General features: G+C 63.5%; 102 protein-coding genes, 1 pseudogene and 1 riboswitch. Of the genes and pseudogenes, 65 read left to right on the top strand and 38 right to left on the bottom strand.

Features of this window, described 5'->3' with window-relative positions; all coding sequences use genetic code 11:
- The 5 genes from CH289_RS17980 to CH289_RS18000 all read left to right on the top strand — a co-directional run.
- Window positions 1–2236, top strand: a 2236-nt coding sequence (locus tag CH289_RS17980; protein WP_256977315.1) for a PQQ-like beta-propeller repeat protein, incomplete at its 5' end; no start/stop codon positions are given.
- 97 nt (window positions 2237–2333) lie between these two features.
- Window positions 2334–5030 (top strand): variant leucine-rich repeat-containing protein, encoded by a 2697-nt coding sequence (locus tag CH289_RS17985; RefSeq protein ID WP_094728302.1) that lies wholly within the window; start codon window positions 2334–2336, stop codon window positions 5028–5030.
- A 122-nt stretch (window positions 5031–5152) separates the two neighbouring features.
- On the top strand, window positions 5153–5995 hold the full coding sequence (locus tag CH289_RS28785) for a DUF4190 domain-containing protein (protein WP_256977316.1): 843 nt from the start codon (window positions 5153–5155) through the stop codon (window positions 5993–5995).
- Window positions 5996–6110: 115 nt separating this feature from the next.
- Window positions 6111–6254, top strand: coding sequence for a DUF2510 domain-containing protein (locus tag CH289_RS29045; RefSeq protein WP_094728354.1), 144 nt, complete (start codon window positions 6111–6113; stop codon window positions 6252–6254).
- A gap of 97 nt (window positions 6255–6351) precedes the next feature.
- Entirely contained in the window at window positions 6352–7113 is a 762-nt protein-coding gene (locus CH289_RS18000) for an RDD family protein (protein WP_094728303.1), read from the top strand.
- Window positions 7114–7187: 74 nt separating this feature from the next.
- On the opposite strand, the gene CH289_RS28040 is transcribed toward CH289_RS18000, so the two are convergent.
- Window positions 7188–7565 (bottom strand): hypothetical protein, encoded by a 378-nt coding sequence (locus CH289_RS28040; protein ID WP_143545109.1) that lies wholly within the window; start codon window positions 7563–7565, stop codon window positions 7188–7190.
- A 196-nt stretch (window positions 7566–7761) separates the two neighbouring features.
- Here CH289_RS28040 and CH289_RS18005 point away from each other — a divergent pair, with 196 nt between their 5' ends.
- From CH289_RS18005 to CH289_RS18025, 5 genes are all read left to right on the top strand, one after another.
- Window positions 7762–8667 (top strand): SGNH/GDSL hydrolase family protein, encoded by a 906-nt coding sequence (locus CH289_RS18005; RefSeq protein WP_080738255.1) that lies wholly within the window; start codon window positions 7762–7764, stop codon window positions 8665–8667.
- A 31-nt stretch (window positions 8668–8698) separates the two neighbouring features.
- Window positions 8699–9922, top strand: coding sequence for an acyltransferase family protein (locus CH289_RS18010; RefSeq protein ID WP_052061903.1), 1224 nt, complete (start codon window positions 8699–8701; stop codon window positions 9920–9922).
- Between the two features lie 224 nt (window positions 9923–10146).
- Entirely contained in the window at window positions 10147–11181 is a 1035-nt protein-coding gene (locus CH289_RS18015; protein ID WP_052061891.1) for a YVTN family beta-propeller repeat protein, read from the top strand.
- 69 nt (window positions 11182–11250) lie between these two features.
- Window positions 11251–12435 (top strand): serine hydrolase domain-containing protein, encoded by a 1185-nt coding sequence (locus CH289_RS18020; RefSeq protein WP_143545110.1) that lies wholly within the window; start codon window positions 11251–11253, stop codon window positions 12433–12435.
- Between the two features lie 132 nt (window positions 12436–12567).
- Window positions 12568–13083: a hypothetical protein gene (locus tag CH289_RS18025; RefSeq protein WP_094728304.1), complete on the top strand. Its 516-nt coding sequence runs from the start codon at window positions 12568–12570 to the stop codon at window positions 13081–13083.
- Between the two features lie 52 nt (window positions 13084–13135).
- Here the strand turns inward: CH289_RS18025 and CH289_RS18030 are convergent, their stop codons facing one another.
- Window positions 13136–14830, bottom strand: a complete 1695-nt coding sequence (locus tag CH289_RS18030) for a hypothetical protein (RefSeq protein ID WP_143545111.1) — start codon at window positions 14828–14830, stop codon at window positions 13136–13138.
- A 181-nt stretch (window positions 14831–15011) separates the two neighbouring features.
- Between CH289_RS18030 and CH289_RS18035 the strand changes: the two genes are divergently transcribed.
- The 4 genes from CH289_RS18035 to CH289_RS18055 all read left to right on the top strand — a co-directional run bounded on the left by CH289_RS18035 (window position 15012) and on the right by CH289_RS18055 (window position 19527).
- Entirely contained in the window at window positions 15012–15599 is a 588-nt protein-coding gene (locus tag CH289_RS18035; protein ID WP_143545112.1) for a serine/threonine protein kinase, read from the top strand.
- 825 nt (window positions 15600–16424) lie between these two features.
- Window positions 16425–17324: a serine hydrolase gene (locus CH289_RS18045; RefSeq protein ID WP_052061888.1), complete on the top strand. Its 900-nt coding sequence runs from the start codon at window positions 16425–16427 to the stop codon at window positions 17322–17324.
- A complete protein-coding gene (locus CH289_RS18050) occupies window positions 17321–17761 on the top strand; it encodes a hypothetical protein (RefSeq protein WP_037159992.1) in 441 nt (146 codons plus the stop codon). Before CH289_RS18045 ends, CH289_RS18050 begins: the two co-directional genes overlap by 4 nt.
- On the top strand, window positions 17728–19527 hold the full coding sequence (locus CH289_RS18055; protein ID WP_143545113.1) for an esterase/lipase family protein: 1800 nt from the start codon (window positions 17728–17730) through the stop codon (window positions 19525–19527). The genes CH289_RS18050 and CH289_RS18055 overlap by 34 nt, the downstream gene beginning before the upstream one ends.
- Before the next feature lie 216 nt (window positions 19528–19743).
- Here the strand turns inward: CH289_RS18055 and CH289_RS18060 are convergent, their stop codons facing one another.
- The 3 genes from CH289_RS18060 to CH289_RS18075 form a co-directional block, all read right to left on the bottom strand.
- Window positions 19744–20424, bottom strand: coding sequence for an HD domain-containing protein (locus tag CH289_RS18060; protein ID WP_179276830.1), 681 nt, complete (start codon window positions 20422–20424; stop codon window positions 19744–19746).
- A 77-nt stretch (window positions 20425–20501) separates the two neighbouring features.
- Window positions 20502–21659 carry a hypothetical protein gene (locus tag CH289_RS28790; RefSeq protein WP_256977321.1) on the bottom strand — a complete coding sequence of 386 codons (1158 nt, stop codon included), beginning with the start codon at window positions 21657–21659 and terminating at the stop codon, window positions 20502–20504.
- 392 nt (window positions 21660–22051) lie between these two features.
- Window positions 22052–22306 (bottom strand): hypothetical protein, encoded by a 255-nt coding sequence (locus CH289_RS18075; protein WP_080733787.1) that lies wholly within the window; start codon window positions 22304–22306, stop codon window positions 22052–22054.
- 181 nt (window positions 22307–22487) lie between these two features.
- Between CH289_RS18075 and CH289_RS18080 the strand changes: the two genes are divergently transcribed.
- The 4 genes from CH289_RS18080 (at window position 22488) to CH289_RS18100 (ending at window position 25339) form a co-directional block, all read left to right on the top strand.
- Window positions 22488–23009, top strand: a complete 522-nt coding sequence (locus CH289_RS18080) for a DUF3558 family protein (protein ID WP_080733798.1) — start codon at window positions 22488–22490, stop codon at window positions 23007–23009.
- A gap of 9 nt (window positions 23010–23018) precedes the next feature.
- Window positions 23019–23399 (top strand): hypothetical protein, encoded by a 381-nt coding sequence (locus CH289_RS18085; RefSeq protein ID WP_094728356.1) that lies wholly within the window; start codon window positions 23019–23021, stop codon window positions 23397–23399.
- Window positions 23396–23761 carry a DUF6188 family protein gene (locus tag CH289_RS29050; protein ID WP_094728311.1) on the top strand — a complete coding sequence of 122 codons (366 nt, stop codon included), beginning with the start codon at window positions 23396–23398 and terminating at the stop codon, window positions 23759–23761. Before CH289_RS18085 ends, CH289_RS29050 begins: the two co-directional genes overlap by 4 nt.
- A 369-nt stretch (window positions 23762–24130) precedes the next feature.
- Entirely contained in the window at window positions 24131–25339 is a 1209-nt protein-coding gene (locus tag CH289_RS18100; protein WP_094728313.1) for a Fic family protein, read from the top strand.
- A 40-nt stretch (window positions 25340–25379) separates the two neighbouring features.
- Here the strand turns inward: CH289_RS18100 and CH289_RS18105 are convergent, their stop codons facing one another.
- The 6 genes from CH289_RS18105 to CH289_RS18130 all read right to left on the bottom strand — a co-directional run bounded on the left by CH289_RS18105 (window position 25380) and on the right by CH289_RS18130 (window position 33096).
- Window positions 25380–26192: an HTD2 family dehydratase gene (locus CH289_RS18105; RefSeq protein WP_094728314.1), complete on the bottom strand. Its 813-nt coding sequence runs from the start codon at window positions 26190–26192 to the stop codon at window positions 25380–25382.
- Window positions 26192–27418 carry a CaiB/BaiF CoA transferase family protein gene (locus CH289_RS18110; RefSeq protein WP_094728315.1) on the bottom strand — a complete coding sequence of 409 codons (1227 nt, stop codon included), beginning with the start codon at window positions 27416–27418 and terminating at the stop codon, window positions 26192–26194. Before CH289_RS18110 ends, CH289_RS18105 begins: the two co-directional genes overlap by 1 nt.
- 31 nt (window positions 27419–27449) lie before the next feature.
- Window positions 27450–28808: an MFS transporter gene (locus CH289_RS18115; RefSeq protein ID WP_033187865.1), complete on the bottom strand. Its 1359-nt coding sequence runs from the start codon at window positions 28806–28808 to the stop codon at window positions 27450–27452.
- Window positions 28809–28831: 23 nt separating this feature from the next.
- Window positions 28832–29797, bottom strand: a complete 966-nt coding sequence (locus tag CH289_RS18120; RefSeq protein WP_094728316.1) for a hydroxymethylglutaryl-CoA lyase — start codon at window positions 29795–29797, stop codon at window positions 28832–28834.
- The gene (locus CH289_RS18125) at window positions 29794–31074 is read right to left on the bottom strand and encodes a hydroxymethylglutaryl-CoA reductase, degradative (RefSeq protein WP_094728357.1); all 1281 of its coding nucleotides are present in this window, start codon (window positions 31072–31074) and stop codon (window positions 29794–29796) included. The genes CH289_RS18120 and CH289_RS18125 overlap by 4 nt, the downstream gene beginning before the upstream one ends.
- 120 nt (window positions 31075–31194) lie before the next feature.
- Window positions 31195–33096 (bottom strand): helix-turn-helix domain-containing protein, encoded by a 1902-nt coding sequence (locus CH289_RS18130; protein ID WP_094728317.1) that lies wholly within the window; start codon window positions 33094–33096, stop codon window positions 31195–31197.
- 92 nt (window positions 33097–33188) lie between these two features.
- Between CH289_RS18130 and CH289_RS18135 the strand changes: the two genes are divergently transcribed.
- The 13 genes from CH289_RS18135 to CH289_RS18200 all read left to right on the top strand — a co-directional run bounded on the left by CH289_RS18135 (window position 33189) and on the right by CH289_RS18200 (window position 43066).
- Window positions 33189–33593 (top strand): DUF6153 family protein, encoded by a 405-nt coding sequence (locus CH289_RS18135; RefSeq protein ID WP_094728318.1) that lies wholly within the window; start codon window positions 33189–33191, stop codon window positions 33591–33593.
- A gap of 74 nt (window positions 33594–33667) precedes the next feature.
- Window positions 33668–34270, top strand: a complete 603-nt coding sequence (locus CH289_RS18140) for a DUF305 domain-containing protein (RefSeq protein WP_094728319.1) — start codon at window positions 33668–33670, stop codon at window positions 34268–34270.
- A gap of 186 nt (window positions 34271–34456) precedes the next feature.
- The gene (gdhA, locus tag CH289_RS18145) at window positions 34457–35800 is read left to right on the top strand and encodes an NADP-specific glutamate dehydrogenase (RefSeq protein WP_094728320.1); all 1344 of its coding nucleotides are present in this window, start codon (window positions 34457–34459) and stop codon (window positions 35798–35800) included.
- Between the two features lie 462 nt (window positions 35801–36262).
- Window positions 36263–36382: riboswitch (SAM riboswitch) on the top strand.
- 29 nt (window positions 36383–36411) lie between these two features.
- The gene (locus tag CH289_RS18155) at window positions 36412–36843 is read left to right on the top strand and encodes a mandelate racemase/muconate lactonizing protein (protein ID WP_094728322.1); all 432 of its coding nucleotides are present in this window, start codon (window positions 36412–36414) and stop codon (window positions 36841–36843) included.
- Between the two features lie 104 nt (window positions 36844–36947).
- Entirely contained in the window at window positions 36948–37445 is a 498-nt protein-coding gene (locus CH289_RS18160) for a DUF3558 family protein (protein WP_094728323.1), read from the top strand.
- 8 nt (window positions 37446–37453) lie between these two features.
- Window positions 37454–37834: a hypothetical protein gene (locus tag CH289_RS18165; protein ID WP_094728324.1), complete on the top strand. Its 381-nt coding sequence runs from the start codon at window positions 37454–37456 to the stop codon at window positions 37832–37834.
- Between the two features lie 143 nt (window positions 37835–37977).
- Window positions 37978–38811: a MerR family transcriptional regulator gene (locus CH289_RS18170; RefSeq protein ID WP_094728325.1), complete on the top strand. Its 834-nt coding sequence runs from the start codon at window positions 37978–37980 to the stop codon at window positions 38809–38811.
- Window positions 38808–39659, top strand: coding sequence for a hypothetical protein (locus CH289_RS18175; protein ID WP_231383908.1), 852 nt, complete (start codon window positions 38808–38810; stop codon window positions 39657–39659). The genes CH289_RS18170 and CH289_RS18175 overlap by 4 nt, the downstream gene beginning before the upstream one ends.
- A gap of 423 nt (window positions 39660–40082) precedes the next feature.
- Window positions 40083–40580, top strand: a complete 498-nt coding sequence (locus tag CH289_RS28795) for a DUF3558 family protein (RefSeq protein WP_143545114.1) — start codon at window positions 40083–40085, stop codon at window positions 40578–40580.
- A 9-nt stretch (window positions 40581–40589) separates the two neighbouring features.
- Window positions 40590–40970, top strand: coding sequence for a hypothetical protein (locus CH289_RS18185; protein WP_094728326.1), 381 nt, complete (start codon window positions 40590–40592; stop codon window positions 40968–40970).
- Between the two features lie 406 nt (window positions 40971–41376).
- Window positions 41377–41817 (top strand): DUF3558 domain-containing protein, encoded by a 441-nt coding sequence (locus tag CH289_RS18190; RefSeq protein ID WP_256977325.1) that lies wholly within the window; start codon window positions 41377–41379, stop codon window positions 41815–41817.
- 8 nt (window positions 41818–41825) lie between these two features.
- On the top strand, window positions 41826–42206 hold the full coding sequence (locus CH289_RS18195) for a hypothetical protein (RefSeq protein ID WP_094728327.1): 381 nt from the start codon (window positions 41826–41828) through the stop codon (window positions 42204–42206).
- 302 nt (window positions 42207–42508) lie between these two features.
- Entirely contained in the window at window positions 42509–43066 is a 558-nt protein-coding gene (locus tag CH289_RS18200) for a dihydrofolate reductase family protein (RefSeq protein ID WP_094728328.1), read from the top strand.
- On the opposite strand, the gene CH289_RS18205 is transcribed toward CH289_RS18200, so the two are convergent.
- Window positions 43048–43341, bottom strand: coding sequence for a hypothetical protein (locus CH289_RS18205; protein ID WP_037138797.1), 294 nt, complete (start codon window positions 43339–43341; stop codon window positions 43048–43050). The genes CH289_RS18200 and CH289_RS18205 overlap by 19 nt on opposite strands.
- A gap of 178 nt (window positions 43342–43519) precedes the next feature.
- On the opposite strand from CH289_RS18205, the gene CH289_RS18210 reads away from it, so the two are divergent.
- The 5 genes from CH289_RS18210 (at window position 43520) to CH289_RS18230 (ending at window position 46661) form a co-directional block, all read left to right on the top strand.
- Window positions 43520–43717 (top strand): SAV_915 family protein, encoded by a 198-nt coding sequence (locus CH289_RS18210; RefSeq protein ID WP_020112965.1) that lies wholly within the window; start codon window positions 43520–43522, stop codon window positions 43715–43717.
- Window positions 43714–43998, top strand: a complete 285-nt coding sequence (locus tag CH289_RS18215) for a hypothetical protein (protein ID WP_020112966.1) — start codon at window positions 43714–43716, stop codon at window positions 43996–43998. The genes CH289_RS18210 and CH289_RS18215 overlap by 4 nt, the downstream gene beginning before the upstream one ends.
- Window positions 43999–44001: 3 nt before the next feature.
- Window positions 44002–45069, top strand: a complete 1068-nt coding sequence (locus tag CH289_RS18220; protein WP_094728329.1) for a hypothetical protein — start codon at window positions 44002–44004, stop codon at window positions 45067–45069.
- A complete protein-coding gene (locus tag CH289_RS18225; RefSeq protein WP_256977328.1) occupies window positions 45032–45838 on the top strand; it encodes a hypothetical protein in 807 nt (268 codons plus the stop codon). Before CH289_RS18220 ends, CH289_RS18225 begins: the two co-directional genes overlap by 38 nt.
- Window positions 45839–45899: 61 nt before the next feature.
- A complete protein-coding gene (locus CH289_RS18230; protein WP_094654730.1) occupies window positions 45900–46661 on the top strand; it encodes a hypothetical protein in 762 nt (253 codons plus the stop codon).
- A gap of 9 nt (window positions 46662–46670) precedes the next feature.
- Here the strand turns inward: CH289_RS18230 and CH289_RS18235 are convergent, their stop codons facing one another.
- Together CH289_RS18235 and CH289_RS18240 are read right to left on the bottom strand one after the other, a co-directional pair.
- A complete protein-coding gene (locus CH289_RS18235) occupies window positions 46671–47720 on the bottom strand; it encodes an HNH endonuclease (protein ID WP_094728330.1) in 1050 nt (349 codons plus the stop codon).
- 48 nt (window positions 47721–47768) lie between these two features.
- On the bottom strand, window positions 47769–48170 hold the full coding sequence (locus CH289_RS18240; RefSeq protein ID WP_037105215.1) for a hypothetical protein: 402 nt from the start codon (window positions 48168–48170) through the stop codon (window positions 47769–47771).
- 251 nt (window positions 48171–48421) lie between these two features.
- Here CH289_RS18240 and CH289_RS18245 point away from each other — a divergent pair, with 251 nt between their 5' ends.
- Window positions 48422–48862, top strand: coding sequence for a DUF3558 family protein (locus CH289_RS18245; RefSeq protein ID WP_094728359.1), 441 nt, complete (start codon window positions 48422–48424; stop codon window positions 48860–48862).
- A 15-nt stretch (window positions 48863–48877) separates the two neighbouring features.
- A complete protein-coding gene (locus tag CH289_RS18250; RefSeq protein ID WP_094728331.1) occupies window positions 48878–49252 on the top strand; it encodes a hypothetical protein in 375 nt (124 codons plus the stop codon).
- 131 nt (window positions 49253–49383) lie between these two features.
- Here CH289_RS18250 and CH289_RS18255 read toward each other — a convergent pair whose 3' ends face one another.
- The gene (locus CH289_RS18255) at window positions 49384–51009 is read right to left on the bottom strand and encodes a long-chain fatty acid--CoA ligase (RefSeq protein ID WP_094728332.1); all 1626 of its coding nucleotides are present in this window, start codon (window positions 51007–51009) and stop codon (window positions 49384–49386) included.
- A 142-nt stretch (window positions 51010–51151) separates the two neighbouring features.
- On the opposite strand from CH289_RS18255, the gene CH289_RS18260 reads away from it, so the two are divergent.
- The 3 genes from CH289_RS18260 (at window position 51152) to CH289_RS18270 (ending at window position 53801) form a co-directional block, all read left to right on the top strand.
- Entirely contained in the window at window positions 51152–51541 is a 390-nt protein-coding gene (locus tag CH289_RS18260; RefSeq protein WP_094728333.1) for a PPOX class F420-dependent oxidoreductase, read from the top strand.
- 53 nt (window positions 51542–51594) lie between these two features.
- Window positions 51595–53073: an FAD-dependent oxidoreductase gene (locus tag CH289_RS18265; protein WP_256977329.1), complete on the top strand. Its 1479-nt coding sequence runs from the start codon at window positions 51595–51597 to the stop codon at window positions 53071–53073.
- A gap of 104 nt (window positions 53074–53177) precedes the next feature.
- Window positions 53178–53801, top strand: coding sequence for a SanA/YdcF family protein (locus tag CH289_RS18270; protein ID WP_037159918.1), 624 nt, complete (start codon window positions 53178–53180; stop codon window positions 53799–53801).
- Here CH289_RS18270 and aztA read toward each other — a convergent pair.
- A complete protein-coding gene (aztA, locus tag CH289_RS18275) occupies window positions 53733–54437 on the bottom strand; it encodes a zinc ABC transporter ATP-binding protein AztA (protein WP_019666732.1) in 705 nt (234 codons plus the stop codon). The genes CH289_RS18270 and aztA overlap by 69 nt on opposite strands.
- Window positions 54438–54458: 21 nt before the next feature.
- Here aztA and aztB point away from each other — a divergent pair, with 21 nt between their 5' ends.
- From aztB to CH289_RS18300, 5 genes are all read left to right on the top strand, one after another.
- A complete protein-coding gene (aztB, locus tag CH289_RS18280) occupies window positions 54459–55328 on the top strand; it encodes a zinc ABC transporter permease AztB (RefSeq protein ID WP_020112979.1) in 870 nt (289 codons plus the stop codon).
- Window positions 55329–55464: 136 nt separating this feature from the next.
- Window positions 55465–56685, top strand: coding sequence for a PQQ-binding-like beta-propeller repeat protein (locus CH289_RS18285; protein ID WP_256977331.1), 1221 nt, complete (start codon window positions 55465–55467; stop codon window positions 56683–56685).
- The gene (gene aztC / locus CH289_RS18290; RefSeq protein WP_020112981.1) at window positions 56682–57572 is read left to right on the top strand and encodes a zinc ABC transporter substrate-binding protein AztC; all 891 of its coding nucleotides are present in this window, start codon (window positions 56682–56684) and stop codon (window positions 57570–57572) included. Before CH289_RS18285 ends, aztC begins: the two co-directional genes overlap by 4 nt.
- A 120-nt stretch (window positions 57573–57692) precedes the next feature.
- Window positions 57693–58931 carry a zinc metallochaperone AztD gene (aztD, locus tag CH289_RS18295; protein WP_094728336.1) on the top strand — a complete coding sequence of 413 codons (1239 nt, stop codon included), beginning with the start codon at window positions 57693–57695 and terminating at the stop codon, window positions 58929–58931.
- 197 nt (window positions 58932–59128) lie between these two features.
- On the top strand, window positions 59129–60139 hold the full coding sequence (locus CH289_RS18300; protein ID WP_196248666.1) for an AurF N-oxygenase family protein: 1011 nt from the start codon (window positions 59129–59131) through the stop codon (window positions 60137–60139).
- A 76-nt stretch (window positions 60140–60215) separates the two neighbouring features.
- On the opposite strand, the gene CH289_RS18305 is transcribed toward CH289_RS18300, so the two are convergent.
- Complete coding sequence (locus CH289_RS18305) at window positions 60216–60959, bottom strand: FadR/GntR family transcriptional regulator (protein ID WP_094728337.1); 744 nt, start codon at window positions 60957–60959, stop codon at window positions 60216–60218.
- A gap of 299 nt (window positions 60960–61258) precedes the next feature.
- On the opposite strand from CH289_RS18305, the gene CH289_RS18310 reads away from it, so the two are divergent.
- From CH289_RS18310 to CH289_RS18325, 4 genes are read left to right on the top strand one after another with little or no spacing between them, the layout of a single operon-like run.
- On the top strand, window positions 61259–63340 hold the full coding sequence (locus CH289_RS18310) for a hydantoinase/oxoprolinase family protein (protein WP_094713473.1): 2082 nt from the start codon (window positions 61259–61261) through the stop codon (window positions 63338–63340).
- Complete coding sequence (locus CH289_RS18315) at window positions 63337–65154, top strand: hydantoinase B/oxoprolinase family protein (RefSeq protein WP_094728338.1); 1818 nt, start codon at window positions 63337–63339, stop codon at window positions 65152–65154. Before CH289_RS18310 ends, CH289_RS18315 begins: the two co-directional genes overlap by 4 nt.
- A 17-nt stretch (window positions 65155–65171) precedes the next feature.
- Window positions 65172–66338 carry an amidase gene (locus CH289_RS18320; RefSeq protein WP_256977336.1) on the top strand — a complete coding sequence of 389 codons (1167 nt, stop codon included), beginning with the start codon at window positions 65172–65174 and terminating at the stop codon, window positions 66336–66338.
- A gap of 56 nt (window positions 66339–66394) precedes the next feature.
- Window positions 66395–67444 (top strand): zinc-dependent alcohol dehydrogenase, encoded by a 1050-nt coding sequence (locus tag CH289_RS18325; RefSeq protein ID WP_020112988.1) that lies wholly within the window; start codon window positions 66395–66397, stop codon window positions 67442–67444.
- Between the two features lie 54 nt (window positions 67445–67498).
- Here the strand turns inward: CH289_RS18325 and CH289_RS18330 are convergent, their stop codons facing one another.
- From CH289_RS18330 to CH289_RS18345, 4 genes are all read right to left on the bottom strand, one after another.
- Window positions 67499–68308, bottom strand: a complete 810-nt coding sequence (locus CH289_RS18330) for an ABC transporter ATP-binding protein (RefSeq protein WP_033187835.1) — start codon at window positions 68306–68308, stop codon at window positions 67499–67501.
- A gap of 9 nt (window positions 68309–68317) precedes the next feature.
- Window positions 68318–69346, bottom strand: a complete 1029-nt coding sequence (locus CH289_RS18335) for an ABC transporter substrate-binding protein (RefSeq protein ID WP_019666719.1) — start codon at window positions 69344–69346, stop codon at window positions 68318–68320.
- A gap of 17 nt (window positions 69347–69363) precedes the next feature.
- A complete protein-coding gene (locus tag CH289_RS18340) occupies window positions 69364–70248 on the bottom strand; it encodes an ABC transporter permease (protein ID WP_094728340.1) in 885 nt (294 codons plus the stop codon).
- 114 nt (window positions 70249–70362) lie between these two features.
- Window positions 70363–71388: a LacI family DNA-binding transcriptional regulator gene (locus tag CH289_RS18345; protein WP_037182292.1), complete on the bottom strand. Its 1026-nt coding sequence runs from the start codon at window positions 71386–71388 to the stop codon at window positions 70363–70365.
- 205 nt (window positions 71389–71593) lie between these two features.
- Here CH289_RS18345 and CH289_RS18350 point away from each other — a divergent pair, with 205 nt between their 5' ends.
- The 5 genes from CH289_RS18350 (at window position 71594) to CH289_RS18370 (ending at window position 77553) form a co-directional block, all read left to right on the top strand.
- Complete coding sequence (locus CH289_RS18350; RefSeq protein WP_019666716.1) at window positions 71594–72751, top strand: Gfo/Idh/MocA family protein; 1158 nt, start codon at window positions 71594–71596, stop codon at window positions 72749–72751.
- On the top strand, window positions 72748–73929 hold the full coding sequence (locus CH289_RS18355) for a dihydrodipicolinate synthase family protein (protein WP_094728341.1): 1182 nt from the start codon (window positions 72748–72750) through the stop codon (window positions 73927–73929). Before CH289_RS18350 ends, CH289_RS18355 begins: the two co-directional genes overlap by 4 nt.
- Window positions 73926–74777, top strand: coding sequence for a sugar phosphate isomerase/epimerase family protein (locus tag CH289_RS18360; RefSeq protein ID WP_019666714.1), 852 nt, complete (start codon window positions 73926–73928; stop codon window positions 74775–74777). The genes CH289_RS18355 and CH289_RS18360 overlap by 4 nt, the downstream gene beginning before the upstream one ends.
- Window positions 74778–74870: 93 nt before the next feature.
- Window positions 74871–76454: an ABC-F family ATP-binding cassette domain-containing protein gene (locus CH289_RS18365; RefSeq protein ID WP_094728342.1), complete on the top strand. Its 1584-nt coding sequence runs from the start codon at window positions 74871–74873 to the stop codon at window positions 76452–76454.
- Window positions 76455–76500: 46 nt separating this feature from the next.
- Window positions 76501–77553, top strand: a complete 1053-nt coding sequence (locus tag CH289_RS18370) for an SMP-30/gluconolactonase/LRE family protein (protein WP_094728343.1) — start codon at window positions 76501–76503, stop codon at window positions 77551–77553.
- A gap of 4 nt (window positions 77554–77557) precedes the next feature.
- On the opposite strand, the gene CH289_RS18375 is transcribed toward CH289_RS18370, so the two are convergent.
- Window positions 77558–78358 (bottom strand): acyl-CoA thioesterase, encoded by an 801-nt coding sequence (locus tag CH289_RS18375; protein WP_033187830.1) that lies wholly within the window; start codon window positions 78356–78358, stop codon window positions 77558–77560.
- Between the two features lie 125 nt (window positions 78359–78483).
- On the opposite strand from CH289_RS18375, the gene CH289_RS18380 reads away from it, so the two are divergent.
- The 3 genes from CH289_RS18380 (at window position 78484) to CH289_RS18390 (ending at window position 80583) form a co-directional block, all read left to right on the top strand.
- Window positions 78484–79251, top strand: a complete 768-nt coding sequence (locus CH289_RS18380) for an ankyrin repeat domain-containing protein (RefSeq protein WP_094728344.1) — start codon at window positions 78484–78486, stop codon at window positions 79249–79251.
- Window positions 79252–79305: 54 nt separating this feature from the next.
- Window positions 79306–79833, top strand: a complete 528-nt coding sequence (locus tag CH289_RS18385; RefSeq protein WP_020112998.1) for a dihydrofolate reductase family protein — start codon at window positions 79306–79308, stop codon at window positions 79831–79833.
- 75 nt (window positions 79834–79908) lie between these two features.
- Window positions 79909–80583, top strand: coding sequence for a DUF998 domain-containing protein (locus CH289_RS18390; RefSeq protein ID WP_244164940.1), 675 nt, complete (start codon window positions 79909–79911; stop codon window positions 80581–80583).
- Here CH289_RS18390 and CH289_RS18395 read toward each other — a convergent pair.
- Window positions 80580–81113, bottom strand: coding sequence for a CGNR zinc finger domain-containing protein (locus tag CH289_RS18395; RefSeq protein ID WP_037182299.1), 534 nt, complete (start codon window positions 81111–81113; stop codon window positions 80580–80582). The genes CH289_RS18390 and CH289_RS18395 overlap by 4 nt on opposite strands.
- Before the next feature lie 38 nt (window positions 81114–81151).
- Between CH289_RS18395 and CH289_RS18400 the strand changes: the two genes are divergently transcribed.
- The 3 genes from CH289_RS18400 to CH289_RS18410 all read left to right on the top strand — a co-directional run bounded on the left by CH289_RS18400 (window position 81152) and on the right by CH289_RS18410 (window position 82997).
- Window positions 81152–82111 carry an EamA family transporter gene (locus CH289_RS18400; RefSeq protein ID WP_094728345.1) on the top strand — a complete coding sequence of 320 codons (960 nt, stop codon included), beginning with the start codon at window positions 81152–81154 and terminating at the stop codon, window positions 82109–82111.
- Between the two features lie 96 nt (window positions 82112–82207).
- Complete coding sequence (locus CH289_RS18405; protein WP_019666705.1) at window positions 82208–82618, top strand: VOC family protein; 411 nt, start codon at window positions 82208–82210, stop codon at window positions 82616–82618.
- A gap of 19 nt (window positions 82619–82637) precedes the next feature.
- Complete coding sequence (locus CH289_RS18410) at window positions 82638–82997, top strand: VOC family protein (protein WP_094728346.1); 360 nt, start codon at window positions 82638–82640, stop codon at window positions 82995–82997.
- A 10-nt stretch (window positions 82998–83007) separates the two neighbouring features.
- Here CH289_RS18410 and CH289_RS18415 read toward each other — a convergent pair whose 3' ends face one another.
- Genes CH289_RS18415 through CH289_RS18430 form a run of 4 tightly spaced genes read right to left on the bottom strand, consistent with a single transcriptional unit; the run spans window position 83008 to window position 84691 of the window.
- The gene (locus tag CH289_RS18415; RefSeq protein WP_037138867.1) at window positions 83008–83493 is read right to left on the bottom strand and encodes an SRPBCC family protein; all 486 of its coding nucleotides are present in this window, start codon (window positions 83491–83493) and stop codon (window positions 83008–83010) included.
- Window positions 83490–83867, bottom strand: a complete 378-nt coding sequence (locus CH289_RS18420; RefSeq protein ID WP_230595472.1) for an ArsR/SmtB family transcription factor — start codon at window positions 83865–83867, stop codon at window positions 83490–83492. Before CH289_RS18420 ends, CH289_RS18415 begins: the two co-directional genes overlap by 4 nt.
- Before the next feature lie 24 nt (window positions 83868–83891).
- A complete protein-coding gene (locus tag CH289_RS18425) occupies window positions 83892–84359 on the bottom strand; it encodes an SRPBCC family protein (protein ID WP_094728347.1) in 468 nt (155 codons plus the stop codon).
- Window positions 84356–84691 carry an ArsR/SmtB family transcription factor gene (locus CH289_RS18430; protein WP_019666700.1) on the bottom strand — a complete coding sequence of 112 codons (336 nt, stop codon included), beginning with the start codon at window positions 84689–84691 and terminating at the stop codon, window positions 84356–84358. The genes CH289_RS18425 and CH289_RS18430 overlap by 4 nt, the downstream gene beginning before the upstream one ends.
- A gap of 81 nt (window positions 84692–84772) precedes the next feature.
- Here CH289_RS18430 and CH289_RS18435 point away from each other — a divergent pair, with 81 nt between their 5' ends.
- Window positions 84773–85765, top strand: a complete 993-nt coding sequence (locus CH289_RS18435; protein ID WP_020113003.1) for an isopenicillin N synthase family dioxygenase — start codon at window positions 84773–84775, stop codon at window positions 85763–85765.
- Window positions 85766–85768: 3 nt separating this feature from the next.
- Here CH289_RS18435 and CH289_RS18440 read toward each other — a convergent pair whose 3' ends face one another.
- The 4 genes from CH289_RS18440 to CH289_RS18455 form a co-directional block, all read right to left on the bottom strand.
- Entirely contained in the window at window positions 85769–87031 is a 1263-nt protein-coding gene (locus CH289_RS18440) for a DUF2786 domain-containing protein (protein WP_033187826.1), read from the bottom strand.
- Between the two features lie 96 nt (window positions 87032–87127).
- Window positions 87128–88678 (bottom strand): FAD-dependent oxidoreductase, encoded by a 1551-nt coding sequence (locus tag CH289_RS18445; RefSeq protein ID WP_176460152.1) that lies wholly within the window; start codon window positions 88676–88678, stop codon window positions 87128–87130.
- Between the two features lie 61 nt (window positions 88679–88739).
- Window positions 88740–89756, bottom strand: coding sequence for an AurF N-oxygenase family protein (locus CH289_RS18450; RefSeq protein WP_020113006.1), 1017 nt, complete (start codon window positions 89754–89756; stop codon window positions 88740–88742).
- A gap of 80 nt (window positions 89757–89836) precedes the next feature.
- Window positions 89837–90418, bottom strand: coding sequence for a TetR/AcrR family transcriptional regulator (locus CH289_RS18455; protein WP_094728348.1), 582 nt, complete (start codon window positions 90416–90418; stop codon window positions 89837–89839).
- Between the two features lie 53 nt (window positions 90419–90471).
- Between CH289_RS18455 and CH289_RS18460 the strand changes: the two genes are divergently transcribed.
- The 3 genes from CH289_RS18460 to CH289_RS18470 all read left to right on the top strand — a co-directional run bounded on the left by CH289_RS18460 (window position 90472) and on the right by CH289_RS18470 (window position 92994).
- Window positions 90472–91482 carry an FAD-dependent monooxygenase gene (locus CH289_RS18460; protein WP_019666694.1) on the top strand — a complete coding sequence of 337 codons (1011 nt, stop codon included), beginning with the start codon at window positions 90472–90474 and terminating at the stop codon, window positions 91480–91482.
- A gap of 65 nt (window positions 91483–91547) precedes the next feature.
- Window positions 91548–92483: an ADP-ribosylglycohydrolase family protein gene (locus CH289_RS18465; RefSeq protein WP_019666693.1), complete on the top strand. Its 936-nt coding sequence runs from the start codon at window positions 91548–91550 to the stop codon at window positions 92481–92483.
- A gap of 1 nt (window position 92484) precedes the next feature.
- On the top strand, window positions 92485–92994 hold the full coding sequence (locus CH289_RS18470; protein WP_094728349.1) for an O-acetyl-ADP-ribose deacetylase: 510 nt from the start codon (window positions 92485–92487) through the stop codon (window positions 92992–92994).
- Window positions 92995–93020: 26 nt separating this feature from the next.
- On the opposite strand, the gene CH289_RS18475 is transcribed toward CH289_RS18470, so the two are convergent.
- From CH289_RS18475 to CH289_RS18505, 7 genes and pseudogenes are all read right to left on the bottom strand, one after another.
- A complete protein-coding gene (locus tag CH289_RS18475; RefSeq protein WP_094728350.1) occupies window positions 93021–93689 on the bottom strand; it encodes an NUDIX hydrolase in 669 nt (222 codons plus the stop codon).
- Window positions 93690–93716: 27 nt separating this feature from the next.
- Window positions 93717–95021: a T3SS (YopN, CesT) and YbjN peptide-binding chaperone 1 gene (locus CH289_RS18480; RefSeq protein WP_094728351.1), complete on the bottom strand. Its 1305-nt coding sequence runs from the start codon at window positions 95019–95021 to the stop codon at window positions 93717–93719.
- Between the two features lie 95 nt (window positions 95022–95116).
- Window positions 95117–95842, bottom strand: a complete 726-nt coding sequence (locus CH289_RS18485) for an excalibur calcium-binding domain-containing protein (RefSeq protein WP_094728352.1) — start codon at window positions 95840–95842, stop codon at window positions 95117–95119.
- Between the two features lie 192 nt (window positions 95843–96034).
- Complete coding sequence (locus tag CH289_RS18490) at window positions 96035–97159, bottom strand: hypothetical protein (protein ID WP_256977335.1); 1125 nt, start codon at window positions 97157–97159, stop codon at window positions 96035–96037.
- Window positions 97160–97217: 58 nt separating this feature from the next.
- A complete protein-coding gene (locus CH289_RS18495) occupies window positions 97218–98630 on the bottom strand; it encodes a dicarboxylate/amino acid:cation symporter (RefSeq protein ID WP_020113013.1) in 1413 nt (470 codons plus the stop codon).
- Window positions 98631–98827: 197 nt separating this feature from the next.
- A complete protein-coding gene (locus tag CH289_RS18500; protein ID WP_020113014.1) occupies window positions 98828–99181 on the bottom strand; it encodes a VOC family protein in 354 nt (117 codons plus the stop codon).
- A gap of 75 nt (window positions 99182–99256) precedes the next feature.
- Window positions 99257–99510 (bottom strand): annotated as a pseudogene (locus CH289_RS18505) (pentachlorophenol monooxygenase); the annotation flags it as partial.

Here is a 99510-nt window from a genome sequence, read left to right on the forward strand (position 1 = left end):
GTCGACACGCAAGCGCGGTTGGGTGGTTGCCGGGGTAGCAGTGGCAGTGGTGGGTGTGTTGGTGGCAGGCGGAATCACCGCCGTGAGCCTGCTTCGATCGTCCGATCCCGACGGCCCTGTGGCCGGCCAACTCGCCAACACGTATCCGACTCAGCCGCAACAGGGGTGGACACTCGATGTCGACGACGTCCTGCCAGGCGGCATGTTCATGTGGCCGGACTCGCTGGCCGCTACGTACGGCACGGCGAAATTCACCGAAGTGGGATCGACCTTGGTGACCACCGTCGGCACCGGGCCAGGGCAGCAGAGCGAAGTCGTCGCAGTCGATGCGGCAACAGGTGCGCTGAAGTGGCATACGCCCGTCGAGGGAACGATCACCTGCGCCACCGATGTAATCGAAGCAACCCTGCCGTGTGTGGTCCGCAAACGCGACACTAACCTCGCCGAGATCACTTTCTTCGATCTCGATACTGGCGAAATCACGTCCACCGTCGACAGGCCGTCGGCGTCGATGGTCGAGGTGTCCGACGGTTCGGTATTTACCGTGGACAGCACGGAGGGTGGGTACACGGTCGCGCGCGGAACTCCCCGAGATCTGGACGCCCAGTGGACGACGTCGGAATCCTGGGACAGTGAGTGCGCAGGGTCGGGTGATGCCCACTATTTCGACATCGCCGATGGCATCGTGCGCTACACCAGTATTCGGACAATCGTTCTCAGCGCAGAGGACGGCCGACTGCTATCCGATCCGAACCTGGGTGGATTCGCCAGCTCGCCGGGTCAGGGGTTCGCCGGCGTGTTGTGCGAGATGCCGCCACCGGAGGACCAGTACACCAGCATCGTCACCGACCGCGACGGTGCCGAAAGATTCCGGGTCGATACGGAGACCCCGGCAGACCTGTGGATCGTCCCGCCGTCGGACTCGCGTCCCTTCATCGGCTCGAACGGCGCGTACGACATCGAAGACGGAAGCCAGCTGTGGTCGGTCGAAGGGGGCGAGTACTTCTCGCTGCGAAAGGTGATCGGCGACGTTGTTCTGGGACGAGACCTGGGCACGCTGTCCGCATACCGCATCGACACTGGTGAGGAACTCTGGTCCACTCAGGTGGAGGAAAACTTCGAATTCGCAGGGTCGGACGGTGAAAGAGTCATGCTCGCGGTCGAAGGTGGCCTCACCGCCGTCGATCTCGTGGATGGATCGACGAGCTGGTCGATCGCTGGCGACGGCACCAGGTGGTCGTGGGGCAAGGCGAATGACGGACTGGCCAACATCAGCAACGACTCGCTCACCTACTACCCGCCGACCGGGGGAACCGCGGGCGCACCCGGAATCGTGCCGACCCCCGACACGAGCGACGGTGAAGACCAGCTCGTCACCAAGTGCGGGAAGACCCCGACCCTCACCCCGGTCGAATACCGAACCGAAGCAGCGGGTCTCGTCGTCCGGATGGAAATGAAGGCATCCTGCCCAGGCGGCGACATCGTCTCGACGAACGCGATGAGGGTGTCCATCACGGACAGTGGATCGAGCGTCGCATCCGCGGTGTTCGACTTCTCGACCGACCCCGTCTATCTACCGCGTACCGACCGTAGCAATCTGACGAACTCGATCGAGCGCGAGTTCTTGTACGAACTCGACAGCTTCTGGCGTCTCCCCAACAGTTTGGGATCGTCGTCGAGTCTGACGAATGCGACGGCATCGGGCACACAACTCGTCGAGTGCGAAGACGAGGGGACGAGCGACGAGAGCCTCACGTCCGGCGCTCCGTCCCAGAGCCGTACGAACTCGCCTATCAAGGCCGTGCGCAGTGCCGCGCCGACGACCGCCGACGTCGAAGCCACGAGTTTCGACGCGCTGCGAGCGCAGGCCAATGCTGATCTGCCGTTCGTTCGAGGTGATTTGGCCGACCGCTGGGTTGCCCAGATCTCCTCGAAGCGAATTGGACTGGACGCCGCGGACATCAACGGGGCACCTGTCCGCTGGACTGCCGAACAGATCCTGCGACAGCACTTGCAGCTGCGGCTGATGTATCCCGAGGTACGGCTGTTATGGAGTGACGAGTGGCGGACCTTCGACCTGAGGGGATGGTGGATCACGGTCGCAGGACTGACCTTCGCCGACGCCGACGCAGCGAACGGTTGGTGTGACTCACGGCAGATCGCGATCGACCAGTGCTACGCCAAGATCGTCAGCAACAACCGGGATTCGTCGGGCACGACGAAATACCGGCGATGACAGTCGATTCGCCGTCGGTTGTTCGAACGACTGTCCCGGTCGACATTCTCCCCGGATAATTCAGCACACTGTCCACACCCTCTGAGGAGCTCGGCGCGTGCCCGGAGAAAACCCTTATCAGTACGGCCAACCGACATCGAACGGTGCGCCACAGCCTCCAGCGTTCTACCCACCCCCTCCCGCGTACCCTGGTGCACCGACGCACACACCGCACAGTGCGCCCCGGCAGGACCGACCACGGGAGCGGTCGGCTTTCGCCGACATCCCGGTTGGTGACTACGTCCGGGACGGTGTCACCGCCGGGCTGCTCCTCGTCTCGTTCTTTCTTCCGTGGTCGACCGCGTTCTCGATAGCCAGAGGAGGATCGGGCGGCATCATTGCGCTGGTCGTTCTCTTGACGCTGCTCTCTCTGGCGTCGCTGGGGTTGCCATACTTCGCGCGCCTGGGGATGTTGGGGCAGAACTGGCAGGTCAGCCAGCTCCGGGTGCTGCGTCTGGCGGTCAATGCACCGCTTATCGCCACGGTCGTGGTGTTCGTCTTCTACGACGCCATACGAGGAATGTTTCGCTTCAGCGAAACTGCGTCGATCATCAGCGGTGACGGCATCGGGTCTGCCGCATGGTTCGGGCTTGCGGGCGCCCTTCTCGCGGCTGCACCACGCGCTGCGGAGCTCCGAATCGACCCACGCGGTGGACCGCGGTGGCTGGGGTGGATCAAACCGTTGCTGATGATCGCCGTTGGGTTCTCGGTGGCGTCAGGCGTGCTGTCCCTGATCTTCATCCTCGTCTCGGCCAATCGATACGACTACTTCGACGGGGCCTACACCCTGCGAAACCTGATAGTGATTCTCGCTACTTCAGCAATCCCTGTGGCCGTTCTCGGTCTCATCGCCGCGGGCATCAATCGGAGCTTCGACTCCTGGCGCTTGACAATCGCCGGTCTCGGCGTCGCAGTGCTCATCTCGGGATTTTTCTTGTCCTTCGACGATCTTTCGAGCGTCGAACTGTTCCACCCGTTGATGACCAATCCGTATTACAGCATCACGTTCGTTGTCGCAGCCGCAGCAATCGCCTTCCTGCCCTACGCAGTACCGTCGACATCCGATGCAACTCACGCTGGCTACATCTGGCTCGACGCCGCCCGAAACGGTGTCCGAATCATTGTTGTCTGGAGCTTCGGAACCGCGATCTCGCACCTTGTCATGGCGGCCACCGGATTCGGTCCCGTGTCGGTCGGTGAGGCGATCGCGCTGGCCGTCTTCTCGGTTCTTATCGGGATCCTTGCGGTGGTCGGGTCGAAGGCTCTCGCGCTTCGATACACGTCGGAAGACCCGCGCCCATCACGCGAAGTAATCATCGGAATCTGCCTGGGACTGCTCGTACTCATGGTCGGCCGACTCGTCACGCAATCGATCATGCACGATTACGGCTATCCGAGTGTGTGGACGTTCGACCTCGCGACGGCCGTGGTGACGATCTTCATTGCCCTTGCCGTGGCAGTCGCACCCGCCGTTCGTGATCTGTACAGCGGAGTCCCTCTCTTTGCATCCGTCACCGCGGGTCCAGCGCCTATCGGTCAGTACGGCCAGCCCGACCCGCGTCAGCCGTACAACCAACCGACTCAGCATGATCTATCGTCTGCAGCACCGACCGCCGCCGCCGATCCACGCACTCCCGCGGCGACACTGTTCGAGATCGCAACGAAGTCTCCGGAACTCCGGCCTGCAGTGGCGGCCAATCCCTCCGCGTACGACGACCTCATCGCCTGGCTGGGAAAGCTTGGTGATCCAGCGGTCGACGCGGCGTTGGCTCGGCGGGCGCTGGGGCAGTTCGGACTTCCCGCCGAGTCGGCCCACAACGCGTCGTCGCAGTCCGCGGTGAATGATTCGGGGGTACAGGCTGACAGTAGTGAGGCCAGGGCTGCCGATCCGAACACCCCGGCGGCAACCCTGTTCGAGATCGCCACCACATCCCCGGAGCTTCGGTCGGCAGTGGCAGCGAATCCCTCTACTTACGACGACCTGGTGAATTGGCTCGGAAAGCTGGGGGACCCCGCTGTCGATGCTGCTCTGGCTCGGCGAGCGCTTGGTCAGTTCGGCCTTCCTGCCGCGGTTCCGCGCCGGACTGATACCGAGTCGCCGGAACAGGGTGCCGGGGCCACTGCCTCTCAGGCGTCGGCTCGCGCACTGGCCGCTGCAGATCCCGGCACTCCCGCCGCGGCGTTGTTCGATATTGCGAGTAACTCGCCGGATCTTCGAGCCGCGGTGGCAGCGAACCCGAAGACGTACGACGACTTGCTCACGTGGCTCGGCAAGCTGGGTAATCCAGACGTGGATGCAGCACTGGCGAGCAGGGCTCTTGGGAACAAAGCCTCTGCACAACAGGAGTCGAGCATCCCGGCATCGACCCCGCAGGCATTCAGCACGCCGGAACCCGCGCCGACGCCGCCCGTCGCGCCAGCCGAACCAGTCGCGACTGCACCTGCCGACGCCACATCAGCGGTCGACTCCACGCCACTAGTCGATGCCACTCCAACGATCGAGGAAGCTGCGACGCAAGAAACCACTCCGACGCCGACCGCCACTGTCGCGACCGAAGTGCTGGAGATCGACGAGGACACACGTGCGGTGTCAGACCCGACATGCTCAGCAGCAATCCTGTTCCGCGCGGCCGAGCACCGGCCCGACTTACGTGCCACGGTGGCCGCGCATCCGAATGCATATCCGGGACTGCTCGAGTGGCTCGGTGCGCTCGGCGATTCTGCGGTGAACGACGCCCTGGCGAGGCGGCCATGATGCCACCCGGACCGCCTCCGCCACCACCGCAGGCAGCGGCCGTCGAGGCTGCACCACCACCTCCACCGCCACCGCCGCCGGTCGAAGGTGTGCCGGGGTATGTCGATGCCTACAACTATCAGGTGGTCGACAGCGGACGGAGTTCGCGGCGAAAGCCTTACCCTCCCTCGATCATCTCGGTGGTAGTGCTGGTTGTCAGTATTGTGCTCGGACTCGTAGTGGGGATAGCAATCCCGGTCGAGGAGGAGGCGAAGCTCCTTGTTGCGACGGTGATGGGGGTTATCGGTTTCGTCGGGTTCGCCTGGATGCAGGACGTAAGCGTGGGGCGTCGTATAGCCGCGACTGTTCTGGCGCTGTTGTCCGTCGCATGGTTCATCGCACCGATCACGCTAGTCTTGGGAATCGGGTTCATCACCGCTGCTTGGATTCTCGTGCGTCGTCGAACTCTCGTTCCACTGGCCGTGACCCCGTTTGCGGTGGTAGCAGCCTTCGCTGCCAGTATCTACTTTTCGTATCGAGCAAACAGCGCAGGCGTCATCTTCGCATTTATCCCAATCTTGTTGACCGCGGCCGTGTTTGCCTGGGTGGCCGTGGGCATCGACAGTCTGATCAAGACCTCCGCTGCGCAAGCCGAGTATCGATCTACACCTGCGCTGGTGCATCTGGGTTATTCTGCGACCGGTGAGCCAATGTACGGGTACGCGGCACCAGTCTCTTACGGGTACGCGACTGCCGCCCAATCCACAAGTATCGTGGCGACCCTCTCACTCATATTCGGCCTGTTTGGTTCCGGAATAATCGCAGTCATCCTGGGTCATGTTGCACACAGTCAAATTCGGCGAACAGGCGAGCGCGGATACGGAATGGCGACAGCCGGGCTGGTACTCGGATATCTCGCCGTAGTCGTCTACGTCGGACTCGGCATCGCCTACGGGGTGGCCGTCGAAAACTACTACTTCGTATGACATACGCGGCCAATACAGTCGAAAGGGGGACCTCGTGGTGAGCCCGTGGCACATCCTTATAGTCCTTGCAGTAATCACGATCCCTGCGATCGTCATCGGCGCTGTCGTGTATTCCGTGGTCGCATCCAATCGAAAGTCCCGCGTTTCTGCGGCACCGGTCCAGTTCGCCACTCCGCCAGGGTGGTACCCCGATCCTGGCCAGCAGAATCGCCTGCGGTGGTTCGATGGAAAAGCCTGGACGGACTCGACCTCCGGGTGAGTGCGCGAGCAGCAGAGATCATTCGAGTAGCAGATACCCAACGGATAGCCGGCGTGTGAAGCTTCCAGGAAGCTATCGTGCGAGCATCGGATGAGTCATGACACTTGAACAACCCCCCAATCACGGCGTGCCGCCATCCGCACCTCCGCCGCCGCCACCGCCTCCTCCGCCTCCCGCCGAGGCCGTGCACCCCGAGCCTGTCTCGCAGCCGGTACAGCAGGCGCCCTATGTTGCGGCACCGCATCCGCAAGCGCAGTACGGCGCCTCGCCTCAGAAACAGCAGTATTCAGCGGGATCACAGCCGCGATTCGCCAGTGACGGAACGCGTCTCGCGACGACCGGGGTACGGGTAGCGGCCCGGTTGCTCGACTTCTTCTTGCTGAGCATCGTCTCGTTCATCGGCGGAATGATTTCGTCGGCGGCGCTGGGGAGCGACTTCGACTACGACTCGTACAGAATGACGTCCGGACTGATCACTCTCGTGATCTCGCTGGGTTCCATTGCATACTTCCTGTATGCCGAAAGTCTGTACGGGACTACCGTCGGCAAGCTGGTTCTTGGAATCAAGGTCCGATCGACCGACGGTGGTCCGCTTCCGTTCGCGCAGTCGTTCAAGCGCAACGCCTTCGTGCTTCCTATGTATCTCGGGTCGGCGATTTCGTCGATGATCGTCCTCGGTAGCGACCAGGACCTCGCCGGGGCGATCACGTCGCTGTACTACGGCGGAACGATCGGAATTCTCGGAACCATTGCCACGATCGCACTCTCCATTGCTTTGATCATCTCGATCGGCAATTCGCCTACTCTGCAGGGCGTTCACGACAAGATGGCTGACTCAGCTGTCGTGACCACCCGGTAAGTGGACCGCTCATGCCAACGAGCCCCTCGCCGCATCGGCGAGGGGCTCGGTCGGGTGCGTCGATAACGTCGAGGTCAGTAACCGGGTCTGGGTTCGAAGCCAGGATCGGGTAGTTCCGGCGGTGCCTGCTGGGCAGGCTCCGGCTCCACCTCGACCTGCTCCTGCTCGACGGGTGCCTGCTGGACAGGCGCCTGCGGCACGTTGGCCGGGGCGGTGTATTCAGCGGCCGGGGGAGCCACTTCGGCCGGCGCGGGCGCAACTGGGTCAACGGAGGGTACTGCGGCCGGTGGCTCCGTCGTCGCGGCTGCAGTCGTCGTGCTCGCAGTGGACGTCGCCGACACCGATGTCGTCGTCGTAGTCGCAGGTGCTGCTTCCTCGTCTCCGCATCCGGTGAGCAGTAGTGACAATCCGGCTGCAGCTACAACCGATATGCCTCTCAGGGAAGGGGCCATGAACGTGTACTCCTGTCACAATCGAAACGTGTCGCGTCGAGATGGGGTGAACCTAGCATCCGTTCGAGGGTGCCGATCGACTGTCCGTCGTTCGAATGAATAAGCCGGGGAGCGGACTTCGAGATACCCGGATTGCTCGGTGAGCGTCTAAAGTGACATCGACTTCAGTTCGGTGAGCAGAAAGTTTCCCGCCTCGATGACAATTGCACGTATTCGGTCCATCCTTGCCTGCGCGCTGGCAATCGCAGGGGCTGCCTTGCTCTTGACCGCGCCGACCGTGTCGGCAGCGCCCGACGGCGGTGCGACGCTGGTAACCATGGGCGATTCGTTCACCGCGACGGCACCGATCCTCGGAGATCGCGGTGACGGGTGCGTTCGTCCTCCGACATCGTGGCCCGCCCAGCTTGCTGACCAGCTGGCTCTCGGTGGCACCGACCGGTTCGTCGACGTGTCGTGCAACGGCGGCACCATTGATACCGGTGACGGCTACACCCTGGTTCAGCAGGCACGTAAAGCGGCCGCTGAGGGGGCTTTCGGACCGGCAACCAGAGCGGTCACCATCCAGGCCGGTTGGAACGACACCTGGGGAGCGTCGCCGGGACGGGCGTTCCCCTCGGTGGATTGCTTGCTCGATCTCGTTCGCGGTTGCGGTCTCGATGCTGCCGACCAGGGACGGCTCCCGGACTACCGAGCTGTGAACGGACAGGCCTTCGCGGATCGGGTTCGCACCGTCGTCGAGTACGTGCGGTACTACGCGCCGAACGCCAAGGTCGTACTGGTGGGATACCCCGAGGTGTTCACCGGCGGGCATAGCGCGGCCTGCGTACAGGTCGGAGGTGGTACTGCAGTGCAGCCCAACGCATCCGGGTACATCACGTATCTTTCGGCGCTCGATTCCGCCCAGCGAGAAGCTGCGCGGATCCTCGGGATCGAGTTCTTCGATGCTCTCGCCGTGACAGCTGGCCACGGCAGCTGCACCGCCGACCCGTGGATCGGTGGATTCACGGGTGTGGACTCGCTGTACGTCGGAGCTCCGATTCACCCGACTCCGCACGGCAATGCGGTCCTCGCGTCCGCGCTGCGCGGCCGACTCGCGATCTGAGCGGACGGTGGTGTCGAATTCCGAACCGGAAGTGACGAAGCGACGGAATCTGCCTTCGCTGACCGGTGCTCGATGGTGGGCAGCGTTCGCAGTGTTCGTGCTTCATGCCCTGGTTTTCCTGCCGGTGTACCCGTTCCAGAAGTCGTCGACTTTCGAGACCATTCATCGATTCGTCCCCATGCAGCTCGGCGCCGCAGGAGTGACCTTCTTCTTCGTCCTGTCCGGTTTCGTCATCTACTGGTCGTTCCGCCCGGGATCGTCCACATGGCAGTTCTATTGGCGGCGCGCGCTCAAGATCTACCCGACGCACATCGTTGCCGCCCTGGTGTTCATCGTGGCAGCTTCGGTCCCGTTGTCACGTGCGGTGGTGTGGGTTCCCAACCTGCTCCTGGTGCATACCTGGGTGCCGAAGTGGACGATGGTCGGCGGGCTCAACGTTCCGTCGTGGTCCCTGTGCGCCGAAATCTTGTTCTACGCGTGCTTTCCGCTGTCGATGCCGCTGATCAGCAGGATCAAGTCCAACCAGCTGTACTGGGCGTTCGGGATCCTGGTTCTGGTCATAGCAACTATCCACGTGTCGTATTTCGTCTTCGTGGACGGCCCGCGCGGAATCGGCAACATCTTCGCCCCCAGGCTCCTCCCCGGAGACGTCTCGCCGATGTTCGAAATTCACGCCTCGCCGGCGTGGTTCGCCCAGGACGACATCCCGGTGTCCCCGTCCTACTGGTTGAGCTACACCTTCCCGCTCTCCCGGCTACCCGAGTTCTTCATCGGGGTTCTTACCGCACGCATGGTCCTGGAGGGCTACTGGCGCAATATCCGGCTGACACCGCCCTTGGGCGTGCTCGCGGTGGCCTTCGCGGCGACCTGGGTTGTTCCCATCAATTTCAAGATGTCCGCTCTGCTGGTCGTCCCGGTTGCCGCCGTGGTCGCCACCTTGGCGGCGAGAGATCTCGCCGGTATCAAGGGGTTGAACTCGTCGCGTCCAATGGTGTGGCTGGGCGACATCTCGTACGCGTTCTACATGATTCAGTTTCCGGTGATGGTTGTTCTCACGCGTCTGTTCATCGGCGGAAATGCCTACGACTTCGCCGGTTGGTTCTTCTGGGCCGCGGTGAGCCTGGTGGTCTCGATCGGCGCTGCCTACTTGATCTACATCGCGGTGGACCAACCGTTGATGAAACGCTTTGCGCGTCGTCGGGCTCCATCGTCGACGCACGATGCCGTCGAAAACACAGCAGGAGTGCACCAGTGAGCCGGAACGAAGACCGCGGCGCAGTGCCGATACCACCCCCGCCACCACCTCAGGCACGTCGTTCCCGTCAGGCGCCGCCACGCCCTGCGCCGCCGCGCCCTGCGCCGCCTCGCCCCGGACCGTCAGTGCCGCAACCGCCCGTGGCGCCGGGTCGTGCCTGGGGTGCGCCGCCACCTCCCGCGCCGGGCGGCCGGCCACCGCGCAAGCGGTCTGTCCTGCCAATAGTGTTGGCACTCGTCCTGGCGGTAATTTTGCTGGCAGCCGGCGCGACCGCGGTGTGGTACTTCCTCGGCGCCGGTACCGAGCAGGACGCCGACGCCGACAACCCGTCGCAGTCTGCCGCGGAGAACCCCGACGACGTCTTCGGCGCCTCGGATGCGGCACCGCGCAACCTCACTTCGCCCGTCGGAGCGAGCCCGTGGGCGGTCGCGCTCGACCCGTCGACCGACACCGCTTATATCACCAATTCCGACAACGGGACCATGTCCGTTGTGGACTCGGGGACCGGAGTGACCCGCACGAGCGTGCCGATCGGCAGTAAACCGGCAGGCGTCGCCTACAACGCGCAGAACAATTCGGTGTATGTCAGCGACGCCAACGGTCGATCCGTCTCCGTCGTCGACGCACGTTCCAACGCGGTCGTAGCTGTTGTCGCAGTGGGCAGCGGCCCGTACGCGATCGCGGTCGACGACGCTACGAACACTGTCTTCGTCTCCAACTTCGACGAAGGCTCGGTCTCGGTCATCGACGGCAGGTCGAACCAGGTGACAGCAACGGTACGAGTGGGTGCCAACCCCTATGGCATCGCTTCCGATCCGAACTCGGGCTCGATCTACGTCACCAACGCAGGCGATCGCTCGGTGTCGGTGATCGACGCTGCACGTCGTGCTGTGATCGCAAACATTCCGGTCGGTGCCGAACCCTGGGGTGTCGCAGTCGATTCCCGAGCCGAGAGGGCGTATGTCACCAACCACTCGGACAACTCCTTGTCGGTGATCGACACGGTCTCGAAATCGGTGGTGTCGACCATTCCTGCAGGTGTGTCTCCGGTCGGGGTAGCGGTCGACTCCTCTACGTCCGCCGTGTACATCGCCGACCACGGGTCCAACACGGTCACCGTGGTCGACGGACGTTCCAACACAGTCGTATCGAGCATTCCGGTCGGCACCAACCCGCACGGAATCGCTGTCGATCCCGATGGCGCGACCTTGTTCGTCACCAACTTCGAAGACGCGACGTTCTCTGCAGTCGGATACTGACCTGTGCGGACGTTCGAACGATCGCGCACCCGGCGCGGATTGGCCCTTCTTGCGGTATCTGTGGTCCTGGTGAGCTGCGGGCAGGTCGGTGCCGACGATGCCGTCTCCAGCGCCGAGACAGCGGCTGCGACCGCGTCGTCGACGGTTCCGCCGGTCGTCGACCTGGCCGTCGAGGTGGACCCGCTCGTACAGGCAACCATGAGTCAACTGGCAGTACCCGGCGCGGTGGTCTACATCCGTACGCCGGAGACAGTGTGGCAGAACGCCTATGGAACACGAACTGTCGGCGTGGACGACCCCGTCACGGTCGACGATCACTTCAGAGTCGGATCGATCACGAAGACCATGGTGGGTACAGTCGTGCTGCAACTGATCGAGTCGGGCGCACTGTCGCCCACCGACGTGGTCTCTCGATTCCGCTCGGACGTACCGAACGGTGACCTCATCACCATCGCGGATCTGCTCGACATGCGAAGCGGTCTCTACAGTTACACCGAGGACAGTTACTTCAACACGGTCTTGGATACGAATCCGAGTCGGGTGTGGGAGCCGGAGGAGTTGCTCGCCATCGGATTTGCGGGGACCCCGTATTCGTCGCCGGGCCAGGAATTTCGCTACACCAACACTAATACGGTTCTGCTCGCCACCATCGTCGAATCGATCCTTGGCGACGACATCGGATCGGTGCTGACGCAGCGGCTGTTCCAACCACTCGGACTCGACAACACCAGTTTCCCCGAATCGGCCGACGCGGCGATTCCCGAGCCGTCGCCGCATGGCTACCTGTTCGGTACCAATTCGTCCGCTCGAACGTCGGTCAAACTGTCCTCGTCCGATGTCGAAAGTGCGAGAAACGGAACGCTCCTACCCAATGATGTGACGGATCTCAACCCGTCGTGGATCTGGGCTGCCGGGGGAGCGATCTCGACTGCGGCGGATATGGCAACCTACGGCCGGACGCTGGTTCGCGGCGATGGACTTTTGAGTCCGGACAGTCAATCGCGCCGTCTCGCAAGCGTGTCTGTGGACCCCGCCGATCCCAGTCCCGGTGATTACGGTCTCGCGTGGCAGGCGTACGGACCGTTGATCGGCCACGACGGCGCAATACCCGGGTTTCAATCCTTCATGGGCCACGATCCGATCAGCGACACGACCATCGTCGTGCTGTGTACCCTGCGCGATGGTCCCGCCGGTGGGCGGCCCGCGAACGAGATCGCCATGGGTGTGCTGCAGCGAATGCAGAACGGACGATAGATACCGCGCGGGCTAACGCTGACTTTTCATCCGAACGAGCTACAGCGCAAAATAATACTCAGCAGGCATGATTCATGCAGGTGGAGGGTTATCGGACCTTCCTGTACCAATTCGTGTCGAGTGGAGTGACGAGTGACGAAATCCAGCGTGATCCGGAACGGATGTTTGGCGTCCGCAGCAAGTTTGGCGATAGTGTTCGGATCGGCGCCGACGGCAACGGCGGTCCCGATCGATTTCATCGAAATCGACACATGGGGATACGAGGAACTGACGCCAGATGTGTACGAAGGTAATTTCTTCGATCCCACGGAATTTACGGTCGGCGCAAAGCTCTGGAAGCAAGGACGTGAACTGTACGGTTCTTCCGGGTGCAATTCGGTCATTACTGTGCGTGGTTACTTCGGTCTGGTCGGCCAGACGGATCACAGCCAGCGGTGCAGCCTGGCGAACCCCGGACTGCGAGTAAAGGTACCGTTCGACGGTAAATACTTGATCACAGTGACGGCCAGCGGATCGGACGGCGTGCCGCTGACCGCCACCCGAGAGGTTCACGTGGGTCCGGCGGCAATCGTCCCTGCTGTCATCGACACCGGCTCGGCGACTGTTGGCCTGCCGAGTGGTTCCTCCACCACAGGTTCGACGGGATAGCTCCGGTAGTCGAAAGGGCGGGCGCATCGGCGCCCGCCCTTTCGTGATCCATCTACTGGACGTCGAACGTCGCGACGCCGACCTTGCCGGAGACCCGGTCGAATGCCGTGACCGTATAGGTACCCGGTGCAGTGACTTCGATCCCGTTGTCACTGCCGTTGAAGCTTGTCGCGAAATATCCGTGGCACTCGGCGCTCTGCACCACTGGAAATGCTGTGGGTCCGGTGATCGTGACTTCTACCTGACAGTCGTCACCCTCGTAGTCCACCTCCGGGTCGGTCATGACGGGCACCCAATTGAACGCCACATCAGCCTGGCCGCGGTCGTTCAGTCCGTACAGCGTCGGTCCGAGCTTCTTCCCCGTGATTACGGGTTCGGCAAGTTTGGTGGAGACCGTCAATCCGACGATGTCTCGTGCGGTGAGCTTTTCAGTGGGAGTCGCGGCGGGCGATGCGGTGCTGGTGGGGGTGGTGACGGAACCGGTCACGTCAAGCTCGACCGTTGCTGTGTTGGCCCCGGTGAACTCACCGATCACGCCCGTGATGGAGTTCGCCAGCAGGGCAGCGCCACCGGGAAGCACGGTGAGAACGGCCGCCAACGACCGAGTGGCCAGGGACGCCGTCTTCTCCGCCGTGACACCTCCCGCGCACGTCGTGAATCCCTTTACGAACACGCCCACGTCTGCTGCACCGCTGAGGGACCCGTTGCGCCCGACCAACGTGGACATGCACTCCGCCACTGAATCGAGCTGGAACAGGGCGGCATTGGGATAGAGAATGTTCAGACCGTAGATGAGAATGTTCACGAGATTCATCGCAGCCTCGACCCTCAGGGTCACCGTGCCCGGCAACGTCGCAGGATCGAACGTCAACGACGTCGAGCCGCCCGGGAGCAAGAATGTGCCGGCCCCGACAACGGGTGCAAGGATGGTCGAAAACGTGGCGGAGTTCGCGATCGATTCGAGATCCGCAGGCAAATTCACCACCGACGAAGCGGGGTTCGGACTGGACGACACAGTCCATCCCTGCGACGAGAGCGACGCCAGTTCGACGTCGACGTTGGAGCCGGAGGCGGTGAGGCACGGCTGAACGACGGTATTCGACGACGTCTCGGCAGTGATTGTTCGTGTGCCGATTGCAACGGACTGCGTCGTGCACGCGGGCGGTGGAACGTCCAAGCCCAGAAAGCCGTTGATCGCGGACGTGAACGCGGACGACATGGCCTTCGCGTCGAAGACGGCGGGAAAGAAGCTGGACAGATGAGTCGTAGTGGCAGTCAGCACCTTGCGGTCGGCGTCCCACGTGGAGGGCAGAACTTCGCTCACCGATGATCCGTCGGGTACGGCGACGATTACTGGAATCGCTGATTCGCTGTCGGTAAACGTCGTCGAGGACGACGACAGATCGAAAGCGAGTGTCATCGGTTTCGCCGGCTGCTCACCGTTGCCGAGCGTGATGCTGGCGCCGGATGCTAAGCCGGAGACGTACTTCGGAGCCCCGCTGGCGGGAATCGGGTCGGCATCGGCGACCTCTACCGACGTGCCTGCGACCGCAACTCCCGCGGGCGCGGTAATGGTGATGGCGCTGTCGGTGAGATTGACGCGGGTGCTCAAACCGGCGGCGTCGACAGCAGTGCTCGGCGTCACCTCGGGGCTCGAGGTGGGAGCTGCATCCGAGGAGCAGGACGCGGTTACTATCGTGACGACGAGAGCTACAGCTACTGCGATCGGACGCTGGGCACTGCGCACTGCGGACCTCCCGGGTCTCTCGAACTCGGCGACCGGGATCGGTCGTGCACCGATTATCGTTGCTCACGAACCGGTCCGATGTCCGCCATTCGAATTAACCTGTAGTGAGCACGGTGCAGATCGGCCGCAGTTCGAGCGTCCACGATGATTTCAGACGGTGTGGGGTGGCATCATCGACGACGTGAACCAGGGTGGGAAACGCAACACAGGACTCATCGTCGCGGCTGTCGCGCTGTCGATTGTGTTACTTGCCGGGATCGGCTACGGGGTACTGCGTTATACCGGTGACGGAACGAGTGGTAGTCCCTCGGCGGTCGAGGCATCGCCGAAGCCATCTACTCGCGTCAATTCCGCACCGTCGCCGAAGACGACAGACCCCGCGCCTGCGGCGCCCACGCTGGCTGCACCGGCTCCGATCGTTCCACCACAGCCGGTTCGTGGTGACCTAGGGCTTTGGGTGCCCATGACAGCGCCGGCATGTGATGGAACCGGCATCGTGGTAATTCACTCCGCTGTCGATCCGCAACGGTATGTAGAAGAGATTTCCGCAGCACTGTCCGCCAATCCTGGTTCGCAGTACCTGCGGACCGACGCCGCGTGCCCATCCCTACGTCAGCAGACCGATGGCGGGAATGCGATCTATGCGGTGTATCGCCCGGCAGGCAGAACACCGCAGGCCATTTGCGAAGGGGTTGCGGGCAGCCCAGCCGGGTCGTACGGCAAGTGGCTGGATCAAACGACGGACCCGTCGTTCATCGTCGGCTGTTAGATCGCGTCTCAGGCCGAAAGATCTACGCTCCGAGCAGTGTCGGTCGTTCGACCGATAGTGTCACAGCGCGGGCCGTGGCAACCTTCCTGCTGTGCTCTCGTCGAAAAGCGCATCCGGTGAGAGTGGGGAGTTCGATGAACGCGTTCGACCAGTACGGTCATGGCCCGGGGCCGTCCCCGTTCAACGGCCCGATTGGACCGCACAACATTACTCCGCCGCCCGGCCGGCCCATCCCCCCGCCGCCGCTGCCGAACCCACGGTTGAGTCATCACCCCTCCATGTCATCTCACCCTCCTTTTCCGTCGCCATCGCATATCCCGCGTCCTCCGGCGCCCGGTGGTGGTCGAAATACAGGGATGATCGTGGCGGTCATCGCGGTGGTGGTGCTTGTCCTGGGTGCGCTGGGCGCGGGCGGATGGTACCTCTTTCAGCAGCGCGCGGTGGACGAGACTGCTCAACAATCGACCGTGTCCACGACGGTGCGTTCGCCCTCCGCGCAAGCGAGTTCCGCGTCGACGACTACGCCTCGCGCCGCACCTCCTGTCGTCTCAATACCTCCCGGTGCTCGAACATGTCCAGCGGAGTTCGGTCCGACGGGTGAGTACGTCTCGTCTGCGGCTGGGACGACGATCACCTCGTGTCCGTTCGCCGAGGCGGTGCGCGTGGCCTATGCGGGCGCTGGGCAAGCCGGTGCCGCACGAACCGTGACCGCTACGAGTTCGGTCACCGGCCGGTCGTACCCGATGAGCTGCACGCCGGTGGGGGGTCTCGTGACGTGTACCGGTGGTGACAACGCGGTCGTTTATGTCTACTAGAAGATGGGCGATGTCCGTGAAGGCGCCCGCCTTGGTTGGCGCGGCACTACTCGTGCTCGTCAGCGGATGCACCTCACCGTCGATCTCGTTGGACGGCAGAGCCGTTGCGCAGCAGGAGTCGAACTCGATCGAGGCACCGCCGCCGACGGTCGCACCGACGGAGTTCGCCGCCCCGGTGCCGCTGCCGCCGAACGGGGCGATGGTGTTGCGCGCGGAGTTCGACCGCGTCGCGTCCACGTACTCCGGCCGACTCGGCCTGGCATACATCCCAGTCGGCGGCGGGCAGGTCCAGGTATTGGGGGACTGGTCGACCGGAGTCGCCTGGTCCACCATCAAGGTTCCACTCGCGGTTGCAGCTCTGCGTGCATCGGCGTCGAACGGGTTGTCCTCGGCAACGTCTGCGATCGTGAACTCCGATAACGCCGCTGCAGAGAACTTGTGGGCGAGTCTGGGCGACGCGACGTCTGCAGCGTCGGCCGTCGAGCAGGTCCTGACCGACGGCGGTGATGCCGCCACCGACGTTCAGGACACCCGAATCCGAGACGGGTACACACCTTTCGGTCAAACGGACTGGTCACTCGTCCAACAGGCGCAGTTTTCTTCGGAACTCCAATGCGTGGACACCGGGCCCACCGTTGTCGAGCTCATGCATCGAGTGTCGTCGGATCAATCGTGGGGCCTCGGTCGACTGCCCGGGTCTGCGTTCAAAGGCGGCTGGGGGCCGAGTGACGATGGGAGTTACCTGGTTCGGCAGCTGGGAATCCTCGAAGTTGCCGGCGGCTACACCGCAGTGGCAATCGCGGCCGAATCTGCGTCGGGTTCGTTCTACGACGGCATCACGATGCTCGACGCCCTCGCCGAGATGCTCGGTGCTCACTCGGACCTCCTACCTTTCGGGAGGTGTGCGTGACAGGCGATCCCCGGGATGCGCAGGGAAGGCCGTGGAAACTTATCGCCACCGTTGTCGCTGCGGCGATCGTGCAAACAGCACTACTCGCAGCTCTGTTCTTCGGCTACACCAACTTGCAGGCCGAGGACGAACCCGACGTGATCGAAGACTGGGCAACCCAGGCGGACGGAGTGGTGGCGGCCATAGAATCGATCGCCGAAGATCCGTCGGCGATGGTCGCGGACCAAGTGCGCGCCGATCTGCTGGAGGATCCGTCGTCGTTGTCCAACTCGGCGACCTACGACGCCCGACGCGACAGCTGGGTGTCCGACGGTATCGGAGGGGGTGTGATCGAGGTGACGGTTACTGAAAGCGACGGCACGAGTGCGGATTACCTGGCTGTCATGGTAAAGGAGGACGACGCGTGGAAAGTCCTGTCCACGGTCGCTATTCGATGAGGCGATTCCGGAGGCTCGCGTCTTTGTCGGTCTGCCTCTTCATGATGTCGGTGCTGATGACACCGTCGCTGTCTGCGCAGGAGTTCGACAGTCAGCCGCAGTGGGACTGCGCCGGGGTGGAAACTGCGGATGTCCTCAACACCGACACTCACCGCAATGGACAGCCGATTGTGCAGTCGCGCGATGGACGGGGCAGATGGGTTCCTGTTCTATTCGTGCACGGCTGGACAAGTCGCGCTGCCCATGACAACGCCCGTGAGGGTGCATTCTCGGACTACGTCGACCTCACGTCGAACCGCGTCGGAGTAGCAGAGGGCGATCGCTCGTTGATCGGTCAGTTGCAGACCATTCCAGGAGTCGCGTCTTTCACGTTCGACTACCACGACAAGTCCGGAAGGTGGGTCGATGACGAAGGAATCGGGCCCGCACTGGGGCGTGCCATCGACTGCCTGTACGAGGAATCGGGCGACGAGGAAGTCATCGTCGTTGCCCATTCCATGGGTGGGCTCGCGACACGCTACGCGCTCGGGCTCGACGCATCGCGCGCTTCTCGGGTAAGCACAGTAGTCACCTACGGCACTCCCAATACAGGGTCGGTGGCAGCCCTCGTAGCGGCTGTCGGCGTGGACGCCGGAACCAAAGCCCTCTCTCGGGCAGGCGCAGTAGGTGCGGCAACAGCAACGGTGCTGCGCATCATTCTGGCCTCGTGCGCCGATAGCAGCACTATTTCGATGAAGGACGCCGGTGGCATTTGCGCGACGCCGTTCGGCGCGTTCGCCGGTGAAGCAGGGAAAGCGCTGCGGGTGGGTTCGAGAGAGCTCGATCGCCTGGCGCAGTGGCCGGACGGTGTCGAGGTCCATGCCCTGGCAGGTGATGCTCGTTTCGATATCACCGAACGGTCCTGGTTCGGTGTAAGGGTCGAGCCGGTGCGAGGCGAGCCCGGCGACCTCATCGTCACGAAGGATTCGGCTACCGCTGGGTCGACCGAATCATCACGCGTGCAGTGCGATTACCAACTGAACGTGAAACAAGGTGCGCAAGATTCCATCGGCCTGATGGCCGAGGTGGTCCCACTCAACGAAGTGCCGGACGGACCCTGGGCTTCGGTTCACGGTGCGTGCTTTCACAACAACCTGATGCGCGCGCTGGAACTGTCGGTCATAGCCACGAGTGTTGTCAACGACGACATCGCCGCGCGAATCCAAGACCTCGCGCCGACCGATGTGGTCGAAGAAGTGGCGGTCGAGTCGAATGGACAGCCTGCGGACGGGTACCGGATCGTCGGCGACTCGGGTGAAGTCGACTGTTACGACGCCTCGCTGGCAGCCATCGACGACGGTATTCATCGATGCTCGCCGACCGCGTCCGGCGCGGATATCTGCTACGAGGCAGGTGGGCGCGACCTATTATGCGCGGAGTCTCCCTGGGGCAAGGAGTTGCGGCGCGCGCAGGCGGCAGAACCCTTGAGCAGGGTTGCGCCGTTGCCGGATCGGCGGCCGTGGGGCTTGGAACTGGCGGACGGCACACAATGCCGAATTCGGAACGGCGGGAGCTGGCCGGGGAGAGACGACGATCTGGTGGGTGCCTACGCGTGCGATGGCGAAACCTTCGTTCTCAGCGACGGCGAATCGCCGATAGTCGACTCGTCACAGGCGGTGTGGACCGTGCGCATGGGTGGACTGGGCGACATCGACGAATGGTTCCCCGAGCCGACACCGACCGCTATCACGCGAGCATGGTTCGCGGCGACCGGCAGCGGTTCTTGAGCAGTCATGCGGCGTGTCGACTGTCCGGCTAACAGGCTCTGGTCTACAAGATTCGCTACCTGAGAAAGCATCGCTACGTGTTCCGTATCGGGGCCGTGGTGCTTCAGTTCGCTTCAGTCCGTGGTGATTTCAGCCTGACGTCTGGACAGGTGCTGAGGTCGAATGCATGGAGCACAAGGTCCAGTTCTTGGTCTTTGCCAGGGTTGAGCGTCCTGATCAACCCACCAGGCTTGCTGCCAGTCTCGACAGCTTCGCTTCGATGACCGTGAGGCCGTTTGGGTTCAGATCGAGTGCCGTTGTCAGTCCGTCGAGGGCATTGATGAAGATCGGTACCAATGGCGCGTACTTGGTCCGCAGTTTCGCACGCTTGGCGTCGTCCTGCAGATACTGCACGCTGCCGGCGTTGTCGATTAAGTCGGCGTATTTGACGAGGAAGACCTTGGGGTCGGTGATGACGTCCGCAACGTGCTGGGCATAGGCGGCGTTCTTCTCTGCCTTCGTCAAGGGGATCGAGCTCGGTGGGTTGGTCACTGCTGCAACGAGTCTCGCGGTCTCTTGGCCGAAATGTTTCTCGATCAACAGGAGTGCGTTCTCGGCTGGCAGGCCCTGAGCTGCGCCGAGGACCTTCACGATGTTCTCGGGCTGGTCTTCGACGGTGTCGTGTAGTGCGGTGGCGGCGAGTACGTCGGTGTCGGCGCAGCCGAGCCGGACCAGACGCAGGACGTTCCTGAGCGGATGGACGATGTACGGATCCACCGGGTAGGTGGCGCGGCCGATGCGGGTCTGCGACAGGTGGACGGCAGTGGCAATTTCTATTGCGTAGCGGAGTGTGCCGATGTCGACCCGATCCTGATCGACTTCGTGGTCGATCGCGAAAACGAGTGCGGCGGAATCCATTTGCTTGAGTTTCGTAGTTCTGAAGGTGGCGGTAAGCGGGCTGTCGGTCATAGGTGTCTCCAGTTCGGTAGTAAGGATCAGGAGGAGCGGGGGAGTTCATCGGCGGTGCGATAGGAGCATCCGAGCGCATCGGCTGTGTCGAAGCCTGCCTTGTCTCGAAACCACGAGGCGCAGGTCTGGGCGACCAGTCGGATATCGCGGGTGAACAGGTATCCGTCAGTGCAGTCGTCGAAGTATCCGTCGTAGTGCCAGGTATCGAGGGCGAGACCGTCGGACGAGTAGTCCGCGAACGACAGTCGTTCGAGCACTTGTTTCGACAGCCTGAGCATCAGGACACCGTCGCTGAGGAAGACGACCTGGGCGCAGACGACGGGGCTGTCGTCGGACTCGTCATAGTCCTGCGGGCCGAGTTCGATCAGAAAGCCCAAGGGCTGGTCGTACATGGACTCGGCCAGCCATTCCATCATCGCGTCCCATGGATCGACGTCGAGCCGTGTGCCGTCTACGACGAATGCGTCGAGGTTCGAGCCCTGCGGGATGGGCGCTTCCCAGGCATCGAGGATGTCGCCGTCGCAGACGGAGTTCAGGTTTCCGTCATCGTCGCGCCAGACGGCCCCGAAGCCGAAGTCGCTGGTGTCTGTGATTCCGTCGACGGACGTGTGGATGATGCTCCACCCTTCGAGCCGGACCCGGAGATCGGTGACGACGACGGTCCGATCACCGTCGTCGGTCACGTAGCGCCACTCGGGGAGCCGCGGCTGAGCTGCATCGATTTCGATAACGTCGTCGTACAGAGCGACCTCGGCCCGGTAGATGTCGGCACGCACGGACCGGACTCGGGTGATCGTGCGGTCTCGATCGAGGGTGATCGACGGTTTGGCGATCGAGAGTCCGGCCGTAACTGGCGATTCTCGTGTTTCGAGGATGACCTGGGGCCGCCCGGCCGCAGAGCGACTCAGCCGCACGTTGCGAGGATCGTTGAGTACCTTCGTCAGTCGGTCGTCGCGGAGGTGGCGCGTGGTGACGTTCTCGGGTTCGACCTCGATGATCACTGTCGAGCAGCGGCGGGGGTCTGCGTCGTGCGACCATGCCGGCAGATCGCCGAGTCCGTCCAGCTCGTGGTCGAAGAACGGCTCGTCCAGCCACAAATCGGATCGGCAGACTTCGACGCCGGCAACCGGCCATGCGCGGTCGACGAGCTTGGAAATGTGGAAAGCCTGGAGTCCTGCCTTCACCCAGTCGGTGTGGGGGAGTCGAAGTAGACTAGTGCGTTCCCGAGAGGGGACTCGTTCACGTGTGCGTTGTCGCGGCGGACGCTATTGCTTAGATCTTCGCGTCGATGCGGTGTCAGCTGTGTCAACGGGAGGTCGACCTCGACGATGATCGTGAATGCGAGTGGTTCGGTCGGTCGGCGGGCAGGGTTGGGTGATTCCATAGTGCTCATTTCTGTCGAGCTGAAGGTGAGTGCCGAGATAGCCGGCGAGGGCGGTTCCTGAATGAGGAATGCCTGCAACACCTTTATACCGCCAGGCACCGACAGATTTCTCAATGCAAACGCGGCAGCCCGTCGTTCCCGGAACCGAAGCAACCTGAGGGGCTTCTGTTCCGCGTGCGTGAGCGTGGGCCTTTACGGCGGCCCGAGGATCGGTCTGATGAGTGAGTTGCCCTTCTCATCGAGCCCGTCGGAGGGCTCCAGATCGCTGAGTGCAGCGCCTCCCCACGGCATAGCGAGGTCCTCGTTCATGTTCACTGACTGAACCAGGTAACCGTCGCCAGCTGCTTCGAGGATCGTAACCAGGTCGCCGCGCTGTATGCCCAGCGGAACGAGGTTGTCGGTCACCACGCGAGCCAATTCGTAGTCGGCGAACCTTCCGTGCTCCATCCAGTAAACCCATCCCGCGAGTGGCGTTGGCAATGTGATCGTTGGTCCTTCGGCAGTATGCACCCGGTTGCGGTCACGTTGTTCCTGTTCGCTGGGCCTCCAGCTCGATGGGGAGTTGCCGGGAACCGATTTCGCTTCCATTGCGTCTAACCTGTTGATCGACGTGATCGAGGGGGAGCGGATGCGTAAGGGGACGGCGACGCTGGTGGCTGCTGCGACGCTTCTCGCAGGCTGCGGGGATGGGGTCGAGGGGAGTCCCGTGGCCGCCGAGCGCTGGGATCCGTGCAGCATCACGCGGGAGGCCGTCGCTTCGACAGGGTTGGATCCAAGTCGACGAGCTGAAGGATGGGGGAATGGCATCGATGTTCCGGAGTGGGGTCGATGTGTTTTCCAGGCTCCCGGGGGTTCGAGCTCGCCCTATGCTCTGGACGTTGTGTCGTCTGCCGAGCACACCATCGACGAGTCACGGGCCAATCCGTCTCACCGCGAAGGCCGAGACATCGAGATCCGCGGACGCGAGGGCTATATGTTCGTGACAGAGTTCGGCGCGGCGATCAGGGACTGTCAAATTGCGCTGGAGGTCGCTGGCGGTGTCGTCGTCTTTACCGCCCTGTATCGAATAGACGATGGCGTCGATGCATGCGATGTGGTTCGCACACACGTGTCCGATCTGGAAATATTCGTTCCGGCTGCACCGAAGTAGGAGATGATTATGGGGAATCCCGAGCGGCCGCTTACGTACTGGCAGGCACTTGCGGTGGCTGCTGACAACGGTGACCTGTATCTTAACTCTGCGACGGCGCAACAGTGTTCGTCAGCTTGCGATGCCTACATCGAGAAACTGCTGGTTCATCAGGACACGGCTAGAAGGCTTGCCGACATCACCGGCTACGGCGGTTTCGACATGGGCCGCCAGATTCGAACTATTTTCGCTGAAAAGGCCGTTGGCGGTCAGAACAACATGGTCGATGTGCTGCAGAGCCATATCGATGTAGTCGAAGAGATGAAGGTCGTATTCGGCAAATTTTTCGCCGCCACCATCGGAACCGATGAGGCCAATGCGGCGGGTCTTCAGGTGGATCCGCCGAGGTGACGGGACCGCTGCGTGCATTGATCTCGCGGTCTGTCACTGCCGTCGACGTCGGCTGCACTCTCGTCCTGCGAACTTCGGGTGGTTACGAAATCCTTGTGGAGTCAACTCTCTCCGCGAGTGGTTCGGAGACAGATGAACTCGAGGGATCTCGTTATGAACACGCGTCCAACCCACTGCACTTCGTGGGCCGAGTGATCGAGCAGGCACGGGTATCGGATGATGGTGCATTGAGGTTGATGTTCGATGACAGAACGACCCTGGTGGCGCCGGCGGATCCTGACTACGAAGCCTGGACCATTTCAGGTCCAGGCGGTGCCATGGTCGTGAGTATGCCTGGCGGTGGACTCGCAATCTGGGACTGACATGCATGCCCACGTGGTCAACTCCACGACCCCTGCACCCAGTATGCCCGTCGAGGATCGGACACTTTGATTCTTGCTCGGGGGAATTGGCTTCGACCTCGACTGACGAACCCAAGACGGTTCGTTACGTCGGAACGTCGAGCGGGCTGGCGGGCCTCGTCGCCGATATCGAAGCCGCGTCCGTTGCGGATGCTGTACTGATCATCCCGGTTGTTTCTTCGCGTCGTCAGGCCGTTTGCAACCGCATCTCAGCAGAGGTGGTTCCGCTGCTGAGGCGCATGGCGTAGAAGGCCGAAGTCGGGAATCCGTTCAAGAATGGCCATGATCCATACCAAACGATATTCGCTTAGGGTTTGGTATGATTGATTGATGGCCAACGATTCGAACAGTGGCCTGGCCGCCGTCGAGTACGAAGATCGGCCATGGCAATCGTCGTCTGCTGCTGCATCCAGGACGCAGCGCAAGCTGCATGCAGGTGACTACCGGGCTGCAGTGCCTCCGCGGATCGCCGATCTGGAGCTCCGACTCACCGATGAAGTCGCGGCCGAATCCGAGGACGCGCTGCGTGAAATCGTCCGATTCGACGAGTACGCATCGCAACGTCTCGGCTCGTCGACCGAGTTGGCGCCGATGAGTTCGATCTTGCTCAGATCCGAGAGTGCGGCCTCGTCGCAGATCGAGAACCTCACGGTCGGCGCGCGGTCCCTCGCGCTGGCCGAGCTGGGTTCACCCACCAGTCGGAACGCATCGATTATCAGCGGCAACGTGCGTGCGATGGAGGCCGCACTGGCAGCGAGTTCGACGGTGTCAGCCGAATCCGTGCTCGCCATGCACAGGGCACTGATGGAGCCGGCGGGCGATCCCGACGCCGGGCAATGGCGAACCCAGCAGGTCTGGATCGGTGGTTCGAATTTCGGACCCCACCACGCCGCATTCGTTCCGCCGCATCACGATCGACTCGAGGCCTGTTTGGACGACCTCTTCGTGTTCGCGTCGAGAGCTGATCTGCCCGTCCTTCCTCAGGTGGCCGTCGCGCACGCGCAGTTCGAGACCATCCACCCGTTCGCCGATGGCAACGGGCGCACCGGCAGGTCGTTGGTACATACAATGCTTCGTCGGGCAGACGTGGTCGAACGCGTCACAGTCCCGCTGTCCGCGGGTCTGCTGGCCGACACTGCGTCGTACTTTGCGAGTCTCGACGAATATCGACAGGGCGATGTCGAACCGATCGTTCGCCGGCTGAATGCCGCGGCGTTCGCCGCTGTATCCAACGGAAGGATGCTGGTCGACGAACTCGCCGATGTGCGAGACCGGTTCGGCGCCAGCGTCGTTGCACGTCGCGAATCGGTTGTGTGGAGCCTCCTCGACGCTCTCATTGCACAGCCGGTAATCGACAACCCCTTCGTGCAGAGGACATTCGGTGTCAGCGACATGGCTGCTCAGCGAGCTATCGATCGACTCGTCGGCGCGGAAGTTCTCCATCAGACCTCGAAGGGGCGACGAAACCGCGTCTGGCAAGCGGACGAGATCCTCGATGCACTCGACCGTTTCGCCGAGCGCACGCGTCGGGGGCGGTGATGAACTGCGCTGCAATCCTACGCGGCCAAGGAGATGCCCACTAACGCGCGGTCACCAATCCCCGGGCCAGGACACCGCTCTGGGCGTCCACGACCAGAACCTCGCTACCCGAGTCGGTTTCACGCCCGACCAATCGAACCTCTGCGTCCACGAAGACCGGTGCCTGCATCTGGAGCGAGAACCTCTCGACCTTGATCCCCGGCTGCGATCGAACAGCGTAGTCGAGCAACAACATCCGCACCAAAGGTCCGTGGACCAGGAGGTCCTGCAGACCCTCGACACCGCGAGCCCAGTCCCGGTCGTAGTGCACGAGATGTGTGTTGAACGTCAGTGCCGAGAACCGGAACAGCTGGCGAGAATCGAGCGTCAAAGACTCCGTCCACGCCCACTCCGCATCGGGTGCTGGTGCCGGCGGCTTTGCGACAGCACCGGGCTTCGCAGCCTCGAGGAACACGTCGTGCCAGACGCTCGAGATCGCAAGCTCACCGGCGACGAGGTAGTTTCTCTCGATGTCGGCGAACACCAGACGCCCGCCTCGCCCTTCCTTCTCGACGACTGCGCCTGCCTGAACTCGCTGCTCGACGACGTCGTCGTACGCCAGGGGTCGATGAAAGACAGTGTCTTCACCGGCGTACATCCGTCGCGGCAGGTCGATGACAGGTAGGACGCCGTCGTCGGCGGGGGAGCCATCGGGGCGGAGATCGGCCAGAGCGGCGTCGAACGGAAAGTAGATTCCCTCCCAGCCGGGAGGGAGCTCACCCGTCGACTTCGGTTCTGCGGCGAGAGGCGCGAAGGTGCCGCGATAGGCGGCCGCGGGCGCGATTCGCAGGGACTCGGTTCGGACCACCGCCATCAGACGACCCCACCCGCACGCAGCTCGGAGATCTTCTCGTCCGAGTACCCCGCCATACCCGCGAGGACCTGATCGGTGTGCTCACCGAGCGAATTGGCCCGACGGGCCGGGTCGGCAGGCGTCGCGCCGAGTTTGATGGGCTGCCCGAACATGCGCAGCGTCCCGAATTTGCCGTAATCCGCCTCGACGATCATGTCCCGCTCGGCGGTGCCCGGATCCTCCACCACCTCGCCGATGTTCTTGATCGCGGTCAGCGGAATGACGGCACCGGCAAGATCCTCCAGTTCGGAGCGCTTGCGCCCGTCGAACCAGCTGATGATCAACGGCTTGACGCGACGCTCGTAGACCTCGGGGTCGAAACGTTTGCGCATGGTGTCGATCTCGGGATCCGTCGCGGCCTCCGGCGTGCCGAACAGCTCGCAACTCGCGTTCCAGAGGCGGTCGGTGTAACCGCCGAAGAACACCTGGCCATCGGCGCAGGGGAACAGCTCGTACGGACGCACCCACGCATGCTTGTTGCCCGACGGCACGGCGGTCTTGCCGTCCACGGTGTAATCGACGACGGCAGTTTCCGTCATCGCGAAGATGCTGTCCACCTGTGCGACGTCGACGAGCTGGCCCTGGCCTGTGCGCTCGGCGTGCCGAAGTGCGGTGAGTGCACCGATCACGCCGAACATGGTGGCGGAGAGATCACCGATCGTGACCCCGACGCGCACCGGTTCCTCGCCGAGCTGACCGTTCATCGACCACATACCGCCCGCGGCTTGTGCGGTGTTGTCGAACGCAGGATAGGAACTGCGCGTACCGGTTTGGCCGTAACCGGAGATCGCCAGGTAGACCAGCCGCGGGTTGATCTCGGCCAGAGTGTCGTAGTCGATGCCCAGCTTCTTGGTGGTACCCGGCCGGAAGTTCTCGATCAGCACGTCGGCCTGCGCGACCAGGTCCTTCAGAACCGCCTTGCCCTCGTCAGCGCCGAGATTCAGCGTCAAGCCCAGCTTGCCGCGGTTGTACTGGGCGTAGTACGCAGAGAATTCGTCGTCCTCGGTCTTCATGTAGGGCGGGAACCCGCGGGCCACGTCGGGACCCGTCGGATTCTCGATCTTGACGACCGTCGCACCGAAGTCTGCGAACATCTGCGCTGCGTAGGCACCGGCGAGAACGTGCGAGAGATCGAGCACCACCACGCCGGACAGTGATCCTGCGTTGCCTACCTGAGGGAAAGTCATAGAACTACTCTTTCTATATCAGTACTACAGATCAAGCGACGGGCTCGACGTCGGCCACCATGATGGGATCCAGTGTGTCGTCCTGCACCTTCGACGGCAAAGTTTCGGGGAGGAAGGCGATTCCGACGAGACCGATGATGCTCAGGCCCATCAGGTAGGCGGCCACGAGCCAGGGGCTTCCGCTCGACGCAGCGACGAGTGCGGTGGCGACGAGAGGCGCCGTTCCGCCGACTGCAGCCGCGGGGATCTCACGGGAGATGGCGATGCCACTCCACCGGGCGTTCGTCGGAAAGATCTCGGCGAGCAGTGCAGCGGAAACACCGATGGTGGCGCCCTGAATGACGGCGAGGCCGAGGACCAAGCCGACACCGACGAGCAGGATGTTCTCGGTGCCGTACAGCCAGAAGAGCGGGAACGCGAGCACGATGCCGAACACTGCCGCACCGAGAAGCACCGGCTTGCGGCCGATGCGGTCGGCGAGCTTACCGAAGTACAGGGTCGTCGGGATGGTGAGGAGCTCGGCGATGATCAGCGCGACCAGAGCCGCTGTGGGATCGACGGTCAGTGTGCCGGTGACGTAGGAGACCGAGAAGGTCTGCACGATGTAGACCCACGGCAAGGTGAACGTGAACAGCGCCATACCGCAGATGAGGATGCGCCAGTGATTTTTCACGGCACCGGAGAGCGGCGAGTTCTGCACTGCGCCGTCCTTGGCGGCTTCCTCGAATGCGGCTGTCTCGCTGACCCGCAGCCGGAAGTACAGTGCGAACGCGACGATCACTGCGCTCGCGACGAACGGAATGCGCCAGCCCCAGGCGAGGAATTGCTCGTCCGGCAGCAACGTCAGTAGTGCGAACGTGGTGGTAGCCAGAGCCATTCCGAGATAGACCGACGCACCCGGGAAGCCCGCAGTGTAGGCGCGGCGCTGAGGATCGGAGGATTCGCTGGCCATCGTCATGGCACCGGCGAACTCCGCACCGGCTCCCGCACCCTGGAAGATGCGGAGGACGATCAGCAGAATCGGTGCCCAGATGCCGATCGAATCGGCGGTGGGTAGCAGACCGATGAACGTCGTCGCGATACCCATCATCATCAGTGTGACCAGCAATGTCATCTTGCGTCCGACGCGATCGCCGTAGTGCGCGAAGATCAGACCACCGATGGGCCGAGCTCCGAACCCGACCGCGAACGCCGCGAAGGCACCGAGCATTCCGGCGAAACTGCCCGCGCCGGGGAAGAACAGCGGTGCGAACACCAGAGCCGATGCGAGGCCGTAAAGAGTGAAGTCGTACCACTCGATGATGGTGCCGACCGAGCTGCCGATGACGGCGTGACGACGTTCCTTCTTGGTCTTGGTGTCGACCTCGGGGAGGTTCGGTGTGTTGGACATGTTGCTTCCTTCGGGGGCTGAGATCAGCGGGTGGGGGAGAGTGCGTGATCGGCGCGCGCTGCGGACAACGCTCGCACGACGGAAGAGTCACTGGGCCGCCCCATCGCGGAGGCAAGCCAGTCGGAAACTTCGGCAAGTGCATGTAGATCGATGCCGGTCTCGATGCCGAGGCCGTCGAGCATCCAGAGCAGGTCCTCGGTGGCGAGGTTGCCGGTAGCGCCCTTGGCGTAGGGGCACCGGCCGAGGCCCCCGGCCGACGAGTCGAACTCGGTGACACCGGCCGTCAGCGACGCGTAGACGTTGGCGAGGGCTTGACCGTAGGTGTCGTGCAGATGCATCGCCACTCGGTCCACGGAGATACCCCGTGCAAGAACAGCATTCAGGACTGCATGGACGTGACCGGGTGTCGCGACACCGATGGTGTCACCGAGTGACAGCGTCCCGACGCCCATCTGAATCAGGCGTTCCGCGATATCGGCGACGCGTTCGACGGCGACGGCGCCTTCCCACGGATCACCGAAACACATCGAGATGTAACCGCGCGTCGCGGCACCACCTGCAGTAGCACCCTCGACGACGGTGGCGGCCGACGACAAGGCGTCGGCGACGGTTGTTCCGAGGTTCTTGGCCGCGAAAGTTTCGGTGGCGCTGACGAAGACGGCGATTTCGGTGGCACCGGCGGACAGAGCGCGATCGAGGCCGCGTGCGTTGGGCGCCAGCACGATCTGCCGGATCGACGACGGTAATTCCAGACTCGCCATCAATTCCTCGGCGTCGGCGAGTTGCGGCACCCAGCGCGGGGAGACGAAGCTCGTCAGCTCGAGGTTTGTGATGCCCGCGGCGACGAGTCGACGACAGAATTCGGCCTTCGTTGCCGTCGGGACCATCGTCGTCTCGGCTTGGAGACCGTCACGTGGGCCGACTTCGTAGACGCGGACCGAGTTCGGCAGTGCCGGGTCGCGGTGCACGTCGGGACGGGGGAGGCTCATACCAAGCTGCCGTTTCGGAGCTCGCCCAGCACCTTCTCGGCGTGCTCGACGCGGATCGAGCGGTCCCCGATGAGCCGCTGGACGACGTCGTCCAGCTCGGCGGCCGTCGCTCCCGCGGTGACGGCAATGGTGCGGGCGTGAAGCCGCATGTGGCCCTGCTGGATTCCCTCGGCCGACAATGCGCGGCACGCGCCGAGGTTCTGAGCCAGCCCTACCGCGACAATGACTTCGGCCAACTCGGTCGCGGACGTGACGCCCAGGATCTCGATCGAGGTCCTGGCCACCGGATGCGCTTTCGTCGCGCCGCCGACGAGGCCGACCGCCATGGGAACCTCCAGCGTTCCGGACAGGTGCCCGTCGGCTGTCTTCTCGAAGTGGGACAGCGCGGTGTAGCGGCCGTCGGCACCGACCGCATGGGAGTGGCAGCCCGCCTCGACGGCGCGGGTGTCGTTGCCCGTCGCGAGTACGACGGCGCTGATGCCGTTCATGATGCCTTTGTTGTGTGTTGCTGCTCGGTAGGGATCCGCCTCGGCGAAGGCCGACGCATGAACGATATTGTCCACGACCTCCTCGCCGCCCAGTAGGTCGCGGTCGAAGACTGCGCGAGCCCGCACGATGCGCTGGTCGGCCTTGTTGGTCAGGATGCGCAGCAGTGGCCTACCGCCCGCAATGGTGGCCACGCGTGGTGCAATTGCCTCGGCCATCGTGTTGACGGCGTTGGCGCCCATGGCATCTCGAACGTCGACGACGATGTGCACGACGACGTGCACTCCGGTACGGGTGGGCAGGACACGGACGGTGAGATCGCGAGCACCACCACCGAACTTCACCAGCGTCGGATCCTGAGCGTTGGACAGTTCGAGGATCTCCTCGCGCGCTTCGAGGATGCGCAGACGAGCTGCCTCGGGGTCCTGCACGTCGAGCAACTGAATCTGCGCCTGCATGACCGGCCCGGTGTGGGAGACGAAGAATCCACCGTGCGGACGGGTCATGCGGGAGGCATTGCTGGCGGCCGCGACGACGGATGGCTCCTCGGTGGCCATCGGAACGAGGTATTCACTGTCGTTCACCATGACGTTCGTAGCGATGCCGACGGGGATGCCGAGGACGCCGACGACGTTCTCGACCATGTGATCGGCCTGCTCGACGGACAGGCCCGCCGCAGGATCCAGCGGTTCGAGCGCGGTCTCCGGCAGGTCGGTGCGCTCGGCGACGACGCGGCGACGCTCCAGCGGCGACAAGTCCTTGAAACCTGGAATTCGGCTGCTGACGGGCACTTCATCCTCCACGCGTTCGTCTCTGATGTATCGAACTCGAACGCTACGGGGCATGGTGTGACGTGCGATATGTGTCATCGACCCATCGATCCGGAGCATCGGTGTGCTGATAGCACACAGCTATCGCGGACGCCCGGCTCTCAGCGCGTCCAACCGGACCGCAGTGGAAATACGGAACAGAGCTTCGTCGTCCCGCCAGCCGTCGCCCAACAGCAGACGGAGTCGCTCCAGCCTCTGCAGGATCGTGTTCGTGTGATAGCTCAACGCACGAGCGGTCTTGGTCGGACTCGACTCGTTGCGCACGAATGCGCGCAGCGTCGCGACGAGGTCCGTCCCGTGTTCGGCGTCGTAGGTGATCACCGACCCGATCGTGTGGTCGATGAACGAGTGCACGGCCTCCGGATCCGACCCGAACATCACCATGTAGGGGTGGAACGACTCGGTTGTGACGACACCGTCGTCGATGCCGAGTGCGTCGAGCAGTCGAGCAGTTCGGTGTGCGACGTCGAATCTGTCCGACAGTACATCGACCGACGGTGCGGGCGGGGGCACGATGACACGGACATCCGGCACACCGCCGCTGAGGAGGATGCGTCGCACCTCGGTCGCGCTGGCGATGCGGTCGGAACTGTGGATCACCGCGACCAGTACATCCGAGTACTCGCTGACCAATCCGTTCCGAAAGTGCTGGGCAACGAGTGACGTTGCGGTACTACGCGATCGAGACGTGGTGATGACGAGAACCGTGTCCAGGGTGGAGGAGTCGACGCCATGAGCGCGAGCACGACGGTCGAGATCGCGGCGACGTTCGGGCGACGGGTCCAGCACGTCGGCGATGATCTCGTGTCGAACACGTTGGTCGGCGTCGGCGACGGCGTTCTGCTGCAGGGTGAGCAAAGCCGCCACCTGGGCGGCGCGTTCGATGGTGCGGTCGTCGACAGGACCGAGTTCCAGCTCGCCCGGGCTGAGTAGGACCGCGCCGAAATACAACTCGCCGGCCGTGACCGCAGCGACGACCTGGATGTCCGACGACGGACTGTCGACGTAGGAGCAATGACCGGTCGCGCGGCTCTGTTCCACCGCCCGGTAGGCGGCGCTTCCCATGCTGACGATTGCCGAGATGTGCGCTGACTCCTCCGACGACGCCAAAATGCGCAGATCGGCATCGACGATGGTGACGTAGCGTCCCAGCGCCCGCGCCAATGTGGTTGCCACTTGGCCGAATCCGCCGCCGACCAGCACAGCCTGCACCAATTCCTGATGCACGGTGTTGGAACGGTCGCGCACGGCGACGTGCTCGGTCAACGTGTGAAGTGCAGTGCGGGCCTCCTCTTCCGACGCTCGAAGCTGCGCCAGCGTGTTCGCAGTCTGCAGCACGATCGACGCGTGGTCGGCCAGAGCGGACAGCATTGCGATCTGCTCCGGTGCAAAAACATGTTCCTGACGTGTAGCGGAGAACAACACGCCGAGAACACGGCCGTCGGAGAGCATCGGCACACCGAGGATCGACACGATGCCTTCGCCGTGAACGGCGTCGTCGATGTCGGTGTCGTGCGTACCCTCGTCGTACTCGCTGTAACGCTGAACCCATTGCGCGCTGCGCGAATCGGCGATCCGGCTGGCGAGCCCCATACCGGCCGGAACTCGAAGGCGTCGAAACTGAGGGGTGACGGATCCGATCGTCTTGCGAACGTGGAGGTCCCGAGTGCCCGAGTCGAACTCGGACAGGTACGTGACGTCGCTACCCATCATGTCGTGCGCACGCGAGACCAGGCGTTCGAGCAGTCCGTCGATGTCGCGCACTTCTGCCAAGTCGCGGGCGCTGGCGAACAGGGTGCCCAGCTCGTGCTCTCGCCGGCGAAGCCGACTGACCTCCTCTCGCATCGCACGGGAGCGCAGCAGTGCTGACGCCCGTGTTGCGGCATCGACACCGAGCTCGGCGAGGCGCGCGTCGAGCTCGGTGTCACCGATGTCGTCGGTCAGCGCTTCGACAACCTTCGCGGAGTTGTCGGCAGGTGTCATGGGTTCGAGACTAACCAGCTGCCGGTCCGTGGAATGCACCACGAGACCAGCGACGCTACCCCCTGGGGGTATATGTTGCTATCGTCGATGGCATGCAGTCAATCGGCTTCCGTGGACGAGGCGCGGCCTCGACGGGACTTCTGATTGCCCTGGTGGTGTTCGGGGTGCTGCTGATGCATTCTGTGACGCCAGTTATGTCGGCGGCGTCTGGAGCGATGGTCGGCGATCATCACTCGATGGTGGCGTCGGATGCCGTCGACGGCTCGGTTCCGGTCGCATTCGGCGAGCACGACTGCCCGTCGGCGCATCAGATGATGCACCCCTGCATGGGCACCACTGCGTCGTGGTCTGCGCTGACCGACCCGGTGACGAGCGGTGAGATCGACCTGTCGCCGATATCGACGGAGTGGCGCCACATACGCGTCGACTCGACTCAGGAGCGAGCTCCTCCGTGGACATTGTGGGAGTTGGACAAATCGGTGACCTTGCGAGTGTGACAGGGAGCCCGGTCGACTGGCGTCTACCGGCGAATCCGATTCCCTGTTCTACTCACTCTTGCAAGGAGTTTCACATGCACACCAAGATTGCCGCCTCGATCGCCGCTGCCACCATCGGCGCGTTCCTGCTGAGCGGCTGTAGTGACACCTCGACCGATTCGTCGATGGACGGGCAGTCGACGGAGACGATGTCGTCGAGTGCGTCGGCTGAGTTCAACGATGCCGACGTGATGTTCGCGCGGATGATGTACCCGCATCACGCACAGGCAGTCGAGATGGCAGAGATGGTGCAAGGCCGTAGCGACAACCCGGACGTGCAGGCGTTGGCGTCGGCGATCGCTGCCGCGCAACAACCCGAGATGGACCAGCTGACGAGCTGGCTGGCCGAGTGGGATCAGCCCGCACCCTCGGGGGACATGGGCACCATGGGCGGGATGGATCATGGCTCGGGCACGGGCATGATGACCCAGCAGGACATGGATACCTTGGCCGGCCTGACGGGTCCGGAGTTCGACCGGCAGTGGTCGACGATGATGATCGCTCACCACACCGGTGCGATCGAAATGGCGCAAGCCGAGATCGCGAACGGATCCAACCAGGATGCGCAGCAGATGGCCCGCACAATCGTCGAGACGCAGCAGCAGGAAATCGACACCATGCAGCAACTGCTGGGCTGATCTCGAATCCTGTCGAACGAAGGGCTGCATCCTCATTCATCTCGCGGGGGATGCAGCCCTCTCCGACCGCAGATCGCGGGGGTTGTTGTCCCGGCTCGAACTGCGAATGCATCGACCTGACTCACCACGCTCTGGGTATGAGTTGTTACGGTCATGTTTCGAAGTTCTCACAAGAGGAGGCGGGGCGTGTCGACGCGCGACCAGATCGAAGCGATTTACCAGCAGGTCCTGACGCGTAACGCCGGCGAGCCCGAGTTTCATCAGGCAGCGGCCGAGGTGTTCGAGTCGCTGCAAGTCGTCCTCGAACACCGACCCGAATACGCCGACGCCGCACTGATCGAGCGCCTGTGCGAACCGGAACGGCAGATCATCTTCAGGGTCCCGTGGGTCGACGATTCCGGGTCCGTACACGTCAACCGCGGATTCCGAGTGCAGTACAACAGCGCGCTCGGACCGTACAAGGGCGGCCTGCGCTTTCACCCCAGCGTCAACCTCGGCATCGTCAAGTTCCTGGGCTTCGAGCAGATCTTCAAGAACTCACTTACCGGACTTCCCATCGGCGGCGGGAAAGGCGGCGCGGATTTCGATCCGAAAGGCCGATCCGACGCCGAGGTCATGCGCTTCTGTCAGTCGTTCATGACCGAGCTGCATCGTCACATCGGCGAATACACCGACGTGCCCGCCGGAGACATCGGCGTCGGCGGACGCGAAATCGGCTACCTGTTCGGCCAATACAAACGACTCACCAACTCGTACGAGTCGGGAGTGCTCACCGGCAAGGGAACGTCCTGGGGAGGGTCTCAGGTGCGGCGTGAGGCGACGGGATACGGTGCCGCCTACTTCGTTGCCGACATGCTGGAAACCCTCGGGACCTCGCTCGACGGCAAAACCGTGGTGGTCTCCGGCTCGGGCAACGTCGCGATCTACGCGATCGAGAAAGTACATCAGCTGGGCGGCAAGGTCGTTGCATGCTCGGATTCGTCGGGATACGTCGTCGATCCGAATGGAATCGATCTCGAACTACTCAAGGATCTCAAGGAAGTTCGACGCGAACGCATCAGCGCCTATTGCGACACCGTGAAGGCTGCGACATTCACGGCGGACGGGTCGATTTGGGACGTGGCGTGCGATGTCGCAATCCCGTCGGCAACACAGAACGAGCTCGATGCAGACGCGGCAAAAGTGTTGATCAACAACCAGGTGCGCGTCGTGGCCGAGGGTGCGAACATGCCTACCACTCCGGACGCAGTGCAGTTGTTCCGTGACGCCGGAGTTGCCTTCGCTCCAGGAAAGGCCGCCAATGCAGGCGGAGTCGCGACATCAGCACTCGAGATGCAGCAGAACGCATCTCGCGACTCGTGGAGCTTCCACTACACCGACGAACGTCTCGCGGCGATCATGAATGGAATTCACGCGCGGACCATCGAAACAGCAGCGGAATACGGCAAGCCCGGCGACTACGTGCACGGCGCCAACATCGCCGGATTCATTAAGGTCGCCGACGCAATGGTCGCCCTGGGAGTTGTCTGAGACTCGAACTGGCCGGTGATCCGGTGCCCGACGTCGACGAGACATCGCCAGCACCCGCCGTCCGTAGTCCGGGCGGCGATGAATGCGAAGGTGCGACACTTGACATCGTTCGAGTGCATTGTTTCCCTGACCGGCGGTGCGCGGTCGAAGGCAGCGCGCGACGGTCGCACACCGACCTGGCTGCTCTCGACCCGTCGCGACGACCTCGTTCGGCACCGAGTTCTCCCGACAACGGACAGCCTGGCCGCACAAGTGCCGACCGAGCGAGCGCGGCGTTGGCTCGGGATTCTGGAAAGCACAGAAGTAATAGCCTTCGCGATCGGGTTTTCGACGATCGCCGGGTGCGCGTTCGGACCTTGAGCGCTACCACGCCGTTCGCAGTGTGCGACTGGCGATCCAAGTGCAGTGGATCGCAAAAATAGACTTCTGATCCGCATCGACGCCGAGTATCCTCGGACGCAGGTTCAAGAGTGACAGTCAGCGGTACCTGGCCGACTGTCCGGCAACCCCGTCTCCATCGACAGGGGTGCCCCAGGGGAAGAACCGGCTCGACCGACGGCCGTCGGCGAGCAAGTCGATGGAGGTACCGAACCTCCGGGACGAGGTGAGTCATGTCTGATCCATTCGGACTTGCTGAGGCACAGGCGAAGTGGAACCCGATCCCGCCGGAACGCAGACGACGGTGGTGCCGGACCCTGCTCGACTACCCGCCGATCTGGTACGGGACCTTCGCGATGATCGCGACAAGGCAACACATCCTCGACGGCGGCTACACCAACATCGTCGCGTGGATCGATCTCGCCAAAAGAGCGGAAGCCGTTGGCTTCACCCCGGAGACGTGGCTGATCTTCCGGCAGAGTCTTCAGCGTGAGTACCTGATCGAGGACTTCCCGTCCCACCCGGCGAAACGGCTCGGCAACGGCGGGATCGAGTCCCTCGTCGTCGACCCGGAAGACTTCGCCGACTGGCCATGGATGTACGAGGCCGGATATCGAGCATCCGAGTCGACCGTCAGATCCCTCGCACGACCGGCCGACCTGTAGGTCACCGCGCTGCGGTGAAGCGGAACCGTTTCGATGGTCATTGCGTCTAACCTGTTGATCGACGTGATCGAGGGGGTCGGGTGCGTACACGAATAGCGGCATCAATGGCTGTAGCGGCACTGCTTGCCGGATGCAGCGGGGGTGTCGAAGGCAGTCCCGTCGCCGCTGAGCGCTGGGATCCGTGCAGCATCACCCCAGAAGCGGTGGACGCAACTGGGTTGGACAACTCCACCCGTCAGGAAGGATGGGGTCGCGGTATCGAGGTTCCGGACTGGGCGCGGTGCGTGTTCAGCGCTCCAGGGGGCGCGAATTCGCCCTACGGACTGAGCGTGATGTCATCGATTGAGCACACGCTCGACGAAGCCCGTGCCGACCCCTCTAATCGTGACGGCCGTGATCTAACAATCGGTGGTCGCGATGCCTACATGTACGTTACCGAGTTCGGTAATGCGCTCAGAGACTGCAAGATCGCTATCGATGTCCCGCCAGGCGTTGTGGTGTTCACTGCGCTGTATGAGATGGACGACGGCGTGGATGCCTGCGCAGTAGTGAAGAGGCACGTCAACGATCTGGAGTCTGCGGTTCCGGCCGCACCGAAGTAGGGGGCTCGATGAGTAATCCTGGAGAACCGGTCACCTATTGGAAGGCCCTGGCTGTTGCTGCAGACAACAATCAGTTGTATCTGAACGAGGAAGCTGCCCACGCCTGCTACGAAGCGTGCGACAAGTACATCGCAAAGTTGAAGGTGCATCAGAAAACTGCGAGGGATCTTCGGAACGTTACCGGCTGGGGTGACTTCAATATGGGACTTCACTTGCAGAAGGTTTTCGCCGACAAAGCCGATGGCGGCGAGAACAACATGGTCGACGTGTTGCAGAGTCATATCGACGTCGTCGAGGAAATGAAGATTGTCTTCAACAAGTTCTTCACTTCGACAAATGACGTGGACGAGGCAAACGCCGGAGGCATTCAAGTCGACGGGCCTAGGTAGCGTCAGACGGCACGGAAACGCAGCTTGGTCTCAACCGGTCAACGCGTCGGCTCGGTTGAAACTACGTGAGCTCCGGTGGGCGTTGTGGTGTGTGGGCTCAGGGTAGGGCGGCAGAATTCAGGCATTGACCTTGACGCTAGGTCATGGTTGAGACTGAAGGCATGCAGATAGGGCAACTCGCTACCGCGGCCGACACCACACCGAGAACGGTGCGTCACTACCACCGCCTCGGTCTCCTCGCCGAGCCTCAACGGCGCGGGAACGGCTACCGCGAGTACACGATGAACGATGTCGTTCGGCTCATGCGCATTCGCTGGCTCGCGACCAACGGCGTCCCGCTCGGATCGGTTGCCGCGGTTCTCGCGCGCGACGCCTCTGACATCGAGGGTGCTGACGACACAATCGCTGATCTACGCGACCTCGTCGCAGCACTCGAGGCCGAACGCGCCAAACTGACACAGCGGCTGATCAAGCTTTCCTCGATGGTCGACGACGTCGAGAGCGGTCGGCCGCTCTCCGCGCTCCCTCCGAAGGTCGCCGGACTGTTGGCCGGCGCTCTCGAATCCGCCCCGACGCCTGCGGTCCGCACAGCGCTCGAGCGAGAGCGTGACTTGCTCGAGGTACTCGCCATCTCGGGTAAGGCACCGCAGGAATTTCTGTCGTTCTACGCGGCGTCGATCGCCGACGACGAGCAGCGTTCCCGGTACGCCGAACTTCTGTCCGAATGGTCGAGTCTGGAGGGGAAGTCACTGGATTCGGCGGAACCGATGATCGAACGTTTGTCGCGTACGTTGATGGCCTGGTTCGAGGAGGCAGATCCATTCTCAAGCAGAGAATTCGACACCACACAGTCGGGTGAAACAGGCATGCCGATCCCACTCGACGCGATCATCCCCGACCCGGCTCAACGCGAGGTGGTCTCCCGAGTCCAACGTGCGCTCGTGAGCAAGTCAAGCTCTGTAAAGGGCGCCTCATGAAGGTATTAGCCTCGAAGAGTTTCCACCGATCCATGCAAGCGCTTGCAGCAACTGTCTTGGCTGTCGATGCGATCCTCCTGGCGACCGGAGTCCTCGGGCCAGGGCAGGCCGTGCTGTTGTTCGCCACCGTCGAACTTCCCTTGGCCATTATCGTGATGCTCGGTCTGATGACGACCTACCGGGCCCGCCGTCGCGACGGGGAGGATGCAAGAGCGGCGGTGGTCGCTACGGCCGAGAACTCGTCATTCTGGCCGATGATTCTGGCGGAGGTTCGCGCCTACACGTCTCTGTGGTTGTGGATCAGGGGCCGCGTAGCTGACGTCGAGCCGGGTGCGCTGGTGTTCCGGTCGAACCGCGGGACCATGACGCTACCGGCTGCCTTCGGCGTGGTCACCGTCGTAGAGATCTGTGTGCTTCATGTCGTTCTTCCATGGATGTGGCTGCGTATCGCACTCGCGGTGCTGTCAGTGTGGTCCTTGTTCGCGGTGTTCGGCTATCTGGCAATCCACCGAGTCCGTCCGCACTATTTGACCGACACTCATTTCGTTGTGCGGCAATCCGGTTCGACTATCGCCGCGATCGAGCGTTGCTCCATCGCGTCCGCAGCCCTGTCGCGGCGGTTCTGCGAAACCACCCCCATTGCCACAGAGAGCCGATTGCATCTTCCCAACGTCGACGGTACGAACGTCGATATTGTGCTTGCCCAATCGATTTCAGTTCGGTTACCAGCCTTGCTCCCAAAGCATCGCAAGGCCTCGTCCATCAGACGTATCAGCATGTATGTCGACGACCCCGCTGCACTGGTGACCGAACTACACCGAGGTGCAGCACCGTTTGCACGTCGCTGACAACGCGACACCCCGGAGCGGTCCTCTCCGCATTCGTTTGCGATGAAGGTTTCGAACTCGCCAGCCTTGCCTCGGCGACTTGGCCGGGTAATGCGCCGACCGGTTGAGACCATGCAGCGAAAGCGCGGCTCCGCGTCGGCTGATCTGAGTTCTCGCACAGGCTCAAGTTCCTCGCACAGGATGCAACGTGTGCGAGAAGCAACAACGTGTGCGAGAGATGCTCTGGCGACCACGTCTCCATTGACAGGGGGTGGCTCGAGGGCAGAGCCGGCTCGTGAAACCACCGTCGGCGAATTAGTCGTTGAGTGCGTGACACCTGGCCTGTTGGTGGAGCCCGACTGGAACCATTTCGATGGTCGCTGCGTCTAATCTGTTGATCGACGTGATCGAGGGGGTCGGGTGCGTACACGGATAGCGGCATCGATGGCTTTGTTGGGTCTGCTTGCCGGATGCGGTGGGGGTGTCGAGGGCAGTCCCGTGGCTGCTGAACGTTGGAATCCGTGCAGCATCACGCCAGAAGCAATCGCCGTAACGGGCTTGGATCCGGAATATCGCGTCGAGGGGTGGGCAAAGGGCATCGAAGTCCCGGACTGGGATAGGTGCGAGTTCATGCCTCGGGGTGGTCTTGATGCCGCGTACGCGTTGACCGTGATGTCGTCAGTTGACCACACGGTGGATGAAGCCCGCACGAAGCCTGCTAACAGCGAAGGTCGGGATCTTGAATTAGCCGGACGTGACGCGTACCTGTATGTAACCGAGTTCGGAGCGGCTATTCGGGATTGCAACATTGTCGTTGATACATCGCCGGGTGTCGTGTTGTTCACCACCCTGTATGAGAAGGCCGACGGTGTCGATGCGTGCGAGATCGTCCTTACCCACGCGCGTGACCTGGAGGCGGCTATTCCCGCCGCACATCGTTAGGAGACTTGTATGGCAGACCCAAGCGGACCGGCGACTTACTGGCAGGTACTCGCGGTGGCGGCTGAGGTGGGCGATCTGTACACGAATTCCGAAGCCGCTGAAGCGTGCTCTCGCGCGTGTGATGAATACATTCACAAGCTTCAGCAGCATCAGCGGCAGGCGCGCAGCTTGGTCAGTATCAGCGGATGGGGTGACTTCGACATGGGCCTTCAACTGCAGGACATCTTCGCCAAAAAGGCTGTAGGGGGCGAGAACAACATGGTCGACGTGTTGCAGAGTCATATCGACGTCGTCGAGGAAATGAAGGTTGTCTTCAACAAGTTCTTCACTTCGACAAATGACGTGGACGAGGCAAACGCCGGAGGCATTCAAGTCGAGGGGCCTAAGTAGCGGCAGACGGCACGGAAACGCAGCTTGGTCTCCACGCGTCGGCCGTTCTGCGTTCCCGCACACCTTCCAGTTCCTCGCACAGGATGCAACGTGTGCGAGAAGCTGCAACGTGTGCGAGAGATGATCTGTCTCGACTGTTCGGCCTCCCGTCTCCATCGACAGGGTTGCCTGGGGGAAGAACCGGTTCGTATAACAGTCGCTGGCGAGCAGATCGGGGAGGTGGAACACCTGTTTGATCGGTCGGTCGTCGCGGTGCGTGGAGTCGAACTGGAACCGTTTCGATGGACGTTGCGTCTAACCTGTTGATCGACGTGATCGAGGGGGTCGGGTGCGTATACGAATAGCGACGCTGGTGGCTTTGTTGGCCTTGCTTGCCGGATGCAGTGGGAGTGTCGAGGGCAGTCCCGTGGCTGCTGAACGTTGGAATCCGTGCAGCATCACGCCGGAAGCAATCGCCGCAACGGGCTTGGATCCGGAATATCGCGATGAGGGGTGGGGCAAGGGGATCGAGGTTCCGGATTGGGCGAGGTGTGAGTTCATGCCGCGGGGCTCGGACGCTGCCTACGCCTTAAGTGTGTTGTCTTCCGTGGACCACACAATCCTCGAAGCTCGTGCAAATCCCGGAAATTTGGAGGGTCGCGATCTAGAGATCGACGGTCGTGATGCGTACGAGTACAAGACCGAGGTCGGCTTCGCGATCAGGGACTGCCGAATCGCACTCGATGTGGCCGGCGGAGTCGTGGTGTTCGCGGCGCTTTATCAAACCGACGACGGTGTCGACCCGTGCGAAATAGTGCTCCGCCACGTACGAGATCTACTCAGCGCGGTTCCAGCAGCAGTGAAGTAGGAGTTCAAATGGCAGATCCGCGTAATTCGTCGACCTACTGGAGCGCGCTCGCCGCTGCAGCGGACAACGGGCAGCTCTACCTAAATCCGGAAGCCGCGATGGCATGTTCCACAGCGTGTGATGAATACCTGCGCAAGCTCAAACACCATCAGCGGAAAGCTACCGACCTTGCCGCCGTCAGCGGTTGGGGTGACTTCGACATGGGCCTTCAACTGCAGGACATCTTCGCCAAAAAGGCTGTAGGCGGAGAGAACAACATGGTCGACGTGTTGCAGAGTCATATCGACGTCGTCGAGGAAATGAAGGTTGTCTTCAACAAGTTCTTCACTTCGACAAGTGACGTGGACGAGGCAAACGCCGCAGGGATTCAAGTCGAGGGGCCCAGGTAGCGGGGGTGGTGGGCAGACGCCGCGACAAACTTGCCCCCCGCGTCTGCTGTTCTGCGTTCCCGCACATCCTCCAGCTCCTCGCACAGGATGCAACGTGTGCGAAAAGCTACAACGTGTGCGAGAGACGGTCTGCCCAACATCTGTCGGATCAGGGTTGAATAGAGCATTGAATGGCGTCCGCGACCGATCACCGGTGCCCTTGTCGCGGGGTTTCACCCCAGATCGAGAACGACCGCCCGGTCCTGGCACGAGTGAAAGCGATAGCGCGGCAGTGCGGGCGTGCCAGCCAGTAGATTGATCGAATGCGTCCGCTGCGGTACTCCATCAATATCTCGCTCGACGGCTGTGTCGACCACAACTTTGCACGCCCATCCGAGGATTTGCACCTGCACGCGGCGCAGAGCATCGCTCGTGCTGATGCATTGCTGTTCGGGAGGACGACGTACGAAATGATGGAATCGGCGTGGAGACGACCCTCACCCGACATGCCGGAGTGGACAGCGCCGTTTGCGCAGAGCATCAGCGAAAGCAGAAAGTACGTCGTCACGAGCACGCTGGCATCGGTGGACTGGAACGCTGAGATAGTCGACGGTGACATCGAGGAAACCGTCCGGCGACTCAAGAACGAGCCGGGTAACGGCATCTTCACCGGCGGGGTGCAACTGCCACTCGCACTCGCCGACATGGGACTGATCGACGAATACGAGTTCGTCGTTCACCCTGTTGTGGTCGGTCGAGGGCCGACCCTGTTCGCCGGGCTGGCGGAGCGCGTCGAACTCGAGCTCGTCGGGCGGGAGGAGTTCAGTCACGGCGTCGTCGCGTCGCGGTATGTCCTGGCCGATCAGTCTCTGTCGAGGTAGAACTCCGCAATTTCGGTTGCCACCGCCGCGGCTGCGCGAGCGAGGTCGGAATCGACACTCACGGCAGTCGAGTCACTCAGTGCGTCGGCGAGCGTGGCTCCGCGCAGGTCACGCGACTGCACTAGCTCCCACGCATACTCCATCACCCGAACCGACGCCGCGAAGTCCAGACCCGGCACGTTCGATCGAAGGGCGGTGGCGGCCCAGTCCGCGTCGAACGTCCCGCGGGGTGGCCCGAACACTCGCTCGCCGGACGAGTAACTCTGAGGTTCCATACCCACCGATGGTATCCGTCGGACAGTGGAACCGATTCACAACTCGTTGCGTCTGAATCTGTAGGACCGGTTTTCACACCGGAGCAGGGGAGGACGTTTCGTGAAAATTCCGTCAGATTATCCACCGGTGTTGTATGTGCCGTGCGCAGAACAAGTTTCGGACCCGTCGGATGCACGTGTGTTGATCAATGACACGCGCGACGGCAGGTCTGCGCTTCTGGTCTACTCGGCACTCGATCGTTTGCACACGTGCATGGGCAGGGACCAGCCGTGGATCGTGGTTCCGATCACCTTTCTGCCTGCGATCGAAGAAGTCGCCCACTTCGATCTGGTGCTGCTCGACGTCGTCGTGCCGGATAAGGCGCGTGCATCATGAGCATCGTCGTCGATCACGAGGAAATTCGTCTGCAGGCGGGGTACGTGCGGGACGCTGCGACGAGAGTCGACGAGGTCGCACCGTCGATTCCCGGTGCCGTCGACGGCGGTGTGGGCACCGCTGCGATACTCGGTATTCTGAGCAACTTCGTTGCCTCCGCCGGTGAGCTGGTCTCGGGACTAGCAGGCCTGAACGTGACTCTGAACGAGTGCGCCACCAGGTACGCCGAGCAGGACATCGTCGCAGCCGACGAAATCAACGTCGCGGCATGGGCGGAATAGAACATGAGCATAGACACCCACATCGACGGTGACCCGGAATCGGTTCGGCAGGTTGCTCGCTGGCTGCGTGAACAGCTAGCGCCCGTCCTGGACGATGCGGCAGACAAGGTGTTCGCCGCGCGCAACCGAATCGACGGCGCCTGGGACGGCCCTGCCTCCGACGCGGCGATGCCGAAGCTGACTCGAGCCGCCGAAGGCGCGGAGAAGATCGCTGTGGCGGCTCGTGATCACGCCCAGCAGATCGACAATTTCGCGGCCGGCTTGCAGAAAGCGCAGTCCATGATGGCGGATGCGCGCCGTAATGCCGCAGCAGCCGGCCTGACGATCAGCAGCGACGCGATCGACGATCCGCTGTCGGGGGACCTGTCTGCCGCGTACGGTCAGGCGACCAGAGCTGCCGAGGAGTCTCGCTCGGTCGAGCGTGAAGCAGCAGAAGCGCTCGTTGGAGTCTGGACCAACCCCTATGTCGATTGGTTCTTTCTGGCAACCGAAGTGGTCGACGCGGCCGCGATGTCTGTCGTCGACGTCCAGACGTGGGCGATGAAGAACAAAGCAGCTTGGCTGGATGCGGAGTCGACCAAATATTTCGACCTGGCACGCAACGCGTCCGAAGGAACCCCGTCATCGGTGATCTATCGAGACGTGGATTACGCGCGTACCACTGCGGCGCGAGCGGCAGTGCTGACCGAGGCAGCAGAAGACCTCACCAAAACCGCCGACAAACTTTCGGGGCGTATCGGCGGCGCTCTCGCTGTTGCCGGCGTCGCATGGGACATCCACAACGGGAAACCGGCCGATCAGGCAATCGTCTCCGCTGGCGCCGGCATCGCTGCTTCGGCTGCTGCCGGCGCGGTGATCGGTTCTTTCATTCCGGTCCCTGTACTCGGGACGCTGACGGGTGCAGCGGCAGGCGCAATCGCCGGAATCTACGCATCTGGTGCCGTTGATTCGATGTACGAGACAGGAATTGGAAGTGTCGATCAGGCGATTACAGGTGGCGAAGAGGCATTGGCGGAGACAGGAAGGTCGATCGGTGAACTGGCAACCGGAGCGTGGGACGCCCTCTTCTGATTCCACCGTGCAACCGTTTGTCTACAAACGGAAACCGCGAACAAAAATGATTGTGTCCAGTGCCGTGGGCTTGTCGGCTGCTGCACTTCTCGTATACGGCGCACTGTCGATTTCGTCGGGTGATGGCCGAGATGCAGCCCAATTCGCCCTGACCGCTGCGCTTTGCCTTGTCCTAGGTACTACCAGCCCGTGGTTCAACCAGAACTCGTCGAAGGTCGGACCGGCTGTACTACACCGCGTCCACGGCTCCACCATCCGGTACGAGCGGTGGGGATTGTTCTGGAGAAGCGCTCTCATCGGCGCGTTCGCGCTCTTGATGTGGCTTAGCCTGTGGTTTCTGACTCCGCTGTTCCTTACCTTCTACGGGGCCTTGGCATGGCGTTCGGTCCGCAACGGGTGGGTGGAACTGGATGCCGACGGAGTACGACACCGAGGATGGTCGTTCGACATGAGGGCATCGTGGGACTCCCTGCACACCGTACGGATAGAAGACCGCATTTCGATGACGTCACAAGGGTGGGTCACTATCACCCACCAGTGTGTATCGCTCAAACCGGACATTGTTCTTTCGGGATACAAACGAGATACCGCGTGGTTCTGGCGAATCGAGAAACGACCGATCATAACGATGGATCTCGACTGCCGGCGTTTCGACGTCCACCCAGTAGTCCTGCAGGCATGGATCGCCTTCTATCTGCAAAATCCCAAGATGCGGTTCGAGCTCGGGACCGATGCTGCGGCGCAGCGACTGGCGTCCATAACGCCGTGAACAGTGGGCGGGGCACGCCACGAGCGCGACGAGTGTCCGAGTCCTGAGGTACCTTGCGACGATGAGGTGGAACCCGTTCGATAGACGGTCGGCAGACATTCGCGCCATCGACGACACCTTGGTCGGTCTCGACGCCACGGCTGCCGCGAAACAACCTGACCTTGTGCGCGAGGCAGTGAAGGCATGGCGTGGATCGGCGGTAACGGATCCGAGTTCCCCGCGACGGGAGAAAGTTCGCAAGATCGTCGATCGAGGTCGCGGTGTCGATCACCTCGGGGCCGAGCACGCCGAGTTGCTTGCTCTCCGGTCGGCCACCCGCGGCAAGGTAGTCCACGCGGTGGTCGTACTCGCAGCCGAGATTTCGGCTTTGAGCGCGTGGACGTCGCTTGACACCGCCCACCGCATCGTCCGCATCGACTTGGTCTCGGAGGTGACTTCGGTCGCTTGGAGTGCAGGCAAGCTCGAAGCCGCATTCGTGCGGCTCGGCCCCAAACCGACAAACCACCTTGCCGACGACGCCGAAGTGCAGAAGATCTACCAAGAGCGAAGTGACGCTTTGGCGGATCGTCAGCGAACACTGATCGCCCGACTCACGGCTTTACGGTCCTACCTCGACGGGCTCGTCGAAATCGACCGAGAACTTCAGAAAGTCCGCTGGATCGAGCACCACGGCACCCCCGACGACAACGAATACGAAACCCGAGAAGGCGATGAACTGGGCTCGCTACACCTCAACGCCGCTCGGGACATGTTCGACGAGACCACCGACCGCATCGGCGCCCAACTCCGCGACGCCGTCGAGCAATTGGATCGCCGGGTCTGAGCGCTCGAATCAGACAGGTACGAACGGTTCATACTCACGAGACCGAATCCAGAGGGGAACGCCGGCGGGCAGCGAAGCGTAAACGCCCTCCGCGGCAGACCGCGTTCGATCGTGAAGAAGCGGCACGCGGGTCCTGTCCGCGATGGCGAGCAGATCCGATCGTGGTCGGCGCAGCGCTCGATCTACATGTGCGCGAACGGGTACGCTCGCCGACTTGGCGAGGTTGCAGGCAGAATCCGCTGCGACGAGATTCGCGACGCCGTCGATGGGAATTCGCGACCACGGGAGCACATGGTCTATATGTGCTCCGGGCCCGAGCTTGCTGTCGCAGTAGAAGCAGCGGTTGTCTTGGAGGTCACGCAAAGGGCCGTTCAGTGTGGTCAGTGCTTCCCGCGACGTGCCGAACAAGAACCCGTCGATCGCCTCGACGTCCAGCGAAACTTTGTTCATACCAACGACATCGGCCACCCACGCGTTCTTCACGAACGATCGGAGCAGAACTGATGTGTCGCGAAGCGCGCGGGGGACCCCGCTCCGTAGAACGACATGACCGCGTTCCACGAGGTGCGTCCTGCTCATCTTCTTGTGAAACCCGCGCGCGTCGAACACGAAATCGTCGTTCGCAAAGTCATTGTTGCGGCCGGCCGGAGTGTGAAAGTGCGTCAACGGTTGCCGAGCGACCGTGAGCTCCACGTCGCGGACAAGCGCGACGTAATGCTCGTCCTCGACTTCCCGCGCAGCCTCGGCCGTGGTGAACGCGGTCGAGGCTTTGTACCGAGCGACCAGCACCGGGATAGTCCGGCCGGAAGACTTGTTCTGACTGAGGACAATCCGTTCGTCGTACGCCCGTACCTGTGGCCAGTAATAGGCAATGATGCGGTGCGCCAATTCTTGGACAGGGACTGCGAGCGTTCCGTTATGCGCAGCTTCGTTCTCGACGCACACGTCGATCAACGCCGTGAGCGTCGCGAGCTTGTACGTCGATTCACGCCGACCGGTATCCACCAACTCGACCAAACGCTGAACGAACGCAATGGTGTCGAAGGAAGGAACCGTCATAGTGCCGAACCTACCTCGTAGTCAGCCACTTCCGTCCGCCGCGACAGCTCAACCCTGGAATGGGTAGGGCTGATTGGGCTGAGGGGCGGGGTACTGGCCCGGCTGGAACGGCTGGGTGGGGAAGTGCCCGTGCGTGCCGAACTGGTGGCCGTTGAGGTAGGCCTGGTTCTGGGCGTTCGCGCTGTCGATCAGACGCTGCTGTTCCTGACGCGCGGCGAGCTTCTTCGCTTCCTGATTCCGGTAGACCTTGATGCCGATCCACACCGCAGCCACGACAATCAGAATCCACGGATTGGCACCGATGAAACCGATGCCGAACAGCACCAGAATCGCCGTCAGAATCGGATGGCGACGAGGCCAGGACCGCTGCGGAACGACGTAGCCGACGTGAGTGGTCTGGTGGATGTTGATGGTGCCGTAGTTGGGGCTGTTATGGAACTGATTGTTCATGGGTTTCTCTTCTCGAGAGGCAGGGTGGGTCAAGTGCTGTGCACTGTGCCAGACGGGTACGACACAGTTGGTCGGTTTTGCTGTCAGGTCCGTTACAGCTGTCGGACGAAGTGGAACCGATCAAGGAAGCAGTGCGTCTAATCTGGTAGCCGTACTCGACGGAGGGGGACCGTGTGCGCAGATGGATTGTGGCCGTGATTGCGGCGTCTGCCCTGCTTGGGGGGTGTGCGAGGGAGGTCTCGCCGCAGGCGGTGGCCGAGCCGACTCGGTGGGATCCGTGCACTTTCACCCCTGAGCAGATCGGGGATACCGGCTTGGATCCGGACTTCCGAAAGGTGGGTTGGGGTCGGGACATCGTCGTGCCGGACTGGGATATTTGCTCGTTCAAACCCAGAGGTCACGATGCGCCATACTTCTTGGTTGTGAAGTCCTCGCCGAATCGCACTGTCGAGGAGGCTCGCAACGACTCTGGGAATCTCGAAGGACTCGATACCGAATTGGACGGACGAGATGCATTCCAGTACAAGACCGACGTTGCGCGCTCGATCACCGACTGCAATCTGGCTGTCGATCTCCCGTCGGGGATAGTCGTTTTCTCGGTCGATTACATGCATGTTGGTGATGGTGTGGATCCTTGCCCGATACTGCACCGTCACATCGATGATCTGAAAGTTGCGCTACCAAGCGCTTAGTGAACAGGACCAAAGATGAGCAACGACGCCGAGCCTCTGACGTATTGGCAGTCCCTCGCGGAGGCCGCCGACAACGGGCATCTGTACCTCAACCACGAAGCGGCGCGTGCATGCAGCTCGTCGTGTGACGCCTACATCGATCGACTTCGAGAGCACCAGTTCACAGCCAAACAACTCGGCGATGTCACCGGCTGGGGTGATTTCGATATGGGCAAACAGATCGCGCAGGTGTTTTCGCAGAAAGCTGTGGGAGGGGAGAACAACATGGTCGATGTTCTGCAGGGCCATATCGAGGTCGTCCGCCAGATGCAGGCGGTGTTCAAGAAGTTCTTCACCGACACCGTTGCTCGGGACGAAGAGACTGCGTCGAGCTTCGAGGGTCCGCGGTAGCTGCGGACCCTCGAACCTCAGTCGACACCTTCGTCGCCTGCACCCGCGACCAGCTTCGAGCGAAAGTGGTGTTCAGTCAGTCAGACTGACCGAACGGCCCGTTCGCTCCGGAGAAAGTGCGGTGAAAAGGTTCAGCTCAATTCGATGACGTTCAAAGCGCCGTCGGCGTGGGAGCTTCGCAGACGCTTCTTGTCGTACTTGCCGACGCTGGTCTTGGGAACTTCGTCGATGAAGGTCCAGCGTTCGGGCAACTGCCAGTGAGCAACTCGGCCATCGAGGAAGTTACGCAACTCCTCGGCCGCGACTTTTTCGCCGTCGCGTACCACGACGGCGACCAGAGGACGCTCGTCCCACTTCTGGTCGGGGACTCCGATGACCGCGGCCTCGCGCACGGCCGGATGCTCCATGACGTGGTTCTCCAGTTCCACCGACGAGATCCATTCGCCACCGGACTTGATGATGTCCTTGGATCTGTCCGTCAGCGTCAGGTAACCGCCGGGGGAGATGGTGCCGACATCGCCTGTCCGGAGCCAGCCGTCGTCGAACTTGTCGTGCGCGTCGTTGCGGTAGTAACTGCCGGTGATCCACGGCCCCCGCACCTCCAGTTCGCCGACCTGCTTGCCGTCCCAGGGTAGTTCCTTTCCGCTGTCGTCGACGAGGCGAGCGCGAACCGCAGCGATGAAACGCCCCTGCGTGCAACGGAGATCGAATTCTTCATCCGCCGACAGTCCGACATCGGGTCGTCCCGAGGTGCCGACGGGCGAGGTCTCCGTCATGCCCCACGCCTGCGTGATGTGAATCCCGTACTTCTCGTGGAAGGCGCGCATCAGCGAAGGCGGGCAGGCACTTCCGCCGACGAGGACATCTCGCAGGCTCGACAGGTCGGCCGGATGCTCGTCGAGATGAACAAGCAGTGCCTGCCAGATCGTCGGGACGGCAGCAGCAGCCGTCGGACGCAACGTCGACATCATCTCGGCAAGGGGAGCGGGCTGCAGAAACCTGTCCGGCATGATCAACGACGCCCCGACCATCAATGCGGCGTACGGCAACCCCCACGACATCGCGTGGAACATCGGCACGATCGCCAGCACCTTGTCCGACTGAGCGAGGCCCATCGCGTCGGACATGCACGCCTGCATGGAATGCAGCCAGATGGAACGGTGCGAATACACCACCCCCTTCGGATCACCGGTGGTTCCGGACGTGTAACACATTGCCGCAGCCGATCGTTCGTCGAGCTCCGGCCAGTCGAACTCCTCCGGGCGGCCTTCGAGGAGGGGCTCGTAGGCGAGCACTTCGATCCCGTCGGGTGCGTCGACATCAGCAGGATCGACGCCGACGACGACGAGGTGACGCACCGTCGGCATCGTCGGAAGCAAAGGCGTCAGAAGCGGCAGGAGGCTGGCGTCGGCGATGATCACCTGGTCCTCGGCGTGGTTCACGATGTAGGTGAGCTGCTCGGGGAAGAGACGAATGTTCAGCGTGTGCAGCACCGCGCCCATCGCGGGAACGGCCATGTACGCCTCCATGTGAGGCGCGTTGTTCCACATGAACGTGGCGACCCTCTGGTCGTCGTCGATCCCGATCGACCGGAGCCCATGAGCGAGCTGCGCCGCCCGCTTGCCCAGATGCTCGAACGTGACGGTCGACGGACCGTGCTCGCTCCAGGTCGTGACCTCCGCTGCCGGGTGAATCGACGTCCCGAACCGAACGAGCTGGCCGATCGACAACGGGGTGTCCTGCATGGTGCTCTTCATGAACGTTCCACTCCCAATCATTCCGTGCGCTGTGTGCTGCGCGTCACACTTGCACAATACGGACTACCGCCCAGTGCGCCCGCAGAATCGGCAGGGACTCGAGCCGGCAGCAACGAACCGATCAGCGCGTACGTTGGCATCCATGACCGCTTCGTTCCTCGCGCTCGGTGACCAGCCGTTCGTCTCGCTCACCACGTTCCGCAGATCCGGCGAGCCGGTCTCGACGCCGGTGTGGATCGGCCGCGACGGGGACGAACTGATCGTGCTCACCCCGACCGACAGCGGCAAGGTCAAACGAATCAGGAACTCGGGACGCGTCGAACTGCGCCCGTGCAACCGGCGAGGAAAGGTGCCCGACGACGCCGTCGCGCACACCGGTACCGCGCGCATCGTCACCGACGAGTCCGCGCGCCGTGCGACCGAGTTGATTCGACAGAAGTACGGCGTCGAATTTCGGATCGTGATGCTGATCGAGCGGGTGGTCGCGCGTGGACGCAAGCCCCGGGTGATTCTTGCCATCGACGGCGGGTGAATTCTCACCGAACTCGTCGCGCACGGGACTGGTTTCGAGACACCATCTCCAGCATGACGATCTTCGATACCGACGTCCTGGTGGTGGGAGCCGGCCCAGTCGGGCTGGTTCTCGCCGTCGACCTCGCTCGCCGCGGCACACGAGTGCGCGTCGTCGACCGGCGCACCGAACCCACCGATGAATCCCGCGCCGTCGTCGTACATTCTCGAAGCCTGGAAATGATGGATGCACTGGGCGTCGTCGACGACATCGTGGCATCGGGACGCACGACAGTGGGAGTGCATTTCCACGCCGACGGAAAGTTGTTGGCGCAGATTCCGCTGGACACCGTCGACAGCGCCTACCCGTTCACGGTGACCACGGCACAGACGGAAACCGAAGCCGTCCTGACGAGGCGGCTGCTCGACCTGGGGGTAGAGATCCAGCGCGGGGAAGAGCTGACCGACTTCGTCCAGGACGACAACGGGGTGCGGGCAACTGTCGGAAGCGACACCGTGACGTGCCGATACCTCGTTGGATGTGACGGGGCGTCGAGCACCGTTCGTCATCACCTCGGCCTGAAGCTGCAAGGCTCGTTCGTGGGCGAGCGCTTCCTGATGGGCGACGTCGACGCCACCTACCCGTTCGACACGAGCGCGATGCACATCTTCGCGTCCGCCGGGTCGGGCCCGGCGATGCTGTTTCCGATGGTCGGCGACCGCGTCCGCGTCATCGCAGCGATCGACGCATCCGAATCCGGGCGGGCGCCGTCGTTGGATTGGTTGCAGCGCCTGTGCACTCAGCGAGGGCTCGGCGTGCACCTGCGCTCGCCCCGGTGGCTGACGACGTTCGAGATCCATCACGCGCAGGTGCCGAGGTACCGGACCGGCAGGGTCTTCCTCGCCGGCGACGCCGCCCACGTGCACAGTCCCGCGGGCGGGCAGGGCATGAACACCGGGATGCAGGACGCATTCAACCTCGGCTGGAAACTCGCAGCGGCGACGAGAGGGAACGCGTCGGAACTGCTTCTCGACAGCTACCACGACGAGCGGCATCCCGTCGCCGCCCACGTCATCGCCGAGACGACGACCTTGACCACCGCTGCCACCGTCGAATCCAAAGTCGTTCGGACCGTGCGCAACAAGGTGCTGCGTGTCGTGGCGGGAACCAAGTTCGCACAGCACCGGATCGCCGACGAGATGGAGGAATTCACCGTCGCCTACCACGGCAGCCCGATCGTCCGGCAAGGCGTGCACGGACATGTGGCACCTGGCGACGCGGCGCCGTCGGTCGCCGGAACCGAGTTGTGGCACAGCCTCGCTCGGGCACATCGGGAGCATCCGAACGACCATCTGCTGGTCGCCGGCACCCCCTCGATGTCGGTGCCCGGCACGACTCCCGTCGTCGTCGACGATCCCGAGCGCAAGATCGCGCAGCGGTACGGGCTCAAAACACCCGACGGTGTCGTTCTCGTGCGGCCCGACGGCTACGTCGGCGCCATCTCGCCTCTCGGCGACCGTGCGCCGATCGACGCCGCGCTGGCCCTGCTCTGAACAGCGGACGACTGCCTCAGAGATCCCTCAATCTCGGCCGGTACGGTGACGCCCGGTAGCGTCGGGCGGAGATCGGGAGTTCGTTGAGAAAGAAGTTGTGGCGCGTGGCGGTCGGCCTCGTCGTCGGCGTGCTCGCCGTTGTCCTCGCGTCTGCGGCATGGGTGGCGACCGTGTCCTTCGGGCGGGTGCACGACGCCGCCGACGCACCCGCCGCGCCGGTGGTCATCGTCCTCGGATCCCAGGTGCGCGACGGCAAGCCGATGAAGTACCTGGAAGGTCGGCTCGACGCTGCTGTGTCGCTGTTCGAGTCCGGTCGAGCCCGCGCGGTTCTGGTCTCCGGTGATGCGAACGGTCGGTCCGGCAACGAAATCGCTGCCATGACCGAATATCTCGTCGACGCCGGAATCCCGTCCGACAGGATTGTCGGCGACGACTACGGCCTCGACACCTACGACACTTGCTGGCGCGCCGCGACGACCTTCGGGGTCGAGAAGGCACTCGTCGTCAGTCAAGGCTTGCACGTGTCCAGAGCTGTCGCGCTGTGCCGGGACGCAGGCATCGACGTCGACGGGGTGGACGCAGAATGCGAATGCAACCGACTCGCGGTGCTACGCAACTTCGGTCGCGAGTGGCTCGCACGGCCCAAAGCCGTGCTGGACCTACTGTCCGGACGCGAGCCTGCCGTCGTGAGCCCCGCCACCGACGAATTGACGGTCACGACGCGTTGACGACAAAATCTCCCCGCGCCCGAGAGTGATGGTGACATCCGCGCGATCCGCATCGCCGGCGTCGTGAGTGGCCATGACCACCACGGCGCCGCGGGCCGCCTCGTCGTCGACGACGCTGTTGATGATCTCGCGGGCCTCCGCGTCGAGACCCGTCGTCGGCTCGTCCAGAAGAACCAGATCTCCATGCTCGACGAGCGCCTGCGCCAGCAGCGCCCGCTGACGCTGCCCACCGGACAACTCCGCCAACCGTCGCGACCGGAGATCGGTCAGTTTCAATCGATCGATGGCCTCGTCGACGGCACGGCGATCCGCGGCACTGGCCCGACCGAGGATTCCGCGACGTGGCCACGTCCCCATCGCAACGACCTCGCCGACGGTGACAGCCATCCGATCGTTGACGTCACTGCGCTGCGGAACGTAACTGATACGTCGGTGTCGAATGTCGACCGCACCCGACGCGGGCTCGACGATGCCTGCAAGAGATTGCAACACGGTCGATTTGCCGGAACCGTTGTGACCGACGAGAGCGGTGACGGTGCCCGGCTCGAACGACGCACTGACGTCGTGGAGGGCAACGGTGTTGCCGTACCGGACGGTCAGGGATCGAACAGACACGGATTCGCTCACGACAACCATTATCGCATAGGGTTCCAGGCCGTGGACTGGCTACTCGACCCCTTCGCTGTCTCGTTCGTGCAGCGCGCCCTCTGGGCAGGCATGCTCGTATCGATACTGTGCGCGCTCGTCGGAACATGGGTCGTGTTGCGCGGCATGGCATTCCTGAGCGATGCCGTGTCGCACGGAATGCTGCCCGGCGTCGCGATCGCGTACCTCCTCAGCGCGAACCTGCTCATCGGAGCGGCAGTGAGTGCCGTCGTCATGATCGGCGGCGTCGCCTGGGTCTCCCGCAACTCCCGACTGTCCGAGGACACCGGAATCGGACTGCTCTTCGTCGGCATGCTCGCACTCGGCGTGGTGATCGTCTCCCGCGCGAGATCCTTCGCCGTCGACCTGACATCCTTCCTCTTCGGCGACGTCCTCTCCGCCACCTACGCGGACCTGGTGTTCCTCGTCATCGCAGCCGCCGTCGCACTCGTCGTCTCCGTCGTCGCCTACCGCCCCTTCGTCGCCATGGTCTTCGACGAACGCAAAGCCCACACCTTCGGATTCCGGCCCCGCCTCGCACACGTCGTACTCCTGGCCCTGGTCGTCCTGGCCGTCGTCGCATCCTTCCGAATCGTCGGAACACTCCTCGTCTTCGGCCTACTCGTCGCACCCTCCGCCACGGCCTACCTCTTCGGGCGATCCATCGTGCAGTCGATGATCATCGCCACCCTCCTCGGCTGGTCCGCCACCATCACCGGGCTCCTCGTCTCCTGGCACGCCAACACCGCCGCCGGCGCCACCATCGCCGGCCTGGCCGTACTCCAATTCTTCCTCGTCGCCATGGGCAAATCCGCACTCTCGCGCACCCGTCCCTCGGAAATCCCGAACGTGTCCGAGGGCGCACTTTCGCGGACCGAATGAACCGTTCGATCACTCAGAGTGACTGAACGCCACGTTCGCTCGGACCGGGGGTGCGAAACGGGGCGCTATGGGGTCGGCTTGGGGAATGGTTTAACATAAACGACAATCGTTATCATTTCTGCCCGCGAGGAGTTCTGTGTTCGCCCGTAAAACCGTTCTGACCATTGGCATTGTTGCTCTGACTGCTGCGGGGTGCGGTAGCAGCGATGATGCTGCACCTGTTGTGGAGGAAACCGGCACTGCTCGGGCGGGTAGTGACCTGGCTGCGGAGGCTGGGTCGACCGAGGTCGAGGGTCCGGAGCCTCGGCTCGTTGTCGCCGACGCCGACTCCGGGCGCATCGAGGTTCTCGATCTCGCCACCGAGGAGTCCGTTCACACGTTCGATGTCGGAAACGCGTCGAGCATCACGACCATCAACGGTCGCTATGCCGTCGCGACCGACGACGAGCATGCGCATCTGCTCGATCCCGGCTCGTGGACGATCGACCACGGTGACCACACGCATTCGTATATCAAGGATCCCGTCGACATCGGCTCGCTCGACGGCGCCGAGCCCGCGCATGTCATCGCCGGTGACCGGAAGGTGTCGGTGTTCTTCGACGGCGCCGGGCGTGCGGATGTCGTCGACTTCGATTCGTTGAGCAAGGCCGAGTCGACGGTTGCGACGACGATCGAGTCCAACGCTCATCACGGCATCGCGGTTCCGCTGTCCGATCACTTCGTGGTCTCCACCGGTGGGACGGAGGAGGACCTGCCGACGGGTCTCGAATTGCGTGACAGCTCGGGTGACGTCGTCCGTCCGCTGGACGCTGCGTGCCCGGAGATGCACGGGGAAGCGGTGTTCTCCAACTACTTCGTCGTCGCCTGCGAGGACGGTGTGCTGAAGGTGGATGCATCGGCGGACTTCGCGACGACGAAGTTCCCGTACCCGACGCCCGACGCTCGGGCATGGTCGTTCGCTCATGGTTCGCGGGGGGCACTCGTTGCCGCACCGACGGAGACCGGGGTGCTCGTACTCGACACGAGGTCAGGGGAGTGGGTGCAGGCCAGGACCGCCGACGAGGCGCTGTCGGCGGGAGTGTCCAGCGACGGCAAGACCGTGTTCTCCGTGCAGGCGGACGGTACGTTCCGTGTGTTCGACGCGGTGACCGGCGCCGAAACGTCGTCCACGCCCGTGGTTCGACCGACGGCCGACGACGGCGACGCACCCGAACTTCAGGTCGGCGGTACCCGCGCCTACGTCTCCGATCCCGTGGCCAGGACAGTCACCGAAATCGACTACCGCGACGGCGGTCGCGTCGCGCGAACCTTCGACTTCGACTTCACGCCCGCATCGATCGGTGTGATCGGCGCATGAAAAAGCTTCTGCTGGCGGTCCTCCCGGCCGCGCTGATTCTGGCGGGCTGCTCGGGTGCGGACTCGTCGGGCACACCGACGATCGTGGTGACCACCAACATTCTGGGCGACATCACCTCCAGCATCGTCGGAGACCAGGCCGACGTGCTGGTACTCATGCCGCCCAACTCGGATCCGCATTCGTTCGAGATCTCCGCAGCGGAGGCTGCGCGGGTGGAATCGGCGGATCTGCTGATCGCCAACGGGCTCGGGCTGGAGGAAGGCGTCGCCAAGACGATCGACGCAGCACGGGCGAACGGCACCGACATTCTCGAGGTCGGCCCCGGCGTCGACCCCATCGACTACGTCTCCGGGCAGTCGTCGGGCGCCGCGGATCCCCACATCTGGACGGATCCGGAGCGTATGCGCACGGCTGTCGGGCTGATCAAGGATGCGGTGACCGAGTCGCTGGACGGTGTGGACGTCGAGGCTGCCGCACAGGACTACGACGCCCAGCTCGTCGAGTTGGACGGGCGCATGCAGGAGCGGTTCGCGCCGATCGTCAATCGCAAGTTGGTGACGAACCACCACGTGTTCGGTTATCTCGCAGACCGTTACGACTTCGAGGTCATCGGTGCAGTCATCCCGAGCGGCACGACGCTGGCGTCTCCGAGTGCGTCCGATCTGTCGGATCTCGCGGGTACCGTGCGCGACGCGGGCGTGCCCACCATCTTCGTCGATTCGTCCCAGCCCGACAGGCTGGCGCAGGTCATGGCGTCGGAAGCAGGAGTCGACGTCGACGTCGTGAAGCTGTTCACCGAGTCGCTGGGGGACGAGAACTCGGATGCACCGACGTATCTCGACATGATGGACTTCAACTCGACCGCCATCGCTGCGGGACTGCGCTGACCCACGCCTGCGTGTGCGTGCCACGGTGCGCACACGCAGGTGAAAGTGCTTGTCACACATGCATTTGTGCGCACTATAGGCTTTGACAATCATTTGCATGTACCTGTACTTCTTTGGAACATGATGAACAACCGCACCACTCGATCGCTCGGCGCCGTAGTTGCGCTGGGCACCTCGGTTGCCTTGTTGGCAGCCTGCTCCTCTTCTTCCGATTCGACCGACAGTGCAACCAGCGAAGGCTCGGCGGCAGCTGCCCCCGTGTCCAATTCCGCTGCGACGCCGCGCTTGACGGTCAGCTACGACGGCGGCGTCCTGGTCCTCGACGCTGCCACTCTCGAGACCGTCGACGACGTCACTGGTATCGACGGCTTCACGCGGCTCAACCCCGCCGGCGACGGCCGTCACGTCTTCGTCAGTGGCTCAGGTGCTTTCACTGCGCTCGATGCCGGTACCTGGACCTCGGGTTCGGAACACTTCACGTCGACGCCGGCGCTCACCGACGTCAAGTTCGACGCCACCACACCCGGACACGTCGTCCGGCACGACGGCAAGACCGTTCTGTTCGACGACGGTACCGGCAAGGTCGAGATCTTCGAATCCGCTGCGCTGCTCGAGGGTGAGAAGCCCGAGACCGACACCTACACCACGCCCGAGGCGCATCACGGTGTCGCGGTGGAACTCTCGGATGGCGCATTGCTCACCACCCTCGGTAACGAGGACGAGCGCACCGGCATCGTCGTCCTGGACGCCGACCGCAAGGAAATCGTCCGCAACGAAGACTGCCCCGGTGTGCACGGTGAGGCTGTTGCAGCCGACGAGACCGTCGTGGTCGGGTGCCAGGACGGGCTGCTCATCTACCGTGACGGTGCGATCACCAAGGTCCAGAGCCCGGATGTATACGGCCGCATCGGCAACCAGGCCGGCGACGAGGACTCACCGGTCCTGCTCGGCGACTACAAGGTCGATCCCGACGCTGAGCTCGAGCGTCCGACTCGTGTTTCGCTGACCGACACCGTGAGTGGTGAACTCACGCTCGTCGATCTCGGAACCAGCTACACCTTCCGCTCGCTCGGACGCGGACCGGCAGGCGAAGCGATCGTACTCGGCACCGACGGTGCGCTCCACGTCATCGATGTGAACAGCAAGTCCGTCACGCAGACCATCCCCGTCGTCGACGCGTGGGAAGAGCCGGTCAAATGGCAGGAGCCGCGCCCGGCGTTGTTCGTCCACGAGGGAACCGCCTTCGTTTCGGACCCGGCAAAGAACTCGGTCCACGCCGTGGACCTGTCCACGGGTGAGGTCACCCAGACGGGCGAGCTCGCCCACACACCCAACGAGCTGACGGGTGTGACCGGCTAGATCCTTGCAGGCGCAACATCGGACGAACCATGCCCGGTGTCGGTGATAAATCACCGACACCGGGCTTGTTCGTTGTCGAAGGACCCTTCCCATCCGGACGAAGTGTGTGTAACTTTGGTTACCAGCAAGCATGATTGTTTCCGAGTGGATGGGCTGCCACCAGGCGTATCGCCGGTGACGGACGGGAAGAGGATCGCATGGTTACAGTTACCGGCAAGAGCACGTCACGTGCAGGCGGGTCTACCAGGCTTCCGGTCGAGACGTACCGCGAGATGCTCGACGTCCTGTCCGAAGGTTCGGTGCGCCGGAACTTCGACCCCTACCGAGACATCGACTGGGACAGCGAAGAGTTCCAGATGTTCTCGCACGATCCGCGGTGGATACTGCCGAACTACCATCCGCTCGGCGGGACTGCGTGGTACCAGCAACTTCCGCGCGGACGGCAGATCGAGGTCGGACACCACATCCAGATCAACTCGGTCAAGGTCGGTGCCGCGTTCGAGAGCATCCTCATCCGCGGAATGATGCAGTTCATCATGAAGATGCCGAACAACTCGCTCGAGTTTCGGTACTGCCTCCACGAGATCACCGAGGAGTGCAACCACATTCAGATGTTCCAGGAGTTGGTCAACCGATCCGGGGCCGACGTGCCGGGAATGCGCACCGACTTCCGCCTCGCTTCACCGACGATGGGCATGTTGGGCGCGGCGTTTCCCGTCGTGTTCTTCATCGGAATCCTCGCGGGCGAAGAGCCGATCGACCACTGGCAGAAGGAAGTCATCCGGCAGGGCAAGGATGTTCCCCCGGCGATGTTGCGCACCATGGAGATTCACATCGCCGAGGAAGCGCGCCACATCTCGTTCGCGCACCACTTCCTCCGTCAGCACTACCCGAACCTCGGCAGAATCAACAAGTGGCTCGTCTCGGTGTCGACGCCGATCATCATGCGCTGGCTTGCCGGCGTGATCATGGCGCCGCCGCGCAGACTGGCCGCAGACCTGGACATTCCACGTTCGGTCGTCAAAGAGGCGTACTGGGGTGGCCCGGTGGGCAGCAACCAACTGCAGTCCTACTTCGGCGACGTCCGAATGCTGGTCGACGAGATCGGCATGACCAACCGCACGGCCAAGTACCTGTGGAAGAAGCTCCGCATCGACGGCTCGGTCTCCCGATTCCGCGGCGAGCCGGACCGTTCCGCACTCGACTGAGCCACCGCGTATCGCGACGAAATATCAGAGTTTTGCTCGAGCTCGCCACACGCCCACTCGCGCAATCAGCAGATGATTACCGCAGAGTGTCCATCTGGCGGTAGGAATCCCCCAGGTGGTCGAGGTGCTTTCGCATCAGGTCCATCGCGCCCATGGAATCGCCGTCGGCGACGACGTCGGGAATCGCGCGATGGTCGTGGTCGACGCACGTCCAGAAGCCGTCCGGGGCGTGGTCGCGGCCGAACCTGCCCGACAACACCCGGAAGACGGGTGCAGTGATCAACTCGAGCAGCGGGTTCTGGGCCGCGCGGAGCAGGACCAGGTGGAACTCCTGATTCTTGGTGAACGTTTCCGGACCCTGGGCGTCGGTGGGGTCGAAGATCGTCTCGCGTAGCTGCGCGATGTGCTCGTCGGTGCGACGGAACGCGGCGATTCCCGCGGCCGGCACCTCCATAAGGTTGCGCACCTCCATCAGCTGATCCACGGTCACGGTCTCCGCGGCTGCCATCAAGGCGACGCCCGTTTCCAGGTGGGCACTGATGTGCCCGACGGTGGGGGCCGAGACGAAGCTGCCGCCGGTGACTCCGCGCGTCGTCTGAATGAGATTCTGGCTGGCCAAAGACCTGAGTGCTTCGCGAATGGTGCTCCTGCCGACCCCGAACTCTGCGGTCAGCTCGGCATCCCCGGGCAGCCGTTGACCTGGTTGAAGTTCTCCCGACAGGATGCGCTCACGCAAATGCGTGGCCAGGACTGCATACGCAGGTCCGCTTTTCGGCACCGTATCGGTCACGTCGAGGTCCTCACTGTCCGTTCGTCGCATAGTTCGGTCACACAGTCCGGTAGCAGAGTCCGGTTGCCGATGAGCCTAACCTCTGGAACGCGGACCAGCTGGGCGAATCATCGGTTCTTTTGCAGTGACATGCCCTGGCCGAACCGGTGGGAGGTGCTCGCCGGAGTCTCTGTAAAGCAGAAACATCAGAGGTATTGCGTTCGCCGGGATCGGCAGGCACTATGACTCGTGTCACCTTGCATCAGTGATCCACGACACTTGCAGGGTCGAAAGAGCCTACTCAGCACCTCTCCGCTCCACAGTGGGCGCCGGCAGAAACGGAAGCTTTGATGAAACGAATTGGAGTCGATGTCGGAGGAACGTTCACCGACCTCGTGCTGTGGGACGACGACGGCACCGTCGTGGTGCACAAGACGCCGTCGACCAATCACGATCCCTCCATCGGCACCATGGACGGCATCGCCGTTCTCGCCGAACGAGCGGAGATCGATCCGTCGGAGATCGACATGTTCTTCCACGGTACGACGGTGGCGACGAACATCGTGCTCGAGCACAACGGATGCGACGTCGGCATGATCACCACCGAAGGTTTCCGCGACCTTCTCCACATCGCCCGCAAGAAGCGCCCGCTCAATTACTCGAACTACCAGGACCTTCCGTGGCAGAAGTGGCAATTGGTGCCGCGCCGTAACCGGCGCGTCGTACCGGAACGCATCGATGCCGCGGGCACCGTCCTGACTCCGCTCGACGAGGACGCCGTACGCGAGCAGGTGCGCCTGCTGAAGCAGCGCGGAGTGCAGGCGATCGCTGTCGCGTTCCTGCACTCCTACCGCAACCCGACGCACGAGCAACGCGTCAAGGCGATCATCGCCGAGGAATTCCCCGATGTGTTCGTCTCCCTCTCCAGCGAGGTCGCACCGCAATACCGCGAGTACGAGCGCTTTTCGACGGCTGCGCTGAACGCATTCATCGGCCCGAAGACCTCCAAGTACATCGCGAACCTGGCAGGCAAGGCGCGGGATGCCCAGGTCGGCGAGGACGTTCACCTGATGACCTCCGCGGGCGGCCTCGTGACATCGCGCAGCGCGAGCGAGATCCCGGTGTCGCTGCTGACAAGTGGTGTCATCGCCGGTCTGCTCGGCGGATGCGCAATCGGCAAGGCGTCGGGATATCCGAGCGTCATCACCCTCGACGTCGGTGGCACCTCCGCCGACGTCGGCGTGGCACCCGACGGTGCACTGCGCATGAAACACCTGCTCGACACCCGCATCGGTGACTACCACGCCATGGTGCCGATGGCCGAGGTCGACACCATCGGTGCCGGTGGTGGATCCATCGCTGTCGTCGACGACGGTGGCATGTTCCGCGTCGGGCCGCGCAGTGCGGGAGCCGTGCCGGGTCCTGCCTGTTACGACCGCGGCGGCACCGAACCCACCTCGACCGACGCCATGGTGTCGATGGGCTGGCTGCGCGAGAACAGTTTCCTCTCCGGCACCATGGAAGTGAAGCCCGAACTCGCCCGTGAGGCCATTCAGTCCCACATCGCGGACAAGCTCGGCACCCCGCTCGACGAAGCGGCAATGGGCATCTTCAAGATTCTGGCGCACTCGATGACCGAGGCCATCAGCCTGCACTCCGTGCGCAAAGGGTATGACCCACGCGACTTCTCGCTGATCGCCGAGGGCGGCGCCGGGCCTCTGTTCGCATGGCAGATCGCCGACCAACTCGGTATCCCTCGCGTGATCGTGCCGGGCCACCCCGGCATCACCTCGGCCGTCGGGCTCCTGACCACCGACATCCGTTACGAGGTGCCCACGACGGTGTGGACGTCGTCGGCCGACCCGGACATCGAACTGGTCGCGTCGCAGATGGAACGGTTGTCCCAACAGGCGATCGCGCAGCTCGAAGCCGACGGCGTTGCCGCCGAGAACATCTCGCTCGAACGTAGCGTCGACTGTCGGTACGTCGGCCAGGGTTACGAACTTCGCGTCCAGGCACCCGACGGCGCCATCGACGACGTGTGGATCAAGACCACCGCCGAGGCGTTCCACGAAGCCCACGGCCGTACCTACTCACAACGCTTCGACGACAAGCCTGTGCAACTCATCAACATCAGGGTCACCGGCGTCGGCGCGGTTCCTCACGTCCGCATCGCCGACATCGAGAAAGGCGGCGCCGACGCGTCGGCCGCGATCAAGACCACGACGCAGGCTCTCTTCTGGGCCGACGAGACAGCCAAACCCGAGTGGGTGGAGACGCCGGTCTACGAGCGATCGCTGCTGCTCGCCGGCAACACGTTCGACGGGCCCGCCATCGTCGAACAGTTCGACTCGACCACCATCGTCGGTATGAATCAGCGCGCAGAAGTCGACGCCGTCGGCCACATCATCATCGAGAGGAAATCCGCATGAGCAAGGCGCTGATGCCCAAGACCGGAGTGTCACTCGCCGGTGAGGCGACACGAACGTGGAACGACGTCGAGGTCGACCCGATCACGTTGCGTGTCATCGGTGGTGCACTGCAGTCCATGGCCAAGGAAATGGCGCAGGTCCTCTACCGAATGGCGTATTCGAGCCTCATCCGCGAGTCCGAGGACCTCGGCGCGGGCATCTTCGACGTCAACGGACGAGAGCTCTGCGAATCGGATTCCACACCCATGCACTGCGGTTCGATTCCCGCCTACATTCGCGGCGTCAACCGTCGGCTCGCGGGAACGTACAAGCCGGGCGATGTCATCCTGCACAATCATCCGTACCACGGGGCGGCGCACTCGCCGGACTACGGCGTGATCATCCCCATCTTCTGGCAGGGCGAGCACATCGGCTTCGCCGGCTGCACAGGTCACGTATCGGATGTCGGGGGAAACTTCCCGGGACTGTGCATGGATGTCGTCGACGTCTGGGCCGAAGGCAAACTCATGGACTCCATGAAGATCTACGAGGCCGGAGTTCGCAACGACTACCTGATCCAGCACATCCTCGACAACGTGCGCACGCCGGAGCAGAACCGCGGCGACCTCGAAGCCCTCATCGCCTGTTCGCGGATCGGGGAGAAGCGATTCACCGAGCTACTGGAGAAGTACGGCCTCGACACCGTCATGAGTGCCGGTGAGCGGTGGATGGACTACTCGGAGAAGATGCTGCGCAACAAGATTCGGGAGATACCCGACGGCAGCTACTCCGCGCCCATCGGCTACCTCGACGACGACGGCAAGAACCGCGGTGAACCGCTTGCGGTGGCCGTGCGAGTCCAGGTCGACGGCGAGGACATCCTCATCGATCTCACCGGGTCCAACAGTCAGGTGCCGACGGCGTTCAACGTCCCGTTCGAGGGTTCCGTTCTACCCGTGGCTGTCTCGGCCATCCGCACGATTCTGCTCGACGAGGACGTCACCGAGGAATTCGTGCCGCAGAACGACGGGTGCTTCCGTCCCGTCAAGGCATACGCACCCGAGGGAACCATCTTCAATCCGGACTTCCCGGCCTCGTGCTTCGCTCGCTTCTCCCAGGTCAATCGAGTGTTCGACTCGATCAACCTGGCGCTTGCATCAGTACTTCCCGATCACGCCGTCGCCGGTTCGTCCGCCGCGCTGTGTGCGATCGCGTACTCCGGGATCGCGCCGGACGGCGAATCCTATTGGGTCTACATCGAAATCAACGAGGGATCCTACGGCGGCCGGAACGGCAAGGACGGGATGGATGCCGTCGACGCGTTGATGGCCAACACCCGAAACAATCCGATCGAGGAACTCGAGCTCAATCACGCGATGCGAGCCCTGCGATACGAACTGCGTGACGAGGCCCCCGCTCCCGGGCGGTGGCGCGGCGGCATCGGCAGCGTACGCAAGTGGCTCATGGAGACCGACACGTTCCTCGGCTCGGAAGCAGACAATCGCTCCGACGCCCCGGCCGGCGCGCTGGGCGGGCACAACGGTGTGTCCGGATCCTTCACCCGCAACGCCGGGACCGATCGCGAGGAAGTGCTGTACTCCAAGGTCACTCAGGAAACCATCCGGGCCGGCGACACCCTCGAGATCAAACTTCCGTCGGGCGGCGGTTTCGGAAATCCCTTCGAGCGTGACCCGTTCCAAGTGCTCAGCGACGTGTGGGACGAGTACCTGACCGAGGAAGACGCGCGACGTGACTACGGTGTGGTCGTGAACACCGAGAACTGGACCGTCGACGAGGAAGCAACTGCGGGCCTGCGCGCCGGGAGCGCGGCCTGACCGATCTCGGCGCGGTCATCACCTGGTGTGACCGCGCCGGGTCAGGCACCGGCCCCGTGGCCGGGATGAGAATCGGCGTCAAGGACAACATCGACGTCGACGGTGTGGCCACCACGTGCGCATCGAGATTCTTCGACGGGCACGTGGCGAATCGCGACGCGGAGGTCGTCGCTCGACTGCTCGACGCGGGTGCTCGGATCACTGCGAAGCTGAACATGGCCGAGTTCGCGGTCGGCGTCACCTCGCAGAACACCGCGGCCGCCGTCCCTCGAAATCCGTGGGACACGAGCCGGGTACCCGGTGGCTCCAGCGGGGGATCGGGATCCGCTGTATCCGCGGGACTCGTCGACGCATCGCTGGGAACCGACACCGGAGGTTCGGTCCGGTTGCCGGCGTCGGCGTGCGGTGTCGTCGGACTCCGGCCGACCTGGGGAGCGATCAGCAACGACGGTGTGTTCCCGGTCAGCGAGGAGTTCGACACCGTCGGGCCGATGGCACGGACGGTCGACGGTGTTGCCCGGCTGTTCACCGTCCTCGCCGACCACCCGGGATCGGCTGCACCGACAACCCGGCGGATAGGTGTTCCCACCACGTTCTTCACCGACGACGTCGACAACGGTGTCGCCGACGCCGTCCACGTTGCAACCCGAGTTCTGGGAACCCTCGGCTACGACATCGTGCCGATCGAGATCCCGGGCGTCGCCGACGCCCAGGACATCGTCTACACCATCGTCTACTCGGACCTGGCGCACCGGCACCGAGCCCGCGTGGACCGACAACCGGAACTGTTCCAGCCCGCGACACTCGAAAGAATCTCCCTCGGGCTGAGCATCTCCGATGCCCAACGGGCGGCCGCCGTCCGCGGTCGAACGGAGTATCGCACCGGACTGAAGAAGGTGTTCACGGACGTGGACGTGGTGCTCACCCCCACGATGCCGGTGGACGTTCCCCGCATCGACGGGGGAGACGACGTCGTCGCCCAGTCTCGCCGGATGGGTCAGTTCAGTTACCCCTGGTCACTGCACGACGGTCCCACTCTTGCTGTTCCCGTCGGATTCCACTCCGGCTCGGGTATGCCGGTGGGAATGCAGCTCACCGCCGCCGCCCACCACGAACAGCAGCTGTTCGACATGGGTTCGCGCTATCAGGCGGCGACGGACTGGCACACCCACTCACCTGGGTGAGCTGGAGCGTATGGTTGTAGATACTTTATGAAGTATCTACAAAGGAAGTAACCATCATGTCCGTGTTGGAAGCCCAGCGTTACGTCCATGTCGTTGCTCCGCACCAAGCGGAGACCGTGGACGAGGCACGCGCACCCGAGCCGGCGGACGACGGCGTGGTCGTGGACATCAGGTACTGCGGGATCTGCGCGACCGACACCCACGGGTACTCGTCGGCTGCCCTGCCCCCGGCTGTGTTCGGCCACGAGTGGACCGGAACGGTCTCCGCGATCGGCAAGGACGTCACGACCGTTGCTGTCGGGCAGCGGGTCGTCGGCGGAGTGGGCCCAGCATGCGGGCGGTGCCCTCAGTGCACGGCAGGACACGCAGCGCACTGTGATTTGGCGTTCGCCGAGGCCAACGGAATCACCGACGACGCACCGGTGCACGGCGGATTCGGCACCACGCTGACCGTCTCGGCCCGTCGCGTGGTCGCGGTGCCCGACGCGCTCACGGACGAGGAAGCCGCACTCGTGGAACCGGCGACCGTGACTTTCCATGCAGTGAAGCGGACCGCCATGACGCTCGGATCGACCGTGGTGGTGCAGGGAGCCGGGCCCATCGGCTTGCTCACGGCGCAGCACGCCCGCAACGCCGGTGCCGGCCGGGTGATCGTCTCCGAACCGTCACCGCATCGCCGCGAGCAGGCGACGCGGCTCGGGTTCACCGACGTGGTGGAACCGGCCGACCTCGATCGCGTGCTGCGCGGAGCAACCAACGGACTCGGTGCCGACGTTCTCTTCGAATGCACCGGAGTGGCAAGTCTTCTCCAGCCGTCGGCACAGTTGGTTCGTCGGGGTGGAGTGCTGTCGCTGCTGGGCTACCCGGGAACGGACTCGCAGGTGAGCTACGGCGACTGGCAGAGTCGCGAGCTCACGGTCATCGGATCGCTGGCGTACTCCCACGAGGACTTCGTCGGGTCGATGACCGCGATCGCCGAGAAGCGACTCGATGTCGCGTCTCTGCACACCGGCACGATCGGGCTCGGGGAGTTGACCGACATGTTCGTCGAGCTGGATTCGGGACAGAGCACCCACGCGAAGGTCTTGGTCGATCCTCGCCGCTAGCGCCTTGTGTGAGTGGAAATGTGTCCTCCAGGACACATTTCCACTCACCTAGGGTCAGTCGGCGTTCGTCGTCGCGCCCAGGAGGTCGCGAACCCGATTGGCGACGGTGATGAACTCCGGCTGTTCCATGGTGGAGCTGTAATCTCGCTCGACAGGGAGGTCGACGTCGAGGATTTCGACGATCCGGCCGGGTCGCGGGCTCATCACGACGACCCGATTGGCCAGGTACACGGCCTCGGCCACGGAGTGTGTCACCAGCATCACCGTCGTTCCGGTTTCGCGCCAGATGCGATGCAACTCGACGTTCATCTTCTCTCGGGTGAGAGCGTCGAGAGCGCCGAACGGTTCGTCCATCAGCAACACTTCGGGCTCGTGCAGCAGGGCGCGGCACAGCGAGACTCGTTGCTGCATACCGCCGGACAGTTCGTGGGGGAGTGCGTTCTCGAAACCACTGAGGCCGGTCATCTCGATCAGCTGGTCGGCTTTCGCGGCTGTCTGCTTGCGGTTCATGCCACGCATCTCGCCCTGCAGCAGGATGTTCTTGCGGACGGTCCGCCATTCCAGAAGTGCGGCGCGCTGGAACACGTAACCGATGCCCCGCTGCGGCCCCTTCACCTGCTTGCCGCGCAGGCTCACACTGCCGGAACTCGCATTGGTCAGTCCGGCAACAACTTTCAGCAGCGTCGATTTGCCGCATCCCGACGGTCCGGCGATGGAGACGAACTCTCCTTCTCCTACCGTGAGGTCGACATCGCTGAGCGCTGTCACGTCACCTCGTTTGGAGGAGAAGCGGACGCTCAGGTCGTCGACGGCCACTGCGGTGTCGGTCAGGACGGTTTTCGGTCGATCGAATGTGGCGGTCATGTCCTTACCTCACTGCTCGGTGGTCGTGGTGAAGGTGGAATCCCAGTACTTCGACGGCTCGTCGGCGCTCTCGAGGAGGCCGGCGTCGGAGAGAACGGTGATCGTGGACACCCAGTCCTCTTCGGAGTTGACGCCCGGCGCGTTGCCTTCGGTGTTGGGGGTGGTGAGCAGCGGGATGGTTTCCTGCCACTGCTGCAGCAATACCGACTCGGGCGGGGTCTGCGGGTCCTTGCCGACCATGGAGGCCACTGCCGCCTCGGGGTTGGCGATGGCGGCTTCGAAGGACTCGGTGGTGGCGTCGACCATGGCCTGGACCAACTCAGGGGAGCGTTCGATGGTCGACTCGTTGGCGATGAGACCGTTGCTGAAGAAGTTCAGGCCCGCGTCGGAGTACTTCAGGTACCGCATCTCGCGGCCACTCTTGTTCGCGATGTTGGGGCCCTGATCGTGTGCGAAGCCGATCAAACCGTCCACCTGGCCGGACAACATGGCGGCAACCTTGCCTGCGGAGTCGAGGCTCTGCTGGGACACCGAACTCTCCTCGACGCCGACGGCATCGAGATAGATGGGGAACGTGGTCGTCGGCGCATCGCCCGCGGAGACTGCGATGGTCTTGCCGGCGAGGTCGGCCGTGGTCTGGATGGGGCCGTCGGCGTAGACCTGGACGGCCGAGGGGGTGGTCTGCAGGAAGACACCCACGCTCTTGATCTGTACGCCCTTGTCGATGTTGGACAGGACGGCCGCGGAGTCGGCCCAGCCGAAGTCGGTCTGGTTGGATCCCGCTGCCTGCGCGGTCTTGGTCGAGCCCTGGCCGGCGGTGATGGTCAGATCGATGCCGTGCTTGGCGAAGATCCCCTCCTGGACGCCGTAGTAGAACGGGGCGTGCTCGCCGTAGGGGTACCAGTTGAGCATCAGTGATGTCGCCGTGGTTTCACCGTCGGTGCCGGGAGCCTTCTCCTCGGCGCCGCCTCCGCTGCAACCGGCGAGTACGAGGGACGATGCGGCGGCCGCCGCGATGACGAGTTTTCCGAGTTTCATTCGATTTCTCCGATGTGTCAGACGGCGGACGCGGATGCAGTGGATCGACGCGACGCGTGCCAGGGGATGAGGAACTTCTCTGCGATCTCGATGATCATGAAGAGGATGATGCCGAGGGCGGACATGATGATCAGCGCCGCGAACAACATTGCGGTGTCGATGTTTCCGTTCGCCTGGAGGATGACGTAGCCGAGTCCTTCGTTGGCTCCGACGAATTCACCGACGACCGCTCCGGTGACGGCGAGTGTCGCGGCGATCTTCAGTCCGGACATCAACTGCGGCAACGATGCCGGGAACCGGACCTTGCCGAAGGTCTTCCATTTGCTGGCGCCCATCGTGGAGGTGAGTTCGAGGATCTCGGGGTCCACCGAACGCAGTCCGGCCATGCCGGCGATGACGATGGGGAAGAACGCCATCAACACGGCGACGAGGATCTTGGGGCTGGCTCCGAATCCGAGCCACACGACGAACAGTGGTGCGATGGCGATCTTGGGAATGACCTGAGCGAAGAGGATGAGCGGATACATCGTCTTCTCGATGCTCGACGAGTAGATCATCAGCACCGCAACAGCTTCGCCGACGAGCGCGGCGATCACGAATCCGGCGATGGTCTCGTACGTGGTGACCCAGGTGTGCCCGGCGAGGTACGAGGCATTGTCCGCCATTGTCGACCAGGTGTCGCTGGGCGACGGGAGGATGTAGGGCGCGACGAGTTCCGACTCGGTCACCGCCCACCATGCAGCTACCAGTACGGCCACGAGCGCGAGCGGGCGCCACAGTCCGGACCACGTGTTTCGGAAGGAGGGCAGAATGTTCTTGAAGCTCCGTCGATGATCCGTCGGCGCAGGGTGTGTTGCCGACGGCTCAGCGGAACGGATCTCGACCGACGTTGTTACCGCCATGAGAAGTCCTCGAGCTAGTAGTGGGCGGGCTACGACGCTCCCGCTGGAATGCGCTTTCCGAAGCTGAAGCGAATGTAGTGTGACCGCGCCCACACTGTCAAGAGTTCTTAAAGTTCACCTGGTCAGAGCGCTGCTCGCACGCAACACGACGGTGCCGGGGGCGTACTCGTGCGTGTTTTGCTCCCCGTCGAGAGCGAGCTTCACCGCACGCTCACCGATCTCCACGAGCGACAGGGCGACGGTCGTCAGGCTCGGAAAGTGATCCCGCAGCGTCGGGATGTCGTCGAAACCCGCGACGCAGATATCGTCGGGCACGCGAAGGCCCTGGCTGCGCCACGCCGCAATGGCGCCGATCGCCATCACGTCCGTGACGGCGAAGACGCAGGGCGGCGCGGTCTCGGAGCCGGGATGCAATTCCAGCGCCGCGGCGAGGCGTCGGGCAGCGCTGAAACCGCCGTCCCGTGAGAAGTCGCCCGCCACTTCGATTTCCGGGGCCAAACCGTGCCTGGCCAGGGCGTCGACGAAACCGTTTCGCCGGTCCACCGACGTGCGGATGTTGCCGGGCCCGCCGATGATCGCGAACCGTCGGTGACCCTCGCCGATCAATGCCTCGGCGAGTGCCGCTGACGCCACGAAGTTCTCCGGTTCGACGGCCGCGCCGAACGGTAGCGGTTGCCCGATGACCACCACTTTTCCGTCGTTCTTTCGATACGCAGCGAATTCCTTCTCCAGATCTCGATCCAGGTCACCGCTCTGACGCGAGCCGGCCAGAATGATGGCGTCGGCGCGGTGCGAGATGAAGGTGCTGACCGACTGGCGTTCGATGTCGAAATCGCGCTCTGTGCTGGCCAGGAGGACCAGCTTGCCGGCTGCGCGCGCCTCGTTCTGCACTCCGCGCACGATCGAGGAGAAGTACGGATCCGCAACGTCGTGGACCACCAGCCCGATCAGGCCGGTGGAGGACCGCGCGAGCGCCTGGGCCTGGGCATTCGCCACATAGCCGAGGTCTGCCGCGGCTGCGCGAACCCGGTCTGCGACGCCTTCTCCCGGGATTCGCGAGGAACCGTTGAGGACTCTCGACGCAGTGGCCTGGGAAACCCCGGCCGCCGCGGCCACGTCCTGCAGTCTGACTGCCGCCATGATCGATTCTCCTCGAGTTGCCGCTTGACCAACCGACGTGGACAGCATAGCTTGGAAAGCGCATTCCGAAGCTGACTTGTTCGCTCGACGCGTGTGGAACTTTCCGCCACACCGTTTCTGGAACCCTTCCCGACGGCTCAGCCCGTCCCCAGCCCTGAACGTCCGTGAACACCTCGACGTCCCTCCTGAAGAACAGGCAACTGCTATGCCCAACCCCACTCGTACCCTGCGTATCGCCATGAACGGTGTCACCGGCCGCATGGGTTACCGTCAGCACCTCCTGCGTTCGATCCTCCCCATTCGCGAGGAAGGCGGCGTCCTTCTCGCCGACGGCTCACGCGTCCAGGTCGAGCCGATCCTCGTCGGTCGCAACGAAGCCAAGCTGCAGGAACTCGCCGCACTGCACGGCATCACGGAATACAGCACCGACGCCGCATCCGTCATCGACGATCAGAGCATCGACATCTACTTCGACGCCCAGGTGACCTCGCGACGGGCCGAAGCACTGGCGTCGGCGATGAAGGCGGGCAAGCACATCTTCACCGAGAAGCCGACCGCAGAGACCCTCACCGAAGCGATCGAACTGGCCCGCATCGCCGAGAACGCCTCCGTCACCGCAGGAGTCGTGCACGACAAGCTCTACCTGCCAGGGTTGGTGAAGCTCAAGAGACTGGTCGACGAGGGATTCTTCGGTCGAATTCTCTCGCTGCGAGGCGAATTCGGCTACTGGGTCTTCGAAGGCGACGGTCAGCCGGCGCAGCGTCCCAGCTGGAACTACCGCTCCGAGGACGGCGGCGGCATCATCATCGACATGTTCTGCCACTGGAACTACGTTCTCGAAGGCATCCTCGGCAAGGTCGAGACCGTCACCGCCAAAGCGTCGACCCACATCCCGACACGCTGGGACGAGCAGGGGCGCGAATACACAGCGACCGCCGACGATTCCGCCTACGGCATCTTCGAGCTCGAGAACGGCGTCGTCGCCCAGATCAATTCGTCGTGGGCGGTGCGGGTGTTCCGCGACGAACTCGTCGAATTCCAGGTCGACGGCACGCACGGCTCCGCAGTCGCCGGGCTGCGCACATGCGTCGCCCAGCACCGATCCCACACACCGAAGCCCGTGTGGAACCCGGATCTCCCGGTGACGGAACCGTTCCGCGAGCAGTGGCTCGACGTACCCGCGAACGCGGAGCTCGACAACGGCTTCAAGCTGCAGTGGGAAGAATTCCTCCGTGACGTGATCGCCGAGCGACCACACCGGTACGGATTGCTCTCCGCCGCTCGGGGAGTGCAACTGGCCGAGCTCGGTCTCCGCAGCTCCGCCGAAGGCCGCCGACTCGACGTTCCGGAGATCACGCTGTGACCGCGGTCGATCAGCGTGTGGCGATAGCATTGCCGGGCAGAGGCATTCACACGCTGGGAGAGCCAGGGGAGTGGACACGGCCGACGAGCCCGATCACCTCGCGCATCGTCTACGCCGCCGCGCACGTCGTCCCGCGTGCGACCGGAGACAACACGCCCGGCGCACTCGCGGACATCGACTGGGACGCAACGCTTGCCTACCGTCGCGAACTCTGGTCCTACGGACTCGGCGTCGCCGACGCCATGGACACAGCCCAGCGCGGGATGGGGTTGGACTGGGCCGCGACCGCGGAGCTGATCAGGCGTTCGGGTGCGGAAGCGGCACGGGTCGGGGGACTGCTGGCCTGTGGTGCCGGAACGGACCAACTGGACCTCGACGCCGTGCCGACGGGTCCAGCCGGGCTCGAGATGGTCCTGGGCGCCTACCGTGAGCAGATCGCCGTCGTCACCGAAGCAGGTGCCAACGTCATCGTCATGGCCTCGCGCGCTCTCGCCAAGGTCGCGGCGTCACCGGACGACTACCGCTACGTCTACTCGACGTTGCTTCGCGAAGTCGATCGGCCCGTCATCCTGCACTGGCTGGGCACCATGTTCGACCCGGCACTCGCCGGTTACTGGGGAAGCGTCGACATCGACGAGGCCACCTCGGTGTTCCGCGGACTCGTCGACGAGCACGCGGACAAGGTCGACGGCGTCAAGGTCTCCCTGCTCGACGCACAGCACGAGATCGCCTTGCGCCGAGCACTACCGTCGGGCGTGCGGTTGTACACCGGAGACGACTTCAACTACCCGGAGTTGATCATCGGCGACGAGCACGGCCACTCCGACGCTTTGCTCGGCATCTTCGCCGGCATCTACCCCGCGGCGTCGACGGCCCTGCAGGAACTCGACCGCGGCAATACCGTACGTGCAGAGGAGATCCTGCGCTCGACGCAAGAGCTGGGACGCCATATCTTCTCCGCGCCCACCTATTACTACAAGACCGGTATCGCCTTCCTGTCCTGGCTGCGCGGAAAACAACCGGGGTTCTCGATGGTCGGGGGCTTGGCGTCGGGCCGAAGCGTCGAACATCTGACGCAGTTGTTCGTCCTGGCCGACAGAGCAGGTCTGCTCGACGATCCCGCGTTGGCCGTGCACCGAATGGAGCTGTTCCTGGAACTGAACGGAGTCACGTCGTGACGCTTGCCTGCTACGACCTCGACAACCCCTACGCTGCATTGTCGTTGAACACCAAGACGGTCAACAGGTGGACCTTGAAGGAAGCAGTCGACGGCGCCGCCCGCGCCGGGCTCGGCGCCGTCGGCCCATGGCGAGACCGCGTACACGAAGTCGGTGTGGCGCAGGCTGCAAAGCTGGTGTCCGACGCAGGCCTGCGCGTATCGAGCCTGTGCCGAGGCGGATTTCTGACCGCCCTCGACGACGACGGGCTCGACGACAACCGCCGTGCACTCGACGAGGCTGCAGAACTCGGAGCGCCGGAACTGGTCATGGTGATGGGAGGAATCCCGGACAAGGACCTGATCGGCGCCCGCGCCCGCGTCGAAGATCGCTTGGCCCAGTTGGTTCCCTACGCCCGCGAGCGGGGAGTACGAATCGCACTCGAACCGCTGCATCCGATGTACGTTGCCGACCGCGCCGTCATCTCCACTCTGGGACAGGCACTGTCCATGGCCGAACCCCACCCGGCCGAGACCGTCGGCGTCGTCGTCGACACCTTCCACATCTGGTGGGATCCAAACCTGGAAGAGCTGATCCGCACCGCGGGACGACGCGGCCGCATCAGCTCCTACCAGGTGTGCGACTGGCTGGTTCCGATGGAAGCGGACCCACTGCTCTCCCGCGGAATGATGGGGGACGGCGTCATCGACTTCACGACCATCGGCACCTGGGTACGCGAGGCAGGCTATCGCGGCGACGTCGAAGTCGAGATCTTCAACACCGCAGTCTGGGACACCGACTGCGACCTGGTCGTCGACACGATGAAACAGCGCTACCGCGACCTGGTGCTACCGGCTCTCGTGGGATGAGCGTGGACGGGGATCGCCGCAACCTGGCCTACAGTTGTCGGCGATACCCGGTCACATCCCTAGTAGGAGCTGTTTCGTTTGAGTTGGATCCGCATGAACGACGTCGCCAAGGGATACGACGGCAAGGTGATGCTTCGCGAGGTGTTCTTCAAGCTCGCCGACGGCGACAGGATCGGCCTGATCGGACGCAACGGCACCGGCAAGACGACCCTGCTGCAGCTGCTGTTGGGGCGTGAGCAGCCGGATTCCGGAATCGTCGACGTCACCGACGGTGCCCGCATCGGGTACTTCTCCCAGTTCTCGGAACTCGACGGTGAGCGCAGCATCCAAGCCGAGCTGGAGTCGCTCTTCACGGCAGTGCATGCGATCGAATCCGAGCTCGCCGAGGTCGAGGCATCGTTGGGTGGCGATCTGGACGAGAAGCAGATGTACAAGCTGGTCGATCGCCAGGCCGAGTTGCTCGAGGCGATGGACAGCAGCGGTGGCTGGACCTACCACCAACAGATCGACACCGTGCTGTCCATGCTCGGGTTCAACGCCGACCGTCGGGATCTTCCCGTCGGCAAGTTGTCCGGCGGCTGGAGAAACCGCGCCGCGCTCGCGAAGATTCTGCTCGAAGCGCCGGACGTACTGTTGCTCGACGAGCCCACCAACTTCCTCGACGTCGCAGGCATCGCGTGGCTCGAACGCTGGCTGCGAGACTTCCGCGGAGCCCTGCTGGTGGTGTCGCACGACCGGCACTTCCTCGAGCAGGTGGTCACCAGCATCGTCGAGATCGAGAACCATCACCTGCAGACGTACGACGGTTCGTACTCGGAATACGTTGTGCAGAAGCAGTTCCGGCTGAAGAACCTCGAACGAGAATTCAGTAGCGAACAGCAGTTGCTGGCGTACGAACAGGAAGCCATCTCCGATAGAAAAGAAGCACTGAAGAACCCGAGCGGCGTCCTCAAGCGCAGGCTCGCGAACATCAAGAAGGCCAAGAATCCTCGACCCGTCGACACCGTGGTCACCGCCATCTACGGGGGCCTGCACGTCCACGACAACCTGGCGGAAATAGCCGGGATCTCCAAACGCCATGGTGATCAGGATCTTTTCTCCGACGTGTCCTTCGAGATTCACCGAGGAGACCGGATCGCGATCACCGGCCCCAACGGATGCGGAAAGACAACTCTCGTCGACATCCTCACCGGCGCACAGCAACCCGACGCCGGCAAGGTCAAGTGGAAGACCAAAGCGCCGTCGTTCATCTACTACAACAAGGTACTCGCGGACCTGGACCCCGACGACACCGTCACGCACGCAGTGAACGCCATGCCCGGCAGCCTGGCATTCACCGCCACGAAGAAGGAAGTAAATCGCTTCCTGACCTTGCTCCAATTCTCGGAACTCGATCTCAAGACGCGCATCGGCGTCCTGTCCGGCGGGCAGAAAGCACGTGTCGCTTTGGCACAGTGCCTGTTGTTCGGAGCAGGCGTCATCGTCCTCGACGAGCCCACCAACCACCTGGACCTGGCCAGTACACAAGTGCTCGAACGCGCCCTCATCGCCTTCCCCGGCGCCGTGATCCTCGTCAGCCACGACCGGTTCTTCGTCGAAAAAGTGGCCGTGCGGCAACTGTCCTTCGACGGCCAGGGCGGCGTCGCCGAAACTGCCGGGGTGCAGATGCCGCTGTGACGTGGGACGGCAGCCAATATTTCGGACATATGGAACACTCGGCAGGGTGAAACGCGCCCCCTTCGTGATTCCTGCCCTTGCTGCAGTCACCGCGCTTGCGGCGGCATGCGGATCCTCCGATCCGACACCGGCCGCAGCGCCTGACGCCACGTCCTCGTCTCAGGCGCCGGCGTCGTCGGCATCGACACCTTCTCCGTCGAACGCCGATATCTACACCCTGCCGGGAACGGATGTGTTTCCCGAAGGCATCGCCGCCGACGACGAGACGTTCTACGTGACGTCGACGGGTGACGGAACGGTGTTCCGGGGAACGCTGGGCACCCCTGAGCTGCAGGTGTTCCTGCCCGGCGGTGCAGACGGGCGAACCGCCGCGGCGGGCCTCGACGTCTCCGACGGCGACGACGACGACAACAACGACAACGACGTCGACGACGTGAACCGGCTCGTCATCGCAGGGGGACCCACCGGCAAGGTCTGGGTCTACGACAGTGTGTCCGGTGCCCTCGTCGGCACGTTCACCAACGGCCTCGGCGAGGACGCGACATTCCTGAACGACGTCGCGATCGCCGACAACGGCGACGTGTTCGTCACCGATTCGCGCAGCCCCGCGCTGTTCCGCATTCCGGCAGTGCAGGTGCGCGACGGAGCTCAGGACGGTCCGCTCGAAACCTTCGTCGACTTCGACGGCACCCCGTTCCAGTACGGCGAGGGTTTCAACGCCAACGGCATTGTGGAGGTCGACGACGGCGCGCTGGTCGTCGCGCAGTCGTCCACCGGAAACCTGTACCGAGTCGACGGACGGTCGAAGGAAGTCACCCAGGTCGATCTCGGCGGTCGGACTCTCGTGAACGCCGACGGACTCGAGCTCGACGACGACACGCTCTACGTCGTCCGCAATCGCGACGGACTCATCTCACGGGTGGATCTGTCCGACGACGGTAGGTCCGGCCGAGTCGTCGGAGAGATCACCGACGGATCCTTCGCCTACCCGACGACCGTCGCTGCCACGGACGATCGCCTGCTCGTGGTGAACAGTCAGTTCGACAAGCGGGGAGGAGATCCGGTGGAGCCCTTCACCGTCAGCTCCATTCGAGAATAGGCGCTCAGTCCTTGTAGTAGACCACCTGATGGCTTGTCGCCAGTAGCTTCTCGTCGCTGCTCCACAGTTCGGCCGACTGATCGAAGTACCCCTTGTGGAACCGTCGGGCTGCGGCGTTCGCGAGAACGAACGAATCCGACTGCACAGCAAGATCGTCGGCCGTCGCGAAGTAGTGGATGGTGAGCGAGATGGTGCCGGCGGGCACGTACTTGCCGCGGCGCTGGAAGACTCGTGGGTAGAACACGTCGCACATGGACGTCAGTGACTCGAAATCCAATGCGCGTGCCGGGGTGTCCCTCACCCACAGGGCGATGGCGGAGTCCGCGGCTTCGTTCTCGCTCAACGGTCCTGCGGCGAAGCGCATTTCGTAGTTTCGCGCCCACGCGATGAACTCCGGGAAACCGCCGGACTCGAGCTCCGACGGCGCAGGCACGGCCGGGGGAGTCGCTTCGTCGTCGTCCCATGTGTCGCGTCGAGTGCCGAAGACGGCGGTTGCCGTCGTCGCAACGACGCCGTCCTGGGTCAATTCCAGGTACCAGTGCTGGTTCGATCGATTGGTGCGCACCGCGCGCGTCGAGATCTCGAATTCGCCCTCGGCGATGGGGCCGGCGAAGTTGATCGTGAGCGAGATCGGGTCGCCGAGACGATCCGGATGCAGACGGACAGCGCGCACGAAGGCTGCTGCCGTCACGCCACCGAACGGGCCGACCATGTTGTTGTATGGCGCCGAGGTGCGGCCCAGGAACACCCCGGGACTGATGCTCTCGAGCGCAATCGCCTCGTCGAACTGATGATCGTCGGACATCGTTCCCCTGCTCTGATCGGCGGTTCTATGCTGCGCGTCATAGTACCGGACTCGAGTAGTTTCACCGATCCGCCCACTGTTCCCTCGCGCATACAGTCGTTCGACATCGAACGAAAGGACCGGTCATGCCGAAGGTCACGAAATGGGCGCTCCCGCTGCTGGTGGCTCTCTGCCTCTCCGGTTGTGCGTTCGAGCCGCTGTCCAGGTTCTTCGGAGCGGACGCGGACAAGTACTTCGACGATCCGCGGGTCATCGCTCTGCTGGACGCCGCGCAGAAGGGGAACCTGGACGAGGTGCGTTCCCTCGTCGAGGACGGCGTAGACATCGAGTCGCCGAGCAACGACCACGACCCCAAACGCGCAGCGATCACACCTTTGCTGTGGGCGGTCGAGTTCGGTTCGGCGTCGACGGTGACCACTCTCCTGGAGGCCGGAGCCGACGCCCGCGCCCAGACCGTCGGTGGCTACAACGCCCTCAACTATGCAGTGCTGCGAGACGACATCGAATCCGTGGAGGCGCTGCTGAACTGGGACGCAACCCTCGTCGACTCACCGGACCGCTTCGGCGGCAACGCCGTTCACGGCATCGCGCTGTACGGCCGCGAGGACATGCTCGACGTGCTGATCGACGCGGGGGCGTCACTCGACACCCGTCAGACAGTGAGTCGCCAGACTCCGTTGTTCTCGGCGGCGGCCGTGAACAACGTCGACATGTGCCTGCGGCTCGTAAGAGCCGGAGCCGACGCCGGTCTTCGTAACGACACCGGTGAGACGTTCCTGCCCTCGCTGTTCCGGACGAACGACACAGTGATGAATCGCGACTTCCTGTCCTCGCGCGAGAAGCTGGTCGACGAGATGCGCGCCCGAGGATTTCCGGTCGAGACCGGCCGATGATTTCGCCGCTCGGGGCGAGTCTCACCATGTAACCGACCAGAGAGGTACGACGTCATGGCAACTCTGCTGTATTCGGCGACGATGTCGCTCGACGGATTCATCGCAGGTAGAGGCGGGGACATGTCCTGGCTGAGCGAGTACGTGGGGGAGCCGAACGAGGCTGCGGATCGATTGCTGTCCCGAATCGGGGCCATTCTGTGTGGAGCCGTCACCTTCTTCGGCGACGACCCCAATCGAGGCACGGATGCCGAGGGTGCGTTCGGTGGCCAGTACGACGGCCCCACCGTGCTGCTGACGCATCGACCTCCGGTGAATCCCATTCCCGGGGTCTCGGTCGCCACCGACCTGCACGCAGCCGTCGAACGCGCTGCCGCTGCGGCGGGGGAGCAGTATGTCAACGTGCTGGGTGCCGATGTCGCCCGGCAGTGCATCGACGAAGGGCTGCTCGACGAGATCCTGGTCTTCACGGCGCCGGTTCTCCTCGGCGACGGTGTGCGTCTCTTCGACCGCCCCGGTGGTGAACGGGTGACCCTCGAACGCATCCCCGGTGAAGTCGAGAACTGGTACCGCGTGCTTCGCTGATGCGGCCTGCGCGGTTCTGTGACTTCCACGTCGGTGACGAGCCTGAAGTCGGATTCTTCGGGCACAGTGGATCGGGTGACGATCGATATACCGCGCCTCGTGCGACCCGCCTCGGCCGGTGCCGTCGCCATCATCCTCGGTTCCATCCTCGTGCTCGTGCTGGACATTCACACCGCGGCGAGCAATGCCAGCCACCTGCGTCGAACCATCAGTGAGTACGGCCTCGGCGCCCAGCAGTGGGTCTTCACCGCAGGAGTGCTGCTTCTTGCGCTGGGATCCGCTGCGACGCTGGTGGCTGCGGTTCGCACCGGGTTGGTCAGGCCACGATCGACAGCGGCGGTCGCCCTGACGCTGTGGACCGTCGGCCTCGTCGCCGTTGTCGCCGTCCCCAAACAGGATTGGAGCAACGACGCCACACTCGGGCTCGGCGGTGCCATCCACCGGGCCGGTGCGGCAATGGCGTTCGTGAGCGTGCCGATTGCCGTGATCGCCTTCGCTCTGCCGTGGTTACGCGACGGGCGGTGGGGTGTTCGAGCGCGGTCGACGCTCGGCCTGGCATTCCTGTCGGTGGCCACGTTGCTCCCCATCCTGTACGCGCTCGTCGTCGGCGCGACCACGACGACTCCCTGGTACCGGGTCGTCACGCTGGGTTACGTCGAGCGCGCCCTGGTGGTCGCCGAGGTGCTGGCGCTCATCTCGCTGGCCCTCTGGGTTCGGGCGGCGTCGGCGAACAGGGTGCGCGAGCGTTAAGTTCCGGCCTGCCTCGTCCGGTACGCCGCGACGGCGGTGCGGTTACCGCACGCTGTGCTGCAGAACTTGCGCGATCGATTACGCGAGAGGTCGAGCACGATGCCCTCGCAGTCGGCTGCACAGATGGTCAGACGAGAGAATTCGTCGGCGCGGATGACGTCGATCATCGCCATCGCGGTCTCGACGGCGATGCGTCGCGCAAGGGGACTGTCGTCGCTGACCGCGTGCAGGTGCCAGTCGGTCTCGCCGTGGCGGACCAGTCGGGGCAAGGCGCAGGCGTCGGCCAGGATCGTGTTGACGAGCTCCACCGCAGTGTCACGGTCGCTCGTCAGCAAGGTCCGCAACGACGGACGTAGGGCGCGGACGGCATCGAGCTCGGCTGCGTCGCCGTCGAAACGTCCCGTGTAGTGGTGTCGGGCGAAGAACTCCTTCAGCTGGTCCCGGGTCACGAGTGTGTCGGGATCCTCGCCCGAGTTGGCCAAGGCTACGGCGGACACCAGCGCACCTGCGGTGTCATCGGTGAAGACCATGTTGACACCTTACCAATCGGTTCCTACTGTAATGAGCCATGACGGCGTTGACCAATGACGGAACTCCTTTGGGTGGGATGGCAGCCACTCCATCCAGGCTGGCCTCGGGCCTGGGATTGGCGGTTGTCTCATCGGCTGCGTTCGGGCTGTCCGGGCCGCTGGCGAAGAGCCTGCTCGACGCCGGGTGGACGGCTGGGTCCGCCGTCACGGCCAGGATCATGATCGCTGCCGCCGTCCTTCTGGTTCCCGGCATGTTCGCGCTACGGGGACGGTGGGCACTGCTGTCGAAGAATCTGCGCACCATCCTCGCCTACGGCGTGTTCGCCGTCGCCGGTTGCCAGTTGGCATTCTTCAACGCGGTGAACTACATGCCGGTCGGGGTGGCGCTGCTCATCGAATTCACCTCTCCGGTGGCAGTCATCGGGTGGATGTGGTTGCGGCGAGGGCAGCGCCCGACGCTGGTGACGGTCGGTGGCGCTGCCGTCGCCGCCGTCGGCCTGTTCCTGGTGCTCGATCTCGTGTCCGGTGCTCCGTTGGACCCCCTCGGGGTCCTGTGGGCGCTGGCAGCAATGGCGGGCGCGGCCGTGTACTGGATCATGTCCGCCGACGAGGGAAACGGGCTGCCCCCGTTGACGCTGGCCGCTGCCGGATTGCTGTGCGGCGGAACGATTCTGCTCGTCGCAGGCGCGCTCGGAGTGGTTCCCTTCGCGGCGAACACCGACGATGTCGTCCTCGCCGGCGCGACCATGCCCTGGTGGGGGTCTGTCCTCGGGCTGGGAATCGTGACGGCAGCGCTGGCCTACGTGTGCGGAATCGCCGCCATTCGCAGGCTGGGGTCGAGACTCGCGTCGTTCGTCGGACTCACGGAAGTGGTGTCGGCTCTGCTCTTCGCCTGGCTGCTTCTCGGTGAAACGCCACGGCTCGTTCAGATCTCGGGCGGCGTTCTCATCCTGATCGGAGTCATCGTGGTCAAGCTGGGTGAGCCGCGTATCCCGTGAATGCCGCACATATCCGAACACGCCCCCGCCGGCGGTCAGGCTCCTAGGATTGTCGTCGAACCCCGAAGTGGCCGGCACCGAGCGCGAGGAGACATCATGACGACCCGCCTGAATCCGTATCTCAACTTTCGCGGCGACGCCCGTGAGGCGCTGCAGTTCTACCACTCCGTGTTCGGAGGCGAGCTCACTCTCAACACGTTCGCAGACTTCGGTGCGAGCGACGACCCGGCCGAGAAAGACCAGATCATGCACGGCCAACTCGTCTCGCCCAGCGGTCTGACTCTGATGGGTGCGGACACGCCGTCGAGCATGAACCTGAACGTCGGCGACAACATCTCCGTCTCGCTCAGTGGCGAAGACGAGGCCGAACTGACCGGATACTGGAACACACTGGCCGACGGGGCACAGAACACGATGGGTCTGAACAAGGCCCCGTGGGGTGACACCTTCGGCATGCTCACCGACAGATTCGGCATCAACTGGCTGGTCAACATCGCAGGTTCGTGACGGAAAGTAGGCTGCCGACATGGCCGAGAACATGCACCATCGACTGAACTACATCGAACTGACAGTGACAGACCTGGCCGCAGCCCAGGCCTTCTATGCCGGCGCATTCGGCTGGGGGTTCAACAATTACGGGCCCGAGTACGCCGGAATCCAAGGCGCCGACGGGGACGAGGTCGGTGGTCTCGCGCTCTCCACCGAACCACGCCCGACCGGTGGCCCGTTCGTTCTGCTCTACTCCGACGACCTGGAAGCGTCACTGGACGCAGTGACCGCAGCCGGCGGTGAAGTGGTCAACGGGCCGTACGAATTCCCCGGAGGTCGACGCTTTCACTTCACCGACCCGAGCGGAAACGAACTGGGAATCTGGGCGGCGCAGTAGTTTCCGGCCACTACCCAGCAAGCACGGCGTCGATCTGCCCCATGGCGAGGCTCATGCCTTCCTCCATGCCCATCTCGATGAGCGTGTTCATCTGCTCGGCACTGACGAAGGTCGCGACCGTCGTCATGCGGGTACGTCCGTCGACGTCCTCGAGCGTGACGGCGGTCTTCGTGACGCCCAAGTTGTCGATGGGGTTCCAGTCGTCGTCGGCGAAACCGTCGTCGAACGACAGGCTCGACGGAGCGTCCAGTGACGTGATGCGCCACCAACCGCGGGCCTTCTCGCCGTCGGGACCGGTCATGTAATAGAGCGCCTTGCCACCTTCGACGAACTCGAGGGTGTCGAAGGTCGCGGGCCAGGTCGGTGGGCCCCACCAGCGTTCGAGCTGACGAGGGTCGGCCCAGATCTGCCACACCCGGTCGACTGTCGCGTCGAACTCGGCGACGATCGTGAAGTTCAGTCGGTCGGGGTTCTGTGTTGTGCTGATGACGCTCATGAGGGTTCTCCCTGGTCTTCGGCGAGGATATCGGCGATCCGGTCGACGCGTCGGCGCCAGATCGTTTCGTACTCGGCCAGCAGTGCTCGTGCTCTTTCGATGCCTACCAAATGAATTCGCACGATCTGCTCCCGTCCGCGCTTCTCTTTGCTCACGACCGAAGCGCGTTCCAAAATCGCAACGTGCTTCTGCACGGCCGCGAAACTCATGGAGTAGTGAGCGGCGAGCGAGGACACCGAATGCTCGTTCCGTAGAAGCCTGGACACGATGTCGCGCCGAGTGGTATCCGCGAACGCCTGGAAGAGGCGGTCGAGATCGGCATCGCTCACTTCATCTACAACCATTTGGTTGTACGTTAGGCGGTCGGGCGGCATCGGTCAAGGGTCGAGGACTTCCTGTCAGGCCTCGGCCAGTTCGGCGAGCTGCCGGGTGACGGTTCCCCACCCGTCGTGAAAACCGAGCTCGACGTGCTGCGCAGCCGTGGCTGCATCCTTGTGCATGACCGTCGCGAGATACTCGGTCCCGTCCGGGTGGTCGGCGAACGTGATGACGGCAGTGATGAACGGGTCGGTAGCCGGTCGCCAGCCTGCAGTGAGTGCATTCGTGAACACCGACCGTTCCCCGTCGACGACGTCGAGGAAGCATCCCGCGATGTGCGGCCCGAACGTCTCTCCTGTCTCACTGATCTCGGTGACGAACGATCCACCCGGTCGCAGGTCGAGGTCGACGACACGTGCCGTAGCGGGCTTCGGGACCCACCACTGTTCCAGCTGGGAGGGTGTCGTCCAGGCTTTCCACACTCGTGTGCGTGGTGCGCGAATGATCCGAGAGACGGTCAGATCGAGGTCGGATTGCGTGTGTGTCATGACGGCTCCTGTGTTTCGGTGACGAACTGTTCGAGACGGTCGGTGTGCGCTTCCCAGGTGGAACGCTGCTTCTCGAGCCACATTTCGACCGCGGAGAATGGATCCGCGACGAGCGTGCAGATACGTGTTCGCCCGGTCTTGTGGGTCAGAATGCACCCGCTGTCCTCCAGCAGGCGAATGTGTTTCAGGAAGGACGGTAGGGCCATGGAGAACGGCTCGGCCAACTCTCCGACGCTTGCCGGCCCTCGTCCGAGGCGTGCGAGAACGGCCCGTCGGGTGGGATCGGACAGTGCGTGGAAGACGAGATCGAGCGTCGGCGAAAACTGAGCCATAAGGCAAACTATCAACGTCTAATGGTTAGCGCAAGGGCTAACCATTAGCGGATGTCGATGCGGAGTTCGATACTGGACAGCATGCTTCCGGTTCTCGACCTCACACACGCGGACTCCGACCCGGTGCGCTTTCGCGCCGATCTGCTCGCCGCCGCCCACGAATCCGGGTTCTTCTACCTGACCGGCCACGGGGTGTCCGGATCCCGAATCGCAGAGGTGTTGCGCCTGGCACGGGAGTTCTTCGCCCTGGACGACGGCGCCAAGGACGAGATCTCGCAACTGAAAAGTCCGCAGTTCCGTGGATACTCGCGTCTCGGTGGAGAGCTCACCAACGGACGAACCGACTGGCGCGAACAGATCGACATCGGCCCCGAACGTGCCCTCGTCGACGGGGCAGAGGGCTACTGGCACTTGCAGGGTCCGAACCTCTGGCCGTCGGCGCTGCCGAAACTGCGTCCCGCGTTCGAAGCATGGGAACAGGAACTGTCCGACGTAGGCCTGCGGCTGCTACGACAATGGGCAACGGCCCTCGGTGCCGAACCCGGCGTGTTCGACGACGCGTTCGCACACAACCCGGCAACCCTGATCAAGGTGGTGCGGTACCCCGGAAGCTCCGAGAATCCGCAGGGAGTGGGTGCGCACAAGGATTCGGGAGTGTTGACGTTGCTGCTCGTCGAGCCGGACTCCCGAGGCCTACAGGTGGAGCTCTCGCCGGACAAGTGGATCGATGTTCCGCCCGTCCAGGACGCGTTCATCGTCAACATCGGAGAGCTCCTCGAAGTGGCAACGCAGGGATATCTGCGTGCCACCCGCCACCGCGTCGTCGCGCCCAGCGAGGGCACCGACCGAGTATCCATTCCGTTCTTCCTCAATCCAGCCCTCGACGCCGTGATTCCCATTGTCGAACTCCCGGACGAACTCGCCGCTCGAAGCCGGGGCGTCGAGGACGATCCCACCAACCCCATCTTCGCGACCTACGGCGAGAACGCATGGAAGTCGCGAACACGAGCCCACCCGGATGTCGCCGAGATCCACCACGGCATCACGGCGACCGGTCCGGGCTCGGCGTACTGAGGGTCAGTCCTCGATCTTCTCTCGCCCTCCGGTGATATCGGCGCGGTCGGCAGCAACCCGACCATGTTGCCAGCCACTGTGATTGGAAAAGCTGGTCTTCCTCGACTTCAGCTTCGGGAACATCTCGTCGAACAGCGCCGTGACGGCTCGGTCGCGTTCGGCGAAGACCGGGACCAGGGCGGTGCCGTAGTGTTCGCCGGCCTCGGTGCGAGCTCGGAGGAATGCCTCGGTGATGCGCTCCTCGACTCGCTGGGCATAGGCGAACAGGAACGACCGGCGAAAACCTCTGCCGCGCTTGCTCGGATCCACACCCACCGCGTCCAGTTCCATCGACGACTGCACCAACAACGACGTGTAGAGCAACTCGCACAAGTCGATATCGACGGGCATGCCTACCGCGGCGACGAGCTGAAAACTCCGGTAGTGAACGGTTCTGACGCCGTTGGGACGAGCGACGGAGGAGAACAACCGCATCTTCGCATCGACGTAAGGGTTGTCGACGGTGAATCTTCTGACGGCGACACGGGTGTCGATGGGGTCGGACGACCGCGCGTCGACCATCGCGGTATCGATCGCGTAGCGCGTCATCAGTTCCTGCGCCTTGGCGGAGAACGATTCTCGTTCTCCCGAGAACGACGACGATTCCGCCTTGGCCAACAATCCGCGGATCTTGTTGAGCACTTTCTCGTCCGACCTGACGCGATCGGATGGCGACTTCTCACCCCAACGAGACGGCGGTGGCCCGGTCATTTCCATGATGGGCAACCTGCGGACGGTGGCATTCAGGTGCAGGAAAGTGGTCCAGAATTCGTGCGGCGTGACTCGGCGGTTGGTGCGGAGGCCGGCGAGCTCCGCACCCGGATCGACACCGAGCGTGCGCAATTGCCCGATCCACTCCTGGGGAGCACGCGAGAACGCATGACTGCGCCGTGCGTGCTCGCCGAGAAGAACCACCAGCATCGGTGCGGCTGCCTTGTCCGCGCCCTGGCCGATGACGTGCACGAGTTCTGCAGGCATCCACCCACGCTCGAACGCCGTCTCCAGCAGCGACGCGGAGAACACCGAGCTCTCGATGCACAACCGGGCCGCCGAAAGCCGATTCTCGATGTCCATGAGCCGACCGACGAAGGCGTGCAGTGCCGTCTCGTCCGTCAGCAGACTCGACGCCAGATCGATTCCGGCGGTCATCAGAGTGTGAATGTCGATATCGATGTTGCTGTGCCCGAGCCACCACTGCGGGGCGCGAGTCAGATCCGAAGTGCCCATGAATGTTCCCCTCGTCGAAAGAGTCGTCGACGCCAGTGAGGGGCTGGCAACGCTGTCGACGAAAGTTCTATCAGGGCACTACGACATCGAATCCACTCACGTGCGACGGAGTCGCCACTGTCGGCGGGGTGGGGTTGCGACGCCGAGATCGGGGAGCAGTCCGTTGTTGAAGTCCTCGACCAGGTTCAGAACGGTCCCTTGCGCGCAGGACTTGTTGGTTCCGATGAATCCCGACGGTCCGCGCTTGATCCAGCCGGTCACGTAGGTTCCGGGAACGACCTCACCATCGGGGGAGTCGAGCACACGGCCGTCGTCGTTGGGGATGATTCCGCGACGGTCGTCGAAGGGCACACCGGGAAGCGCGACGCCTCGGTAGCCGATCGAGGTGAGCACGAGTCCGGCGTCGACGGTTTCCTTCTCGCCCGTCGCTACGCTGCGCACGCCTCCGTTTTCGTCCGTCTCGAGCGTCATCCGATCGAATTCGACTCCGGTGACCGAGGTTTCGCCGAGGATGCGGGTAGGGGAGAGCAGGTAGCGCAGCACGATGCGCCTGTTGTCGCCGCCGGGGGTGTCCTCGACGCGACGCAGCAACTGCAGCTTCTGCGCGACGGCGTGGGGAAGGTCGTCGGCGTCGGCCAGCGCGGCCGTGGTGGCATCGAGTTGGATCTCGTCGTGGTGCAGCGAGATGTCGATGCCCGGGGTCGAGAGGAGGCCGGCGAACTCGGGAACGGTGAACGCCGACTGAGCGACACCGCGTCGGCCCACGACGAGCACTTCCTCGATCTTGGACTCGCGCAGGGTCTTGACCACGTGATCCGGCACGTTGGTGCCCACGAGTCGCTCGGGATCGATGGTGAGAATGCGCGCGACGTCGAGAGCGACGTTGCCGTTGCCGACGATGACGGCGCGCTTGTGCGACAGGTCGTACCGGCGGTGCGAGTGGTCCGGGTGCCCGTTGTACCAGGCGACGAAGTCGGTCGCGGACGTCCGTCCCGGGAGGTTCGCGCCGTCGATCGTCAACTCGCGGTCGCGTGAGGCGCCCACGGCGTAGATCACCGCGTGGTGAGTCTCGAGCAGCTGGTCGTGGGTGATGTCCTTGCCGATCTCGGTATCGAGGTGGAACTCGAAACCGGACTGCGCGGCAATCTGGTCGAACAGACGCGACACCTGACGGGTCTTCTCGTGATCGGGTGCCACGCCGAGGCGAGCGAGACCGTGGGGCTGGGGGAGTCTGTCGTACACGTCGACCTTCACGCCGGGCTGCGTCAGCAACTCGTCTGCCGCGTACATGGCCGACGGGCCGGAGCCGACGATCGCCACACGGAGCGGCTCGCGTTCCTTGGTGACTGCTGGTGCAGGCGATACCGGGGCGAGGATCGGACGCGGCGGCCGTTCCTGCTTGTAGAAGTCGGAGTTGATCGTGAGGAACGGAAGCTGACTCTCGGTGAGCTTCGACTTGGGAACGATCGCGTCGACGGGGCACGCCGACACGCACGCCCCGCAGTCGACGCACGACGCCGGGTCGATGTGCAGCATCTCTGCCGTCAGGAAATCAGGCTCGTCGGGTGTCGGGTGAATGCAGTTGACGGGGCATGCGTAGACGCACGATGCGTCGCTGCAACACGATTGGGTGACAACGTGGGGCATGAGAATTCCTGACGGCAGGCGCTGCTGTGGAGAGAACTGGCGCTGTGAAGGACGGGGAGAATCAGGCGGCGAACTGGCTGGAGCTACGGTCCGGCTCGCTGCGGAAACGCGAGGCCTTGCCGTCGATTCCGCACAGCTTCCACATGAGCTTGGCCGGGCGGCTCATCATCTTGGTGTCCTTGGCGAGCATGCGCACGTCACCGAAGTAGTCCTGCAGCGTGTGCTGGGCTTCCTCGCTCTCCCAGAACAGGTCCTTCTTGACCGACGCCGGGATGTCGAACTTCTTCCAGAACCGCTTCGGGGGAATGACGATCGCGTCGCACAGCACCCGCATGACGATCGGGAAAGCGAGCGACAGGAAGAAGCGACCCACCTTGGACATCTTGGGTACGCGACGACGCAGCAGCTGGTGCGCGAAGGAGATGTGGCGTGCTTCCTCGGCAACGTGAATGGCCATGACGCCCTGCATGATCGGGTGGATTTCCTCGCCCGACCGCAGCACGCTCTTCTGGATGTGGTCGATCGGCTCCTCGCCTGCGAGGACGCCGACGAAGAACAGTTCGGGGGCGATCGACGCGAACAACGGGATGATCGGCGACAGCATCTTCATCGGCCGACTCATGCCGGGTGCGTCGTTGTCGACCCGGTTGACCATTTCCTGGAACATCAGCGTGTGGTTGCACTCTTCGATCGACTCGTGAGTGCAGTACCGCGCCTCGGCCGAACCGTTGGGCAGGGAGAAGACGTACTGCATCATCCCGCGAATGAGGATGTTCTCGAACTGCAGTCCGACCTTGGCCACGTTGGCTTGGCGCCACATGCCGATCGCGATCTTCTTGTCCTCCGGCAGAGCCTGGTACCAAGCGTGCCCACCGATCGGATCGGTCTTGGTCGGGAGAATCCACCGGCGATCGTTCTCGGTCACCGCGAACTCGGGGGACTCCCAGTCGATGTCCACGTACGGGTCGAAATGCTTGTGCACCGAGCCCTCGGACAGAAGGCGCAGAGTCTCGTTGTACTTCTCGGTCTCTGCGTCCGGGTCGATCGAGATCGTGCCGTCTTCTGACGTCAGTGTCATCGCTTCCTCCTACATGGTGCGAACGTGTTTTTAATGTAACTCGTAGTATCAGCAAAATCCAGTTTACTAGCGAGTAACTTTCAAGAACGGGTTCGACCTGCAGTTATTCGGTCGACGGCCACGCCCATATCCACCGAATCTGTGTGTGACAGGGTGCTCGAACTTGTCGCAGTGGCGATTTTGTGGAGGATCAGGCCGTCCAGGTAGTGGCACAGCGCGCGGGCGCACGACGCCGTGTCCTCGGTCGAGATGTGGATCAGAACGCTCTCTGCCCACTCGACGATCCGGGCGCGGATCGCGCCGAGCCTTGTCGCCAACTCGGGATCCGCGGCCGCTGCGGCGAAGAGTGCGAATCGCGCGGTCGTATGCGTTCGCCGCGGGCCGATCGCGTCGTCCACGAATGCGACCAGCGCTGCCGTCAGTTCCCCGCGAGACCGAGGTCGGGGTGTGGCGGACGCGTTCTCCCACGCCTCCCGGTCGAGTTCTTCGAGGTGTTCGAGCACGCCTGCGATCAAGGCGGACCGAGTGCGGAAGTAGTTCGAGGTGGTCCCCGCCGGCACGCCTGCGCGAGCGTCGACCTTGCGATGCGTGAGGCCGTGGAGCCCGTGTTCGCCTACCTGTACGAGAGCTGCTGCGGCGGTGTGTCGACGCTGGGTGGTCATGGCTCACTATAAAAGTAGTGCCATGGCACTACGATCGTAGTAGTGTCCGGAAGATGAAGTCAGCGGTGATCGTCGGGGGTGGAATTGCAGGACTCGCCGCCGCGCCGATTCTGGTCGGTGCGGGGTGGGATGTCCGTGTGCTCGAGAAGTCGGACGAGGTGTCCGCGGGTGGTACGGCTCTGGGGATGTGGCCGGAAGCGCTGCGGGCCCTGGATGCAGTCGGGGTCGGCGACGCTGTTCGATCCGCGTCGGTCGAAGTGACCGGCGCGCGATTTCTACGCCCTGACGGTTCGTGCATCGCTCGTCTGGGCGCGAAGCATTCAGCTCGTCTCGTTCCTCGACCGGATCTGCTGGAGGCGTTGGCTGCGGCGAGTCCGACAGGTGTCGTGGAGTTCGGCCGCCGGGTCGAGGCGTTGTCCGACGTGTCCGAGTGCGACGTGATCATCGCCGCCGACGGGATCAACAGCGCCATCCGGTCGGAAGTCTTCGGGCCCGAGGGGGCGCCGATTCCGTTGGGCGCTGTCGCGTGGCGGGGGACCGTCGACGGCCCATGTGTGTCCATGACGGAGACGTGGGGCCGAGGCAAGCTGTTCGGAACGACGCCCCACGACAGCCGTCGCACGAATTGGTTCGCGTCTGTGAGGCGAACGGAGCTGGGCGAGGGTGAGTCGATGGCGGAGCATTTCGCGTCGTGGCACGGCGGTGTGTCCGGCGTGGTTGCGCGAATCGATCAGCAGCGCAGCGATTTCCGTGAGCTCGCGATGATCCCGTCGATGAAGTCGTGGGTGCGTGGGAATGTCGCGCTCGTCGGTGACGCCGCGCACGCAATGGCGCCCAATCTGGGCCGTGGTGCGTGTGAGTCCCTGCTGGATGCGGTCGCTCTGGCCTCTTCCCTCGTCGAGGAGGAGACGGTCGCCGGCGCTCTGCGTAGGTACGACGCTGCTCGACGCCGCCGGGCGTACCGGATCTCGCGCGCGTCGTCGTTGGCTGGTTCGTGCGCAACTGCTCGTCGGTGGACGAGAGCGCGGGACCTGCTGGCGGGTGGTCTCGCGAGGATCGGGTGAGCTGTTGCAGTTTAGCTCAAATATGCGCTAATCTAAGCGCACAAACGAGCTAAGGAGATTCGGCAGTGACATCGAAGACCGGTCGAAGCGATCGCGCAGCCGGAGTGCTACTCGGTACGGCAACGGGGGATGCCCTCGGTGCCGGCTACGAGTTCACCCATCCAGCACCGGGCACAGTCGTCGACATGATCGGCGGCGGCCCGTTCGACTGGGCACCAGGTGAGTGGACCGACGACACATCCATGGCTGTTGCAGTGGCCCTCGCAGCCCGCGATGCGAAACCAGGAGAGGGCGCCGGACTCGATGCCGTGGCCGCCAATTTCGTCGCCTGGTACGACACCGATCCGGCCGACATCGGACATCAGACGCGGTCGGTACTCGGGTACCGAAGCGAATCCGCCGCGGACATGACACGTCGAGCGGGAACTCTCACCGGCCGCACGGGAGGAAACGGTTCGCTGATGCGCACGGCCCCCGTCGCGCTCGCGTACCTGAACGACACCACCGACGACCTGATGAACGCAGCCCGATCGATCAGTGAACTCACGCATTCCGATCCGCGGGCAGGCGAGGCGTGCCAGCTCTGGACGTTCGCGATCGCACACGCCGTCCGGCACGGAGACTTCGACGGCGTGCGCGGATGGCTGGACGTCGCCGGACACGCGGCCGACTTCTGGGCGCCACTGCTCGACGAGGCCGAGAACGGGAGCCCGACGGACTTCCCAAACAACGGGTGGGTCGTCCACGCGCTGCAGACGGCATGGTGGGCAGTAACGAAAGCCGAGCAGGTAGGACCGAAACACCTGGTGAGAACGCTCGAGCTCTGTGTTCTCGCGGGCGGTGACACCGACACCACTGCGGCGATCGCCGGAGGACTCGTCGGAGCCCGTTGGGGTGCATCGGCTGTTCCGGAGAAGTGGCAGATGATGCTGCACGGGTACCCGAACCTGACCGGCGGGGATCTCCTCACGCTTGCCGCCGAACTAACAGGAGGGGTCTGACATGGCCATCATCGACGTCGTTCGCGGCGACATCACCACGCTACGGGTCGACGCGATCGTCAACGCGGCCAATGCGACGCTTCTGGGAGGAGGGGGTGTCGACGGCGCGATCCACCGAGCAGGAGGGCCCGACATCCTCGCAGCGTGCAAGGAGCTGCGCCGCACGAGCCTGCCCGACGGCTTGGCCGCGGGCGCTTCCGTCGCGACCACCGGAGGCCGATTGCCGGCTCGGTGGGTGATTCACACTGTCGGACCACGGTATTCGGCACACGAGGATCGATCGGCAATCCTGCGATCGGCATACGTGCGCAGTTTGGCCGTCGCAGATTCGCTCGGCGCGTCGACGGTGGCGTTTCCGCTCGTGTCGGGCGGGTCGTACGGATGGCCGGTGGACGATGCAGTAGCGCAGCAGGTCGCCGCCGTCACGGGCGCTCGAACGTCCGTGGACGTGGTGACGCTCGTCGCCTTCAGCGACAGCATTGCGCGAACGACGACGCGTCTGCTGGGCTGATTCAGCGGACAGGCCGCATCCTGCGGCTAGGACCGCAACAGCGCGGACGCCGTTTCCGGCAGGACCGCGCCGACCTTCCGTCGATACAGTTCTGCCGGACGGCCACCCGCCGCGACGGACGTCGCACCGGTCCCGTCGAGGGCCGGTGACACGTGGCGTCTGAACGTGTCCTTCGGGAATCGATTCCCGAACACCACCTCGTACAACTGCTTCAGCTCGAGCAGCGTGAACTCCTCACCGAGCAGAAGCGACGGATCGATGTTCGACGCATACCGCCGGCGCAGGTCCTCGACGGCGAGAACGACCATGTCGCTGTGGTCGAACGCCAACGGCTGTGATGGCCGATCATCCTCGATGCGAACCACTTTCACACCGATGGGTAGCGAGTCGTACGGAACTGCAGCGCCGTGCGCCATCGACAGGACCCAACCGCGGTCGTCGCGGTCGGGGGCGTCGAACATGCCGATCTGGTGAAACTGCAGTGCCGCGATACCGGCCTTCGATTGCAGCACTCGATGCGCTGCATCGGACAGGCGTTCACCGGGATGAAGGAAGGTACCGGGCAGTGCAAGGCCACGAGGTGAGTCGACGGTGACCACGAACAAGGCGGACTCGTGCACGGTCAGCACTGCGACGTCGACGGCTACCGACGGACGTGGGTAATCCGTCAGTGTCGTGCCCGCGCCCTCGGTCATTCGTCGATGTTAGCGTACCCACTGCTGTTAGCGCGCTGGTGAGTTATCCACTCGGACATCGAACAACGAGGGCTGGTCGAACTGGAGGAACAGCTGGGTCTGTTCGCCGCGGGGAACCGGCGCAGGTGCAGGCCGGGCGGCGCGCTTCAGGCTCGCAGCGACGTCCTCCCAGGCTGCCGCGAATTTGTCGCACAGGACCGCGGCTCGGAGACGGCGTTCGTCGCCCAGCCGGTGGGCGTGCCCACGAAAGCGCTCGGCCGACCACAGTGCGCGCTCGGTGAGTTCGGCCAGGTCCTGGCGACGGCACAACGCATCGACAGTCGCCGCGTCCACGGGACCGCCCGTCAGCTCGCACGCGGCCCGTAGAGTGCCGAGCGTTCCACTGTCGTCGGACCACGTGACCTGTGCAAGAGCATCGGGATGTGTGTGGTCCGGATCGAACACGGTGCCGCCCAGCTCGGACGCGAACCCGGTGTCGATGCGGTCCGCGAACAGACCGAGCGAATAGATGGCGGCAGTGAGGTGCCGAGGGACGAAGGTGCGCGTCGTGACGTCGACACCTGCGAACAACTGCCCACCCGCAACGACGAAGTTGATCTCCTTCCATCGTGTGCCGAGCCAGGCCATCTTGCGTGACAGAGCAGTGGAGTGCCGAATACCGGTCACGAGAGGAGCGTGCAGTCGGACGGCCGTGGCGTCCGGACCGAGACACACGTGGACCGGTAATGCGAATCCACCGATTGCTATGTCGCCGTTGTCTTCCTGTGAGATGTCGATACCGGCTGCGCGAAGGGTGTCGATCATGAGAGCGCGAAGATGATCGATGTCCAGCGGTACCAGTGCGGTGGAATCGGTGCGGCGAGGATCGGCGGCGGTGCGAAACTGGCGTCCGCTGCCGCCCTCCGCGTCTGCGGACAGGAACGCCGGGTGGGTGACGTGCCAGACGGACCGGAACGCAGTGACGATTCGCTCCGCGAGATCAGCCGCGTCGGTGCGGTTGCACTGCAGGGAGCAGCTTTTCACTCCGAAGACGTCTCGTTCACCCGGCGTGGCCCACCCCAGTTCGCGGAGCTTCTCGTCGTCGCCCACCGGCGGCTCGATCCCGTCGTAGAGGTAGCTTCCTAGCGCAGCGTCCGACACAATCTCTCCATCCGGACCCGAGGACACTCGGATCCACGGCGAGTCCCCGTCTCTCCGGTCCACCCCAGACTCCGCACTCAACGTCAGTTCCTCACCGTCGGGCATCTCCGCGACGAACGCGGCGAGATCCGCCTGGTAGGTGCGCCACGCACTCTCGATGAAGTCGATGAGATCGAAGTTTCTGTCGTTCACTGCGCACCCCTTGTCACTGACGTCATTGCTTGCGCGGCAGCCGAATCGGCCTGCGACAAGAACTGTATCGGTGGGGTCCGACAAGTTCGGCGAGCTCAGTTCTCGCAGCCGACGCCGTCGCCGTCACGATCGAGTTTGGAGCTGTAGCCGGGATCGCCTGCGTAGATCGGTGCGGCACCGGCAGCCCGAACCGCGGCGCAGTTGGCGTAGGAGACGTACGACGGAACCGCCGCTGCCGCGGGGGCCGGTGGCACGTACTCCGGCTCGGGCTCGGCGATGTAGACCGGTGCGGGCTCGGGAACGTACGGCACGGTAGTGGTGGGCGGAGGCGCATAGACGGTGACGGTCTCGGGAGCAGGCGCGAGGGTGGTCGTCGGTGCGGTGGTAGTCGGCGCGACCGTTGCCGTGGAAGTGGTCGTCGTCGGTCGTGTGGTCGTCGGGCGGGTCGTCGGTCGTGTGGTCGTCGGGGACACCTCGGCGATAGCCGGTGCAGCGAACGCCGCCGGGGCGGGTACGTCCTCGGAGTGTGCTGTGGGAGCAACGATGCCGACGGCGACGAGCGCGGGAATGGCTGCCAAGGCAGGAGTTGCCCAGACGACTCGGCCATGGGAGGGCTTGACGATCAAGTACAGCGCACCAGCCGCGGCGACACACAGTCCGAACACGATGCCGGGGAGCGAGAAGTCCGCGATGGACGCGAGGAGGACCAGCGCGCCGAGTACTGCGGCGCACCACGCGATGATCCGGCCGATCAACGGTCGGGGTCGCTCGGGTCGTTCAGCGCCGGGGAAGACGTAGGGCTGGGAGAAAGGATCGGTCATGGGGGGAGTCCTCGAGTGCTGGAAAAGTGGCGCGTGAGCACCGTGACCAGTCGAGACGGCCGATCGATCATGTCGACGGATCGCTTTGTCGTACGACGGTGGGGCTCGAAGCGAGAATCCGGCTGCCGCGGACTGTTTCACGGGGCCGTGTGCTGTATTCCGAGCACCATGTCGTACGTACCGCGTAGTTCGTTACAGGTCGTCCGGATCCTGATCTCCGAACGGTTCCGCCAGCGACACACCCGCAAGAACGGCAGGTCGCAGTGCCTCGGGAACCGTCAATGCGTCGTCGGCGGAGACCAGTACGGTTTGCTCCTGCAAGGCGCGGATCCGGTAGTCGATCAACTGCGCCGTCCGCAGGTCCTCGCCTTCGAGGCCCTCGTAGTCCTCGTCCGCGTTGTCGAGGGGCAGGTCCTCGGTCATAGCCGCGAGCAAGGTCTGGATGGCAAAGGTGTTCGACAGGGACATCGAGACGTCGGTCTCGCTCATGCTGAGTTGGTGGCGGATGTGCTGGGTGAGGACGTCTCGAAGCACGTCGACGGATCGCGAGGAGAAACTGTCCACCGCCGAGCCCGGCACGACCCGGGTGCCGTCCGTCTCCAGAATGTCGGTGGCGAAGGCGACTGCCCAGTGGTCGAGGGCCGTGATGTTCTCGGGCTGCGGTTCGTGGTCCGAGTGGTCGTGCTCGCCTTCCTCGGACAGCGCCGTCGACAGTTCGGGAATGTCGTTCACCGAGGCACCGGATCCCACCCGATCGACCAAGGCCGCGACACCGGCCACGACGGGAAGTGCGGCCAGTGCTGCCGACTCGTCGGCCGGCGCGACGAGCGGCAACTCGATGTCGTCCGGGGCGAGGACGTCCGGATCGTTGTCGATGAAGTCGGTGAGGTCTTCCATGCAGTGCGCGAAGTCCTCGTCGCTACCGGTCCATGCGTCGGTCTCGTCGAGGAAGGTGAGGAATTCGAGCAGCGTCACGACGATGTTCGTTGCTGCGGCAGCACCGTTGTCCGGATCGGAGTCCTCGATCCGCTCGACGGCGTCGACGATGAAGTGGGCGTCGTTCGGAGTCCAGGAGGTCACGACGAATCCCGGGTTGGCCCGGTCGACCTGACCCAGCGTCGTCTTCACCAGGCTCACGACGCGGTCGGCGTGCTCACCCATGTCGCGATCGGTGAGCCAGGAGTGGAAATGTTCCAGCAGGGCATGGGGGATCGTGGATGTGCGGGCAGCGGAGCCTGCGGATTGATGCCGTCGGGCACGCGCCTTCGTTTTCGCTGCGCGCTTCTGCCCCCGGCTTGCCGGTCCTTTGGATCCCATGAGCGCCTAGTTTAATGGCTGCGACGACGCGCTCGGCGCACCGCCGCAGCCATTGTCACTAGGACGACAGCTGCGGCTGGCGGTCCGTCGGCGGCGTGACGTCGTCGTCGCTGAACGGGTCGCCGTTACGCGGGCTGTTGTACCGGGCTTCGTCGAGGATGCCCTCGCGCTTGGCGACGATCGCCGGGACGAGCGCCTGTCCGGTCACGTTGACGGCCGTGCGGCCCATGTCGACGATCGGCTCGACCGCCAGCAGCAATCCGACGCCGGCGAGTGGCAATCCGAGCGTCGACAGTGTCAGAGTCAACATCACCGTCGCACCGGTGGTTCCCGCGGTCGCGGCGGATCCGATGACGGAGACCACGACGATCAACAGGTAGTCGGTGAACGTGAGGGAGACGCCGTAGAACTGGGCGACGAAGATGGCGGCGATGGCGGGATAGATTGCCGCGCAACCGTCCATCTTGGTGGTGGCGCCCAGCGGTACTGCGAAGGATGCGTACTCACGCGGCACACCGAGATTGCGTTCGGTGACGCGCTCGGTGAGGGGCAGCGTGCCGATCGACGAGCGCGAGACGAAGCCCAGCTGCGTGGCGGGCCACACGCCGGAGAAGAACTGGCGAACCGAAAGTCCGTGCGCACGAACGATGACGGGGTACACGACGAAGAAGACGATGGCCAGGCCGACGTAGATGGCGACGGTGAACACGCCGAGGGAACCGATCGCATCCCACCCGTAGGTCGCGACCGCGTTCGCGATGAGTGCGGCCGTGCCGATGGGGGCGAGCCGGATGATCCACCACAACACCTTCTGCACGATCGCGAGCAACGATGCGTTGAAGTTCAGGAACGGCTCCGCTTTCTCGCCGATCTTCAACGCCGCGATGCCGATGGCGACCGCGATCACGAGAAGCTGGAGAATGTTGAAGCTCAGCGAAGTGGTTGCTGTGCTGGCGATTCCGTCACCGGCAGCTTCGGTGGTGACCGATGTCTTCGACCCGAGCGCGAAGAAGTTGTTCGGTACCAGCCCGGTCAGAAACGACCACCAGGAACCGACACTGCTCGGGTCCTTCGCGGACGTCGCTTCGACGCCGGTGCGTGAACCCGGTTGAGCGACCAGACCGATGACGATTCCGATGATCACGGCGATGAACGCGGTGATCGCGAACCACAACAAAGTCTGGACCGCCAACCGGGCAGCGTTGGCTACCTGGCGAAGATTCGCGATCGAGGACACGATGGCGGTGAACACCAGCGGCACGACTGCGACGGTGAGCAGCTTGACGTAACTCGACCCGATGGTGGCGACGGTGCCGACCAGCCAGTTCTCGTTACCGTCGGCCGCGTCGGGCATCGATCGTGCGATGAGACCGAGAACGACGCCGAGGATCAACCCGGCGACGATCTGAGGCCCGAAGGATTTTGCCCACGTGGGTATGCGGGACGCGCGCGTAGTACTGGGCGCAGACATGAAGATGCCTTTCGACAGGAAAAGAGGTGAGGGCGGAGAAGCCCTTCGAATCAGAGAATGCGACGCCGAGACGACTCGGTCACAGACAGAGAGAGCTCGCTTGTAGGCGCAGGTCGACGTAGCGTCGACTGGTCAGGAGCGGCATCACTTACTGGAGATTACTCCCAGTTGATTCGACCTCGAACGTGCGCCCGGGTTCAGTAGTCGACCCGGAACCCGCCGATGAGGGTGATGGTGTTGCCGTCGGGGTCGAGAACCGTCGACAACCGAACGCCTTTGTTCGCGTCGACGACGTCACCGGCGTCGATACCTCGGGATGCGAGTTCCGCGCGGTGAGCGTCGAGATCGTCGATCCCGAAATTCAGCAGACCGGTGCCTGCGCGTACGTCGTCGACGGTGACCTGCACCCACCCGACATCGGTCACCTTCCATTCGACGAGGGTCGGCATCGGGTTGTTGGTGGCAGGCGCCCCGAAGAACGACGAGTACCACGTTTCGGCTGCGTCGATGTCCGTCACCGGTACGACGGCGAGTACGTGTTCGATGGCCATGAGGTGTCCGTTCGTCAGGAGAACTGTGCTTCGTACACCTATGAAGACCCGCGCCGGCGTGCGAAGTCATCGATCTCAGGCGAAGGTGCCTTTCAGATAGCCGACGACCGCCGCGGTTTCGGGAGATCCCCGGTGGCCCAGGTACCCGTCGGGCCGCACGACGAACACCTCGGGACCGGCAATCGAATACGCGTCGCGAAACTGCCCCTGCGCGTCGACGATCACCGGCAACGTCGAGTCGACCCGCTCGGCGACCACCAGGTAGGCGTCGAGCAGGCCGTGTGCCGCAGAGAGGGCGTCAGCTGCCAGTTCCTCGTACTCCGCCACCC

The organism is Rhodococcus sp. RS1C4 (assembly GCF_002258225.1).
Lineage (GTDB): Bacteria > Actinomycetota > Actinomycetes > Mycobacteriales > Mycobacteriaceae > Rhodococcoides > Rhodococcoides fascians_E.

Excerpts from the sequence above, each read along its gene's own strand:
- CH289_RS18470 (WP_094728349.1), top strand. The coding sequence starts at position 92,485 with ATGGCCATCATCGACGTCGTTCGCGGCGACATCACCACGCTACGGGTC.
- CH289_RS18420 (WP_230595472.1), bottom strand. The coding sequence starts at position 83,867 with ATGCCGCCCGACCGCCTAACGTACAACCAAATGGTTGTAGATGAAGTG.
- CH289_RS18455 (WP_094728348.1), bottom strand. The coding sequence starts at position 90,418 with ATGACCACCCAGCGTCGACACACCGCCGCAGCAGCTCTCGTACAGGTA.
- CH289_RS18155 (WP_094728322.1), top strand. The coding sequence starts at position 36,412 with ATGTCTGATCCATTCGGACTTGCTGAGGCACAGGCGAAGTGGAACCCG.
- CH289_RS18110 (WP_094728315.1), bottom strand. The coding sequence starts at position 27,418 with ATGACTTTCCCTCAGGTAGGCAACGCAGGATCACTGTCCGGCGTGGTG.
- CH289_RS18340 (WP_094728340.1), bottom strand. The coding sequence starts at position 70,248 with ATGGCGGTAACAACGTCGGTCGAGATCCGTTCCGCTGAGCCGTCGGCA.
- CH289_RS18385 (WP_020112998.1), top strand. The coding sequence starts at position 79,306 with ATGGCAACTCTGCTGTATTCGGCGACGATGTCGCTCGACGGATTCATC.
- aztD (WP_094728336.1), top strand. The coding sequence starts at position 57,693 with ATGATGAACAACCGCACCACTCGATCGCTCGGCGCCGTAGTTGCGCTG.
- CH289_RS18315 (WP_094728338.1), top strand. The coding sequence starts at position 63,337 with ATGAGCAAGGCGCTGATGCCCAAGACCGGAGTGTCACTCGCCGGTGAG.
- CH289_RS18100 (WP_094728313.1), top strand. The coding sequence starts at position 24,131 with ATGGCCAACGATTCGAACAGTGGCCTGGCCGCCGTCGAGTACGAAGAT.
- CH289_RS18175 (WP_231383908.1), top strand. The coding sequence starts at position 38,808 with ATGAAGGTATTAGCCTCGAAGAGTTTCCACCGATCCATGCAAGCGCTT.
- CH289_RS28040 (WP_143545109.1), bottom strand. The coding sequence starts at position 7,565 with ATGGCCCCTTCCCTGAGAGGCATATCGGTTGTAGCTGCAGCCGGATTG.
- CH289_RS18335 (WP_019666719.1), bottom strand. The coding sequence starts at position 69,346 with ATGAAACTCGGAAAACTCGTCATCGCGGCGGCCGCCGCATCGTCCCTC.
- aztC (WP_020112981.1), top strand. The coding sequence starts at position 56,682 with ATGAAAAAGCTTCTGCTGGCGGTCCTCCCGGCCGCGCTGATTCTGGCG.
- CH289_RS18305 (WP_094728337.1), bottom strand. The coding sequence starts at position 60,959 with ATGCGACGAACGGACAGTGAGGACCTCGACGTGACCGATACGGTGCCG.
- CH289_RS18215 (WP_020112966.1), top strand. The coding sequence starts at position 43,714 with ATGAGCATCGTCGTCGATCACGAGGAAATTCGTCTGCAGGCGGGGTAC.
- CH289_RS18310 (WP_094713473.1), top strand. The coding sequence starts at position 61,259 with ATGAAACGAATTGGAGTCGATGTCGGAGGAACGTTCACCGACCTCGTG.
- CH289_RS18475 (WP_094728350.1), bottom strand. The coding sequence starts at position 93,689 with ATGACCGAGGGCGCGGGCACGACACTGACGGATTACCCACGTCCGTCG.
- CH289_RS18485 (WP_094728352.1), bottom strand. The coding sequence starts at position 95,842 with ATGACCGATCCTTTCTCCCAGCCCTACGTCTTCCCCGGCGCTGAACGA.
- CH289_RS18440 (WP_033187826.1), bottom strand. The coding sequence starts at position 87,031 with ATGGGCACTTCGGATCTGACTCGCGCCCCGCAGTGGTGGCTCGGGCAC.
- CH289_RS18410 (WP_094728346.1), top strand. The coding sequence starts at position 82,638 with ATGGCCGAGAACATGCACCATCGACTGAACTACATCGAACTGACAGTG.
- CH289_RS18375 (WP_033187830.1), bottom strand. The coding sequence starts at position 78,358 with ATGTCCGACGATCATCAGTTCGACGAGGCGATTGCGCTCGAGAGCATC.
- CH289_RS18135 (WP_094728318.1), top strand. The coding sequence starts at position 33,189 with ATGCAGTCAATCGGCTTCCGTGGACGAGGCGCGGCCTCGACGGGACTT.
- CH289_RS18170 (WP_094728325.1), top strand. The coding sequence starts at position 37,978 with ATGGTTGAGACTGAAGGCATGCAGATAGGGCAACTCGCTACCGCGGCC.
- CH289_RS18235 (WP_094728330.1), bottom strand. The coding sequence starts at position 47,720 with ATGACGGTTCCTTCCTTCGACACCATTGCGTTCGTTCAGCGTTTGGTC.
- CH289_RS28795 (WP_143545114.1), top strand. The coding sequence starts at position 40,083 with ATGGCTTTGTTGGGTCTGCTTGCCGGATGCGGTGGGGGTGTCGAGGGC.
- CH289_RS18005 (WP_080738255.1), top strand. The coding sequence starts at position 7,762 with ATGACAATTGCACGTATTCGGTCCATCCTTGCCTGCGCGCTGGCAATC.
- CH289_RS18260 (WP_094728333.1), top strand. The coding sequence starts at position 51,152 with ATGACCGCTTCGTTCCTCGCGCTCGGTGACCAGCCGTTCGTCTCGCTC.
- CH289_RS18060 (WP_179276830.1), bottom strand. The coding sequence starts at position 20,424 with ATGGATTCCGCCGCACTCGTTTTCGCGATCGACCACGAAGTCGATCAG.
- CH289_RS18080 (WP_080733798.1), top strand. The coding sequence starts at position 22,488 with ATGCGTAAGGGGACGGCGACGCTGGTGGCTGCTGCGACGCTTCTCGCA.
- CH289_RS18045 (WP_052061888.1), top strand. The coding sequence starts at position 16,425 with ATGTCCGTGAAGGCGCCCGCCTTGGTTGGCGCGGCACTACTCGTGCTC.
- CH289_RS18255 (WP_094728332.1), bottom strand. The coding sequence starts at position 51,009 with ATGAAGAGCACCATGCAGGACACCCCGTTGTCGATCGGCCAGCTCGTT.
- CH289_RS18350 (WP_019666716.1), top strand. The coding sequence starts at position 71,594 with ATGCCCAACCCCACTCGTACCCTGCGTATCGCCATGAACGGTGTCACC.
- CH289_RS18240 (WP_037105215.1), bottom strand. The coding sequence starts at position 48,170 with ATGAACAATCAGTTCCATAACAGCCCCAACTACGGCACCATCAACATC.
- CH289_RS18365 (WP_094728342.1), top strand. The coding sequence starts at position 74,871 with ATGAACGACGTCGCCAAGGGATACGACGGCAAGGTGATGCTTCGCGAG.
- CH289_RS18490 (WP_256977335.1), bottom strand. The coding sequence starts at position 97,159 with ATGGGATCCAAAGGACCGGCAAGCCGGGGGCAGAAGCGCGCAGCGAAA.
- CH289_RS18425 (WP_094728347.1), bottom strand. The coding sequence starts at position 84,359 with ATGACACACACGCAATCCGACCTCGATCTGACCGTCTCTCGGATCATT.
- CH289_RS18130 (WP_094728317.1), bottom strand. The coding sequence starts at position 33,096 with ATGACACCTGCCGACAACTCCGCGAAGGTTGTCGAAGCGCTGACCGAC.
- CH289_RS18220 (WP_094728329.1), top strand. The coding sequence starts at position 44,002 with ATGAGCATAGACACCCACATCGACGGTGACCCGGAATCGGTTCGGCAG.
- CH289_RS18165 (WP_094728324.1), top strand. The coding sequence starts at position 37,454 with ATGAGTAATCCTGGAGAACCGGTCACCTATTGGAAGGCCCTGGCTGTT.
- CH289_RS18105 (WP_094728314.1), bottom strand. The coding sequence starts at position 26,192 with ATGGCGGTGGTCCGAACCGAGTCCCTGCGAATCGCGCCCGCGGCCGCC.
- CH289_RS18205 (WP_037138797.1), bottom strand. The coding sequence starts at position 43,341 with ATGGAACCTCAGAGTTACTCGTCCGGCGAGCGAGTGTTCGGGCCACCC.
- CH289_RS18230 (WP_094654730.1), top strand. The coding sequence starts at position 45,900 with ATGAGGTGGAACCCGTTCGATAGACGGTCGGCAGACATTCGCGCCATC.
- CH289_RS18435 (WP_020113003.1), top strand. The coding sequence starts at position 84,773 with ATGCTTCCGGTTCTCGACCTCACACACGCGGACTCCGACCCGGTGCGC.
- CH289_RS18075 (WP_080733787.1), bottom strand. The coding sequence starts at position 22,306 with ATGGAGCACGGAAGGTTCGCCGACTACGAATTGGCTCGCGTGGTGACC.
- CH289_RS18500 (WP_020113014.1), bottom strand. The coding sequence starts at position 99,181 with ATGGCCATCGAACACGTACTCGCCGTCGTACCGGTGACGGACATCGAC.
- CH289_RS18250 (WP_094728331.1), top strand. The coding sequence starts at position 48,878 with ATGAGCAACGACGCCGAGCCTCTGACGTATTGGCAGTCCCTCGCGGAG.
- aztA (WP_019666732.1), bottom strand. The coding sequence starts at position 54,437 with ATGGTTGTCGTGAGCGAATCCGTGTCTGTTCGATCCCTGACCGTCCGG.
- CH289_RS18405 (WP_019666705.1), top strand. The coding sequence starts at position 82,208 with ATGACGACCCGCCTGAATCCGTATCTCAACTTTCGCGGCGACGCCCGT.
- CH289_RS18415 (WP_037138867.1), bottom strand. The coding sequence starts at position 83,493 with ATGAGCGTCATCAGCACAACACAGAACCCCGACCGACTGAACTTCACG.
- CH289_RS18185 (WP_094728326.1), top strand. The coding sequence starts at position 40,590 with ATGGCAGACCCAAGCGGACCGGCGACTTACTGGCAGGTACTCGCGGTG.
- CH289_RS18395 (WP_037182299.1), bottom strand. The coding sequence starts at position 81,113 with ATGGTCTTCACCGATGACACCGCAGGTGCGCTGGTGTCCGCCGTAGCC.
- CH289_RS18085 (WP_094728356.1), top strand. The coding sequence starts at position 23,019 with ATGGGGAATCCCGAGCGGCCGCTTACGTACTGGCAGGCACTTGCGGTG.
- CH289_RS18325 (WP_020112988.1), top strand. The coding sequence starts at position 66,395 with ATGTCCGTGTTGGAAGCCCAGCGTTACGTCCATGTCGTTGCTCCGCAC.
- CH289_RS18460 (WP_019666694.1), top strand. The coding sequence starts at position 90,472 with ATGAAGTCAGCGGTGATCGTCGGGGGTGGAATTGCAGGACTCGCCGCC.
- CH289_RS18330 (WP_033187835.1), bottom strand. The coding sequence starts at position 68,308 with ATGACCGCCACATTCGATCGACCGAAAACCGTCCTGACCGACACCGCA.
- CH289_RS18300 (WP_196248666.1), top strand. The coding sequence starts at position 59,129 with ATGGTTACAGTTACCGGCAAGAGCACGTCACGTGCAGGCGGGTCTACC.
- CH289_RS18160 (WP_094728323.1), top strand. The coding sequence starts at position 36,948 with ATGGCTGTAGCGGCACTGCTTGCCGGATGCAGCGGGGGTGTCGAAGGC.
- CH289_RS18495 (WP_020113013.1), bottom strand. The coding sequence starts at position 98,630 with ATGTCTGCGCCCAGTACTACGCGCGCGTCCCGCATACCCACGTGGGCA.
- CH289_RS18120 (WP_094728316.1), bottom strand. The coding sequence starts at position 29,797 with ATGAGCCTCCCCCGTCCCGACGTGCACCGCGACCCGGCACTGCCGAAC.
- CH289_RS18450 (WP_020113006.1), bottom strand. The coding sequence starts at position 89,756 with ATGACACTGACGTCAGAAGACGGCACGATCTCGATCGACCCGGACGCA.
- CH289_RS18195 (WP_094728327.1), top strand. The coding sequence starts at position 41,826 with ATGGCAGATCCGCGTAATTCGTCGACCTACTGGAGCGCGCTCGCCGCT.
- CH289_RS18265 (WP_256977329.1), top strand. The coding sequence starts at position 51,595 with ATGACGATCTTCGATACCGACGTCCTGGTGGTGGGAGCCGGCCCAGTC.
- CH289_RS18115 (WP_033187865.1), bottom strand. The coding sequence starts at position 28,808 with ATGTCCAACACACCGAACCTCCCCGAGGTCGACACCAAGACCAAGAAG.
- CH289_RS18140 (WP_094728319.1), top strand. The coding sequence starts at position 33,668 with ATGCACACCAAGATTGCCGCCTCGATCGCCGCTGCCACCATCGGCGCG.
- CH289_RS18380 (WP_094728344.1), top strand. The coding sequence starts at position 78,484 with ATGCCGAAGGTCACGAAATGGGCGCTCCCGCTGCTGGTGGCTCTCTGC.
- CH289_RS18445 (WP_176460152.1), bottom strand. The coding sequence starts at position 88,678 with ATGCCCCACGTTGTCACCCAATCGTGTTGCAGCGACGCATCGTGCGTC.
- CH289_RS18200 (WP_094728328.1), top strand. The coding sequence starts at position 42,509 with ATGCGTCCGCTGCGGTACTCCATCAATATCTCGCTCGACGGCTGTGTC.
- CH289_RS18430 (WP_019666700.1), bottom strand. The coding sequence starts at position 84,691 with ATGGCTCAGTTTTCGCCGACGCTCGATCTCGTCTTCCACGCACTGTCC.
- CH289_RS18000 (WP_094728303.1), top strand. The coding sequence starts at position 6,352 with ATGACACTTGAACAACCCCCCAATCACGGCGTGCCGCCATCCGCACCT.
- CH289_RS18400 (WP_094728345.1), top strand. The coding sequence starts at position 81,152 with ATGACGGCGTTGACCAATGACGGAACTCCTTTGGGTGGGATGGCAGCC.
- CH289_RS18345 (WP_037182292.1), bottom strand. The coding sequence starts at position 71,388 with ATGGCGGCAGTCAGACTGCAGGACGTGGCCGCGGCGGCCGGGGTTTCC.